We start from the raw sequence: 113,779 nt of genomic DNA, 5'->3' as shown, positions 1-113,779 counted from the left end.
ATCATGTAGCTGCTCATCAGGTAGTACCCGACGGCGTTGGTAATGCTGTAGCCGAACAGCGTGGCGATCTGCCGGCCGCAGCGGCGCACGGCCTCACGCAGCGGCGCCTGCTCCACCGCGTCGTGCCGCTCCAGCGACCGGAACACGGGCGTGTCCTCGACCTTGGAGCGCAGGTAGAGCCCGATCAGCCCGAGCGGCGCGGCCAGCAGGAACGGGATGCGCCAGCCCCAGCTCTGCAGCGCCTCGGCCGACACCGACGAGGTGATCAGGAAGCCGACCCCGGAGCCCGCCACGCTGGCCAGGCCCACGGTCACCGGTACGGCGGCGGCGAAGCGGGCCCTGCGGCCCTCGGGGGAGTATTCGACGATGAACGCCGACGCGCCCGTGTACTCGCCGCCCGTGGAGAAGCCCTGGGCACAGCGCAGCAGGAACAGCAGGATCGGGGCCGCCATGCCCCACGAGGCGTAGGTGGGCAGGACGCCGATGAGGAACGTGGCGCCGCTCATGGTGAGGATCGTCAGGGCCAGCATGCGGTTGCGGCCGAGGCGGTCGCCGTACCGGCCGAAGAAGGCCGCGCCGAGCGGGCGGGCGATGAAACCGCCGGCGAAGATCGCCCAGGTGGCGAGCAGCGCGGCCGTCTTGTCGTAGTCGGGGAAGAAGAGCGCGGCGATCGTCGCGGACATCACCGCGTACGCCGCCGAGTCGAACCACTCGACGAAGTTGCCGATCGCGGAGGCCAGGGTGACCTTGCGCCGGACGGCCGCCGACGCCTCGGGCGCCGAATCCTTTTGGGGGGTCATGCTCGCTCCTTACGTGATGTGCCGCTCGCGAGGTCTTACTTGGTGTGGCGCTCGCGGAGCCGCGCGCGCTGGATCTTCCCGGTCGCCGATCGGGGCAGGTCGTCGACGAACTCGATCTCCCGTGGGTAGGCGAAACGCGAATGCGCGCTCTTCGCGAACTCGCGGATCTCCCGTGCCAGCTCCTCGCCGGGCCGATGACCGGGAGCGAGCAGGACCCATGCCTTGACGGCCTGGCCGCGTACGGGGTCCGGCACCCCGGCCACGCCCACGTCGGCGACGGCGGGGTGGGCGCGCAGCGCGCCCTCGATCTCGTCGGGGCCGACCCGGTAGCCGGAGGTCTTGATCACGTCGTCGACGCGGCCGAGGAACCAGTAGTAGCCGTCCTCGTCCACACGGGCGTGGTCCTTGGTGTGGAACCACTCGCCGCCGAACACCTCGCGGGTGGCCTCGGGGCGGTTCCAGTAGCCGAGCGGGAACTGCGGGTTGCTCCGCGCCCGCAGGCAGATCTCGCCGACCTCGCCCCTCGGGACCGGCCGCTCCGCCTCGTCCAGCAAAGCCACGTCCCAGCCGGGCAGCGGGCGCCCCATGGAGCCCTCCTTGACCGGCGTGCCGGGGAAGTTCCCGACCAGCGGGTACGACTCCGTCGAGCCGTAGTAGTCGAGCAGCGTGACCCCGAACTGGTCGCGGAACCAGCCGATCAGGTCGGCGGTGAGCGGCTCGTTGGCGCAGCAGATCGTACGGAAGCGCTGCGGGTGGCGGCTGCCCGCGTCCGGCACCCGCTCGCGCATCTTGCGCAGGAACGTGGGGTTGACCAGCCCGGTCGTGACCCCGTTGCGCGCCATGCCGGCCAGCAGCCCCTCGGGGTCGAACCCGGCGGCGGGACGGTAGACGTAGTGCGTGGCCCCGGCCCGCAGCGGGCCCATGAGCTTGGCCATCGACCAGGCCCACTCCCCCGCGCCGTAGAAGACGTCGCCGGGGCGCAGGCCGTGGCAGACCTCGAACTCGTTGTGGCCGAGCAGCGTGCGGTGCGCGTGCACGATGCCCTTGGCGGGGCCGGTCGTGCCGGAGGTGTAGAAGATCAGTGCGGGGTCGTCGGCGGCGGTGTCGGCGTCGGCGAACTCCGGCGCGAGCCGACCGATCGCCGGGTCGTCCACGTCGACCACGATGCCCTCGTAGCCGCCCGCCCTGCGTACCGCGCCGGCCTCGGTGACCAGCACCGACGTGCCCGAGTCGGCCAGGCGGTAGGCGATCTGGTCGTCGGCCCACAGCGGGGACATGGTGACGAGCACGGCCCCGGTGCGCAGGACGCCGAGATAGGTGGCGGGCGTGTCGGTGCGCTGCGGCAGCATGACCGCGACGCGGTCGCCGGGCCGGACGCCCGCCCCGTACAGGCAGGCCGCGAGCTGGCGGGACCTGTCCTGGATCTGACCCCAGCGGATCTCCTCGTGGGCGCCGGTGTGGTCCTCGAAGATCAGGGCCAGGCCCTCGCGCGGGTGGCGGTCGGCCACGTCCACGGCCATGTTGTAGCGCTCGGGAACGCTCCATCCGATCATCGGGCGCGCTCCTTCAGGAACCGGGCCATCTCGCGCTGCGGCTCGCCGGAGGCGTACGCGGCGGCGTGCACCTTCTTGGCCGCGGCCACCGAGTCGGCCAGGGCCTGACCCTCCAGCTCCCGCAGCCGGCCCTTCGTCAGCGCCACCGCGCCGGGGGGCAGCGCGGCCAGCTCCTTGGCCTGCGCGACCGCGGCGGTCAGCACGTCCCGCTCGCCCACGAGCCTGGTCAGCAGGCCGAGCCGCTCCGCCTCGGCCCCGTACACGAGCCGGCCGGTCAGTGCGAACTCGGTCGTCCTGGCGCGGCCGAGCACGTTCCACATGGCCCAGATGCCGGTGATGCTCGGGATGCCCGACAGCACCTCGGGCTGGCCCATCCGGACGCCCGCGTGGCCGATGCGCAGGTCGGCCAGCAGCGCGAACTGGAACCCCGACCCGGCCGCCACCCCGTTCACCGCCGCCACGACCGGCTTGTCGAGGTCGAGCACCGCCCGGTAGAGCCGGTCGAAGCCGTCGATCCAGGCGTCGGAGGCGGCGTGGTCGCCGGGGTCGATCGTGGCCGTCTCACCGAGGTCCTGGCCCGCGCAGAAGGCCCGCCCGGCCCCCGTGAGGACGACCGCCCCCACCTCGGGGTCCTCTCCGGCCGTGCGCAGCAGCTCGATGAGCCGCTCGCGCATGCCGGCGGTCCAGGCGTTCAGCTTCTCCGGCCGGTTCAAGGTGATCACCGCGACGGGTCCGTCACGGTCCAGCAGCACAGTCACAAGCGTCCTTTCGCAGGTCAATGGGCTTTCCGGGATACAACCAGGTGGCACGGGGCGGTGGCCAACATCAATGTCGACCCTTGGCGATACCAGAGCGATATGGTGAGGCCGATGGAGCTACGCCACCTGCGTTATTTCGTGGCCGTGGCCGAGGAGCTGCACTTCGGCCGGGCCGCCGAACGGCTGCACATGGCGCAGCCGCCGCTCTCCCAGCGCATCCGCGACCTGGAGCGGGAGCTGGGCGTCCGGCTGTTCGACCGCAACCCGCACCGCGTCACGCTCACCGAGGCCGGCGCGCTGCTGCTGGAGCACGCCCGCGGGGTGCTCGAACGCGCCGACGCCGCCCGCGAGGCCATGCGCCGCATCCGCCCGGGAGCGTCGGGGGTGCTGCGGGCGGGCGTGCCACCGGACACGACGCCGATGGCGCTGCGGACGCTGGTGGCCACGTTCACCGAGCGGGTCCCCGACGTGCTGCTGGAGCTGCACGAGCTGACCACGGCCAGCCAGCTCGCCAAGCTGCGCGCGGAGGAGCTGGACGCGGGCCTGGTCCGGCACCCGTGCGACACGGTGGGGCTGGAGTCGAGCCCGGTCGTGCACCGCCGGCTGGGCGTGGTGCTGCCCGCCGGCCACCGGGCCGCCCGGCAGGACGAGGTACGCCTGCGCACGCTCGACGGCTCGGCACTGGTGATCTTCCCGCGCGAGATGGCGCCCCGGCTCTACGACCACATGCTGGAGGCGTGCCGCGACAACGGCTTCCTGCCCAGCGCGATCCGGCACGCCCGCAACCCGCACTTCGTGCACGGCCTGGTCATGTCGGGCCTGGGCACGCACCTGAACGAGGAACCCTACGACGAGCTGCCCGCCGGCCTGGTCTGGCGGCCGATCGACGAGCCCCGGCTGACCTGGTCGACCTCGGCGGTGTGGCTGCCGGTGCAGGGCGGCGAGGTGGTGACCGCCTTCTCCGAGGCGGCCCTGGCCGGCCTGCGCGAGGTCGGCCACGTGTGACGGGCCTGCCGTCTTCTGCCGATTCCTGATCCGGGTCATCCGGACGGCGCTCTCCCGCGAACCAGGTGCGAACGGCGGTTGTCAAAACCGTTGGAACGGTCCTTGCCATGGGCCGGCACCCAGGGGAACGCACCGGGGGCGGTGCGTAAAGGGGGATGAATGAACATCGGCGCGAGATCGCGGCGGCCTGCTCGGGCCGGCGCTCGACGGGGGACGGCGAGGGCGCTCGCCACGGCCGTCCTGGCACTGACGACCTGCGCGACGGGCCAGGCCGTCGCCCCGGCACCGGCCCAGGCGACGGTCACGGCCACCTCGGCCACCTCGGTCACTTCAATGGACTCGACCACCTCAATGAGCTCGGCCATCTCGATGAGCTCGGCCACCGCCGGTAAGCCGGTCGACTGCCGGCGGGCCAAGTGCGTGGCGCTCACCTTCGACGACGGCCCCGGCGTCTACACGGACGCGCTGCTGCGCCACCTGGCGGCGTACCGGGCCAGGGCGACGTTCTTCGTCGTGGGCCGTAACGTCGCCGCCAATCCCGGCATCCTGCGCAGGACGTACGCGGCCGGGCACGAGATCGGCAGCCACACCTGGTCGCACCCCGACCTGACGAGGTTGTCGGCCCTCGGGGTGCGGTCGGAGCTGGCCCGCGCCGACCGGGCGATCCGGGCGGCCATCGGCATCACGCCGAAGCTCGTCCGGCCGCCGTACGGGGCGCTCAACGCGGCCGTACGGTCCCAGACCGCGCGCCCGATGGTGCTCTGGAGCGTCGACACCCTGGACTGGCGCTTCCGCAACAGCGCCAGGGTGATCCGCAAGACCACCGCCTCGGTACGCCCGGGCAGCGTCATCCTGTTCCACGACATCCACCCGTCGACGGTGGCCGCGATGCCGGCCCTGCTGAAGGTCCTGTCGAAGCGCGGCTACACGTTCGTCACCGTCAGCCAGTTGTACGGCGGCCGGCCGCCACGGCTCGTCTACTGAGACCCCGGCCCGCCGGATCCGAATTTCTGTCACGTCCGCTGAACCCCGATCGGGCACCCCCCGTATCTGTCGGTGTGAGCGGTGATCGCGCATGAACCCCGACACGGAAGGAAGCGGCACCGGCAGCAGGGACACCGCGCAGGCCGGCCGGCCCGGCCTGCGCGGGCTGCGGGCATCGGTGTTCGCCATCGTGTGCGTGCTCGCCGCGCTCTCCATGCACGTGCTGGCCGGAGGCCCGATCGCGGGCCTCGGGACCGTCGCGGCGGCGACCGTGGCGACGGGGGCGGGCGCGTTCGTGCTGGCCCGCCGCCGCCGTTCCCTCGGTACGCTGCTCGCCGCCTCCTTCGCGGCCCAGTACGGGATGCACCAGCTCTTCACCGCCGGCACCGGCTCCTTCACCGGCCACCACGGCACCGAGCTCTCCACCGGCGCCGGGATGCTGCTGGCGCACGCCGTCGTGGCGATGCTGTCGGCGTGGTGGCTCGACCGCGGCGAGACGGCACTGGCCACGCTGCTGCTGTTGCTGGCCACCTCACTGCGCGTCCTCTGGCGGCTGCTGACCGCACCGCCTCCCCTGACTTCCCCGCGCCCGGCGCCCATCGCGGCCCAGGCGCCCGGCATCCTCTTCTCCCAGGTACTGGCCTGGACGCTGTGCCGCAGGGGACCACCTCTTCGGGGCCAGGGAACCGACTGACGCCCCATCGCTTCCGTGACCGCGGCGCCGGCACTCGCACCGGCACACCGGCCACGGCTCCGCCTCTTCTGCGCGCCGGCTGACGCGCACGCTCGTGGAGCCTCCTGGGCACGCCGCCCGAACTGGCGTACCCGTCGGCCTTCCCGGGCGTGTGATCGAACAGGCGTACCCGCAGATCTTCCGAGGTGCGCCGCCGCACGCGCGCACCCGCGGATCCCCTTCACCGCGCCCTCAACCGGCGCACCCCGCAGATCCCGTCGCCTTCGGCGCGCCAGCCAACCTGTGCGCGCCAGCGGATCGGAGTCCCCCATGACCTCTGTCGAAGCGCGCCCGCAAGTAGCCGCGCCCCTCACCCCCGCACCCGCCTCCTCCTCCCAGCGCTACCGGGCCATCTGGCGCTGGCACTTCTACGCCGGTGTCTTCGTCGCCCCCGTGCTGCTCGTCCTCGCCATCACCGGCTCCATCTACCTGTTCAAGGAACCGTTCGAGGAGTGGCGCTACCAGGACGTGCGCGTGCTCGCCGAGCCCGTGGCCGCGGCGCGCCCGCTCTCGGACCAGATCGCCGCCGCCCAGCGCACCCACCCCGGCGCGGGCGTCATGTCCGTCATTCCGCCCACGTCCGCCGAACGTACGACCCGGGTGATCCTCCAGGGCGCCGACGCCGGCCCCTGGGCGCAGGGCATCTCCGTCTACGTCAACCCCGGGACGGCCACCGTGGTCGGGGAGATCGACGACGGGGCCACGTTCATGCGCGTGGTGCGGACCATCCACGGCGAGCTCATGTCGGGCACGGTCGGCGACCGGGTCGTGGAGATCGCGGCGTGCTGGGCGCTGATCCTCATCGCCACCGGCTCGTACCTGTGGTGGAGCGGGCGGCGTACCCGCAAGAAGGTCGTCCGGTCGGGTCGCGGGCGGCTGCGGCGACTGCACATCCTGACCGGGCTCGGCGGGGGCACGGTGGTGGTGTTCCTGGTGATCTCGGGCCTGCCGTGGTCGGGCGTGTGGGGGGACGGGCTGCAGCGGATCCAGGCCGGCACCGGCTCCACCACGCCGAACGCGAGCGACTTCCCGAACACCTCGACGCCGCCGCTGTCGGGGGACCTGTCCACGCACCCGGACGCGAAGGTACCCTGGGCGGCCGAGCGGCTGCCGGTGCCCGACTCCCAGGACGAGCACGCCGGGCACGGTGGCGGCTCCGGCGTGCTGCAGCCCGGCGCCCTGTCCATCGAGAACGCCCTGGCCGTCGCCAAACCTGCGATCAGGGCCTGCCCGGCCGCCGAGTGCGACGTCAAGGTGCTGCTTCCCGACGGGCCCACCGGGGTCTACACGATCGTGACCGACCCCCGCCGTGACCCGGCGAACTCGCAGACGCTGCACGTCGACCAGTACAGCGGGCGGGTGCTCGTGTCGTATGGCTGGGCCGAGTACGGCGTGCTGGCCAAGGCGGTCGAACAGGGCATCGCCCTGCACGAGGGCCGCCGCTACGGGACCGCCAACCTGATCGTGATGCTGGGGGCCTGCCTGGCCTTGATCACGCTGGTGGTCACCGGGGTCTGGATGTGGTGGAAGCGCCGCCCCCGCGGCCGGGTCGGGGCTCCCGCCCGTACGACGAACCGGCGCACGACGTACGGGGTGATCGCCATCATGGCGGTGCTGGGGGTGCTGTTCCCCTTGGCGGGCATCACGATGGCGGTGGCGCTACTGCTGGACCGGTTCGTCCTACGCCGAATCCCGGCGGTCGCCCGAGTCTTCGGCTGACCCCTGCCCTTGAGCCGACACCCGACCCCGGGGCCGGCACCTGAACCCCGGGCTGACACCTGACCCCCTGAGCCGGCCCCTGACCTCTGTGGCCCGGCCACACCTCTGTGGCCGGGCCCCACCTCGGTGGCCCCGGGTCGCGGCTCCCCTGGCCGGGCCGCGGCTCCGTGACCGGACCCCACCTCTGTGGCCGGGTCGTGGCTCGTCTCGGGGTCAGCGGGGCGGGCCGAGGCTCCAGGTGCGGGCCGTCTGGTCGCGGCCGGCGCTGACGGCGATCGGCCGGCCGTCGAGCAGGCCGATCGCCACCGACCACACGCAGTCGGTGTGCCCCGTGTACGGCGTACCGAGCGGTTTCCTGGTCCGCAGGTCCCACACCCGCGCCGTGGTGTCCTCGCTGCCCGTGACCGCGATCGGGACGTCCCCCAGGTTGCTGATCGCCACCGCCCACACCCAGCCCGTGTGGCCGGTGAGCGGGGGGCCGGCCGACTTCCTGGTGGTCAGGTCCCACACGCGCACGGTCATGTCCTCGCCGCCGGTGATCGCCACGGGCACGCCGTCCAGGTTGCCCAGGGCGACCGAACGTACCCAGCCGGCGTGCCCGGTCATCGGCGCGCCGAGCTGCTTCCCGGTCGTCAGGTCCCACACCCGTACGGTCCCGTCGTCCCCGGCGGTGACCGCGATGGCCGTACCGCCGACCTGCCCGGCCGCCACCGCCCACACCGCGCCCTTGTGCCCGGTCAGTGGCGGGCCGGCCGAGCGGCCGGTCCGCAGGTCCCACACCCGGGCGGTGCCGTCGGCGGAGGCGGTCACGGCGACGTGCCGGCCACCGATGCGGCCGGTCGCCACTCCCTTGACGTCCCCTTTGTGACCGGTCAGCGTGCGGGCCTGCCCGGTGCGCAGGTCCCAGACGCGGGCGGTGTCGTCGTCGCTCGCGGTCACCGCGACGGGCCGGCCGTCGAGCTGGTCGAGGGCCACCGCTCTGATCCACTCTGTGTGCCCGGTGAGCGGCGCGCCGATCTGCCGGGACGTACGCAGGTCCCACAGGCGGGCGGTCTCGTCATCGGAACCGGTCAGGGCGACGGGCACCCCGTCGAACGTCCCGACGGCCACCGACCGTACGTCATTGCCATGCCCCGCCAACGGCGTCCCGACCACCGCCCCCAACGTCGGCCCGGCCACGGGCACCGGCTCCACCTTCTGCGCCCGCGACCCCATGACCACCACCAAAACCACCACCAGGACGCACACCGCCACCCCACCCGCCACCAACGCCCGCCCCGGCACCCCCCACCACCACCAACGCACCCACCCCCCAACCCGGTTGCCCACCGACGCCCCGGAACCCACCAAGGTCACAGACGGGCGCACGAACGGGGACACGGACGGGGGCACAGACGAGCGCACAGACGAGGGCACCGTACCCACCTCCCCCTCCAACCCCACCCCAGCCCCGGACACGAATCCGGACGCGGGCGCGGGCGCAGGCGCGGGCGTGGGCTCGGACGCAGGCGTGGGCGTGGATCCGGCCCAAGGCGCGATCGCCGACCCGACTCCGGGCGCTGACCCGGATGCGGACTCGGACCCGGACGCCGACCCGAACTCGGGGGCGGGCGCAGGGGCGAACGTGGACGCAGGCACGGGCGGGGACGCGAACCCCGACACGGGCGAGGACGAGGGTGTGGGTGTGGGTGCGGGTGTGAGTGTGGGTGCGAGCGTGGGCGGGGACGCGAGCCACGACGCGGGTGTGGGTGGGAGTTCGAGTGTGGGGGCCGGTAGTGGTGTGGGCGAGGTTGCCGGTGGAGGCGCGGCGGTGGTTGAGGGCGGGGTGGGGTGGCCGGTCAGGGTGCGGGCGAGGTCGTCGGCCGTGGGGCGGCGGGTGGGGTTCTTGGCCAGGCAGGCGACCACCAGGGACCGCAGGCCCTCCGGTACGCCGGACACGTCGGGTTCGTCGTACAGGAGCGCCCGCAGCACGGCCGCCACCGAGTCACCCGCGAACGCCCGCCGCCCGGTGGCCGCGAACACCATCGTGGCGCCCCAGCTGAACACGTCCGCCGCCGGCCCGACAGGATCCATGCTGACCTGCTCCGGCGCCATGTACCCCGGCGTGCCCAGCGCCCCCGTCTGGGTGACGGCGTGGTCGAGGGCGCGGGAGATGCCGAAGTCGATCACCACCGGCCCCTCGGGCCCCAGGATGACGTTGCCCGGTTTCAGGTCGCGGTGCACGACCCCGGCGCGGTGGATCGCGGCCAGCGCGGTCGCCGTCGCCACCGCGAGCCGCTCCAGCCCGCCCCCGGTACGCGGCCCGTCCCGCCGCACGACCCGCTCCAGGGAATCGCCGCGGACATATTCGCTCACAATGTACGGCCGATCGTCGTACATCCCCATGTCGAGCACCCGCGCCGTACAGAAAGGAGCGACCCGGCGCGCCAATTCGACCTGACGGAAGAACCTACGGCGCGCCTCGGGATCCTCCGACATCCTGGCGTGCAGAACCTTGATCGCGACCTCGTGCCCGGACGGGTCCAGGCCCAGGTAGACCGTCCCTTGCCCGCCCTCCCCCAGGAACCCCGTGAGCCGGTGACCGGCGATCCGCCCGAGGTCGCCTCCCGGACGTGACAATGCACACCTCTTCACTCAGCAGGAGCCTCAGCACTGGATACTACGATTCACCGCACCCCACCGGATTACCCGAAAAGGCGATATCGACGAGCACGAGTGACATTTCAGAGAAACGTCATCAGGAATTCACCGAAGGTAGTCCTGGCACTACCCCCAAGAGGGGTCGCACCACGATCGAGATCCGCCTGCCGGACCGCGACCGTGGAGGGCATGAAACTCATAGCGACCGGTGTGCTGCTCGGGGCGCTGGCGATCGTGCCCACGGCTCAGGCGGAGACCGCCCCCGGCTGGGGCGCGTGCCAGGGCGCCGAGCGGCCGAAGGACCTGCAGTGCGCCTCCATCGACGTCCCCCTCGACTGGGCGAGGCCGGACGGGCGCGCGATCACGCTGCGGATCGCCCGGCTGCCCGCCACCGGCGACAGCCAGGGCACGGTGTTCAGCATCCCCGGCGGCCCCGGCGGGTCGGGGATCGACGATCTCACGTTCTACCGCGCGAGCTTCGCCAAGCTCCGGGAGCGATTCGACGTGGTCAGCCTCGAACCGCGCAACGCCACCACGTACGGCAGGCTGCCGCGGAAGTGCTTCGCCACGGGGCCGTGGCTGACCCGGCCCGGCAGCCCGGCCGAGTACGCCAGGCTGGGCGCCACCGTACGGGCGAGCGCGCAGACGTGCCGGAAGATCGATCCCGGGTTCGCCGACCATCTCGACTCGGCCTCCGTGGCCCGCGACATCGAGGCGATCCGCGCCGCCATCGGCGAGGAGCGGCTCGGCTTCATCGCCACCTCCTACGGCGGCGTCCCGGCCGTCGCCTACGCGCGGCTGTTCCCCCAGCGGGTCAGGGCCATGTACCTCGACGGCGCGGTCAACCAGCTCCGCGACGCGACGGCCGACGCCCGGACGCGCTACGGCACCTATGTGGCGCAGTTCGAGCGGTTCGTGACGTGGTGCGCGTCGGTGGCGGACGTGTGCGGCAAGGACGTGGCCGCGCGCTGGCGCGGGCTGGTGGCCGCCGCCGACCGTAAGCCGCTCCCGGTCAAGGGCGAGTCCGTCACCTACAGCGGGTTCGATTTGCAGGTCGCCGCGATGCCCAACCTGATCGGGCCCGGCCCGGCACCCGCCCTGCCGCGCTGGAGGCAGCTCGCCGAGGCCATCAGGCAGGCCGAGGGCGGCGACGCCGGCGGGTTCGCCGCGTACGTCAAGGCCGGGATCGGCAGCCTCAAGCCGCCGTCGTTCGTCGGCATGAACCTCACGATGTGCGCCGACGGGCTGCGCTTCCGCGACTACCGCGAATACCGGGCGATCAGGGCGCTGGGCGAGCGCGTCTCGCCGGACCTCCCCGGCGCGGGGCTGTGGCACCGCCTCGGCTGCACCGGCTGGCCGGCGCCGGTGGCCAACCCGCCCGCCGCGCTGCCCGCGAAGGGCCTCCCGCCGTTCCTGGGCGCGGGCACGTACATCGACTACGACGACACGGCCGACCTCGTACGCCGGGTGCCGGGGTCGGCGATGGTCCGCTACGACGGGCACGGCCACGGCCTCTACCTCACGGGCAACGCCTGCGCCATCGAGCACGCGAACGCGTACCTGACCGACCTGACCCTGCCCCCGCCCGGCACCACCTGCCGCCCGGCCCGGTGACGTCGGGCCCGCCCCCGGCGGGGGGGGCGGGCCCGGCGTATCGGGTCAGGTCAGCAGGCCCGCCAGGGCCAGCGCGGGCTCCGGGTGGTCGGCCAGCAGCGCGCCCACCTCCCGGTACGAGGCCCCGCCCGCCGAAGGAGCACGCCACTCCCCTTCGCACCCGAGCAGCCCGGCCACCGCGTCGCACGCGGCCGGGTTCGCCATGAGCAGCTCGGCCACCGGCCCGGACGCCACCGGCGCGGCGGACGCGGCGGCGGGCTTGGGCCGGGCCGTCCATGGCGGCACCCACGAGTCCACGGCGGTCAGCGACCCGGGGAACGTGCGCCCGGCCTCGCGTACGAGCACCGGCATCAGCTCTCCGGCGCCGTCGCGCAGCATCGTGATCAGCTTGGGCAGCCACGGCAGCAGCACGCTGTCGGGCAGCCGCCCGAACGCCTTGGAGATCACCTCCACCCCGAACCCCGCCAGGGCGGGTACGGGCTCCATGGCCTGGACGAAGCCGATGATGTACTGCGGGAACGACGGGACGACCAGCGGGTTGGCCAGCAGTTCGTCGCACCGCGCCCGCAGCTCGGCCAGCGGCAGCAGCCCGAGCTGGTGGCGGGCCGCCCACAGCAGCGCCACCTTCGACGGCGCCTCCGGGTGCGACTGCTGCACGGACAGCTCGAGCTGGGCCCGGTCGCAGCCCAGCGCCAGCGCCAGGCTCTCCATGGAGAACAGGAACCCCAGCATGGCGGCCACCTGCCGCACGCCGGTCTCCTCGTCCACGAAGGAGGTCGGCAGCAGCGTGCAGTAGTGCGCGTAACCGCTGGTCGCGAAGTCCTCGACCCAGGACGGCAGCTCCGGCTCGGTGGCCCGGTAGTGGGCCAGCAGCCGCCGGATCCGGCGCAGCACCTCCGGCGCGCCGTCCACCGTGCGCTCGGCCGCGAGCAGCTCGACCGCCCGCGCCCCCAGCTCGTCGGCGAACCGGCGGCTGCCCAGGAAGAGGATGGAGTCCTCGACCGCCGCCAGCGCGAGGGCCGCGGTGGCGTTGGGGGCCCACACCGAGCGCCGCAGCCGCTGCTCCAGCACCTGCTCGATGGTGACGCCCTCGTAGCCGAGCTCGATGATGGAGCGCTGGTATTTGCCGAACGCCAGGTCCCAGCTCTCCTGGATCGAGCGCTCACCCAGCCGGCGCTCACCCATGATGGGCCGCACCGCGTCGGACGGCAGCAGGTAACGCAGCATCCACAGCAGGTCGGAGCAGGGCACCAGGTGCGGCTCGGCGTTGAGGTCGAGCAGCGCCCGCTGGATCGTGCGCTTCTCCAGGTCGAGGCCGAGCGGCGCGAGCCGGTCGTAGACGTTCCTGGCCAGCGGCGGCAGCGCGTCGTAGCCGACCTCGCCGACGCGGTCGCCGCCGAGCAGGATCTCGCACAGCCGCCGCACGTCGCGCCGCCCCGGCACGATGTCCTTCTCGATGCAGGTGACGGCCGCGTCCTGAAAGTCGTACGGGGTGGGCCTGGCCCGGTTGCGCATCCCCGCGAGCAGGATCGACGTCTCGTAGACCGCGATCGCGTCGGCGGTGCTGGCCAGGTAGCCGTTGCGGCGGGCCAGCCGGACGATGTCGACGCACCAGCCGAGCAGCTCGGCCTGGTCGAGCTCGTCGAGCGTGGGCGGGCTGGACAGGAACCCGGTCAGCTTGTCGGCCACCTCGCCCCGCGGCACCGGCGCGGGCAGCTTGGCGGCCCGCTTGCGGGCCCCCTTCTGGCCTTCGAGCTGGAACGGGGTCAGCCTGCCGCGCGTGAGCGCCTTGGCCCACGTCGCCGCCGCGATCGACACCGAGCCGGAGGCCAGCCCGAACTGGGCCTCGATGGCCGAGTGGCTGGACGGGATGAGGCCGTACAGCCATGTCGTGGCCGTGCGCGGGCTGATCTCGTAGGGGGCCGTGGAGCCCAGGCCGAACTGCTCGACGCGGCTGGCGGCGTGGAAAGCGCCGCACACGTAGAGGCAGTCGGCCGGGTCGGCCTCCGAGGTGGCCAGGTGCTCGCGCATCCTCGTCCACATGTAGCGCTCGCGGTCCTCGTCCACGGCCAGCCGGTCGCCGTCGGGGCCGAGCCGGCGGAACAGGCTGCCGATCAGCACCATGACCTGGCGGTAGGTGTCGTAGTCGGCCCCGGACAGCGGCTGCTCGACGTATTGGTCCCACCACTCCGACCAGTGGCGCACCTTGCCGTGGTGCAGCAGGTGCTCCTCCAGCTCGGCGAAGCGGGGGCGCAGGTCGCCGATCTCGAGGCCGACCGCGTCGCCGTGCAGGCCGGCCTCCTGCTCCTTGGGCTGCTCCTTGGGGTCTTTGGACTCGCTCTCCTCCTTGGGCATCCACTGGAAGACGTGGTCGGTCGAGCGGTCCACCAGCACCAGCTCGACGCCGGGGGTCTCGAGCGCGTAGGCGATGGCCTGGTATTCGGCCGACGCCTCCGTGATGGGCGCGACCACGCTCAGCGGCGCCCACGTCTTCGGGAAGCCGTCGAGGCCGGTCGCGAACGCCTGCACCGCGACCGGCAGCCGGCAGTTGCGCAGCTCGGTCAGCAGTGGCTGCAGGTCCTCGCACAGCTCCAGATAGATGACCTTCGGCTGCTTCTCCCGCAGCCTGCGGACCATCGCCAGCGCGGAGGCCGGCGAGTGGTGGCAGACGGGGAAGATCTCCAGCTCCTCGCGCAGCGCCCGGTCCACGTCGTCCACCAGGCCCGACAGGATGCCGGAGACGGCGACGGGGCTGCCGGCGAACTTCTCGGCGGCGTCGAGGAGCTGCCCGCGGAGCGAGCCGAAGGGGCTCGTCTGGTCGATCATGAGAGCGTGGCGATGGCCTCGCGGCCGCCCTCGAGGAACTCCGGCCACTCGCCGCCGTCCTTCTTGCTGCGGGGTTCGACCACGCCGTGCCAGTACTTGTTCAGGATGGCGAGATCCTCGGGGCTGCGCCGGGCCAGCGAGCCCACCAGCGACCCGGCGAGCGTCTGCGCGCGCAGCACGCGGTCGCCGAAGAACTGGCTGTGCAGGATGGCGTCCTCGAGCACGCCGATCTGCTCGGCCGTGGACAGCGCCGACTCCAGCTTCTCGTCGTCGCTGGTGGCCGAGGCAGCCGCCGTGCGCAGGTCGGCGAAGCTCTGCAGCAGGATGTCGAGCAGCGTGGGCGGCAGGTCGAGCTCGATCTGGTGCCGGCGCAGCAGCTCTTCGGTGCGGAAGCGGACGATCTCCGCCTCACTCTTCTTGTTCGTCACGACCGGGATGCGGACGAAGTTGAAGCGGCGCTTGAGGGCCGACGACAGGTCGTTGACGCCCCGGTCGCGGCTGTTGGCGGTGGCGATGATGGAGAAGCCGGGCTGGGCGAAGACGATGTTGTCGTCGTCGAGCTCGGGGATGGAGACGTATTTCTCCGACAGGATCGAGATGAGCGCGTCCTGGACGTCGCTGGTGGATCGGGTCAGCTCCTCGAACCGGCCGATCACGCCCTGCTCCATGGCCGTCATGATCGGCGAGGGGATCATCGACTGGCGGGACTGGCCCTTGGCGATGACCATGGAGACGTTCCACGAGTATTTGATGTGGTCTTCCGTGGTGCCGGCGGTGCCCTGGACCACGAGTGTGGAGTTGCGGGAGATGGCCGCGGACAGCAGCTCGGCCAGCCAGCTCTTGCCGGTGCCCGGGTCGCCGATCAGCAGCAGGCCCCGGTCGGAGGCCAGGGTCACGATGGCGCGCTCGACGAAGCTCCGGTCGCCGAACCACTTCTGCGGGATCTCCCGGTCGAGGCCGTCGGAGCGCTCGGAGCCGAGGATGAACAGCCGGATCATGCGAGGGCTGAGCCGCCACGAGAACGGCTTGGGACTGGTGTCGACCGACTCCAGCCAGTCGAGCTCCTCGGCGTACTTCACCTCGGCGGGGGCGCGCAGCATGTCGTCACTCATTCGCGGGTCTCCTAGGTCAGGAAGTTCTTGAGCTCGAAGACGAGCTTGTGGATGTGGCCTGAGATCACCGGGGTGCCCAGGTCCTTGAATTTCTTGCGGAACCAGGGTTCGACACTCTGGACTACCGAGCTGTTGACCGAGCCGACGGGGATGAACTTCACGCCGGAGCGGTGGACGGACTCGATGCCGTCGTAGAGCGGCTGGGAGCGGTCGAACTCGTAGAAGTCGGAGATCCACACCATCACGGTGTTGCGCGGATCGCTGATCTTCGGGCGGGCCATGGCCATCGCCACCGGCCCGTCGTTGCCGCCGCCGAGCTTGGTGCGCAGCAGCACCTCGAACGGGTCGTGCACCCACGGGGTCAGGTCGATGGCCCGGGTGTCGTAGGCGATCAGGTGCACGTCGACCTTGGGCAGCCCGGCGAAGATCGAGGCCAGGATGGTGCAGTTGACCATCGAGTCGGTCATCGAGCCCGACTGGTCGACGACCACGATCAGGCGGGCCGGGGTGGTGCGGTGGGCCGTCTGCTTGTAGAAGAGCCGGTCGACGTAGAGCCGCTCGTCTTCAGGGCTCCAGTTGGTGAGGTTCTTCCAGATCGTCCGCTCGACGTCGAGGTTGCGGAAGACCCGCTTCGGCGGCACCGACCGGTCGATGACGCCCGCGCTGGTCTTCTCCACCTGCGTGCGCAGCACCTCGGCGACCTCGTCGACGTATTTGCGGATCAGCGCCTTGGCGTTGGCCAGCGCGACGCCCGACAGGTTGGCCTTGTCGCGCAGGAGCTGCTCGATCAGCGACATGCTGGGCGTGAGCTGCTTGGCCAGCACCGGGTCGGCGAGCACCTCGCGCAGGCGCATGCGCTTGACCAGGTCGCCCTCCAGACCGGCGAGCACCTTGGCCAGCTCTCCGCCGCCCGGGCTGTGGCGCAGCTCGCCGGGCCCGCAGCCCATGCCCCGCTCGAACCAGGCCGCGTCCTGCTTCCAGCTCTCGAGCTGGGCGGCGGTGACGTTGCCCGTGCCCGTGGAGAACACATTGAGCAGCAGCTTGGAGACCAGGGCGGCGCGGCGGACCTCGTCGCCCTGCTCGTGCTCCTTCTCCGCCATCAGGTCCTGGAACTCGGTGGCCAGGTCGGGGAAGCGCTGCACCAGGTTGTCGACGGACACGCCGGGGTCGAGCAGCGCGGGCGGCAGGCCGAGGTCGCCGACGATGCCCATGCTGGAGTTTTCCAGCGCGGGCTGCTCGTCGGCGCCGAACAGGCGCGACAGCAGCCGCCAGTAGAGCACCTGCCGCCGGCTCTGGTCGGCGCTCTGGCTCACGTCGGCGCGATCGCTCGCGCCGGCGCTCTGCGAGGCTTCGGTTGTCTCGGTCATTTCCGCAGCAGCCGTCCCGCCCGCTCGCGCAGCACGGCGACCACGTCACCGGCCTTGGCCTCGGCCTTGACCGCCTTGGGGTCGGTGGGGCCCATCGCCCAGTCGCCGTTGTGCACGACGACGGGCTTCTTCTTGACCGTCGCCTGCACGGCGATCGGCTGCAGCAGCCACTGCCCGGCGTCCCAGCGCAGCAGCCCGATGCAGGCCGAGGAGTCGCCCACCAGCCCGGACGTGAGCGGGCCGCAGGACGGCAGCCGGTCGAGGTCGAGCCGGAGGGTGTTGCCGCCCAGCTCGACCGTCCGGCCGTTGACCTGGTATCCCTCCAGGAGGACGGGCTCGGCGACGCGGACGGGATGGCGGTCGAGCGGGTTGACCGGCGGCGCCGTCGCGGCGGCGAGCTGGACGCGCGCCACGGCGAACGGGTCGGCCTCCTCCCCCGCCCGCGCCCGGTCGTCGTGCCAGAGCAGGTCGCCGCCGGGCAGCAGCGGCATGTCCGTGATCTCCACGCTGCGATGGCCGGCCAGCGCGCTCAGCAGCACGGGATGGCCGCCCAGCAGCCGCCACAGGGTCGGGCCGACGATCGTGTCGACCTTGGCGGCGGCCACGCTCGCGCGGACGAGCCGCGACGGCCCCCCTCCGACGGGCTCGAACACGGCGTGGACCTGGACGCGGACCACGGTCGCGTGCTCGTGCACGTCGGTCCCGAGGATCAGCAGCCGGCCCGAGACCTGCTCGGCGCCGTCGTTCCACGGGCCCCGCTGGGACAGCAGGAGCGCCCGTGTCCACAGGTCGGCCCACCTCCGGGCGGGCAGGATCTCCATCGTGGCCACCGGGGACGAGGCCCGCAGCTCGGCCGCGAGGCCGTCGAGCAGCACCGCCAGCCCGCGCAGCTCCGGCACGGTCAGCAGCGCCTCGATCGTCTGGTCGGCGGAGGAGACAAGGTCGTGGTCGACCCCGCGCCAGCCGACGATGGCCAGCTCGCGCAGCCAGATGCGGCAGCCCGCGAGCATGTTGGCGGCCACCTCGGTGCGGCCCTGCGGTGGCTGCCAGGCGGCGCGTGTGCGGCCCAGCGCCGTGTCGAGGCGGGTGAGCAGGGCGTCGTGCACCGCGCCGAACAGCGCGGCCCGGCCGCCGGCCAGCGCCGCCAGGTGCTCGTCACCGACGGATCCGGCGCTCACCTTCTCCACGGCCTCGCTCACGCGATCGCCGATGGGGCTGGCCGCCAGCGCGCCCGCCACGGCGGCCAGCGCCGCGGCCGACTCCTCGCCGACCCGGGCGAACCCGTAGGCGAGCGCGTCGTCGAACGCCGTCACCAGGCCGAGCGCCTCGTCGCTCCCCGGGGGCACGCCCCCGAGCAACTCCCCGAGCTGTACGTCGAGCATCAGCGCGCCACCTCCATCGCCGGGAACCAGTGCAGCTCGGTCAGCGGCTCGGTGCTGTCGGGCACCTCCAGGTAGGCCAGGTGGCGCAGGAACCGGCTGAACACGACGGCCGCCGGCGTGCGCTCGACGTGCGCGTCCAGCGCGTTGATCAGGTCACCGTTCTCGGGGACCTCGACCCGCAGGTAGCGGGCCACCCGGTCGAGCCCGTACTGCAGGATCGCCTCGTCGGCCAGCAGGCGAATGTGCTTGCACGCGTAGCCGTGCAGCGCGCCGCACGGCCGGTTGTTGTTGGTGCTGCAGCTCAGCGCGTGACCACCGGCGGTGATCGACGAGACGTAGACCCGCTCGATGTCGGACCCGCTCGACACGACGCCCTGCAGCCGGCCGTCCGCCAGCTCGACGAAGGGCACTTTCGCTAGTTTGCGTGGTTCGATGGGCGGCACCACCTGGATCACGCTGCGCTGCTCCCACGCGGTTGTGTCCGCGTCCACGGCCTCAGAACCTCCCGCCCCGGCCGGCTCGCGGGCGTAGGCGGAATGCCCGCGCCTTCGCGAACGGCTGATCAATGATCCGGGAACTTACCGGAGCCCACCGACAGAACGGAGCTAAACGATCAAAGCCCGGCAGGACACCTGGCCAAGGATGATTGTCGATAATATTGTCAACGCCGTACGCCGTAAGGAGGGGTTTCGTGACCGCAGAGTCTCCGCTGGAAGAGTCGCTGACCGACCGCGTCAGGGCGGTCATACTCACCGGGGACTTCGTGCCCAACCAGCGACTGGTCGAGGCCGACGTGTGCGAGCAGTTCGGCGCCACCCGGGCCGCCGTGCGCGAGACGTTCAAGGAGCTCGCCGGGGAGGGACTGGTCGAGATCCTGCGCAACAAGGGGGCGCGCGTCCGGGCCATCTCCAAGGCGGAGGCCATCGAGATCACCGAGGTCCGGATGGTGCTGGAGGGCCTGTCGGCCGCCAAGGCCGCCGAGCGGGTCACCCCCGCCCAGGCCGACGAGCTCCGCGAGATCATCGCGGCCATGCGCGACGCCGTGAAGGCCAACGACCTCGACCGCTATTCGGAGCTCAACGCCGCCCTGCACGCCAAGATCCGCGAGATCGCCGGCCACCGGACGTCGGCGTCGATCATCGAGCGGCTGGGGGCGCAGGTGGTGCGGCACAAGTTCCGCCTGGCCCGGCAGGCGGGGCGGGCCGGGGTGTCGTTGCCGCAGCACGAGCTGATCGTGGCCGCCATCGTCGCCCGCGACCCGGAGGCGGCCCAGACGGCCATGCAGCAGCACCTGCGCAGCGTCGCCAAGGCTCTGGAGGCCACCCCCGACTGACCTCGACCGTCGACGGTCCCGCCCGGGCGAGGGCGGGACGTCCTCATCAGCCCGGCTTGACCTCGCCCACCGCCCACGCCGGGTGCTCGCCGGGCGCCAGCTCGACGAAGTCCGGCAGGTCGCGCAGGGCGTCCTCGGCGCCGCCCGGCGTGTACGTCGCGATGATCCGCATCGGCCGCCAGCCGGTGTTGAACGTCGAGTGCGGCGTCCCCATCGGGATCCACACCGCGTCCCCCGCCTTGACGGCGAACTCCGGCCCGTCGCCGACCGTCTGCCGCCCCTCGCCCTCGATGACGTAGAGGATCTCGTCGGAGTTCGGGTGCTGGTGACGGTCGTGGCCCCTGCTGGGGTTGATCACGACCTCGCCGAGGGTGGACGAGGCGCCGGGCACGCTGCCGGGCGTCACGTGCCATTTGATGGAGCCCCAGTCGAAGAGCATCGTGGGGACGGAGTCCGGTTCGCGGTGCATGGCGTGCCCCTTCCTACGGGTCCTTGCCTACAGGTTCTTGCCTACAGGTTCTTGCCTACAGGTTCTTGAAGGCGCGCAACTGGTCGGCGATGGCGCGCTCGGCGGGCAGGCGTTCCATCGAGGAGGCGCCGAAGAAGCCCGCGATCCCCGAGGTGCGTTCCTGGATGTAGCGGACGTCGTCCGGCTCGGCGATGGGGCCGCCGTGGCACAGGACGACGATGTCGGGGTTCACGGCCACGGCGGCGTCGTGCATCTCCTGGATGCGGGTGGCCGACTCGTCGAGCGTGAGCGCGGTCACGGCGCCGATGCTGCCCTTGGTCGTCAGGCCCATGTGCGGGACGAGGACGTCCGCGCCCGCCCGCGCCATGGCCGCGGCCTGGTCGGGGGTGAACACGTAGGGGGCCGTGAGCAGGTCGCGCTCGGCCGCCAGCCTGATCATCTCGATCTCCAGGTCGAATCCCATGCCGGTCTCCTCCAGGTTCGCCCGGAAGACGCCGTCGATGAGGCCGACCGTGGGGAAGTTCTGGACGCCGGTGAAGCCCATCCTGCGCAGCTCGTCGAGGAACTGCGGCATGAGCCGGAACGGATCCGTCCCGCACACCCCGGCCAGCACGGGCGTGTCCTTGACGACCGGCAGCACCTCGCCGGCCATCTCGACCACGATGGCGTTCGCGTCACCGTACGGGAGCAGCCCGGCCAGCGAGCCGCGCCCGGCCATCCGGAACCGGCCGGAGTTGTAGATGATGAGCAGGTCGACGCCGCCGGTCTCCGCCGCCTTGGCCGACAGTCCGGAGCCCGCGCCGGCCCCGATGATGAGCCGGCCGGCCTTCCGCTCGGCGTGCAGCCTGCCGAGCGCCTCGTCGCGATTCATGCGGCACCTTTCTGGATCAACTCGTGGAGCCGGTCGGCGGCCGCGACCGCGAACCGCGCGGTGTTGATGTCGTCGTCGCTCTCGACCACCTGCACGTCGGTGCCGGCCACGGCCCGCAGCACGGCGTCGAAGCACGCGGCGTCGGCGGCCGGGTCCCAGAACGGGCCGCCTTCGACGTCGACGGCGGAGACGCCGCCGCGCGGCACGAACAGCGCGACGGGCCCGGTGGCGGCGGCCAGTTTCGCGCCGATCAGCCGGCCGAGCTCGGCGGTCTCGGCCGGGGTCGTGCGCATCAGCGTCACGGTGGGGTTGTGCACGAGCAGCCTGCGCTCCATGAACCGCTCGGGGACGGTGTCGACCGGGCCGAAGTTGACCATGTCGACCGCGCCCAGGCTGACGACCTGCGGCACCCCGGCGGCGCCGGCGGCGGTCAGCCGGTCGGGCCCGGCGGACAGGACGCCGCCGACGAGCTCGTCGGCCAGCTCGGTGGTGGTGAGGTCGAGCACCCCGGCGAAGTAGCCGCTGGCGACCAGCCCCTCCATGGCCCGCCCGCCGGACCCGGTGGCGTGGAAGACGATCACCTCGTAACCGAGCTCCTCCAGCCGCGCACGGGCGGCGTCGACGGCGGGCGTGGTGACGCCGAACATCGTGGCGGCGACCAGCGGCCGCTCCCCTCCTCGCGGGGGCGCGGCCCGGCGGGCGTCGTAGGCGGCGGCCATTCCGGCGATCGCGGCGGCGGCGTTGCCGAGGATCTGGCGGGAGATCGAGTTGATGCCGGCGACGTCGACGACGCTGTACATGAGGGTGACGTCGCTCTGGCCCACGTACGCCGAGACGTCGCCGCCGGCCATGGTCGAGACGAGCAGCTTCGGCAGCCCCACGGGCAGGACCCGCATGACGGCCGCCGCGATCGAGGACCCGCCGCTGCCGCCGAGCGCCAGCACCCCGCTCAGCCGGCCGCGCTCGTGCAGGTCTCCGGCGAGGCGGGCGGCCCCCTCGCCCATGGTCCGCAGGGCGGCGCCGCGCTCTCCCGCGTTCCTGAGCGCCTCCAGGCTCGCCCCGGCGGCCGCCGCGACGGCCTCGGGGCCGAGATCGGCGTGCAGGGTGGCGGGGCCCATCACGCCCGCGTCGAGCAGGACGACCTCCTGCCCCGCCGCCGTCAGCAGGTCGTGGACGTGGGCGTATTCGCCGCCCTTGGTGTCGAAGGTTCCCAGCAACAACACGGCCATGCCCCGGCCCTCCTCAGCACCCGGTTCACCGATCCCGGTTCACCGCACTGTGTGCCTGCCCCGTGCCGGGGAGGATGACGCCTCAGAGTTCTCCGGGCACGTGGGCCTTGATCGCCACGCTGGTGAGGGCGAGCAGCAGCTCCAGGTCCGGCTCGGCGTCGACCTGCACGGCCACCCAGGCCCGGTCGGGGCAGGTGCGGACCTGGTCGCACGCCCCGAGGTAGGGCTCGAGCCGGTCGATGGCGGGCACGGTCAGGCGTACCTGCACCCGGTCGGCGCCGGCCAGCCGGAGGATCTCGGTCCCGCGGACGGCGAAGGCCGTGCCGCGCCGGGTGTCGCTCACCGCCAGCACCGGCCAGGACCGCAACTCGGCCACCGCGCGGGCCACGTAGGGCCCCCGTCGTTCAGCCCCCCGCCGCCAGGCGGTGATACCTGCCACGACTCCATGCTGCGCCACGGCCGGCCTCCGCGTCAGCGCCCGTTCCGCAACCGTTATCAGCCTGATCATCTTGGCGGGTCAGGCGTGGACGATCAGCCAGGTGGCCACCGCCGTGACCGTGCCGGAGCGGTTGCCGATGATGTGAGGCCGGCTGCAGGGGAACGTGATGGAGTCGCCTTCGGAGAGGGTGACGATCTCCGTCTCGAACTCGATGGTCAGCTCTCCGGCGGTGACGGTGCCGACCTCGTACCCCTCGTGTCTGAGAAACTGCCCGTGGGCGTTGGAGATCGCCTGCGGCGGGTACGTCGACTCGAAGAACTCCACGTCAGGTGTGGGCCCCGGGGACAGCCGGCGAAACGTCACTCCCCCGCTCAGCCGGATCGGCGCCACCTCCCCCGCCCGCCTGACCGCGAGCCCCGGCCGGGGCTCCTTGTGCTCCGGCACGTCGAACACGGCGGCCAGGGGTACGCCGATCGCCGACACGTACGCGATCAGCCGGCTCACCGACGGCCGCATCAGGCCCCGCTCGATCTGGGACACCGCGCTGGGCGAGATGCCGAGCTCCCGTGCCACGGCCCGCAGCGACTTGCCCGACTCCGCGCGGAGCTCCCGCAGCCGCCGGCCGAGGTGCTCGTTGCTGACCGCTTCCAGCTCCATGGCCCCCATCACAGACCTCGACACACGGGATTAACGCGCGCGCAATCAGCACCCTCGTTTCGGGTGTTAAGCCATTACTTAACACCCGGCGAACCCACCCCCCAAGGATGCCGCACATGACCCAGCCCGCCGTCACCCGGCCCTCACCCCCCTACGACCCCCGGCTCACCAACGAGGACCTGGCGCCGCTGCGCCGCCAGACCTGGTCGTCGTACAACATCGTCGCCTTCTGGATGTCCGACGTGCACAGCGTCGGCGGCTACGTGACAGCGGGCAGCCTGTTCGCGCTCGGGCTGGCGAGCTGGCAGGTGCTGTTCGCGCTGCTGGCCGGCATCGTCATCGTCAACGTCTTCTGCAATCTGGTGGCCAAGCCCAGCCAGGTCACCGGGGTGCCCTACCCCGTCATCAACCGCGCGGTCTTCGGCGTGCTCGGCGCGAACATCCCGGCCATCGTGCGCGGCGCGATCGCGATCGCCTGGTACGGCGTCCAGACCTACCTCGCCTCCCAGTCGCTGATCATCATCTTCCTCAAGTTCTGGCCCGCCACGGCCGCGCTCAACGAGCCGACGTTCCTCGGGCTGTCCGTGCTCGGCTACGTCTGCTACGCCATCCTCTGGGTCGCCCAGGCTGCGGTGTTCTGGCGCGGCATGAACGCGATCCGCAGGTTCGTGGACTGGGCCGGGCCCGCCGTGTACGTGGTCATGGTCGTCCTGGCCGTCTACCTGGTGAGCCAGGCCGGCTGGGAGAACATCAGCCTGGACCTGTCGCAGGGCGAGAGCCTCGGGTTCGGCGAGTCGATCCCGGTCATGCTGAGCGCGATCGCGCTGGTGGTGTCGTACTTCTCCGGCCCGATGCTGAACTTCGGTGACTTCTCCCGCTACGGGCGCTCGTTCGAGGCCGTCAAGCGCGGCAACTTCCTCGGCCTGCCGATCAACTTCCTGTTCTTCTCCCTGCTGACGGTGATCACGGCGTCGGCCACCGTGCCGGTGTTCGGCGAGCTGATCACCGACCCGATCCACACCGTGCAGCGCATCGACACGCCGTTCGCGATCCTGCTCGGCGGCCTGACCTTCGTGATCGCGACGGTGGGCATCAACATCGTGGCGAACTTCATCTCACCGGCGTTCGACTTCTCCAACGTCAGCCCGCAGCGCATCAGCTGGCGCACCGGCGGGATGATCGCGGCGGTCGGCTCGGTGCTGCTGACCCCGTGGAACTGGTACGGCAACCCCGACGCCATCCACTACACGCTGGGCCTGCTGGGCGCGCTGATCGGCCCGCTGTTCGGGATCCTGATCGCCGGCTACTACCTCTGCGCGCGGCAGCGGGTGTCGGTGGACGAGCTGTTCACGATGGACCCGGGCGGGCGCTACTGGTTCAGCAAGGGCTACAACCCGAACGCGATCTGGGCCACGGTGGCCAGCGGGGTGCCGGCCATCGCCTCGGTCCTGGTGCCCAAGCTGGTCACCTCGGTCGACCTGACCTGGATCGCCGACTACAGCTGGTTCATCGGCTGCGGGCTCGGCTTCGTGGCCCTGCTCGCGCTGGAGCGCCGTACTCCCCGGATCACCGTCGCATGACCCACCTCAAAGTGATCAACCCGAACACCGCCCTGGCCATGACCGAGTCCATCGGTCGTCGCGCCAGGGCGGTGGCGTCCCCGGCGACCACCGTGACGGCGGTGAGCCCGAGCATGGGGCCGGAGTCGATCGAGAGCCACTACGACGAGGCGCTGGCCGTGCCGGGGGTGCTGGCCGAGGTCGCGGCGGGCGAGCGGGAGGGGGTGGACGCGTACGTGATCGCCTGCTTCGGCGACCCCGGCCTGGACGCCGCCCGCGAGCTGGCCGCCGGCCCCGTGATCGGGATCGCGGAGGCCGCCATGCACGCCGCCACGCTGGTCGGGCGCGGGTTCAGCGTGGTCACGACGCTGTCGAGGACCGTCGGCCGGGCCTGGGACCTGGCCCACCGGTACGGCTTCGCCGCCGCCTGCCGGGGCGTGCACGCCTGCGACATCCCGGTCCTGAACCTGGACGACCCCGCTGCCCGCGACACGGTGACCCGCCTGTGCGCCGCGGCCGTCGAGCGGGACGGCAGCGACTCGGTGGTGCTGGGCTGCGCGGGCATGGCGGAGTTCTGCGCCGGGGTGTCGCGCGTGACGGGCGTGCCGGTGATCGACGGGGTCGGCGCGGCGACCAAGCTGGCCGAGTCGCTGGTGGCCCTCGGGCTGCGGACCGGCAAACGCGGCGAATACGCCCACCCGCGTCCCAAGCGGTATACGGGTTTGCTGAGGGACTTCACATATTGACGACACCCGAGGCAGGAACTACCGTCGACTCATAACTTAAAGGAAACTTTCCTAATAGTTTCCTGACATCCCACCCCCATGCCCCCAACCGGATGTCGGAGCGACATGAGACACAAGATCCTGAGCAAGCTCCTCGCGGTGCTGGCGGCGCTGGCACTGCCCCTCACGGCGGTGGCCGTCACGCCGCCCCAGGCCCTCGCCGCGGCCCGTGCCGCCTTCGCCGACTGGGCGCCGTGGACGGCGTACGCGACGGGCGCCCTCGTCACGTACAACGGCGTCCAGTACGAGTGCGTGCAAGGCCACACCTCCCAGCCCGGGTGGGAGCCGCCGAACGTACCGGCCCTGTGGAAGGTCTCGAGCGGCGGCGGCACGGACACCACCGCGCCCTCCGTGCCCGGCAACCTGCGCTCCACCGGCGTCACCAGCGGCAGCGTCTCCCTGGCCTGGGACACCAGCACCGACAACATCGGCGTCACCGGCTACGAGGTCTACCGCGGCGCCACCCTCGTCGCCACCGTCACCGGCACCACCCACACCGACACCGGCCTGAGCGCCAACACCGCCTACACCTACACCGTCCGCGCCCGCGACGCCGCCGGCAACCGCTCCGCCAACAGCAACACCGCCAGCGCCACCACTACGGGCGGCGGCGGCACGGACACCACCGCGCCCTCCGTGCCCGGCAACCTGCGCTCCACCGGCGTCACCGGCAGCAGCGTCTCCCTCGCCTGGAACGCCAGCACCGACAACGTCAGCGTCACCGGCTACGAGGTCTACCGCGGCGCCACCCTCGTCGCCACCGTCACCGGCACCACCCACACCGACACCGGCCTGAGCGCCAACACCGCCTACACCTACACCGTCCGCGCCCGCGACGCCGCCGGCAACCGCTCCGCCAACAGCAACACCGCCAGCGCCACCACCACGGGCGGCGGAGGCGGCGGGAACAAGGTTCTCGGCTACTTCGTCCAGTGGGGCGTCTACCAGCGCGGCTACCACGTCAAGAACATCGACACGAGCGGCTCGGCCGCCAAGCTGACCCACATCAACTACGCGTTCGGCAACGTGACGAACGGGCAGTGCGCGATCGGCGACAGCTACGCCGACTACGACCGCTTCTACCAGGCGGGCGAGAGCGTGGACGGCGTCGCCGACACCTGGGACGCGGGCGCGCTGCGCGGCAGCTTCAACCAGTTGCGCAAGCTCAAGAAGAAGTACCCGCACATCAAGGTGCTGTTCTCCTTCGGCGGCTGGACCTGGTCCGGCGGCTTCGGCCAGGCCGCGCAGAACCCGGCCGCCTTCGCCGACGCCTGCTACCGGCTGGTCGAGGACCCGCGCTGGGCGGACGTGTTCGACGGCATCGACATCGACTGGGAGTACCCGAACGCCTGCGGCCTGACCTGTGACAGCAGCGGCCCGGCCGCGTTCAGGAACCTGATGTCGGCCCTGCGCACCCGCTTCGGCTCCGGCAACCTGGTCACCGCGGCCATCACCGCCGACGGCACCAACGGCGGCAAGATCGACGCGGCGGACTACGGAGGCGCGGCGCAGTACCTCGACTGGTACAACGTCATGACCTACGACTACTTCGGCGCCTTCGCGCCGCAGGGCCCGACGGCCCCGCACTCGCCGCTCACCTCCTACACCGGCATCCCGACCCAGGGCTTCCACTCCGACGCCGCCATCCAGAAGCTGAAGAGCAAGGGCGTGCCGGCGAGCAAGCTGCTGCTCGGCATCGGCTTCTACGGCCGCGGCTGGGCCGGGGTCACGCAGGCCGCGCCCGGCGGCACGGCGACGGGGCCGGCGCCGGGGACGTACGAACAGGGCATCGAGGACTACAAGGTCCTCAAGACGCGCTGCCCGGCCAACGGCACGGTCGCGGGCACCGCGTACGCCTACTGCGGCAACCAGTGGTGGAGCTACGACACCCCCGCCACGATCGGCGGCAAGATGAGCTACTCGAAGAACCAGGGCCTCGGCGGCGCGTTCTTCTGGGAGCTCAGCGGCGACACCACGAACGCCGAACTGCTCACGGCCATGCGGAACGGCCTGGGCTGAGCCGACCGGCCGGCCCTCCGGGGGAGGAGGGCCGGCCTCTCTCTTTCAGCCCGGCCTCTCTTTCAGCCCGACCGCATTCGGTCCGGGCTCTCTCAGCCCAGTGCCTCGATCTGCTCGGCCGTCAGCGACACGGTCGAGGCGCCCAGGTTCTCCTCCAGGTGGGCGACCGAGGAGGTGCCGGGGATCGGCATCACGACCGGGGAACGGGCCAGCAGCCAGGCCAGGCTGACCTGCGCGGGTGTGGCGCCGACGGCCTCGGCGACGTGCTCCACCGGGCTGCCGGGCGCGGCCAGGGCGCCCTTGGCGATCGGGCTGTAGGGGATGAACCCGATCCCCTGCTCCTCGCAGTGCCGCAGCACGTCGTCGGAGAGGCGGAGGGTGAGGTTGTAGCGGTTCTGGACGGTGACGATCTCGACGACGCGCCGCGATCGTTCCAGCTCCTCGACGCTCACCTCCGACAGGCCGACACCGCCGATCTTGCCCTCGTCCTGGAGCGCCTTCAGCTCGCCGAGCTGGTCCTCCAGCGGCACCAGCGGGTCGATGCGGTGCAACTGGAGCAGGTCGAGCCGCTCCACGCCGAGCCGGCGCAGGCTCATCTCGACCTCCTGCCGCAGGTACGCGGGCCGCCCCACGACATGCCACTGACCCGGCCCCGTACGCACGAACCCCGCCTTGGTCGCGATCAGCAGCCCCTCCGGGTACGGGTGCAGGGCCTCCCGGATGATCTCCTCGCTGACGTACGGCCCATAGGAGTCGGCGGTGTCGATGAAGTCCACGCCCAGCTCGACGGCCCGGCGCAGCACCCGTACGGCCTCGTCGTGGTCGCGCGGCGGCCCCCAGACGCCCGGCCCCGTCAGGCTCATGGCCCCGAAGCCGAGGCGGTGCACGCTCTTGTCACCGATGGTGAACGTGCCGGTGGACGGGAGCGATATGGACATGCGGGTTCCCCAATTCGAGTGCGACGTTCCAAGTCCGTGATGCAACGGATACGCGGTCAATCTTCCCTATCACCGGACTGATGAATACGTTTCGGGACACGCGCGCATTTTGACCGGTTCACCCTCCATGTTCTGAGGAGTCCTATGCGTTCCCGCTTACGTACGAGCGTGCTCGGCGCCATCACCGCCGTGGCCGTGACCCTTTCCCTCAGCACCCCGGCCGAGGCCGGCCCCCGCGAAGACGCCGTCGCCAAGCTGGTCAAGGACGTCTCCGGGCCGAACGTCAAGAAGCACCTGTACGCGCTCCAGTCCATCGCGCGGCTCAACGACGGCACCCGCGTGTCGGGGACCTCCGGCTTCGACGCCTCCCGCGACTACGTGGCGCGCAAGCTGCGCGCCGCCGGGTACGACGTGACGATCCAGCCCTTCGAGTTCGTCTTCGACGGGTACATCACGCCGCCCGTGCTCAAGCGGAACAGCCCGTCGCCCAAGACGTACACGTACGGGTTCTTCAGCGACTACGTGGCGATGGGCGACTCGCCCGCGGGCTCCGCCACGGGCACGATCCAGGGCGTGGACCTGGTGCTGCCGCCGGGTCCGGTGGCCAACACCTCCAGCTCCGGGTGCGAGGCGAGCGACTTCGCCGGGTTCGTGGCCGGGAACGTCGCGCTCATGCAGCGCGGGACCTGCAACTTCCGCGTCAAGGTGGACAACGCCATGGCCGCGGGGGCCTCGGCGGCCATCGTGTTCAACGAGGGGCAGGCAGGGCGTACCGAGGTCGACCTCAACCCGGTGCTCGGCGGGCCCGGCGTGACGATCCCGTCGTTCTTCACCAGCTTCGCGGTCGGCGCCGAACTGGCCGCCACCGCGGGCACCACCGTGACGATGAACTGGAACCCGATCGTGGAGACCAGGACCACGTACAACGTGATCGCGCAGAGCAAGCAGGGCGATCCGAACAACGTCGTCATGATCGGCGCGCACCTGGACAGCGTCCAGGAGGGGCCCGGCATCAACGACAACGGCTCGGGCAGCGCCGGGATCCTGGAGGTGGCGCTCAAGTTCGCGGAGGCGAAGCCGAAGAACCAGGTGCGGTTCGCGTTCTGGGGGGCCGAGGAGTTCGGGCTGCTCGGGTCCGAGCACTACGTGGGCTCGCTGACGGCGGCGGAGCGGGCCAAGATCTCCCTCTACCTCAACTTCGACATGATCGCCTCGCCCAACTACACGTTCGGGATCTACGACGGTGACGGGGACGCGTTCGGCACCGCCGGGCCTCCCGGATCCGACGTCATCGAGGCGGACTTCGAGAAGTTCTTCGCCGGGCGCGGGCAGCCGTTCAAGGCGACGGCGTTCACCGGGCGCTCCGACTACGGGCCCTTCATCGCGGTCGGGATCCCGGCGGGCGGGCTGTTCACCGGGGCCGAGGTGCTCAAGACGGCGGAGGAGGCGGCGATCTTCGGCGGTACGGCCGGGATTCCGCTCGACCCCTGCTACCACAGCGCGTGCGACTCCACCTTCAACATCAACGACAAGGCGCTGGACGTGAACTCCGACGCCATCGCGACCCTGGTGGCCACGTACGCGTTCGACACCGGCACCATCGGCGCCACCACCCCGGCCCCGGCCGCGGCGGCGCGCAACGATTCCACCCACACCCACAAGCCCGCGAACGCAACCCGCTGACCCCACCCCATTTCCAGGGCCGGCCCTCTCTCTTCGAGGACCGGCCCTGACCCACACCAGTTCGGCACAGGTCCCTCTTGAGCGGGAGGGGGATCGTCGGCCGACCTCCGCCAAAGCAGGACGGGACCGTAACCACGACCGCCCTACGCCACCACCACCCCTCCACTTCGGCACAGGTCCCTGTGGAGGGCGCTTCGGCCAACCTCCCCCGAAGCGGGCAGGGACCGTGACCATGGCCGGCCTGTGCCGCCGTCACTCGCCGCCTTTGGCGCAGGTTCCTTGGAGGAGAGGTGTCCGTCGGAGCGGGCGGGAGGAGGGTGAGCGCGGGCGGGTTGTGCCAGCGACGGGTTCGGCAGCCGTCCCTGGAGGAGAGGGTCAGGGTTTGGGTTGGTGGCCGAAGCGGGTGGGTTTGGGGCCGTTGAGGCGGACTTCCGGGTCGCGCATCGCCTGTTCGCGCCCCGGCCGTCGCGTCGCCGGGTCGATGATCGGCTCCGCCTCCCCCGCCGCCACGATCCGGCGGACCAGGTGTTCGCGCAGTTCCGCCATCACCCCGGCGTGCGAGGCGTACCCCGCCAGGTTGACCAGTTCGTGTGGGTCGTTCTCCAGGTCGTACAGGGCCTGCTCGCGATAGCGGAGGGCGGCCGAGACGTCCCAGGGGTGGGCGTCCTCGGCGACGGCGTAGTACTTCCAGCGGGACGTGCGGATCCCGCGCCCCACCTCCGACTCGCTCACCTGGAAGAAGACCTCCTCGGGCCAGTCCGACCGGGGATCGCGCACCAGCGGCAGGAACGAGCGGCCCTGCATCGCGTCCGGGACGGGCAGCCCCGCGGCCTCCAGGAGGGTCGGCGGGAGGTCGAGGGTGCTGACGGGACGGGAGATGGCGCCGCCGCCGTCGAAGCCGGGGCCGCGCAGCGCCAGCGGCACGCGGAGCGAGGCGTCGTGGCAGGAGCGCTTGTACTCGCCGTTGCGGGTCTTGAAGTGGTTGCCGTGGTCGGAGGTGTAGGCCACGATCGTGTCGTCCAGCAGGTCCATGCTGCGCAGCGCGTCCAGCAGCCGGCCCAGGCCCTCGTCCAGGCGCTTGACCTGGCCCAGGTAGCCGCCCATGTGCTGGTGCGCGGTGCCGCCGAGTGCCGCCAGGTCCGGCGGCATCCAGCGGCCCTGGTAGCGCTCCTCGTAGCCGTCGGGCGCGGGGTAGTTGTCCACCTCGTTCTGGTGGTGCGGCTCCAGGAACGACAGGAACAGGTAGAACGGCTCGTCGGCGTGGTCGGCGACGAAGCGGACGGCGGCGTCCACGAGCGCGTCGGAGCGGTAGCCGGGCAGCAGGACGGGGTCGTTCGCCTCGTCGAAGACGATCGTGCGGTACGCGTCCGAGGTGTGCTCCAGCGCGTTCGCCGCCAGCCACGACTGGTAGCCGCCGCGCTCCTCCTCAGGGACCGGCTCGCTGCCGGCCAGGTGCCACTTGCCGATGTAGCCGGTGGCGTAGCCGGCCGCGCCGAAGTGGTGGGCCAGCGTGCGCTCCTCGACGGGCAGGACGCGGCCGTTGCGGTAGACGCCGGTCGTGGTCGGGTAGCGGCCCGTCTGCAGCGCCGCGCGGGCCGGCGCGCACACGGGCTGCGGGGTGAGCGCGACCGTGGCCTGCGTGCCGTTCCTGGCCATTCTGTCGAGATTCGGGGTGAAAGGGCCGACGGTGTCCCACCGCTGCTGGTCGGTGAAGACGACGATCACGTTCGGGCGCAAAAGGAAGGCTCCTGTCGAACTATTTGAGGCCGGTCAGCGCGATTCCGCGGACGAAGTATCGCTGGGTCAGGATGAACAGGACGGCGGTGGGGACGAAGAGGATCACCGAGCCGGCGGCGGTGAGGTGCCACAACGTGAAGTACTCCTGGTTGAACAGGGTGAGCCCGACCGGGATGGTCCGCATCTCGGGCGTCGTCGTGGCGACCAGCGGCCAGAGGAACTCGTTCCACTGGAAGACGAACGTGAACAGCCCGAGCACGGCCAGCGCCGGCCGCGTCTGCGGCAGGATGACGCTCCAGTAGATCCGCAGCTCGGAGGCGCCGTCGATGCGGGCCGCGCTGATCAGGTCGTCGGGGATGGGCTGGATGAACTGCCGCATGAGGAAGATCCCGAACGCGTCCATGAGGAACGGCGTGATCAGCCCCTGGTACGTGTTGAGCCAGCCCATGTTGGCCATGAGCACGTACAGCGGGATCATCCGCACGAAGAACGGCACCATGAGCGTGGCCAGCAGCGCCACGAACAACGTGTTGCGCAGGGGGAAGCGGAACTTGGCGAACGCGTATCCGACGAGCGGGTCGAACACCAGGTGCGCCAGCGTGATCGCGCTGGCCACGACCAGGCTGTTGACGATGAAGTTCCCGAACGGGGCACGGGTGAACAGCTCGGCGTAGTTGCCCCACTGCGGCGTCTCCGGCACCAGCACGGCGTTGGCCGACAGCGTCTCGGCCTCGGTCTGGAGCGACAGCGAGAGCATGTAGAGCAGGGGCACGACGGTGACCAGCGAGGCCAGGCCGAGCAGGAGGTAGAGCAGCGCCTTGCGCATCAGTACTGGACCTCCCCGCGCCGCCCGGCCCTGAGCTGGACCAGGGTGAAGGCGACGATGACGATCAGCAGCAGCACCGACTGCGCCGAGGAGTAGCCGAAGTCCCTGCTGCGGAAGGCGACGTTGAAGATGTGGAAGACCGACAGGTCGGTGGCGTCGCCGGGCCCGCCGTTGGTGATGATGTACGCCTGCCCGAACGCCTGCAGCCCCGAGATGACCGCCATGACGGAGACGAACAGCGTGGTCGGGGCCAGCAGCGGCAGCGTGATCCGCCAGAACCGGCGCCAGGCGTCCGCCCCGTCGATCTTGGCGGCCTCGTGGTACGTCTCCGGGATGCCCTGCAGCCCGGCCAGGAACAGCACCATCGTGTACCCGACGCTCTGCCACAGCGTGACGGCCGCGATCGTGAGCAGCGGCGCGGTGTTGAGCCACTGCTGCTCGGGCAGCCCGGCCGCGCCGAGCACCCGGTTCAGCACGCCCAGCTCCGGGTCGAGGATGTTGCGCCACAGCAGCCCGACGATCGCCACCGAGGTCAGGTACGGCACCAGCAGCAGCACCCGGAACGCCACCCGCCCCTTCAGCGGCTGGTCGATCGCCATCGCCAGGGCCAGCCCGAGCACGATCGATCCGATCACCACCAGCACCGCGAAGACCACGGTGACCAGGAACGAGTGCTGGACGGCGGGGTCGGCCAGGGCCTGGGTGTAGTTGCCCAGGCCCGTCCACTGGTCGGCCTGGGGGCCGGTGCGGAAGCCGGTGGCCACGACGTTGCCGATCGGCAGGTAGAAGAAGGCCGCGAAGAACAGGATGGCCGGAAGCAGGAACAGGTAGGCGGTCCTGGCGTACCGGCCGGACAGTGTGCGCGGCCTCACTTCAGGAAGCCCCCGGCCGTCTCCGCGAACTTCCTGAGCGCCTCGGCCGCCGGCTGGTTCTGGATGAGGACCTGCTGGTACATGACCTTGAGCTGCTCCTCCCACTTGCCGAGCTGACCGGTGAGCCGCACCTGCTGGGAGGAGTCCCTGGCCTCGGGGAGCGCGTCGGCGAAGACCTTGATGGCCTCCTTCGACCGCACGTCGGGCAGCTCGGCCCAGGAGACGCGCGGCATGAGCATGCCGGTCTCCTTGGTGGCCGCCAGCTCGACCTGCAGGGTGGTGATGCGCTTGATGAAGTCCCACGACAGGTCGGGCCTGGCCGCCTTGGCGGGCACGAACATGCTCACCCCGGCCGCCTGCGTGGCCTGGACCTTGTGCTTGAGCGGCGGCGCGACCCCCAGATCGAGGTCGGGGCTGGTCTTCCTGATCGGCTCCAGGTCCCACGGGCCGGTGAGGATCATCGCGGCGCGCCTGGCCGAGAACAGCTTCTGCGGGCCCGAGTAGTCGGTGCTCGACACCGGCACCGGAGCGACCTTGTGCTTGTGGATCAGGTCGGCCTGGAACTGCAGGGCCTCGACGGCGTCGGCCATCGGCGCCATGATCTCGCCGGTCTTCGGGTCGTAGGGGGTGACGCCGGCCTGCACCAGCCACGGCCACACGTAGGTGTGGTCCTGGTTGAGCGCGACGCCGTACACGCCGTCCTTGGTCAGCTTCCTGGCCGCGTCGAGGAACTCCTCCCAGGTGGTCGGCACCTCCACCCCCGCGTCGGCGAGCATGGTCTTGTTGTAGAGCAGGGTGTTGCAGGTCAGGTGGAGCTGCACGCCGTACACCTTGCCCTGGTACGAGTTGCGCTCCACGGTCACCGGCTGCCAGTCCGAGGGGAAGCCCATGGCCTGGCCGTCGCGGTCGACGTAGTCCTGCAGCGAGCGGGCGTTGCCGGAGATCGCGAACTCCTGCACCCACCCGCCGGGCTCCTCCACCAGGTCCGGCACGGTGCCCGAGGCGAAGTCCGCCAGTAGCCTGGTCCGCAGGTCGGGCCACTGGTACTTCTGCAGGTTGACCTTCACCTTGTTGGCCTGCTCGAACTCGGCGATGACCGCCCGGTAGGCCTGGTAGTCGTGGCCCGCGTTCCAGTAGACGGTGAAGGTGCCGGGAGCGGCGGACGGCGCGGACGGCGCCCCCGCGCAGGACGACAGGACCGGCACGGCGGCCGCCGCACCGGCTAGACGGAGCAGGTCACGGCGCGAGAGCTGGGGAGACATCTCGGATTTCCCTTCTAGGACGAGCCCCGCCGCACGAAGGTCCACGAACGGACGATCTCGCGGGCGGGTGGCTGCTCCTCGGCCTGGATACGGTCGAAGAGCAGGCGTACGACGTCGGTGTAGTCGTGGCGGAGCGGGCCGACGGTGCTGAGCTGCGGATTGCTGATGAGACCTTCGTCGATGTTGCCGGCGCCGACGATCGCGACGTCGCCGGGGACGCTCAGCCCCAGGTCCCTGGCGGCCCAGATCGCGCTGATCGCGGCCCTGTCGGAGGCGGCGAAGATCGCGTCGGGGCGGTCGGGGGAGCTGAGGAGCTCGGTCGCGGTCTGGTAGGCCGCCACGCGGTCGTCCGCCCCGGCGGTGACGATCCGCTCGCTCACGCCGTGCCGTTCGAGGGCCGTGGTGTAGCCGAGCAGGCGTCCCACGAGCTTGTCGCGGTAGAGCTCGTGCCGGTGCGCCATGAACGCGATGCGCCGCCTGCCCTCCGCCAGCAGGTGCTCGACGGCCTCCGCGCACGCCTCCGTCTCCGGAGTCCGTACGAGGTCGCAGCCCTCCAGCCCGCTCTCGTTGCTCAGCACCACCATCGGCAGCCCCGTGGCGGCGAGCCCGGCGAGCAGGTCGCGGGTGAGGTCGCCGACGACGTTGATCAGCGCGCCGTCGGCGAAGCCGCCGCGCAGCACGTCGATGGCGGCGTTGGCGCGGGCCTCGGAGTAGACGGCCAGCGTGACCACGGAGTAGCCCCGCGCGTCGGCCATCTCGTGCAGGTCCGTGGCCAGCCGCTCGTCCGTGGGCACGCCGCCGAACGAGCTCAGCACCAGCGCCACCCGCTGGGTGCGGCGCTTGCGCAGGCTTCTGGCGGCCTGGTTGGGGGTGTAGCCGAGCTGCCTGGCCGCGTCGAGCACCCGCTGCCTGGTCTCGGCGGCCACGGGACGGTCTCGGCCGCTGAGCACGTAGGAGACGGTCGCCACTGACACGTTCGCCAGCTCGGCCACTTGTCGCGCTGTTGGTCTCATGTTAGTCGAATAACCTAGCATTCCCTACTGGAATAGCGGGAATCGTCGTGGGTCGGATCTCGGCAGGCAGGCTAAAGCAGAGACGGAGACCGCGTCGCGCTCGCTCGGCGGTGTTAAACGATTAACACCATATTTCGCGCTCCCCGCCCGATCAAGAGGTGCGCGTTCCCGGGTTTTCCCCAGGCCGGACCCGGAGGCGCGGCAACCGGGCGATCGCTAGCTTGGGTGGCCGTGACGCCTCTTCTGCCGGGCGATCCGGCGCGGCTCGGCGAATACCGGCTGACGGGCCGACTGGGCGAGGGCGGGCAGGGGGTCGTGTACGACGCCTGCGACGTCTCCGGGCGGCGCGTGGCCGTCAAGGTTTCCCGGCGGGCCACGACCGGACCGCGCCGGCACGTCAGGGGCACGATCGCCGTGCTGGTCACCGTCCTGATGGCCGCCGTCGGGGTCCTGGTCGCCGAGAACGTCCTGATCCAGGACGACGCCGGAGCCGCACGGCGGGCCGCCGCACTCGCCGCCGACCTGCGGGACCGCGACCCGATGACGGCCCTGCTGCTGAGCGTGGCCGCCTGGCGGATCTGCCCCGGGCCCCCGGCCAGGACGGCCATGCACGCCTCGCTGGCCCGGCGGGAGCGCGACGCCTTCCGTCCCGCCCCGGCGTCGACCGCCGCCCGGCACGACCTGAGCGACGACGGCTCCCTGCTGGCGATGGTGGACGGCGGCCGGTTCACGTTGTGGGAGGTGGCCTCCCGGCGGCGGGTCCGCACGTTCGGCGGCCTGACGGCGCACGTCAACGCGATCGCGCTCAGCGCCGACGGCCGCCGGCTCGCGGTGGCGGGCGAGCGGTCGATCACCGTGTGGGACACCGAGCGCGGCATGCCCGTGGCCGAGCTCGGCGAGGTGGCGGAGCGGCTGGCGTTCAGTCCCCGGCGGCTGCTGCTGGCCGCCACCACGCCGCAGGGGGCCGCGCACGTGTGGGACCTCACCAGCCAACGCCCGCTGGACGTCGAGGGGGCCCGCGACGTGGCGTTCTCCGCCGACGACGGCCTGTTCGCCGCCGTCCGCCCCGGCGGCCGGTACGAACTGCGCGACTGGCAGGGCGTCCTGGCCCTGCTCCCCGGCGAGAGGGTCGCCTTCAACCCGGCGCGGCGGGAGCTGGCGGTGGCCGGGGGCGGCACGATCCGCTTCTGGGACCTGGACACGGCTCGCTGGCGCGGCCCGGTCCTGGAGGGTGTGGCGGCCCGCGAGCTGCGCTTCAGCCAGGACGGCCGCTTCCTGGCCGCCCACGACGGGAAGAGCGTCGAGCTGTGGTCCAGAAACGGCGCCCACCTGCTGTCCCACCCGGTCACGGGACCGGCGGGCGAACCGGGCGAACCGGGCGAGCCGGGCGAGCCGGTCAGGGGGCTGTGGCTGGGGGCGGGGACGCTGGGTTACGGGTTGCCGGACGGGACGGCGGTGACCCTTGACGTGGCCGAGCTGATCCGGCCGCGCACGCTGGCGGCCGGGGTCGAGGGCGGGCTGATCGACGCGGCGCACCGTACGGTGATCGTCCGGCGGCCCGAGGTCGAGCTCTGGCACCTGGGCGCGATGGAACGGCTGGCGACCCTGCCCATCACGCCCGCGACCATGGCGCTGAGCCCCGGTGGCGGGCTGCTGGCCGTCGGCTCGGCGTACCCGGCGCAGGTGACGGTGTGGGATCCGGCCACCGGCCGGCGGGTGCGGACGATCGCCGTCGAGGACGCGACCGAGGTGGGCGGGCTGGCGTTCGGCCCCGACGGTACGACGCTGGCGGTCGCGCCCGTGGAACCCGGCAGCGACTGGCGGGACGTCCAGCTCTGGGACGCCCGCCGCGGGATCCGTACCAGGACGTTGCGGGTGCCGGGCGGGTCCGGCATGGCGTTCCGGCCCGACGGGCGGGTGCTCGCGGTGAACGGCGCGCACGGCTCGCTCGTCGAGCTGGGCCCGCCCGAGGTCGCCGCCCGCCCGTTCGGGGAGACGGCGGACGGCGTACGGGCGATCGCGTTCAGTCCCGACGGCCGCACGATCGCCACCGGCACGCCGGCCGCCGGGGTCACGCTGTGGGCCGCCACCGGCCACCGGCCCCTGGCCAGGCTGCCGCTGGAGGGGTTCGGCGCGGTCGATCTGCTGGCGTTCGCGCCAACGTGGCCGCCGCCCTCTGCGCCAGGGCCGGCCGCTCCCTGACCAGGAGCGACTGGGACCGCCTCATCTCCGGCGCGCACTTCCGCAGGATCTGCTGACAGGAGGAGAACATCGTGCAGTCACCACCGGACATCCGTGCCATCGAGGTGACCCCGCAACCCGTCGTCCTGGACGCCGCCCCGGCCGAGATCCTCATCGAGGTGGCCGCCATCCGCGCCACCACGGTGACCGGGCGGCTGATCGCACCGGACGGGACCGAACTCACGCTCGCCTTCACTCACCGGCTCGCACCCTGTGAGTGGCAGGCGGCCCACCTCTTCCAGCCCGGCGATCTCGAAGGGGCGTGGCGGCTCCAGGTGAGCTCGGGGCAGGCGACGGCCGGCTGCGGCGTCGCCCTCGCCCGGCGCGGGAGCAGGGCCGAGGCACGGTTCGCGGACTTCGACGCCCAGCCGCCCCAGGTGCCCAGAGGCGACCTGGTCCGGCTCACGGGCCGCGTCGGGCCGGTCAAGGACGGCGCCTCGGGCCCGGCGGGCGGGCTGGACGTGGTGCTCGCGTTCAGGGAGGACAACACGTGCGGCTGGCGGGAGCTGGCCGAGACGGTCACCGACGACGCCGGCCGGTTCGCCGCCGAGGCGCCCGTCATGGCGAGCGGCGACTGGCGGGCCGAGGTGCGTACGACGCCCGGCGTCATCGGGGGGCGCAGCGAGGCGGTGTTCGTGGAGGCGACGTCACTGCAACCGTACGAGACGCAGATCGTCGGCTACCGGGTCCGGCTCCTGGGCGAGGAGACCGTACACACGGGCCGGCTGCGCGGCAAGTCGGTCGCGACCTGGGAATGACTGCTCAACCAGCGCATCTGGGTCTTCTACCGGGAGCCGGGCGCGCCGTCGGAGGCGTTCCACTCGGTCAGCAGGAGCACGGTCACCAGGGGCAACCCGAGGGGCCGCTTCGAGGCGCGGACGCCGGTGCAGGCGCGTGGCGGGTGGAGTACTTCGGCACCGCGCGGGCCGCCGGGGACCGGAGCGGCTGCCGACCCACGCCCTGATCAGGTCAGGACACGGACGGGGTCGGCGAGCAGTTCGAGGAACGCCGTCATCCAGGCGGCGGCCACGGTGCCGTCGACGGGGCGGTGGTCGACCGACAGCGTGACCCGCATGACGTGCCCGGCCTTCAGTCTGCCGCCCTTGGTGACGACCGGCTCCCGGCGGACGGTGCCGACGGCGAGGATCGCGGACTGGGGCGGGTTGATGATCGCGGCGAACTCCTCGACCCCGTGCATCCCGAGGTTCGTCACCGTGAGCACGCCGCCCTCCAGCTCGTCCTGGCGCAGCCTGCCCGCGTTCGCACGGTCGGCGAAGTCCTTGACGGTGGCGGCGACGGTGGCCACGGATCGTTGTTCGACGGACCTGAGGACGGGCGTCACGAGGCCGCGGCCGGTCGCGATGGCCACGGACAGGTCCACGGTGGTGAAGGCGTGGGTGGCCGTGTCGGTCCAGATGACGTTCATCTCGGGGACGAGCAGGTGGGCGTGGGCCGCGGCCTTGATGACGAGGTCGTTGATGGAGATCTTCTGGCGGGCGGTCCGGTTGAGGCGGTCGCGGAGCTTGAGCAGCCTGCCGACGCGGGCGGTGCCGCGTACGTAGAAGTGGGGGGTGGTCTGCTTGCTCTGGGTCAGGCGGGCGGCGACGGCCCGGCGGGCCCGGGAGTGAGGCACCTCGGCGAACGACGCGGCGGGGACCGGCTCGGGGGCGGGCGTGGGGGCGAGCGTGGGGGCGGGCATGGCGGGCGTGGCGGGGCCGGCGGGGCCGGCGGAGGGCGGCGCGGGCGTGGGCGGTGGGGGTGTGGTGCGGGCCGCGATGGCCGCTTCGACGTCGCGGCGGATGATCCGGCCGTTCGGGCCCGTGCCGGTGAGGTCGCCGAGCGGCAGGTGCGCCTCCTTGGCCAGACGGCGGGCCAGCGGGCTGGAGAAGAGCCGCCGCTGGGCGCCGTCGCCGGCCCGCTGAGGAGCGTCGTCCACGTGCCGGGGGACGGCGTCCGGCTGCTCGCCGGGGATGCCCAGGACGGCGATGGCGGTGCCGACCGCGACGGTGGCGCCCTCGGCGACCAGGGTGCGCAGCAGGACGCCATCGGCCTCCGCGGCCACGTCCACCACGGCCTTGTCGGTCTCCACGGTCGCGATGACGTCCCCGGCGGCGAACGGCGTGCCCACCTCGACCGCCCACCCCTGCAACACCGCCTCCGCGGCGTTCGCCGCGACCTCCGGCATACGCAGCAGCCCGGCCATCTCAGCACCCCGCCATCTCAGTGCTCCGCCATCTCAGTGCTCCGCCATCTCAGTGCTCCGCCATCTCAGTACTCCGTCATCTCAGTACTCCGTCATCTCGGCGAGCTTGGCGGCCACTTCCTCTTCCCCGGCGATGGCGGCCCGTTCCAGGATCTTGCTGATGCTCGGCGACGCCTCCCCGCCGGTCACCCGCTGCACCGGCTGGTCCAGCCAGTCGAAGAAGCGCCGCTGGATCTCGTCGGCCAGCCATCCGCCGTACGACGTCCCCACGGGCCCCTGCTCGGCGATGAGCACGTTGTTCGTCTTCCTGACGCTCGCCCCGACCGTCTCCCAGTCCAGGCTGGCCCGGTCCAGCCAGCGCAGGTCGATCACCTCCACGTCCAGCCCGGACGCCTCGACGGCCCGCAGCACGTACGAGGTCATCGCCAGGTACGTCAGCACCGTCACCCGCGACCCCGCCCGCCGCACCGCCGCCCGCCCGACCGGGAGGCAGTAGTCCAGGTCGTCCACCGGGAACTCCCCCGTGGACGCGTACAGCTCGACGTGCTCCAGCACCACGACCGGGTCCCGGCAGCGCAGCGCGCTGTTCATCAGGCCCACGTAGTCGTACGGGGTGGCCGGGGCGACGATGCGCCAGCCGGGGGCGGTGGCGAAGAGGCCGGCGGGGTCCATGGAGTGCTGGGAGCCGTACCCGGTGCCCATGGCGACCTTGCCGCGCAGGACGAGGGGCATGGCGTCGTCGCCCCCGTACATGTGCCTGGCCTTGGCGATCTGGTTGAAGAGCTGGTCGGCGGCGACCCACATGAAGTCGGCGTACATGAGCTCGACCACCGGCGTGTAGCGCCCGTCGGAGGCGATGCCGCCGGCCAGGCCGGTGAAGGCGTTCTCGCTGATGGGGGTGCCGAGCACGCGGTCGGGGAAGGCGCCCTTGAGCCCGCGCGTGGCGCCGTTGGTGCCGCCGTTGAGGCGGTGTACGTCCTCTCCCAGCACGACGATCGAGTCGTCGGCCCGCATCCGCCGCGCCATCACCCCGGCCACGGCGTCGATGAACCTGCCCTCGGTCAGCTCGCCCGTGAACGCCGTCCGCGCCTCCTCGAACTCGGAGAGGTCGCCACGCACGCCCACGTGCGCGAAGCCCGGGTCGGGCCACTCGGCCGGCTTGATCCGGCGCTGCCCCGGTTTGCCACCGGGAAGCGGCTCCAGCAGGTCGTCCCCCACGGCCGCCATGAGATCCCGCGCCCGCGTGATCGCGGCGTCGATGTCGGGTCGGCCGAGGACGGCTCGGCGGGTCAGGTGGCCGGCGAGCTGGTCGATCGGGTCGCGGGCCCGCCACTCCTGCTCCTCCTCCTTCGTCCGGTAGCCGAACGCGCTGCCGGGGAAGGGGCCATTTTGGTGGAAATATCGGTACACGTCCGCCTCGACGAGCGCCGGCCCGTCGCCCGCCCTCATGTACGCCGCCGCCTCCCGCATCGCCAGGTACACGGCCAGCGCGTCCATGCCGTCCACCCGCCAGCTCGCCACGCCGAACCCGGGACCACGCCCGGACAGCCGAGGCTCCCCGGTCGCCTCCTCCACGCCGGTCGAGACGGCGTACCGGTTGTTCTCGACGAAGAAGCAGAGCGGCAGGCGCCAGGCGGCGGCCAGGTTGAGCGTCTCCAGCGTGGAGCCGATGTTGACGGCCCCGTCCCCGAAGTACGTCACCGCGACCGCCCCGGTGCCCGCCTGCCGGTGCGCCCACGCCGACCCGGCCGCGAACGGCACACCGCCGCCGACGATGGCGTTCGTACCGATGGCCCCGGCGTCCTTCCAGCGCAGGTGCATGGAACCGCCACGCCCGTGGCTGAACCCCCGGTCCAGGCCGCAGATCTCGGCGAGCGTGCGCAGCAGCACGTCCCGCACGTCCGGCGAGAAGTCCTTCGTCGGATCGATGCCCTTCGGCTCCACGTGCTGCAGCGCCTTGGCCAGGAACTGGTGGTGCCCCCGGTGCGAGCCGTTGACCGTGTCACCGGCGGCCAGCGCCAGAACGGACCCGACCGCGCCGCCCTCCTGCCCGATGCTGGAGTGGGCCGGGCCGTGGACGAGGCCGGCCTTGGCGAGGTCGAGGACGTACTCCTCGAACGTCCTGATCAGCAGGAGGTGGCCGAGCATGGTCACCAGCAGGTGGGGGTCGGCCGCGTCCCAGTCCTCTTCGGTGGCGACGACCTCGACCCAGGGGGCGCGCGGTTCGAGGCGGCGATGCTGAGGCATTCCTCAGCCTTACACGGGATGGATCCAAAGAACAGCCCTTTCCGTCCTCGCCGGCACCGACGTACGCTGTTTTGGATCCAAAATCGGGAGGGGGCGAGATGAGCGGACTTCCGGGGCTCAGCGGCGTCGACCACATCGGCTTCACGGTGCCCGATCTGGAGGAGGCCAGGACGTTCCTGGTGGACGTGCTCGGCTGCGAGTACATGTACTCCCTCGGCCCCTTCGCCCACGCCGAGGGCACGTGGATGCGCGACCACCTCAACGTGCACCCGCGGGCGGTGATGGAGAAGCTGCACTTCTTCCGGTGCGGCGGCCAGGCCATCTTCGAGGTCTTCCAGTACGCGGCTCCCGGTCAGCATCCGGAGGTGCCCCGCAACAGCGACATCGGCGGCCACCACGTGGCCCTGTACGTCGACGACCTGGACGCGGCGGTCTCCCACCTTCGCGAGCACGACGTCCGAATACTCGGCGAACCGACGGCCAGCAAGGGACCGAGCGAGGGCCAGCGGTGGGTGTACTTCCTGGCGCCGTGGGGGATGCAGTTCGAGCTGGTGTCGTACCCGGAGGGGAAGGCGTTCGACCGTGCGCGCTCCTGAGAGCCAGCGGGTGGCCGACCACCTGCGCGAGGCCATCCTCAGCGGCGCCATCGCGCCCGGGGAGCGGATCAGGCAGGAGGACCTGGCCGAACGCCTCGGCGCCAGCCGCCTCCCGGTCCGCGAGGCCCTGCGCATGCTGGAAGCCGAAGGGCTCACCGAGCACCACCCGCGCCGGGGCGCCCGTGTCCCGCTCCTCGACCGCCACCAGGTGGACGTGATCTACCAGATGCGCGAACGCCTCGAACCCCTCGCCCTGACCGAGAGCATCCCCCACCTCACCACCGACGACCACCACCGCCTGGCCCTGATCCAGGACAAGATCGAGGCCAACACCGACGTCGGCGAGTTCCTGGCCCTCGACCGCGAGTTCCACCTGCTGACCTACTCCGGGTGCGCCATCGAGCAGCTCTCGGGGATGGTGGTGCGCCTGTGGAACGCGACCCAGCACCACCGGCGCGCGTTCATGCACCTGACCGGCCCGTCGCGACGCTGGGTGGTCAACGCCGAACACCGCCTCCTCCTGGACGCGATCGAACGCCGCGACGCCGTGGACGCGGAACGCTGCCTGACCGGGCACATCCGGCGTACACGGGTGGAGCTCTCCCACCACCCCGAGGTGTTCGCATGACCCGCCTGACCGTCAACGGCACGCTCGTGGAGTCCACCTCCGACCCCGCCACCCCACTCCTCGACGTGCTGCGCGGCGAACTGAACCTGGTCGGCACCCGCTTCGGCTGCGGCACCGGAATGTGCGGCGCCTGCTTCGTCCTCCTCGACGGCCGGGTCACCCCCGCCTGCGACACCCCGTTGTCGGCCGCCGCGGACCGATCGGTGGTGACGGTCGAAGGGCTCGCCCCTGGAGACGACCTCCATCCGATCCAACGGGCGATCCTGGAGGAACAGGCCGGCCAGTGCGGCTACTGCCTGTCGGGAATGATGATCAGCGCGGTGGCGTTGCTGGCCGCCGACCCTCATCCGAGCGAGCAGGCAGTGGCCGAGGCCCTGGACGGCAACCTGTGCCGGTGCGGCGTCCACCGCCGGATCGTCCGCGCGGTGCTGAAGGCGGCCGAATGAGCGTGTCCGTGGGGGCCGACGGGATCATCTCGGTGCGGGTGGGCAAGGTCGAGCTCGGCCAGGGGGTGCTCACCGCCCTCGCCCAGATCGCCGCCGACGCCCTGGGCGCCGACCTGGCGCAGGTGCGCATGCTGCCCGCCCGTACCGGTGCAGGGCCTGACGAGGGGTTCACGGCCGGGAGCATGTCGATCGCCCGCTCAGGCCCGCCCCTACGCGAGTCCTGCGCCCGCGTCCGTGCCGCCTGCACGGCCGAAGCCGCCCGCCGCTGGGACGTCTCCCCCGACCAGGTGACGGTACGCCGCGGCGAGTTCCGTCACGGCACCCGAACCGCCACCTACGCCGACCTGGCTCCCAGCCCGGCACCCGGCCCGGCACCCGGCCCGGCACCCGGCCCGGCATCCGGCCCGGCATCCGGCCTGGCATCCGGCCTGGCATCCGACGTGGCACCCGGCCTCGCGACGGAAACGCCCCCGCCCGGCGCGACCACCTCCGACCCTGGGCCGCCGGTGTTCGTGGGGACGAGCGTGCCCCGCCTGGACCTGCCCGACAAGGTGGCCGGCCGCCCCCGCTTCATCCACGACCTCCGCCTGCCGGACCTGCTCCACGGCCGCGTCCTCCGCCCGCCCTCCCCGGCCGCCCGCCTCACCGACCTGCCCCCGGACCCGCACGTGGTCCGCGACGGCTCGTTCCTGGGCGTGCTGGCCGAGTCCGAACCCGAGGCCGACCGCGCCCTCACCCACCTGCGCAAGTCCGCCCGATGGGCCGAGAGCGACACCCTGCCCGACGAACACGACCTGCACACCTACCTCCGCACAAGCCCGCACGAAACCCTCCACGTCCACACCCCGGCGACCCCGTCCCCCCAGGGCGACCTGCACACGGCCACCTACAGCAGACCCTTCGTCGCCCACGCCTCGATCGCCCCCAGCGCCGCCGCCGCCCGCTGGAACCCCGACGGCACCCTGGAGGTCTGGAGCCACACCCAAGGCGTCCACCCCCTGCGCACGGCGCTCTCCCAGATCCTCGGCCACGACCGAATCGAGGTCCGCCACGTCGAGGGCGCCGGCTGCTACGGCCACAACGCCGCCGACGACGTGGCCCTGGACGCCGCCCTCCTGGCCCGCGAAGCCCACGGCCGACCGGTCCTGGTCCGCTGGAGCCGACAGGACGAGCTGACCTGGGCCCCGTTCGGCTCGGCGATGTCGGCGGACGTGGCCGCGGTCGTCGACGAGGCCGGAATGATCCGATCCTGGCGGTACGACGTCTGGAGCCAGGGCCACACCAGCCGCCCCGGCTACGCGGGCGCCCCGGGCCTCCTCGCCGGCGCCCACCTGGAACGCCCCTGGACCTACCCTCCAGCCGCTGACCCGCCCCCGCAGGCCGGGTCCGGTATGGCCCGCAACGCGATCCCGATCTACGACTTCCCCCATCTCCAGGTCACCGGCCACCGCCTCCTGAACACCCCGATCCGCTCCTCGGCCCTGCGCTCCCTCGGCGCCTTCATGAACGTCTTCGCCATCGAGTCCTTCATGGACGAACTGGCCGAAAAGGCAGGCACGGACCCCCTCACGTACCGCCTGGCCCACCTGAGCGACCCCCGCGGGCAGGAGGTCCTGCGACGAGCGACCACAGCGGCCGGTTGGGGACGACCGGGCCTCGGCCTGGGCTTCGCCCGCTACAAGGGCACCGGCGCCTACTGCGCGGCCGTGGCGGAGGTGGAGGCCGAACACGACGTACGAGTCCGCCGCCTCACCATCGCCGTGGACGTCGGCCAGGTCGTCAACCCCGACGGCGTCCGCAACCAGATCGAGGGCGGCGCCACCCAGGCCACGAGCTGGACCCTCAAAGAACGAGTCCGCTTCGACCGCCGCAGGATCACCAGCGGCGACTGGGAAACCTACCCGATCCTCCGCTTCACCGAGACCCCCGAAATCACTGTCGACCTGGTCGAACACCCCGGCACCCCATCCGTAGGCGCCGGCGAGGCCGCCCAGGGCCCCGTGGCCGCCGCCATCGCGAACGCCCTGGCCGCCACCCTCGGCGCCCGCGTCCGCGACCTCCCCCTGACCCGCGACGCGATCATCCAGGCGATTCAGTAGGGATTGGCGATCATCAGCTCCTGCGCCGGGAACAGCGTCAGCACCCGGCACCCCTCCGGCGTCACCACGACCTCCTCCTCGATCCTGGCCGCCGAGAACCCGTCGCTCGCCGGACAGTACGTCTCCAGCGCGAACACCATGCCCACCCGCAGCTCGATCGGCTCCCGCATGCTGTTCAGCCGCGAGATGATCGGCCGCTCGTGTAACCCCAGCCCCAGCCCATGTCCGAACTGCAGCCCGAACGCCGCCATCTCGTCCTCGAACCCGAACGCGGTGGCCTCCGGCCACACCGCCGCGACCTGGTCCGTCCCCACACCGGGTTTGATCATCGCGATCGAGGCGTCCATCCACTCCCGCGCCCGGACGTACGCCTCCCGCTGCGCCGCCGTGGCGCTCCCCACGCTGAACGTGCGGTAGTAGCACGTCCGATAACCGTTGAAGGAGTGGATGATGTCGAAGAACGCCTGGTCGCCGGGCCGGATGAGCCGGTCGGAGAAATTGTGCGGATGCGGGTTGCAGCGTTCGCCGCTGACGGCGTTGACGGCCTCGACCTGATCGGAGCCCATTTCGTAGAGGCGCTTGTTCGCCAGGGCCACGATCTCGTTCTCGCGGATGCCGGGTTTCAACGCCTCGACGATGTCCTGGTAGACGCCGTCCACCATCGCGGCCGCCTGGGTGAGGAGCATGATCTCGTCGGGGGACTTGATGACGCGGGCGTCGAGCATCGGTTGCTGACAGTCCACCACGCGCAAACCTTGCCGCTGCATTTCGAAAAGGAAAGGCGGCTCGACGATGTCCACGCCGACGGGCTCCCCGGCCAGGCCCGCGTCCGTCAGGAGGCCCTTGATCTGGCGTACGGCGTCGGCCATCAGTCCGGCCGTGGGCGCGATGGCGCCGCGCAGGCCGAGCATGCCGGCGTGGCAGTCGGCCGGGTCCAGCCAGGGGCTGTGGAGCTTGTGGTGGCGGGCGGCGGAGCCGAAGTCCCACAGGCGCACCGGGCCGCCGTCTCGGGTGAGGAGGGCGTACCGGGTCATCTTGTCGCCGAGGGCGCCGCCGATCCAGGTCTGGGTGACGTACCGGATGTTGTAGAAGTCGAAGAGCAGGAACGCGCCGCACTCGCCGGCCTCCAGGGAGGCGCGGGCGCGGCTCAGGCGGTGGTCCCGGAGGCGGGCGAAGTCGACGCGCTGCTCGTAGTCGACGCCCATGTGGCCGGGGGCGGGCAGCGGGGCCGTCACGAGGCCGGCCCGTTCAGCTCGTTCAGGCGCTCGTTCAGGCCGTCGCCCAGGCGCGCGTTCAGGCCGTCGTCCACGGCCACGTCCTCGGGTTTGAGGTCCAGGCCGGAGGCGGCGGCCTGGAGGTCGAGGAGGATCGCGAAGTCCTCCTCCACCCGTCCCGAGCTGACGGCGGCCTGGACGAGCTGGGCGGCGGCCGCGGTGAGCGGCATGGGCACGTCGAGGGCGCGGGCGGCGGCCAGGCCGAGGTCGAAGTCCTTGCGCAGCAGGACCGGGGTGAAGGTGGGCGTGTAGTCGAGGTGGACGAACGCCGGGGACTTGTAGCGGGTGAAGGCCGAGCCCACGACGCTGTCGTTGAGGAACTCCAGGAACGCGTGCCGGGGCACGCCGCCCTTCTCGGCCAGCACGGTGATCTCGGCGAGCGTCTGGGTGACGACGCCGAGCATGAGGTTGTGGGCGATCTTCACCAGGCGGGCGGTCTCATCCTCCCCCACGTAGACGGCCGACCTGCCCAGATGCGCCAAGAGGCCAGCCACCCGGTCGTAGACGTCGCGGGGTCCGGAAACGACGATACTGAGCTTTCCGGCCCTCACCACGTTGCCGTTGCCGCTGACCGGGGCGGCCAGGAAGGCCGTACCGTGGCGGGCGCAGGTCTGCCGGGCGGCGGCCGACGCCTCGGGCGAGATCGTGGAGCAGTCCACGAGCACGCCGGGGCCGCCGGAGACGGGCAGGAGTTCGGTCAGGACCTCGTCGAGGTCCGCGGCGGTGGCGAGCATGGTGAAGACGACGTCGCGGTCGCGCAGGTCGGCGATCGTGTCCGACACCGTGGCCCCGGACGAGCGCAGCGGCTCGGCCTTGGCCCGCGTACGGTTCCACACGGCCAGATCCACCCCGGCCCTGGCCAGCCGCTCCGCCATGGGCGCGCCCATCCGGCCGGTGCCGATCCAGCCCACGCGCTGTTCAGAAGAGGTCATGAGGAAGAGCCTTTCGGGCAGAGCCGCTGGGCCAGCCAGTCGGCGGTGTAGGGACGGTGCCAGGGCGTGAGGTTGGCGCAGCCGTGGTTGCCCTCTTCGAGCATGAGCAGCTCGCTGTCGCCGCCCGCCGTGGCGGCCAGCCGCTCGGCCTGCCGCCACGGGATGAGCCGGTCCTTGCGCCCGAACACCACCAGCAGCGGCGCGGTGATGGCTGATGCCGTGCCCTCCATGGTCAAGGTGTACGCGATCCGCCTGGCCTCCTCCTCGCTCGGCGCGCCGGCCCGGACACGGAACGTCTCCCTGGTCAGCACGGGCAGCCCGGACCAGCAGTCGCCGAAGTCGTACGGCCCCGCGAGCGCCACGCACGCCTTGATCCGGTCACCGGCGGCGGCGGCCACCCGCGGCGCGTAGTAGCCGCCCAGGCTGACCCCCCACACCCCGATCCGGCCCGCGTCGATCCTGGGCTCGGCGGCCAGCGCGTCGAGCAGCGCCTTGCCGGGCTGCGACCAGTCGGCCCTGATCGGCAGGTCGTACTCGGCCTCGCCCTGTCCGGGCCCGTCCACGGCGAAGGTGGCCAGCCCGCGCTCGAGGAAGAGCTGCTCGACCACGCGGTGCTCCTCCTTGGCCGAGTCCAGCCCGGACAGCATGAGCACGGCCGGATGAGGTCCGGGGCCCGGGGGCAGGCGCAGGATCCCGGCCAGCGTGCCGCCCTCGAAGTCGGCCTCGACACGCCGCCCCGGCGGGGACAGGTACGGCAGGGCGTCGTCGAGGCAGGCCACGGCCCGCAGGTGCGCGCGGCGCATCTGGTCGAGGTCGGTCACGAAGACGAACTTGGCGAAGTGGAAGTAGAGGGCGGCCTGCGCCAGGTGCCGGCCCGCCGACAGCGGCCGGTCCGTGGCCAGCGCCTGCCGCCCCAGCTCCTCGTGCTCGGCGGCCACCGACGACCACGCGGCGCACCAGCCCTCCCAGGAGTCGAGGTCTCGGGTGACGCGCTCGAAGTCGGAGACGGTCACGCCGTTGGCGGTGAACCGGGGCCCCCAGTGTGCGATGGCGGAAGCGACTCGCTCGTCCAACGTGGATCACCAACCTTCCCGCCCAGGTAGAGCGACGCGATCTCGGGGTTGTCCCTGACGGCGGCGGCCGTGCCGGTGAGGCGGACCTTGCCGCCCTCCATGACCACGCCGTGCGTGGCCAGGCCCAGGCCGAGCCGGACGTTCTGCTCCACCAGCAGCACGGTGGTGCCGGCCTGGTTGAGCCCGTGGATGACCTTCGCGACGCCGGCCAGGCCGCGGGGGTCCAGGCCGAGCGACGGTTCGTCGAGCAGGATGAGCCGGGGGTCGAGCATGAGGCATCTGGCGATCTCGACCATGCGCCGCTGCCCGCCGCTGAGGTTGCCGGCGTGGTCGCGGGCGCGCTCGGCGACGATGGGCATGCGCTCTTTGACCTGGTCGAGCCGCTCACGCAGCAAACGGCGGTCTTTGCGGAGGAGGTAGCCGCCCATGAGCACGTTCTCCTGCACGGACATGGCCGGGAACAGGGCGTGCGACTGCGGCACCTGGGCGACGCCCCGGCGCAGGATCTCGTCGGGAGGCAGCCCGCCGATGCGCTCGCCGTCCAGGCGGACCTCGCCCTCGGCGGGGGCGAGCAGGCCGCTGATGACGCGCAGCACGGTGGACTTGCCCGCGCCGTTCGGGCCGACCACGCAGGTGACCGTGCGCTCGGCGCACTCGAGGTCGACGCCCTGGAGCACGCTGCCGCCGCCGTACCCGGCGACCACCGCCTTGAGCTGCAACATCTATCTCACCGCCGGCATCCAGTCGTCTCCCAGGTACGCCTCCAGCACCTCCGGCGACCCGCGCACCAGCTCCGGCGGCCCTTCGGCGATCAGCCGGCCGCCCGCGAGCACGGCGACGGGGTCGCACAGGTCGAGCACGAGGGGGATGTTGTGCTCGACGACGAGGAAGGTGACGCCGTCCGCGTTCAGCTCGCGGATCACGCCGGTGAGGTGGCCGAGCAGGCTCGGGTTCACGCCGCCGGCGGGCTCGTCGAGCAGGATCAGCCGGGGTTCGAGCATGAGGACCTGGGCCAGCTCGACGAGCTTCTGCTGCCCGTACGACAGCGCGCCCGCCTTCTGACCGGCGAACCTGGCGAGCCCGACGAGGTCGAGCAGTTCGCGGGCGCGCTCGGCCTCGTGGCCGCGTACGGCGTCGGCCCACATGGTGCGCCAGCGCGAGTCGGCCAGCGGGGCGACCACGTTCTCCCGCACGGTCATGTCCTTGAACAGCCTGGTCACCTGGTACGACCGCCCCAGCCCGAGATGGCAGCGCCGCCACGGCCGCAGCCCGTCGATGCGCCGGCCGTCGAACCAGATCTCGCCGGAGTCGGCGGGCAGCCCGCCGGTGATCAGGTTGAACAGCGTGGTCTTGCCCGAACCGTTCGGCCCGATCAGCGCCGTGATCGTGCCCCGGCGCACGTCGAGCGAGACGTCGTCGACCGCGACGAGGCCGCCGAACCGCTTGGACAGGCCGCGTACGGACAGCAGGGCCTCACCGGGCTCGGGCGGCGGCGGAACGGCCCGCTCGCGCACCTGGAAGCGCTGCTCGATGAACTCGACCCGCTTCGGATGCCGGCGCCGCCACCACGCCTCGGCGGTCGGCAGCAGGCCCTGGGGCAGGAACACCACCACGAGCACCAGCGCGCCCCCGAACAGCAGCACCCGCGACTGCACCCCGCCCGCGTAGACGGTGGCCGCCTCGCTGACCAGGTTGACGATGAACGCGCCGACCACGGGGCCGTAGAGGGTGCCCCGCCCGCCGGTCAGCGCGGCCAGCACGATCGTCACGCTGCCGAGGATCGCGAAGGAGCCGACGGGGTTGATGAAGGTCAGGTAGTAGGCGTAGACGCCTCCGGCCGCCCCGATGAAGAACGCGCTGGCGGCGTAGGCGACGATCTTGAAGCGGGCGGTGTTCACGCCGATGGAGGCCGCCTTGCCCTCGTCCTCCCTGATCGCGACCAGCCCGGTGCCGAACTTGGTGCGCCTGATCCACGCGCTGAACAGCACGGTCAGCACGAGCAGCAGGAGGAAGGCGTAGTAGAACGGGATGTTCTGGAAGTCGCGGTGCCAGAACGGCAGCTCCAGCGTGATGCCGTCCGAGCCGCGCGTCAGGCCCCTGGCGTTGACCGCGATGATCTGCGCCGCGAGCAGCATCGCGATCGTGATGATCACGAAGGCGTGGCCGCGGGTCCTGAGCACGACCCCGCCGATGACCAGCGCGATGACGGTGGCCGTCACCCCGCCGAGCGGCGCCACCAGCAGCGGGTTGACCTCCCAGCGCGCGGCCAGGATGCCCGCCGTGTACGACCCGAGGCCCAGGAACATGCTGTGCCCGAGCGAGATGTATCCGGCGTACCCGGAGATGATGTTCCAGCTCGTGGCCTGGATCGCCAGCAGGAACCCGAGCAGCAGCACCGCCTGCGGGTACGGCTGCCACGGGTTGACGACGGGATAGAGCAGCAGCGCGACCAGGCACGCCCCCGCGACCAGATGGGCCCGCCTCATGCCGCGTCCTCCCGCAGCCGGGCGCCGAACAGCCCTTGGGGCCGTACCAGCAGGACCGCCATGATGACCACGTAGAAGACGAGCGTGGACCAGCCCAGCGAGCCGTACGTCGCGGTCAGCGTCTCGGCCAGCCCCAGGATGGCCGCCCCGGCGAGCGCGCCGGGCAGGCTGCCGAGCCCGCCGAGCACCACGATCCCGAGCAGCCGGGAGATCCACTCGTAGTGCGAGGCCGGGAAGAACGGATAGAGCACCGACAGGATGGACCCGCCGACCCCGGCGGTGGCGCTGCCGATCGCGAACGCCAGCGCCGCCGTGCCCGCCGCGCCCACCCCCACCAGCGCGGCCCCGGACGGGTTCTGCGTGGCGGCCCTGATCGCCCGCCCGGTCCAGGTCCGGTTGAGCACCCAGTACAGGACGGCCAGCACCCCCATCGCCGCCAGGAACCCGAACACCTGCGCCTTCGGCAGCGCGATCGCCCCGACCCGGAACGACTCCTCGAAGTACGACGGCGCCGCCGACTTGAACTTGTTGCCCGCGGTGAGGTTCAGCACCCCTTCGATGACCAGCGCGAACCCGAATGTCAGCAGCACCGACATGGACGGCGACGACCCCCGGATCCGTGAGATCAGCAGCCGGTACGACACCCACCCGAACCCGAACATCATGGGCGTCGTCACCACGGAGGCCACGATCGGGTCGATCCCGGTCCTGTTCCACAGCCACCACGTCACCATCGCCACCAGCACCAGGAACGCGCCCTGCGCCACGTTGATGATCCGCATCACCCCGAAGATGAGCGTCAGCCCCGACGCCATCAGCGCGTAGACCCCGCCGATCAGCAGGCCCAGCGTCACCGCCTGGACGAAGTGCGCCATCGCTCACTTCCAGCCCGGCTTGGGGTGCACCACGGTCTTCGTGGTGGCCAGCTCGGGCGGGCCGACGACCTCGACCTTGCCGCCCTGCCACTGGGCCAGCAGGAAGCTGCCCTTCGGCTCGCCGTTCTCCTTCCAGCTCAGCGGGCCGAGCAGGGTCTCCACCGTGTTCGCGTGCAGCCAGTCCTTGATCTTGTCCTGGTCGATCGCGCCGACCTTCTCGACCGCGGCCTGCAGCACCTGCGCGGCGGCGAACGCGTCCGCGGCGTCCTCGGCGGGGGCGGCGCCGTGCGCCTTGCGGTACGCGGCCACGAACTCGGCGTTCAGCGGCGTGGTCGCCTTCTCGTTCCAGCTCACCGTGTAGAAGACGCCCTCGGTGCTGGCCATGCCCACGCCGTCGCTGTACTGGCTGGAGTTGCTCGGCGCGGAGGTCTGGAACAGCAGCTTCGGCGAGAAGCCGAGCTGCTTGAGCGAGCGGACCATGCCGACGCCGTCCTCGAACACCGCGCCCTGCGCGACCAGGTCGGGCTTCTTGCTGGCCAGCGTGCCGGCGACGCTCTGGAAGTTCGTGGTGTCGGCCGGGTACACCTCGCTGTAGACGGTCTTCACGCCGAGCGCCTCGAGCTGCTCCTGCATCGACTTGATGACCGGCAGCGCGAAGGGGTCGTCCTGGCTCGGGTAGGCGGCCGTCTTGGGCCGCTCGGCCTCGGGCAGCGACTTGACCCAGTTGACGAACACGTCGGCCTGGCGGGGCGCGGTGGCGGGCTGGGCGAAGAAGAGATACTGGAAGCCGCGCGTGAACATGTCGGGCGCGCCCCCGGCCGGCTCCACGAACACCATCCGGTTCTTCTCCGCCACCGCCGAGGCCGGATAGTTCAGCAGCGAGGAGAACGTGCCGAGCAGCAGGTCCACCTTGTCCTGGGTGATCAGCTTGGTGTAGTCGGCGACCACGGTGTCCTGGTTGCTGGCGTCATCGACGATCCTGAGCTCGACCTGCCGCCCCAGGACGCCGCCTTTGGCGTTCACCATGTCGCGCCAGATCTCGTAGCCGCGCTTGGCCTCGCTGCCCGGCTGCGCGAAGTCGCCGGTGAGCGGCAGGGAGACGCCGATGACGATGGGCTCGCCCACCTCGCTCGCCTGGGTCTCCGAGGGGCGCTGGCCGCAGGCCGCGAGCGCCAGGGCGGCCGCGACGGCCGTCATCACCGCCAGGGTCACCGCCGTTCGCGACCGGCGTGCGGGTGGTTGGGCGGTCATGAGCCCTCCTTCGTGCCTGCTCATCCTCCGCAAACGATTGCACTGGCTTGGAGCATCCGTTTGAATGCAGTTACTGTCAAGAGCGGATGCTCAGTGGCGCAAACGAGTGCACGCGGGAGAGGCTGTGAGCGAACCTCTGAGGGTGGGCGTCTTCAGCCCTTCCGTGCTCCTCCGCACCGCCCGCCGTCTGGGCCTGGCCGGCGACGTGGCGGAGATCTCCGTCGCCTCCTCCCCCGCCCAGTTCCGCGCCCTGCTGCGAGGGGAGCTCGACGCCGCGCTGACCAGCCCCGACAACGTCATCGCCTACCGCTACGTGGCGGCCAACCCGCTCGGCAGGACCGCCGACGTGCGCATCGTCTCGGCCGTGGACCGCGGGCTCGGGCTGGCCCTCTACGCCCGGCCCGGGCCCGCGTCGAGTCTCAAGGGGGAGGTGATGGGGGTGGACGTACCGGACTCGGGCTTCGCGTTCGCGCTCTACGCCGCTCTGGAGGCGCTCGGCCTGCGGCCCGGCGACTACCGCGTGACGGCGCTGGGCTCCACCCCGCGCCGCCTGGAGGCGCTCCTGGCCGGCGACTGCGCGGCGACGATGCTCAACGCGGGCGCCGACCTGCGGGCCGCCGACGCGGGCGCGACCCGCCTGGCGGGGGTCCCCCGGCCGTACCTGGGCACGGTCCTGTGCGCGCTGGGCGCCGCCCCGGCCGTACGCGCGCTCGCGGCCGCCCTGCGCGAGACGACCGCGGCGATCCTGGCCGGCGACGTGGACGACGTCGTCACCGACGAGGCCGTCACCGCGCTCCACCTGCGGCCCGGCACCGCCGCCCGCTACCTTCAACGTCTGAAGCACCCCGACGAGGGCCTGGTCGCCGGCGGCCGCGCGGACCTGGAGTCGCTCTCCACCGTCCTCGGCCTGCGCCGCCGCTACGGCACCGCCCCCGGCGGGGACCTGCTCACCCCGGACCTGCTCGACCTAGGAGAAGATGGCGGCCGATGACCAACCCCACCCCGTCGCCGGCCCCGACACTCCGCGACGTCGCCGAGGCCGCCGGCGTCCACACCGCCACGGCCTCCCGCGCCCTCAACCCGAAGACCCGCCAGCAGATCAGCGCCGAGACCGCCCGCCGCGTCATGCGCGCCGCCCAGGCCCTCGGCTACCAGCCCAACTCGGTGGCCCGCAGCCTCAAGACCTCCCGCTCGGGCACGGTCGGGCTCGTCATCCCCGACCTGACCAACCCGCTGTTCCCGCCGATCGTGCGCGGCGTGGAGAGCGTCCTGGAGTCCGACGGCTACAACGTCTGGATCGTCAACACCGACAACGACGAGGACCGCGAGCGCGCCAAGATCGAGTCGCTGCGCTCCCGCCAGGTCGAGGGCCTCATCGTCGCCACCGCCCGCCTCGACCATCCCCTGCTCCGGCAGTTGCACGAGCAGGGCGTCACCATGGTGCTGATCAACCGCCAGGTCGAGCACACCCGCATCCCCGCCGTCACGGGCGACGACGCCACGGGCGTGGCCGCCGCCGTCCGTCACCTGACCGATCTCGGCCACACCCGCATCGCCCACCTGTCGGGCCCCCTGACCACCTCCACCGGCCGCGTACGCTCCCAGGCCTTCCGCCACGCGGTCCGCGACCACGGCCTCGCCGACGACCTCGTCGTGGAGTGCGCCCACTGGAGCGAGAGCGACGGCGCCACCGCCATGCGCGCGCTCCTCACGGGCGGCGCGCGGTTCACGGCGGTCGTGGCCGGCAACGACCTGATCGCCCTCGGCTGCTACGACGTCTTCGCCGAACGCGGCCTGTCCTGTCCGGGCGACGTGAGCGTGATCGGCTTCAACGACATGCCGTTCCTGGACAAACTCCGGCCCCCGCTGACGACGGTGGCGGTCCCGCACCACGAGCTGGGGGCGGAGGCGGCCCGCATGCTCCTCGACTGCATCGACCAGCCGGACCGCCCGGCCCGATCGCTCCTGCTCCCGGTGTCCCTGGTGGTCCGCGGCTCCACGGCTCCACCCCGGCCCGAGGGTCTTCCCTGACGCCGGGGATATGATCCCGGCCCGGCCATGGGGCGCCTCCTCGGGCCTTTGAGGCACGCCCGGCGCAAGCCTGCACGCGCTGGCTGATCATGCCGCGTGTCGCGGGTGTCCAATGATCACTCTCCGTTACCTTACGAAGTGGACGGAGGGAGTCATCCATGGACGATACGGGGAATGTTTCCCGCAGGTTGTTCGTCACCGGCCTGCTCGCGTCGCTGGGCAGTGCCCCGGCGCCGGTGAGCGCGGCCCCAGCGCACGCGCACACGCACGTCCTCCGCGCCCGCCCCACCACCATCACCCTCGGTAAGCGCAAGGCCGCCACCTGGGCCTACGAGGACAAGGTGCCGGGCCCCCTCATCCAGGCCACGGCGGGCACGACGGTCCGCGCCAGGCTCGTCAACGGGCTGCCCGCCGACACCACCATCCACTGGCACGGCATCAGGATCGACCCCCGGATGGACGGCGCGCCCGGCTACACCCAGGCCCCCACCCGCCAGGGCGGCACCTTCGACTACGTGTTCACCGTCCCCGACCCGGGCACGTACTTCTACCACTCGCACGTCGGCATGCAGAACGACCGCGGCCTGTACGGCGCCCTCATCGTCGCCGACCCCCGCGAGCCCCTCGGCTACGACGAGGAGTTCACCGTCGTGCTCGACGACTGGCTCGACGGCCTGGCCGGCACCCCCGACGACGCGCTCAGGCGGCTGAACGCCTCCACCACGCACGACGACAGCATCCGCAGCACCGCGCTCGGCGGCGTCGCGGGTGAGCTGCGTCATCCGCTGTACCTGGTCAACGGCCGCCCGCCCGAGACGCCCATGACGTTCCGCAGCCGGCCGGGGAAGCGGGTCAGGTTCCGGGTGATCAACGCGGCGGCCGACACGGCCTTCCGGGTGGCGCTCGGCGGGCACCGGATGACCGTGACCCACACGGACGGTTTCCCGTGCCGGCCCGTCACCGTGGACACGTTCATCATCGGCATGGGCGAGCGCTACGACTTCGTCGTGACGCTCGACGCCGGCGCGTTCCCGCTGGTCGCGGCGGCCGAGGGCAAGGCGGCGCGGGCGTTCGCCCTGGTGCGGACGGCGCGGCGGGCCGTGGCGCCGCCGTCCGACGCGAAGGTGACCCAGCTCGACGGGCGGATGCTGACCTATCAGGACCTGGACGCGCGGCCCGCCGACCACCTGCCCCGCCCGGCCAAGACCACCACCGTGACGCTCGGCATGCGGCCCTCCGGCAACGAGTGGACGCTCAACGGCCGGATGACCGGCGACCCGATGCGGCTGCGGGTGGACCGGGGCGAGACGGTCAGGATCGTGCTCGACAACCAGTCGCCCATGTGGCACCCGATGCACCTGCACGGCCACACCTTCCAGCTCCGCTTCGCGAACCGGCGCGGGCCGCGCAAGGACACCGTGAACATCAAGCCGCGCGAGCGCCTGAACATCGACGTGCTCGCCGACAACCCGGGTGAGTGGATGTTCCACTGTCACAACCTGTACCACCAGGAGCAGGGCATGATGGGCACCCTGGGGTACGGCCCGGCCACCCGGCGGGCCGCGACCATGCGTCATTGACCGGACATCAGCTCCCTCAGGGCGGCGTCGATGAAACGGGTGTCCTCGGCGTTGCCGCCGTGCCCCGCGAAGTGCCCCCACACGCCCGGGATCACGCGCAGCTCGGCGTCGGGGATGTGCCGGACCGCCCACTCCTCGTCCTCCGGCGGGAAGTAGAGGTCCTTCTCGGCCGGCATGACCAGGGCCCGCGCCTTGATCGAGCTCAGCGCGGCCACCGTGTCGCCGCCGAACCCCGGGGTGCGCCCGACGTCGGCGTTCTGCCAGGTCCACAGCATGGTGAGCAGGTTGTTGGCGTCCCGGTCGTCGAGGAAGAAGCCTTCCCAGAAGCCGACCAGGAAGTCATCGAGCGAGCCGTAGCCGAGGCGGGTCTCGTACAGGCGCTGCCAGTAGAACGCCTGAGAGAAGCCCCAGCCGGCGTAGACGCGGGCCGCCGCGCGCAGGCCGGCCGTGGGCTGGCGGTCGTACCAGCCGCCGGCGAAGGCGGCGTCGGCGGTGAGTGCGGCCTTGACGCCCTCCAGGAAGACCTGGTTGTGCACGCTGGTGCGGGAGGAGCCGCAGAACGGGGCGATCCTGGGCACCATGTCGGGATGGCTGACCGCCCACTGGTAGGTCTGCCCGGCCCCCATCGACCACCCCGTGACCAGCGCCAGCCGCTCGATGCCGAACCTCTCGGTGACCAGGCGGTGCTGGGCGGCGACGTTGTCGTACATCGTGACCCGGGGGAACCTGGCCCGGTCGTACGGCGGCGGGGTGTTGCTCGGTGAGCTGGACAGCCCGTTGCCCAGCATGTTGGGGACGATGACGAAGTAGCGCTCCGGGTCGAGCGTCATGCCGGGGCCGATCAGCCACTCGTTGTCCTGGTGCCGGCCCGAGTACCAGGTCGGGTAGAGGATCGCGTTGCCCCGGTCGGGCGCGAGCTCGCCGTAGGTCTGGTAGGCCAGGCGGGCGCCGCGCAGCGTGGCGCCGTGCTGCAGCGAGAAGTCGCCCAGCTCGAACGTCTTGTGCTCGAGCATCAGTCGCTCACCGCGCAGGCGCCCCTGTCCGCGCGGCGCGGGCCGTCGGCCGTGGGGCGGATGTCGAAGTCGAAGATGGCGGTGGGCAGGTAGAGCGTGCAGCAGGCGTTCGGGATGTCGACGACGCCGCTGACCCGGCCCTCCACCGGGGCGGCGCTGATCAGCAGGTACGCCTGCTCGCCGCTGTAGCCGAACTTCTTCAGGTACGCGATCGCGTTCAGGCAGGCGTTGCGGTAGGCGGTAGTGGCGTCGTTGTAGAGGTTCGTGTCGGTGCCGTGGTCCACGGAGATGCCGATGAACGACAGGAACTCGGTGTAGCGCGGCTCGACGTTGCCCGGCATGAAGATCGGGTTGGTGGTGACGCCGTACTTCTCCATGCCGCCCTTGATGAGGTCGACGTGGAAGTCCACGAAGCCGCCCATCTCGATGGCGCCGCAGAAGCTGATCTCGCCGTCGCCCTGGCTGAAGTGCAGGTCGCCGCCCGACAGCATGGCCCCGGGCACGTGGACGGGGTAGAAGACGCGGGCGCCGCGGGTGAAGTTCTTGATGTCGTGGTTGCCGCCGTTCTCCCTGGCGGGCACCGTACGCGCGCCCTCCCTGCCGATCCGCTCCAGTTCCGGGCCCTTCAGCGTGCCGGCCAGCACGCCCTGCTGCAGCGGCGGCAGCGCGAGCGGCGGCACGCGGTCCGGGTCGGTGTCGATGAGGGCCTGCTCCCTGGCGTTCCAGCGGGCGAGCAGGTCGGCGGACGGCGCGGTGCCGAACAGGCCGGGGTGGGTGATCCCAGTGAAGCGCACGCCCGGGATGTGGCGGGAGGTGGCCTGCTGGCCGTGGAAGTCCCAGACCGCCTTGTACGCCTGCGGGAAGTGGTCGGTCAGGAAGCCGCCGCCGTTCTCCCTGGCGAAGATCCCGGTGTACCCCCACCCCTCGCCGGGCGCGGCGCCCACGGACTGGGGGACGGGGCCGAGGTCGAGGATGTCGAGCACGAGCAGGTCCCCCGGCTCCGCGCCCTGCACCGCGATGGGACCGCTGAGCATGTGGCAGACCGACAGGTCCACATCACGTACGTCGTTGGCCGAGTCGTTGTCGCCGATCTGCCCGTCGGTCCACTCCCGGCACTCGACGCGGAACTCCGAGCCGGGCCGCACGCTCGCCGCGGCCGGGATGTCGGGATGCCAGCGATTGTGCCCGGGGACGAGCTGGGCGGCCATGGAGAGGGTCTGGTCGACACTGAAGACGACGTCCGGCATGGGGTCCTCCCTGGGTCAGGGGCGGGGTAGGCCGGCCCAGCGGGGGTCGGGCGGGGGCGCGGGTCCGCGCCTGGCCGGCGGCACGCCGTCCACCACCCGGGGTTCGTGGGCACTGGCCTCCTGTGCGCGGAGCGCGCGGGCCTCGGCCGGCGACGTACGTGCCAGGAGCGGCGGGGTGAACACCCGGGACGCCGGCGCTCCGCAGTCCGCGCAGGGTTCGGCGGGCTCGGCGGTGCCGATCGGCCTGCGTACCTCGAAGGGACCGCAGTCCGCGCACTGGTAGGCATAGGTAGCCATGGGGCCCGCCACCTCGATCGCGCACGAGGGTTATGTACAAGGAATCTAGTGCGCACGAAATGTGCGTCAATAGCGACATTTATGGCGGTCCGCTGTACGCATCTGCGTACGCCGTGCGCTAAGCTGGGAACCACTGAGAGGAGTCATCATGCCAGCAGACCAACCGCCCATCCCCTCGGTGTGGGCCCGCCCGCAGCGCAAGCGGGAGCAGCCGGCCCTGACCAGGGAGCACATCGTGACCGAGGCTGTGCGGCTGCTCGACGAGGAGGGCGCCGACAACCTGAGCATGCGCCGCCTCGGCAGCCGGCTCGGCGCCGGGGCCACCTCGCTCTACCGGCACGTGGCCAGCAAGGACGAGCTGCTCGAGCTGGCCCTGGACGAGGTCTACGGCGAGCTGCCCCTGCCCGACGCCGGCGAGTGGCGCGCGACCGTGCGGGAGGTCGCGCACGCCCTGCGCGCGGCGATTCTGCGGCACCCCTGGATGGCCGCCAAGCTCGGCGAGGCCGGGCTGGCCTATCTGGGGCCCAACGTGCTGCGGCAGAGCGAGCACATGCTGGGCATCTTCGAGCGCGCCGGCTTCTCGCTCGACGAGGCCGACCAGGCGGTGTCCACGGTCACCGCGTTCGTGCTCGGGATCTCGACGAGCGAGGCCGCGTGGCTGTCCATGGTCGCCCGCAGCGGGCAGAGCGCCCAGGAATGGATCGAACGCCTGTGGCCGGCGGCCGAGCGGGCGGTCCAGGACTATCCGCGGCTGCGGGCGCGATACGCGGCGCAGAAGGTGGAGGACACCTCGAAGTCGGGCGACAGCGCCTTCGAGTACGGCCTCGAACGCCTCCTCGACGGCCTCCAGGCCCGGCTCCCCTGAAACGGCGCCCCACCCAGGGCTCACACCGCTTTGCCCTGGTACGTAGACGATGCCCCATCTGAGAGTTACGCTCCGCTGACCAATGGTCGGGGGACGGATGGGGGGACATCCATGAGCTACACGCTGTTACGCGGCAGCTTCGTGATCCGGTATCCGGATCTGCCCAGGCAGGGACCCGAGCCCGACGGCGACACGGTCAAGTTCCTGCCCGACACGCCGGCCCTGGTCGAGGCGCTGCCGCGGCGCTCGGGCCGGCCGCCCGGCATCAACGGCCGCGGCATCTCCGCACGGCTGGAGGCCATCGACGCCCTGGAGACCCACTTCGCGGAGACCCACCAGGAGCCGGAGGGGGGCAACGCGGCCCGGGACAGGCTGCTGGAGCTGCTCGGCTTCGGCAACGTGGTCTTCTGGGACGACCTGCCGAACAAGGTGCGCTCCGCGGACCAGGACTCCATCCGCGGCCACGTGCTCTCCAACGGCATCGACGGGAACGGCCGCCTGATCGCGTTCGTCTACGCGGGCGAGCACCCCGGGCCCGACGGGGCCTCCGTGTTCGTGGACGGGACACTGGCCGACCAGTCCGTCAACGGCCGGCTGCTGGCCGAGGGGCTGGTCTATCCGGCCTTCTACGCCACGCTGCCGGCCGAGTTGCGCACGCACCTGGCGGAGGTGTCGCAGGCGGCCCGGCGCAAGGCCATCGGCCTGTGGCCGCGCTCGACCGCCGACCCCAACGGGGAAGCGGTGATCGCGACCCTCGAGGACGCGGAGCGGCTGGTCATGTGGCCGAAGCTGTTCCGGCGGATCGTGCCGTTCCTCGCGCAGGCCACCGGCTTCGACGGCTTCGACGCCTGGCTGCGCGCCGACCCGGTCAACCGGGACGACGAGCTGTTCCTGATCCCCCGGCTCGAGCGGGGCAACCTGCACGACGTCGTCAAGGGAGAGGGGCAGCGGATCAGGCTCACGATGTGGCCCGAGGACTTCATCATCGCCCCGGACCCGCCGCCACCGGGCGGCGGAGGCAAGCCGCCGCTCACCGCGGCCGGGGACCTGCTCGTCGTGGCCGCGCTGCCGGACCCGCTGGGCGCGGACCGCGGCAACGAGAGCGTCACGCTGCTCAACCTCACGCCCGCCCCGATCGACCTATCGGGCTGGGCGCTGGTGGACGCCGCCGGCGGCCGGGCGGCCCTGAGCGGCTCCATCGACGGCGGCGCCGCGCTCCGGGTGCCCCTGAGCGGAGCCCTGCAGCTCGGCAACCAGGGCGACACCGTCATCCTCACGGACCCTCGGGGCACCTCGATCGACCGGGTGACGTACAAGGCGGACCAGGTCAAGGCCGGGCGTACGATCTGCTTCGGCCGCTGACGGCGGCGCGCGGCGCCGGGGCCGCACCCGCCCCGGCGCCGCGTGTCTCACGCCAGGAGTTCGCGGATCTGTGTCACGACCTCCACGATCACCGACACCTCGGCCGCGCGGACCGAGAGCCGTTTGAGCGCGTCGAGCATGCGTGACCGGTCCGGCTGCGCCTGCTCCAGTTCCTGACGCAGATCCGTCACGTCCCGCCCGGCCTGCACCGCCTCCGGCAGGTTCGCCGCGTGCTCGGCGAGCAGCCGCTCCAGCCGGTCGAGCAGCCGCGCGGCCTCACCGCCCGCGGGCGTGCCGGTGTTGTGCACGGTGGCGCTGGAGTTCGGGCCCATCGCGATGGCCCCGCTGATCTCCCCGCCGCTGACATTCAGCCGATAGCCCATGGCGTCCTTCCGTTCCTCGTTCACCCGGCGGCCTTCGCGCTGTTGTGCACCGTCGCCGAGGCGTTCGGGCCGAGGGCGATCGAGCCGCTGATCGTGGCCCCCGGACCCACGGACATGGTCACGCCGGCCGCCTGCAACCGGTAGGCCCCGGTGTCCACCTGGCGCTCCTCCAGGAAGTCCAGGACCGCCTCGGTGAGCCGCTGCTCGATCATCCGCGTGTACTTGGCGACGTCGAGCGACTGGATGTAGGTCTGCAGCTCCTCGTTGGCCCCCAGCTCCCGCACGCTGAAACCCGCCCCGTACGGGTAGACGATGTGCTTGCGCGGGTCCGGTGTCAGGGCCGTCTGCTGGATCGCCTGCACGCCCGCGCGCACCACCCGCACCGGCGCGGCCAGCACGTCGCGCATCAGGCGCAGCCGCAGCACCTTGAGTGCCTCCCACGCGATCCGGCCGCCGGTCATCGTGGGCAGCCGGTCGACCACGTGGTACGGCCCGTACGCCGGCGGCAGCACGGTCACCACGAACTGCGTGTACAGCATCCGCCCCTCGACCGCCAGATAGATGAACGCCGAGGTCAGCGCCTCCTGGTCCTCGGCGGGCGCGACGAGGTTGCCCTGCAGGTCGCGGATCTCCTGGCCGGCGTTGTTGATCGTGACGCGCTGGTAGTAGCGCACGCCGCCCTGCGGATGCCGGGCGATGGCCGCGATCTCCTCGGGCGTGGCCAGGTAGCGGGGCAGCCCGTCCTGGCCGATGAACGGGTGCGCCACCGGCTTGCGGTCGCGCTGCCAGTCGGCGACCGTGAACAGCCCGCGCGTCACCACGTGGTCGCCGAGGTCGAGCCGCTGGATGCCCTCGTTGGGCCGCAGCACGCGGTCGCGCATCTCGACGAGCCGCTGCCGGACGAAGCCGTGCAGCTCGACCGGGTCGATGTCGACCGGGTCGTCCTGCCGCCTGCCGTTCGCGCCGTCGCGCACCCGGTCGAGCTCGACGGCGATGGACCAGCTCCGCGTGACGGTCCCGGCGCCCATGAACGCGTCCTCGTTGTCGTACATGGTGACGTTGCCCCACTGCGCCCGGCGGATGTAGTCGAGGCGGCGACCGGTCCTGGGGTTGGTGACCCGGCTGATCGGCTCGGGCGTGCCGGGGCGCAGGGTGCCGGCCAGGGTGATGTAGATCGCGATCCGGTAGATCAGCGCGACGGCGAGCGTGGCGACGGGGATGAGCAGCACCTGCACCAGCGGGCCGGCACCGCCGCCCGGGTAGTCGTCGGCACCGCTCAGGCCGCCGAATGACGGCACCCCGGTGAACGCGCGGATCAGCAGGGGGAACAGCTCGCTGAGGATCACCAGGAAGAACAGCGTGAAGAGCGAGTAGAGGGCCCAGATCCAGAGCAGCGCTCGTAAGATCATCGGCCCGCGCCGGACCGCCCGCGCGGTGAGCAGGACGAAGGGGACGAGGGCGAACATCCACGTGAACGTGCTCAACGGGGCCAGGAAGACGCCGATGACGAAGAACGCCGTGATCAGGCTGTCGCGGACGAGGAGCATCGAGCGGGAGCGCCGGCAGTGGTGGATCACCGGCATGAGGTCGAACCCGCCATAGGACGGGGGCACCGCGCGATAGGGGTCGAACAGCAGCTCGGCCAGCACCCTGTCACGGAATCCGCTGTCGAGATAGGAGGCGGCGCAGAGGTAGCGGGTGACGTTGCTCATCTGGGGGCCGTTCGCATGCGAGTCCGCACCGGAGCCATTGACGACCATGGGCACTCTCCCGTCGTTTATCCGTGCGGGATCGAGCATATGAGTGGTGATTGCTTCAAGGGTACGTTGTTATCAAATAGTCTCGTCCAGACCGGGATGACGAGGGACTATCCGCAAGTCGGGCAAAACGTATTTGCCCTATTTATTTGTGATATTCCGGGAGGGTGCTTTGGCGTACGAATCTGGCTCGAGCCGCTTCTGCCAGCGCTGCGGATCCCACGTCGGCACTCTCCCCCAGTGCCCCCGCTGCCGCGCCCACCAGAACGCGCCCGGCGGCCCGGCGCAACCGGGCGGCGACGACTGGGAGCCGGCCCGGCTGCGCCACCGCCCGCCGGCCTGGCGCCGCCCCTCGGTCCTGATCAGCCTGGCCGTGGCCGGTCTCGCCCTGGCCTTGACCTGGTGGATCGTCGCCGGCCAGGGCTCCGCCCCCGCCGAGAGCGGTGGCGCGGGCCCGGGCAAGGCCCCGCTGCTCGCCTCCGCGAGCCCCGAAACGGGCCCCGAAACGGGCCCTGAAACGGGCCCTGAAACGAGCCCTGAGACAGACCCCCAGACCGGCCCCACCGACGGGCCCGCTGATGGCGAGCCCACCGAGACAGGCTCGGCCGGGCAGTCCCCCGGCCCGTCCGATCAGGAGCCCGCCGCCCAGCCGGTCGCCAGACGGCAGGCCGAGCAACTGGAGGAGCTGCTGTCGAGCAGCAGTTCGTCGCGCGCCAGCCTCTCCGACGCCATCGCGAGCGCGACCCGGTGCGAGCAGGACGGCGTGCGCGGCATCAAGGAGATCACCGCCAGCCGCCGCGACCAGCTCGCCGCTGCCAAGGCGCTCTCCGTGAGCGCGCTCCCGGCGGGCACGGAGCTCAAGGACTCCCTCGTCGACGCGCTCGACGCCTCGCACGCGGCCGACGCCGCGTTCCTCTCGTGGGCCCGCCGTCACGTGGGCGGGAATTGCGCGGGCCCGGTGGCGTCCGACGGCGACTACCAGCTCGGCCTGGTCAAGTCGGAGACGGCGCAGAAGGCGAAAACCCGATTCTCCAGGGCTTGGCGCCCGATCGCGGAAACGTACGATCTCACCGCCTGGAAGCCCGATCAAATTTGATCTCTATATCGCTTTAAATCATGAAATAGCTACCCAGATCGTGCCGCGCGTCAGAGACTGGGCGTTCCAACCGGTGAAACGAAGGAGTACGCATGTTCATGCCGCGCTCTCTGTTCAGGCTGGCGGCCGGCACGGCGGCAGGCTACCTGTTCGCCGTCCGCCCATGGCACCTCCGCTGGGGCGCCGAAGACCGCGAGGTCCACGCGGCCATGCCCGGCGACGACCTCATCCCCCACCCGCAGCACCAGGCCACCCGCGCCATCACGATCGACGCGCCCCCGGCCTCCGTCTGGGCCTGGGTGGTCCGGCTCGGCGGCCACCGCCCCGGCGGGCCTCCGGCGCCGGGCGCCTCGGAGGAGCCCGGCACCACCGCGCAGCAGGGGCTGAAGGTCGGCGACGTGCTGCACGGCGCGGCCGACGGCACCGGCCACATCGTGGAGCAGGCGGACCCGCCGCACACCCTCGTGCTCGCCTCGCGCGGCGCCGACGCCACCACGACCTGCTGCATCTCGCTGCGCGACGTCGACGGCAAGACCCGGATGATCTTCCGGGTGCGCATCCGGGCCGAGTCCACCCTGCGCGGCACCGGCTACCTCGCGATGATGGACGTCGGCGACTTCCTGGCGACGCGCCGCCAGATGCTGACCATCAAAGAGCGCGCCGAGTCCGCGCACTGAATCCCCCTGGCCGTCCCCGGCGCGGCCGGGGGCGGTCGTGGTTGACGGGGGCGCCACCTGACGCTTACGGTTCCGGCGATCGGCGAAACATATCGATAACTTGCCGAAAAGTTTCGGAGGCGCCATGTTACGAGCATTTGTCGCGATCACCCTGCTCGGCCTTCCGGCGGCCGGCCCCGCGCACGCCGCCGCCCCACCGGCCGTCACCGTGAACGAACGCGTCAGGCACCAGGAGATCGACGGCTTCGGCGTCTCCCAGGCCTTCCGGCGCAACGAGCTGCTCGAGGCCCTGCCGGAGGCGCAGCAGCGCGAGGTCCTCGACCTGTGGTTCGACCGGACCAAGGGCGCCGGCCTGAGCATCCTGCGGCTCGGCATCGGCTCCTCCCCCACCGGCAGCCCGTACGACCACATGGTGACGATCCAGCCCGAGGACCCCGGCGGCCCCGACGCCCCGCCCAGGTACGTCTGGGACGGCGACGACAACAGCCAGGTCTGGGTGGCCAAGGAGGCCCAGCGGTACGGGGTCGAGCGCTTCTTCGCCGACGCCTGGAGCGCGCCCGGCTACATGAAGGACAACGGCGACGACAAGAACGGCGGCACGCTCAAGCCCGAGTGGCACCGCGCGTACGCGAACTACCTGGTGGCGTACACGAAGTTCTACGCCAGGGAGGGCATCAAGATCACCGATTTGGGGTTCACGAACGAGCCCGACTGGACGGCCACGTACGCCTCCATGCGCTTCACCCCCCAGCAGGCCGCCGAGTTCGTCAAGGTGCTCGGCCCGATCGTCCCCAAGGGCACGAAGGTGGTCTGCTGCGACTCGTTCGGCTGGAACGAGGCCAAGGCGTACACGGCGGCGATCGAGGCCGACCCCGAGGCCCGCCGCCACGTCAAGGTCCACACCGGCCACACGTACGCCAGCCCCGTGGACGCCCCGCTGCCGACCTCCAGGAAGACGTGGATGTCGGAGTGGAACCCCAACGGCACCACGTGGAACGAGAACTGGGACGACGGCAGCGGCTACGACGGCTTCACGATCGCGCAGGCCGTGCACGACGCGCTCACGCTGGCCGACGTCAGCGCCTACGTCTACTGGCTGGGCGGCTCGCGGGGCGCGACCAGGGCGCTGCTGCAACTCGACGAGGTGGCCAGGACGTACCACGTGTCGAAGCGGCTGTGGGCGCTGGCCGCGTACAGCCGGTTCATCCGGCCGGGCGCGGTGCGGCTGGAGGCGTCGGCGGCCGATCCGGCGCTGAAAGTTTCAGCGTTCCGCAACCCCGACGGGTCGCGCGTCGTCGAGGTGCTCAACACCGGCACCGCCCCCGTCACGTGGCAGGGAGTGCGCGGCCGGGCGACCGCGTACGTGACCGACACCGCCAACTCGCTCACCCCGTCGGCGGTGACGGGCCGGACGGTGACGTTGCAGCCGCGGGCCCTCACCACGATCGTCATCAGGTGAGGCGGGCCCGGCGGGAGCCCGTGGCTCCCGCCGGGTCATCCTTTGGTGCCGGTGTGCGCGATGCCCTGGATGAACTGGCGCTGCAGGAACACGAACACCGCGATCACCGGCAGCGAGGCGATCAGCGAACCGGCCATGAGGATCGGGTAGTCCGTCTGGTACTGGCCCTGCAACGCGGCCAGCCCCGCCGACAGCGTCATCTTCTCCGGGTCGGTGTTGACCACCAGCGGCCAGAACAGGTCGTTCCACGCCCACAGCAGGGTGAGGATGCCCAGCGCCACCAGCCCCGGCCGGGCCAGCGGCATCATGATCGACCAGTAGATCCGGACCGGGCCCGCGCCGTCGAGCCGGGCCGCCTCCTCGATCTCGCGCGGCAGGCCCAGGAAGAACTGCCGCAGCAGGAACACCCCGAACGCGCTGAACAGCCCCGGCACGATGATCGCCTGCAGGCTGTTGAGCCAGCCGAGCGAGGACATGATCTGGTACTGCGGGATCACGAAGAGCTGCGGCGGCACCATGAGCACCGACAGGAAGACGCCGAACAGCAGGTTCCTGCCGGGGAAGCGCAGCCGGGCGAAGGCGTAGGCGGCCATCGAGCAGAACAGCACCTGCCCGGCCACCCGGCCCGCGGCCATCACCACGGTGTTGAGGAACTGGTCGGCGAACGGCAGCAGGTCGAAGACCTTGGCGTAGTTGTCCCAGCGGCCCTCGGGCAGGAGCGAGGGCGGCACCCGGGTGGCGGAGCTGAGCGTCTTGAGCGAGGTGACGATCTGCCAGGCGAACGGGGCCACCATCGCCAGCGAGGACGCGATCAGCACCGCGTGCACCCCGATCGGGCGGCGCTCAGACATAGTGCACCCACCTCCGCTGAAGCCGGAACTGCAGGACCGTCAGCGCCGCGATGAGCACGAGCAGCGCGATCACGATGGCGGCGGCGTAACCGCGGTCGTTGGTGACGAAGGCCCGCTCGTAGAAGAGCTGCACGACGGTCTGCAACCGTGCGTACGCCGGGTTGGCCCGCGCCGACTGCCCGGACCCGGTCATCACGAAGACCAGGTCGAACAGTTGCAGCGAGCCGATCACCGACACGATCGAGATGAAGAACGCGGTCGGCGACAGCATCGGCAGCGTGATCCGGAAGAACTGCCTGACCGAGCCGGCGCCGTCCATGGAGGCGGCCTCGTACAGCTCCTTGGGGATGGCCTGCATCCCGGCCAGGAAGATGATCAGGTTGTAGCCGATGCTGCTCCAGATGCCCACGACGACCAGCGCGTACATGGCGGTGGCCGGGTCGGCGATCCAGTTGGGCCCGTCGATCCCCACCACGGAGAGCACCTGGTTGACCAGGCCGTAGTCGCCGTTGTAGAGCCAGCGCCAGAGCATCGCGACGGCGACCGGCATGGTCACCACGGGCAGGAAGAACGCCGTCCGGTACGCGCTCACGCCGCGCAGCCCCGGCCGGTTGAGCAGCGCGGCGAACACGATGGCGAGCGGGATCCCGACCAGCCCGAGCACCGTGTACGTCAGCGTGTTGACCAGCGCCCGCCCCACCTCGGGATCGCCGATCAGCCGGGTGTAGTTGTCCAGCCCGGTCCAGGTGTGCCCGCCGAACGCGCCCCACTCGGTGAAGGAGAAGTAGGTGGTCTGGACGACGGGCCACAGGTAGAAGATCGCCAGGCCGAGCCCGGTGGGGGCGATGAACGCGTACCCCCACAGGGCCTCGGCGCGGAACCGGCGCTTGCTCGCCGCGTGAGCCGCCCGGGTGGGGCGGGTTCCGGCGGTGGTCGTCACGTCACTCCTTGGCCAGCAGGTCGTTCATGCCGGCCGCCAGGTCCGCGGCCGCCTTGTCGACCGGCACCTCGCCGGTCCACGCCTTGGTGAGGTGGGTCAGCTCCGCCTCCTGCCAGGCGGCCGTGTTCTTGGAGACCGGGTACGGCACCGCGTACGCCACCGCGTCCAGGAAGACCTGGAGCTTCAGCTCGGGATGGGCGGCCACCCAGTCGCTCTGGGTGCCGTTGTAGGCCGGGATCGGACCCTTCTTGCCCAGGATGCCGGCGGCCGGCTTGGAGCCGAGGAACTTGACGAACTCCCACGCCTCGGCCGGGTGCTCGGTCTTGGCCGACACCACGTTGGCCACGCCGTGGATGATCGTGGCCTGCTTCTCGCCCTTGGGCAGCGGGGCCACGTCCACCTTGTCCTTGGTGTAGTCGTTCTTGGTGAACTCGGCCACGTTCCACGACCCGCCCCAGTACATCGCCAGCTTGCCGGCCTCGAAGAGCTGCAGCGGGGCGGTGTCGGTCATGGTCTTGAGGTCGGGCGACTGCTTGGCGGCGATGAGGTCGGTCCAGAACTTCAGGCCCTCGATCGTCTTGGGATCGTCGTAACCGGACTTCTTGCCGTCCGGGGAGATCACGTGGCCGCCGGCCTGGTAGATGGTGTTGTACTGGTATTCCTGGAAACTCGTGAGCTCCGCGCCGATCGCGTAGACGCCCTTCTTCGCGTCGGTCAGCTTGGCGGCGGCCTCCTTGAAGTCGGCCCAGGTCCAGTCGTCGGCCGGAGGCGTCACCTTGGCGGCCTCGAAGAGCGTCTTGTTGTACCAGACGCCGACCGTGTCCATGTCCTTCGGCAGGCCGTACAGCTTGCCCTCGTAGGTGTAGAGGTCCACCAGGCCCTTGGGGTAGACCGAGGTGTCGACCTGCTCCTCGATGGGCTTGATGACACCGTTGGAGGCGTAGAGCTGGAAGTTGGGGCCGTTCATCCAGAAGACGTCGGGCGCCGCGCCGCCGGTGACCGCGGCCTTCATCTTCGTCCAGTAGTCGGCCCATGGGGTGAGCTGGACGTCGATGGCGACGTTCGGGTGGGTCTTGGTGAACTCCGCGCCCAGCTCCTGCATGACGGCCTGCTGGGTGGCGTCCCAGACGCCGTACGACAGCGTCACCTTGTCCTGCGTGCCCGCACCTGTACCGGCCTGCTCACCGCCGCCGCACGCGGAGGCGAGCAGTACCGCGCAGAGGAGGGCCGCACCGCTCCGTGCCGACTTCCACATCTCCCAGTCCTCTCCTAGAACGTGGGAGTAATGATGGAGTCCAGTGAAATAGATGGCAAGAGTGGCCGTGTTACAGATGGCTCACGAGCGGTGTGCGGCCGTCGAGCACCCGGTCCTCGATGTCGTCGAGCGCGAGCCGCACGGCGCCGAGCACTACGGCCTCGTCGCCCAGCGCCGACATGCGCACCTCGGGGGTGCGGATGCACCACCGGTCGAGCTCGCGCCTGAGCGGCTCGATGAGCACGTCGGCCGAGCGCGAGAAGCCGCCGCCGACCACGACCATCTGCGGGTCCAGCGCCAGGACCAGGGCGGACGCGCCGAGCGCCAGGTCCTTGACGTAGCGGCGCACGGCCGCGACCGCCGCCTTGTCACCGGCCCGCGCGGCGGCGAAGACGTCACCCGCCTCGCCGCTGGCCGCGCTCAGGTGCTCCTGCGCCCGCAGCCAGCCGAGCACCGGCAGCGCGCCGATCTCGCCGGAGGCGTTGGCGAAGCCCCTGTGCAGCTTGCCGTCGATCACCAGGCCCGCACCGGTACGGAGCCCGGCCAGCAGGAACACCATGTCCTTGGCGTAACGGGCCACGCCGCGCCAGCACTCGGCCAGGGCGGCGAGCTTGCTGTCGTTCTCGACCAGCACCGGCGCCGGGGCCAGGCGGCGCACGTGGGCGGCCAGGTCGACGCCCGTCCACTCGGGCAGCGCCTCCGACAGCATCACCTTGCCCGCGCCGTCCACCAGGCCCGTCGTGCCGACCCCCGAGGCCCAGACGTCGCCGCCGGTCAGCCCGGCCCTTTCCAGGCACTCGCCGGCCGCGCGGTCGACCGCCGCCAGGCGTTCGACCCGGCCCATCTCGGGCGTGACGGGGACGCGGGTGCTGTGCTCGACGTTGCCGTCGAGGTCGGCGAGCACCGCGCGGATCTTGTGCCCGCCGATGTCGATGCCGAGCACCCGCCCGGCGTCGGCCCTGAACCGGTAGCGCCGGGCCGGGCGGCCCACTCCGCCCGCGGTGGCGCCCGCCTCGGCGACCCAGCCCTTCTGCAGCAGCTCACGGACCACGTCCTCGGTGGACGCACGTGACAGCCCGGTGCGCTTGGCGACCTCGGTGAGCGTGAGCGAGGGCCCGCCCTGCAACGCCTTGATCACCGCGAGCGCGTTGAGCTGCCGCAGCCGCGACAGGTCACCCCCGCTCAGTTCTCCGGCCATCGACGCCCCTTGCCGTCCACTCTGCCAGCCCGAATAATGATGGTCTCCATGATATTTAGTCGGGGGAAGGTTCCATGACTGAGGTGACTCTAGCCGTCGTCGGCGGCGGCCTGCGAGGGCTGACCTATGCCCGGCGCGCGCACGCCACGGGTGCCGGGCGGGTGGTGGCGGTGGCCGAGCCCGATCCGGGGCGCCGCGCGGCCTTCGCGGCGGAGTTCGGGATCCCGCCGGAGGGCGAGCACCTCGGCTGGAAGGAGCTGGCGGCGGCCGGGCGGGTGGCCGACGCGGCCGTCATCGCCACGCACGACCAGTTGCACACCGGCCCGGCGGTGACGATGGCGGACCTCGGTTACCACATTCTCCTGGAGAAGCCGATGGCCACCAGCGAGCGGGAGTCGGCCAGGATCGCCGACGCGGCCCGGCGCAACGGCATCATGCTGGCGGTGTGCCACGTGCTGCGGTACACGCCGTACACGCGGGTGGTGCGCGGGCTGCTGGACGGGGGGCGGATCGGGCGGCTCGTCAGCGTGCAGCACCTGGAGCCGGTCGGCTGGTGGCACCAGGCGCACTCGTTCGTGCGCGGGCACTGGCGCCGCCAGGACACCTCGGCACCGATGCTGCTGGCCAAGGCGTGCCACGACATCGACTGGCTGGTGCACCTGTTCGGCCGGCCGCCCACGAAGATCTCCTCGTTCGGCTCGCTGTCGCACTTCCGCGCCGAGGAGCGGCCCGCGCCGGCCGCCGACCGGTGCCTGGACTGCCCGCTGGAGCCGTCGTGCCCGTACTCGGCCAAGCGGCTCTACCTGGGGTGCCTCGGGGATCCGGACAGCGAGTTCTGGCCGCTGTCGGCCGTCACGCCGGGGCGTACGGAGGCGGAGGTGCTGGAGGCGCTGCGCACGGGCCCGTACGGCCGCTGCGTGTACGCCTGCGACAACGACGTCGTCGACCACCAGGAGGTGGTGATGGAGTTCGACGACGGCGCGACGTGCTCGTTCACGATGAGCGCGTTCACCCCGATGGAGCACCGCCGCACCCGCCTGTTCGGCACCCACGGCTACATCGACGGCGACGGGAGCACGCTGCGGCTGGTGGACTTCAGGACGGGCGAGGAGGAGGTCGTCGAGACGGCCGGCGAGGGGGGTCCGTCGGCGGCCGACGGGCACGGGGGCGGCGACGAGGGGCTGACCGACGCCTTCCTCGCCGCCGTCGCCTCGGGTGACGCCTCGCTGCTGCGCTCGGACGCGGCGGAGAGCCTGATGACCCACCGCGTGGTGTGGGCCGCCGAGCGCGCCCGCCTCACCGGCTCGGTCGTGACCCTCTAGCCCCAGACCTCCTGGGCGGTCTCGACGATCAGGTGGAGCTTGGCGAACTGCTGGTCGGCGGTGAGCTGGTTGCCCTCGACGGTGGAGGAGAAGCCGCACTGGGGCGACAGGCAGAGCTGGTCGAGGTCGATGAACTTGGCCGCCTCGTCGATGCGCCGCTTGAGGGTGTCCTTCGACTCCAGCTCGCCGTGCTTGGTCGTGACCAGTCCGAGCACGACCATCTTGCCCGGCGGCACGAACCGCAGCGGCTCGAACCCGCCGGACCGCTCGTCGTCGTACTCCAGGAAGAAGCCGTCCACCTTCAGCTCGTTGAACAGCGCCTCCGCGACGAAGTCGTAGCCGCCGGAGGCGGCCCAGGAGGAGCGGAAGTTGCCGCGGCACATGTGCGTGGTGATCGTCATGCCCGCCGGCTTGGCCGCCAGCGCGGCGTTGATCTGCTTGATGTAGCGCAGGTGCATGTGCTCGGCGTCGTCACCGCGCTCGGCCAGCTCGGCCCGCTGCGCGGGGTCGTTCAGGTAGGCCAGGCTCGTGTCGTCGAACTGCAGGGACGTGCACCCCATCGCGCCGATCCTGCGCACCTGCTCGGCGTAGGCCGCGCTCAGGTCCCGCCAGAACTCCTCGACGTCGGGGTAGACCTTCGGGTCGATGGCGGCCGGCCCACCCCGGTAGTGGACCATGCTGGGCGACGGGATCGTCAGCTTCGGCACCACGCCGGTCACCGTGTCGCGCAGGAACGTGAAGTCGTCGGCGAAGATCGGCTCGGTCAGCCTGATCCGGTCGTGCACGCGCAGCGCGGCCGGGGTGAACTCGATGTCGCCCTGCTCGTTGTGGAAGCGGACCGTGATGTGCTCGTCGGCGGCCTGGCCGATGCCGCCGAGCCGGTAGATGAAGTCCATGTGCCACGAGGCCCGGCGGAACTCGCCGTCGGTCGCGCTCTGCAGGCCGGCCTCCTGCTGCCGGCGGACGACCTCCTTGATCGCCTCGTCCTCGGCCTCGCGCAGCGCGTCACCGGTGAGGCTCTCGCGGGCACGGAGCAGGGCGGGCGGGCGGAGGAGGCTGCCGACGTGGTCGGCGCGGAACGGTGGTGAGGTACGCATGAGGGATCATCCTCCGTAGAGCTTCCTGAGCGGGGCTTTGAGCAGCTTGCCCGCCGCGTTCTTCGGTAATTCAGGGACGAATTCGAGATATTTCGGGATTTTGAAGCGGGCCAGGCGACCGTCCAGGTGCTTCAGCAGCTCGTCGGGCGACACCCCGCCCTCCGGGCGCGGCACCACCAGGGCCTTGCCCACCTCGCCCCACGTGTCGTCGGGCACGCCGATCACCGCGCACTCGGCGACCCCGGCGTGCTCGTACAGGGCGCTCTCCACCTCGGCCGGATAGATGTTCTCGCCGCCGGAGATGATCACGTCGTTGATCCGGTCGGAGATGCGCACGTAGCCGTCGTCGTCGGCGACGCCGATGTCCCCGGAGCGGAACCAGCCGTCGGCGGAGAGCACCTTCGCGCTCTCCTCGGGGCGGCGCCAGTAACCGGGCATCACGTTGGGGCCCTCGACGTAGACCTCGCCGGGCTCGCCCGGGGCCGCCGGCTCGCCGCCGGGCGTGATCAGGCGGACGTCGGAGAAGAAGCACGGCACCCCGGCCGTGCCGGCCTTGGCGATCGAGTGCTCGGCGCCGAGGAAGAGCGCGCCGGGGGCCGTCTCCGTCATGCCGTAGCCCTGCAGGAACGTCAGCCCCCGCCGCTGGTAGGTGCGGATCAGCGGCTCGGGCACGGGCGCGCCGCCGCAGAGCAGGTGCCGCAGGCTCGACAGGTCGGCCCCGGCCCAGCGGGGCGAGCGCGTCAGGAAGCCGAACATCGACGGCACCCCGAACATCACCGTGACCCGCTCCGCCTCGATCAGATCGAACGTCCGGTCCACGTCGAACGACGGCTCCAGGATGGTCCGCCCGCCCTTGAGCACGCTCGGGATCAGCGTCTGGGCCAGGGCCGCGATGTGGAACAGGGGCGCGGAGACCAGCGTCACCTCGTCGTGCGCGAGCGGCACGTCCACGAGCAGGTTGACGACGTTCCAGGTCAGGTTGGCGTGGGTGAGCATGGCGCCCTTGGGGCGGCCCGTGGTGCCGGAGGTGTACATGATGAGGCACACGTCGTCGGGGCTCACGGGCTCGTCGATCGGCTCGGGCGAGCCCGACGCGAGCAGGTCCTCGAAGCCGGCGGCGCGCAGATGGCGGCCCGGCAGCCCGGCGCCGTCACGCTCCTCCCCCAGCACGAGCACGGACGGCTCGGCGTCCGCCAGGATGAAGCGCAGCTCGGGCGTGGCCAGCCGGGTGTTGAGCGGGACGAACACCGCCCCCAGCAGCCCCGCCGCGAAGAACGTCTCGACCAGCGCGGGCTGGTTGACCCCGAGGAAGGCGACGCGGTCGCCGCGCCGCACGTCCAGCGCGGAAGCCAGCCTGTTCACTCGTTCCCGCAGCTCACGATAGGTGAAATCACGCCCGCGGTAAGAAAGCGCCACCCGGTCCGGCGTCATGCGGGCCCTGCGCGCCGGCCACGAGCCAATCCCCTGGTTCCGCATCGGGCCTCCTCAAGCCCTCAAGTTAGGCCACTACGTGATCGCTGTCACCGTTCTGCCCAAGATTCATCTCCGCCCGGGACTCGTCGGGGACGGCGTCGAGCAGCCGCTCCGCGACCTGCGCCGCCTCCGGCTTGAAACGCTCGTGCAGCGTGTGGCAGACCCGCTGGGCCTTCTCGGCGGGCCAGTCGTGCGGCAGGTAGCGCAGTGGCAGGCGCGGGTCGGTCCTGATGATCTGCAGCCAGCCGGTCAGCAGCATGAGCGAGCGGGCCAGGTCGTCGGGCGCGTCCGGCGCCGGGTCGGCCCGGTCCCAGGCCCGCAGGAACGCCCGGTAGCGGTCGCCCAGCCCGGCCAGGTCGTACGCGTCCCCGACCAGAGCCTGCATGTCGGTCGGCCGGCGCGGCTCGGCGGCGAAGACCTTCACGTTGGCGCCCAGGTCCTCGATCACCCCTGTGGCGTCCACCTCGCCCGGGGCGATCCACAGGCCGTTCTGCAGCGGCCCGAACCCGGCCCAGACCAGCCGCGAGCGCAACTCGTGCCGCTGCCGCTGCCAGGACTCCGGCAGCGAGAAGCCGATCAGCGTCCACCGGTCCTCGTCGGCGTCGTTGACCACGCCGCTGTGCCAGATGCGCCGCTCACCGTCCTTGAGCACCTCGGTGCTGGTCGGGGTGAGGCCGAAGTACATGCGCCGGCCCGAGCGCTGCCGGCGCAGCAGCCCACGCCTGACCATCCGGGTCAGCGCCGAGCGGGTGGCCTCCTCCGAGATCCCGACCCTCGCGAACGCCTCGATGAAGCTCTGCGACGCGACGCAGATCCCGCGGCCGTACACGTGGTCTCCGAGGAACGTCAGAGTCACCGATTGAGGCCTCATAACAGCTATCTCCAGATATTCGGCACTCTATTGACAGCCGTAATGTACCTGCCTACATTCGGGGCCACATCGCCCGGTCCAGGAGGTCCTGATGCGCAGGCTGCTACCGTCCCTGGCCTGTCTCCTCTTAGCAGTGACCGCCTGCGGTGGCGGCGGCGGAGAGGAATCCGGCGGGCAGGATCCGATCAAGGTCGGCCTCATCGTCTCCCTCACCGGCAACTACACGCCGCTGGGCAGCGAGGACAAGAAGGCCGTCGAACTCGCGGTCGAGCAGGTCAACGCGCAGGGCGGGCTGCTGGGCCGCAAGGTGGAGCTCGTCACGCGCGACGACAAGACCGCCCCCGACCAGGGCATCGTGGCCTACAACCAGATCAAGGGCGAGATCGACGCGCTGATCGGGCCCGTGTTCTCCAACTCGGCGCTGGCGGTCGAGCCGCTCGCGCAGCGCGACAAGATGCCGTACCTGTCGCTGGCCCCGGCGCAGGAGCAGGTCGAGCCGATCAAGTCGTACATCTTCGTCACCCCCGCCCTGTCCAGCATGTACGCCGAGCGCTACCTGCAGTACATCCAGGCCGAGGGCATCAAGACGGTCGCGGTGGCCTGGGACTCCAAGAGCGCCTACTCGGTCTCCGGCCACAAGTCCATGGTGGCCCTGGCCCCCAAGTACGGCGTGACCATCGCCGTGGACGAGCCGTACGAGACCACGACCTCCGACTTCAGCCCCGTGTTCCAGCACGTGCGCGACTCCAAGGCCGAGGCGCTGGTGTTCTGGGGGTCGGGCGCGCCCGGCGTGACGGCGGCCAAGCAGTACGTGGCCTCGGGGCTGAAGACGCCGCTGTTCCTGACCGCCTCGCAGGCCAGCAAGCTGTGGCTGGAGCCGATGGGCGCCGCGGCCGAGGGCATGACCGTGCAGAGCGCCATCGGCGTGGTCGGCGACCACCTGCCCGACGGCAAGCAGAAGCAGATCATCGACCAGATGGCCAAGCCGTACCAGCAGAAGCACGGCTATCCGCCGCCGCAGTTCGCGCAGGACGGCTACAGCGCCTCGCTGCTGCTGTTCGAGGCGATCAGGAAGGCGAACAGCACCGACAAGACCAAGGTCCAGCAGGCCCTGGAGGCCATGGACCTGATCACGCCGAACGGCCGCTTCCGCTACTCGGCCACCGACCACTCGGGGCTGTCGCCCGAGTACATCTCGGTCAACACGGTGAAGAACGGCCAGTTCGTGCCAACTGAGTGGGCCAAGACGCAGCTCACCAAGACCGTCACCGCGGCGGGGTGAGGCGTGCTGGAGGTCACCGGGGTCGCCCGCTCCTTCGGGGGCGTCTACGCCGTCCGCGACGTCTCGCTGAGCGTCGCGGACGGCGAGGTCTGCGGCGTCATCGGCCCGAACGGGGCCGGCAAGTCCACGCTGTTCAACCTGATCACCGGGCACCTGGCGGCCGACCACGGCCGGATCTCCTTCCTCGGGCACCGCGTGGATCGGCTCGCGCCACACCGGCGGGCCCGGCTCGGCATGTCGATCGTCTTCCAGGCGGCCCGGGTGTTCCGCGGCATGACGGTCAGGGAGAACGTCATGGTCGGGCTGCACGGGCGTACCCGGGCGGGGTTCGTCTCGGCGGCGCTGCGGCTGCCCCGGCACCGGCGCGACGAGCGCGAGATCGCGGCGGAGGCCGACGTCGCCCTCACCCGCGTGGGGCTCTCCGAATGGGCGGACCGGCCCGCCGACCGGCTGCCGATCGGCCAGCAGCGGGCCCTGCAACTGGCCCGCGCCCTGTGCGCGCGGCCCCGCCTGCTGCTGCTCGACGAGCCCGCCTCCGGGCTGCGCGGCCAGGAGCGCGAGCGGCTGGCCGCGCTGGTGGAGGAACTGCGGGCGGACGGGCTGACCATCCTGCTCATCGAGCACGACGTGGCGTTCGTGACGCGGCTGGCCGACCGCGTCGTGGTGCTCGACCTGGGCCAGGTCATCGCCGACGGCTCCCCGGCCGAGGTGCGGGCCGACCCGCTGGTGCTCGCCGCCTACCTCGGACAGGCCTCATGATCGACGTCCAGGACCTGGTGGTCTCGTACGGCACCGCGACCGCGCTGGAGCACGTCACGCTGCACGCCGGGAAGGGCGAGATGGTCGCGCTGCTGGGGCCGAACGGCGCCGGCAAGTCCACGCTGGCCAACACGCTCGCGGGGCTCCTGCGGCCCGCCTCCGGGACGGTGCGGATCGGCGGGCGGCTGGCGCTGATCCCCGAGGGCCGGCAGCTCTTTCCGGACTTGTCCGTCGTCGACAACCTGGTGCTGGGCGGCTGGCGCTCCGGCGAGCGCGACCCCTCCTTCGTCTACGAGCTGCTGCCCCGGCTGGCCGACCTCGCCGGCCGGCGGGCGGGCGTGCTGTCCGGGGGCGAGCAGCAGATGGTGGCGTTCGGGCGGGCCATGATGTCGCGCCCGTCGGTGCTCGTGGTCGACGAGCTGTCCCTCGGCCTGGCCCCGAACGTGACCGCCGACCTGGCCGGGCACCTCACCGAGCTGAACCGGTCGCAGGGGCTGACGGTGCTGCTCATCGAGCAGAACGCGCGGCTGGCGTTCGAGCTCTGCTCGCGAGCGTACGTGCTGGAGTCCGGGCGGCTGGTGACCGAGGGCGAGTGCGCGGAGCTGGCCGGCGACCCCCGCGTGGCCAGCGCGTACCTGGGCGGGACGATCACATGAGCGCCTTCCTCACGTACCTGCTGAACGGGCTGGCGGTCGGGTGCGCGATCGCGCTGATCGCCAGCGGCCTTGTCGTCATCCACCGGGTGACCGGCGTGGTGAACTTCGCCCAGGGGACGTTCGCCGTGGTCGCGGGGCTGTGCACCTCCTCGCTCCTCGGGCTCGGGTTCCCGCACGGGCTGAGCGAGGTGGCCGCCGTGCTGGTGGCGGCGTTCGCGGGCCTGCTGACCGGGCTGGCCGCGATCGGCAGACCGGGCACGACGGCGCTGTCGTCGCTGATCGTCACGCTGGGCGTGGGCGTGCTGGCGTACGCGGTGGAGATCGTGCTGTGGGGCGACCAGCCGCGCTCGGCGCCCGGCCTGGCGGGCTCGGTCACCGTGGCCGGGGCGCGCATCCAGACCCAGTACCTGCTGGTCATCGGGGTGACGGCGGCCGCGTTCGTGCTGCTGGCGATCTTCTTCGGCCGGACGTACCTGGGCAAGGCGCTGACGGCGTGCGCGTCCAACCCCTACGCCGCCCGGGTCGTGGGCATCGACATCCGGCGGATGGGGCTGCTGGCGTTCGCGCTGGGCGGGCTGCTCGGGGGCATCGCGGGGGTGCTGGTGACGCCGCTGCGGCCGATCTCGTTCGACACCGACGTCACGCTCATCGTCAACGGCTTCGCCGCGGCCGTCTTCGGGGCGCTCACCCGGCCCGTGATCACGCTGGCCGGCGCGCTGCTGCTGGGCGTGGCCGAGACGATGGCGGCCGGGTACGGCTACGGGTCGCACCAACTGGAGGTGGCGCTGGGCCTCATGCTCGTCGTCATGATCGTGCAGGCCGGCCGCCGCCCGGCCATCTCCCAGGAGCCGACATGATCAGACTCGTGGCCGGGCTCCTGGTCGCCGCCGTGACGCTCGCGCTGCCGGCGGTGCTCGACGACAGCGTGCTGGCCGTCTACATCCTGCTGGGCCTGGCCGCGATGGTGACGGTCGGGGTGTCGCTGCTCATGGGGTACGCCGGGCAGGTGTCGCTGGGCCAGGGCGCCTTCTACGCCATCGGCGCCTACACGGCCGCGCTGCTCGCGCTGGGCGGGGTGCCGCCCCTGGCCGGGCTGGTGGCCGCCCCGCTGGTCGCCGCCGTGTCCGCCCTCGTCATCGGCACGCCGCTGCTGCGGCTGCGCGGGCACCACCTGGCGTTCGCCACGCTGGCCATGCAGCTCATCCTGCTCTCGCTGGCCGGGCAACTGGAGTTCACCGGCGGCGACATCGGGCTGCAGGCGATCCCGCAGTTCAGCGTGGGGTCGTTCGAGGTGGGGAGCGCGGCGGCGTACGCGTACATGACGTGGGGCGGGCTGGCCCTGGTCATGCTGGTCACCCACAACGTCATCACCTCCCGCCCCGGCCGCGCCCTGCGCGCCCTGGCCACCAGCGAGACCGCGGCCGCCTCCTCGGGCATCCCGGTCGGGCGGTACAAGCTGGTGGTCTTCGCCCTGTCGGCCGCCTTCGCCGGGCTGGCCGGAGGCATCTACTGCTTCTACACCGGCTATGTGGCGCCGGGCTCGTTCCCGGTGCTCATCTCGATCCAGTACATCGTGATGGCCGTGGTCGGGGGGCTCGGCACGATCTGGGGCGCGGTGGTGGGGGCGACCGCGATCACGCTGCTGGTGCAGGGTCTGGACATCCTGGCCTCGCTGCCGGGGATGCCGACGTACGCGCCGAGCGTGCTGTCGTACGCCGTCTATGCGCTCGTCCTCATCCTGATGGTGCTGTTCATGCCGAACGGTCTGGTGCCGGCCGTCACCGGCCGCCTGTCGGGGAAACGCGACACCGCGCATCGGTGAAATCACCGGCCCCTTCCACAGTCCCTTTTCAGTCCTGACATCAGCGCGTAACACTGAACGCGTGTCCCCAGTCACGAGCGCACCCGTGCTGCGCGGCCGCGGCGAGGAGGAGCGCGCCCTGCGGCGGCTGCTCGACGACGCCCGCGCCGGCTCCGGCGGGGCCCTGCTGGTGGTGGGCGCGCCGGGCATAGGGAAGACGGCGCTGCTCGACCTGGCCGCGGCGCACGCCTGTCCCGCCTTCCGCGTGCTGCGGGTCTCGGGGGTGGCGTCGGAGTCGCGGCTGCCGTACGCGGGGCTGCACGGCCTGCTGCGCCCTCTCGCCTCGGCCCGCTCCCTCGTGGACACCCTGGAATCCGGTACGCCCCCCGGTGGACCGCCCGGTGGACCGCCCGGTGGACCGCCCGGTGGACCGGCCAGTGGACCGGCCAGTGGACCGGCCGGGGGACTGGCGCTGCCCGCCGCCGTGCTGGGCGCGCTGTCGGCGGCGGCGGCCCGGCAGCCGGTGCTGGCCTGCGTGGACGACGCGGACCTGCTGGACCAGGCCACCCGCGAGGCACTGTCGTTCGCGGCCAGACGGCTGTCCGGCGAACCCGTCGCCCTGCTGTTCACGGCCCCGGACACAGCCCGACCGACCGCCCCGGACGGAGCCTGGCCACCAGCCACAGACGGAGCCTGGCCGACGGCCGTGGGGCCGGGCGGGCGCTTCGGCCGGGGGTGGCCGGGCGGGCTGGAGGGTGTGCCCGTGCTGGCGTTGCGGGGCCTGGACGCGGTGGCCGTGCGGGAGCTGGCCGGGGACCTGGCGCCGGGCGGGATCCCCGAGGACCTGCTGGCGGCGCTCGACCAGATCGCCCGCGGCAACCCGCTCGCCCTGACCGAGCTGATCGGCTCGCTCACCCCCGACCAGCTCGCGGGCCTGGCCGCCCCACCGGAGGCGCTGCCCAGGGGCGGCCGGCTGTGGGGCGAGCACGCGGCCCGCCTCGCGTCCCTGCCCGACCAGGTGCGCCCGCTCCTCCTGCTCATCGCCGCCGACCCCGGCCTCGACCCGGGCACGCTGATCCAGGCGGCCCGCCCCACGTGCGCCCTCACCGCGCTGGAACCGGCCGAACGCGCGGGCATCCTGCAGACCGCCGGTGACCGCTACGACTTCCGCGACCCGGCCCTGCGCGCGGTGGCCTACCACGGCGCCTCCCTCGCCCAGCGCCGCGCCGCCCACCGCCTGCTCGCCACCCTCCTCGAACCCACACCCCCGAAGAACCCCGCCTCCGAAACCACCACCCCCGAGAACCCCGCCGACCCCACCCACTCCAGCCCCGCGCACACCAACCCCCCACACTCCGGCCTGGCGAGCACCGGCCACGCGAGCACCGGTCTGTGCGAGGGTCGGGAGGGGGACGGTCTTCGGCGGTTACGGCGGGCGTGGCATCGGGCCTGTGCTCTCGACGGCCCGGCGGGAGAGCTGGCCGACGAGCTGGCCGCGGCGGCTCTCGACGTCCGCCGCCCGCGCGGCCATCCGGAGCCGTACCTGGCGCTCGAGCGGGCCGCCGAGCTGACCGGCCACGACGACCCCGCCAAGGTGGAGCGCCTGGCCGCCGCCGCCCGGCACGCGTGGGTGGCGGGCCGTCCCCAGGTGGCCCGCTCGCTGCTGGCCAGGCTGCGCACCCTCACGGCGCCCGACGAGCTGCGCGCCCACGTACAGCTCCTGCACGGCAGCCTCGAACTCCTGCGCGGCGAGACCGGCAGCGCCCGCGAGGAGCTGCTGTCGGCGGCGGCGTGGCTGCTCGAAAGCCACCGCATGCTCGGCGTGCGCGCGCTGGTCAGGGCCGCGGACGCCAGCTACCGGGCGGGCGACAACCGGGCGTTCATCGCGATCGCCCGCCAGGCCGCCGCCCTGCGCCGCCCCGACGAGGCAGTGCCCACGCAACTCATGTTCGAGTATCTCGCCGGGATGGCCTCCACCTTCAGCGGCTCGCACCAGGAGGCGGCGGGCCCGCTGCGGCGCGTGGTCGAGCTGGCGGAGACCGTCCGCGATCCCATCGTGCTCGTGTGGGCGTGCGTGGCCAGCATGATGCTCGGCGAGGACGCCACGGCCCACCGCCTGTCGGCCCGCGCCGTCGAGGCGGCCCGCGTGCGCGGCGCGGCCTCGGCGATGCCGCAGCTCCTGGACTACATGATCTACCCGGAGATCTGGATGGGCCGCTACGCCTCCGTCGCCACGACCGCCGCCCAGGGCCTGCGCCTGGCCCAGGAGACCGGCCAGCTCAACACGGCGGCCCAGCATCTGGCCTGGCTGGCGATCACGGCGGCCGTCGAGGGCGACCAGGAGACCTGCCGGACGCGCGCCGACGCCGCCATCGACCTGGCCGACGCCCACGACCTGGGCATCGCGGGCGCGATCGGCAACTGGGCGCTGGCCTACCTCGACCTGTCGGCCGGGCGACCGGCCGACTGCGCCCACCGGCTGCGCGCCGAGCGCCGCAACAGCAGCCACGTCGTCATCAGGGTCATGGCCACGCCGCACTTCATCGAGGCGTGCGCGCGGACCGGCGACCACGAGGGGGCGGGCACCGCGCTGCGGGTGCTCGAACGCTGGGTCGGCAGCACGCGCAGCCCCGATCTGCGCGCGCTGGTGTCGCGCTGCCGCGCCCTGCTCGCCCCGCCGGGCGCGGCCGAAGAGCTGTTCCGCGAGGCCCTCGACCTGCACGGCCAGGGCATGTACGAGTTCGAGGCCGCCCGTACCAGCCTCCTGTACGGCAGCGCCCTGCGCCGCGACCGCCGCCCCGGCGCAGCCAGGACCCACCTGCACGCGGCCCTGGAGACCTTCGAACGCTACGGCGCCCGCCTGTGGAGCGAGCAGGCCAGGACGGAGCTGCGCGCCTCCGGCGACCCGGTCCGCCCGGCCCTGTCCGCCACCACGGGCCAGCTCACGGCCCAGCAGTTACAGATCGCGCGCATGGTGGCCGAGGGCGCCACCAACAAGGAGGTGGCCGAGCAGCTCTTCCTGAGCCGCCGTACCATCGAGCACCACCTCAGGAACATCTTCAGCCGCCTCGGCATCCGCTCCCGGGTCGAACTGGTACGCCTCATGTCCTGATCGCAGGACCGGTGATTTCACCGATGCACGGCTGACTGCGCATCCGAACAATGGCGACAGACAGCAGTCACCCTCACCGAGCTCCCCGACGAGCCCTCCGATGAGGACCCCCCAACGAGCAGGGAGTATGACGACGTGCAGCTCTCCACCCCCCGATCCGGCGCGCGAACGTTGACCAAGCTCGCCCTCACCGTCTCACTGATCGGCGGTGCCCTGATGGCCGCCTCCCCCGCCCAGGCGGCGGGCCCGTACGACCGCGGCCCCGACCCCACCGACGCCATCCTCGAGGCGAGCCGCGGCCCGTTCTCGACCGCGCAGACGAGCGTCTCGTCGATCAGCGTGAGCGGCTTCGGCGGCGGCACGATCTACTACCCGACCGACACCAGCCAGGGCACGTTCGGCGCGATCGCCATCTCACCCGGGTACACCGCCAGGTGGTCCAGCCTCTCGTGGCTCGGCCCGAGGATCGCCTCGCACGGCTTCGTCGTGATCGGCATCGAGACCAACACGCTCTACGACCAGCCCGCCAGCCGGGGCCGCCAGCTCCTGGCGGCGCTCGACTACCTGGTCGAGGACAGTACGGCCACGGTGCGCAGCCGCATCGACGCCTCCAGGCTCGCGGTGGCCGGCCACTCGATGGGCGGCGGCGGCACCCTGGAGGCCGCCGACGACCGCCCGTCCCTGCAGGCGGCCGTGCCGCTGGCCCCCTGGAACCTGACGAAGTCGTGGTCGGGGATCCGCGTCCCGACGATGATCATCGGTGGTGAGAGCGACAGCGTCGCCTCGGTCTCCACCCATTCCGAGCCGTTCTACCAGAGCATCCCGTCGTCGTCGGAGAAGGCGTACCTGGAGCTGAACAACGCCAGCCACTTCTTCCCGCAGACCACCAACACCACGATGGCCAAGTCGATGGTGGCCTGGCTCAAGCGCTTCGTCGACGACGACACCCGCTACGAGCGCTTCCTCTGCCCGCCGCCCAGCGGACTGGCGATCGAGGAGTACCGCCACACCTGCCCGAGCTCCTAGACCGCGACCAGAGCACGACCGGACCACGACCCGATGACGGCCGCAGGCGGGCGGCCGTCATCGGCCGTGCCGCTCGCCGTGCCCGTCCTTTGCCGCACCCGTTCCCGCCGTTGCGCGGACGCCCGGTTCAGCTCAGCTCGTTGATGCGGATCAGGTTGCCCGCGGGATCGCGGACGGCGCAGTCGCGGACGCCCCACGGCTGCTCGGTCGGCTCCTGGACGATCTCGGCGCCGCCGTCGCGCAGCCGCGCGAAGGTGCCGTCGAGGTCGGAGGTGGCCAGCAGGATGCCGGCGTAGGTGCCCTTGGCCATCATCTCGGTGATGGTGCGGCGCTGGTCGTCGGTGACACCGGGGTCGGCGGCCGGCGGCTGCAGGACGACCGACGTGCCGGGCTGTCCGGCGGGGCCGACCGTGATCCAGCGCATCCCCTCGTATCCGACGTCGTCGCGGACCTCGAAGCCGAGGACGTCGCGGTAGAAGACGAGGGAGGTGTCCGGGTCGTCGTGCGGGAGGAAGCTCGCGTGAATGGTGATGTCCATGGCGGTCACGCTAGGTGCGTCCCGGCGGCCGGCGCTTCTCGATTCCTGACCGGTCCCGCCGCCTCGCCCCGCCACGCGCGACGGCCCGCGGGAGGGGTCCGCGCGCACTCCGGGCAGAGGCCTGTCCCCGCAGGTCAGCGACTTGTCGTAGGGCGGGTGTAGCCTTCCCTCATGACTCCGCAAGACCTCGCCAACCTCGCGCACCTGCGGCGGGCGCGAGATCTGATCGACCGGGAATACGCGCGTCCGCTCGACGTTCCGACGATGGCCCGCCACGCGCTCATGTCGCCGTCGCACTTCTCCCGCCAGTTCCGGGCGGCCTACGGCGAGACGCCCTACAGCTACCTCATGACCCGCCGCATCGAGCGGGCGATGGCGCTGCTGCGCGCCGGGGTCAGCGTGACCGACGCGTGCATGGCGGTCGGCTGCACCTCGCTCGGCTCGTTCAGCTCGCGCTTCACCGAGCTGCTGGGCGAGACGCCGAGCGCCTACCGTTCCCGGGAGCACGCCGCCGTGACGGCGATGCCCTCGTGCATGGCGAAGACGCACACCCGCCCGATCAGGAACGCGCCGAGCAGGATCGGAGAAGCGGAACGCGAAGCAGCCGCCTAGCGTTGACGGCATGACCATCGCACTCCAGTACTGCCACATCACCGTCAACGACGTGGACGAGGCGCTCGGCTTCTACCGTGACGCGCTCGGCCTCGAGGTCCGCAACGACGTCGCCTCCGGCGACCACCGCTGGGTCACCCTCGGCAGCCCCGACCAGCCGGGCCTCGAGATCGTGATCTCCAATCCGCACGCCGGCCGGTCGCAGGCCGATGGCGACGCCCTCCAGGAGCTGCTCACCAAGGGCGTCCTGCCGATGACCGTCTTCCGCACCGACGACCTCGACGCGACCTTCGAGAGGGTGCGCGTCTCCGGCGCCGAGGTGCTGCAGGAGCCCATCGACCAGCCCTGGGGCCCGCGCGACTGCGCCTTCCGCGACCCCTCGGGCAACATGGTGCGCATCTCGCAGGAGCCGAAGGGATAGCCCACGACCGGGCAGTCCCCGCCGCCGCGGGGCTCAGGGGGCGTCGTGCCAGGTCTGGGCCGACAGCGCGGCGTCGAGGGCCGTGCCGGTCACGTTCGCGACCCAGTTCGCCAGGGTGGTGTACGCGGCCTGCGTGATGACCTCGAGCACCTGCGCCCGGCCGTACCCGGCGGCGAGCAGCGCCTCGAGTTCGGCCCTGCCTGCCAGCCCGCCCGAGCGCAGCACCGCCCGGGTGAAGGCGGCCAGCGCGGCCGCCCGGCCCTCCGGCAGGTCCTGCTTGCCCGCCCGCAGGGCCTCGATCACCTCCGCCGGCACGCCCTCGCGCGCGGCGAAGGCCGAATGGGCGGCCACCGAGTATGCGCACCGGTTGGCCACACTGACCGCGAGGCCGACGATCTCCCGCTCGACCCCGGTGAGCGCCGTGCCACGCAGCGCGCGCTGGAGCTGGTTGAACCCGTCGATCACGGCCGGGGCGCCGGCCATCGCCCCGGCCAGGGCGGGCACGAACCCCACCCGCAGCCGCAGCTCGTCCAGCGGCTGCCGGGACGCCTGCGGCGCCGAGTCGACGGTGTGCACGGTGAAGCGGGTCATCCTGGACCTCCGGTGGCTGAGCCGCGGGCCGTCCCGCGGCGGCAGGCACCACTGTCCGGCCCTCCGCGTACGGTTCCAATTCCCTCCGAGGGAAGTGCGCGCGGGCGCCGCAGGCCGTTGACTGGCGAGGGTGAGGACATCGGATTCGCCCCTGGGCCTGCTGCTGCGTCACTGGCGGCAGGTCCGGCGGATGAGCCAGCTCGCCCTGGCCCACCACGCCCAGGTCTCGCCGCGCCACCTCAGCTTCATCGAGAGCGGCCGCTCCTCGCCCAGCCGCGAGATGGTCATCACGCTGGCGGGCGCGCTGCGGGTCCCCCTGCGCGAGCGCAACGACCTGCTGCTCGCCGCCGGGTACGCCCCCGTCTACCGCGAGAGCGACCTCGCCGGCCCCGCCATGACCCAGGTACGCGCGGCGCTGGAGCGGGCGCTGGCCCACCACGAGCCGTACCCGGCCGTGGTCATGGACCGCCACTGGAACCTCACCCAGGCCAACCCGTCCGCCGAGGCGATGTTCGGCCACCTGCGCGGGAGTCCGCCCGCGACGGCGGGCGCCAACGTGATCCGCCTCATGTTCGACCCCCGCGAGCTGCGTCCTCACGTCGCCAACTGGGAGCAGGTGGCGCCGGCGCTCATCCAGCGCGTCCACCGCGAGGCCGTGGGCGGTGTCCCGGACGCGGTGACCAGGGCGCTGCTGGCGGAGGTGCTGTCCGGGCCCGGCCTGCCCGCCGGCTGGCGCGAGCCCGACCTGACCACCGCCCTCCTGCCGATCATCCCGGTCACCTTCGCCAAGGACGGCCTGACCGTGAGCTACTTCTCCATGATCACCACCGTCGGCACACCCCAGGACGTCACCGCGCAGGAGCTACGGGTGGAGAGCTTCTACCCCGCGGACCCCGGCACCGAGCGGCACCGCTGGACGTGACCACATACGGTGATCTGGTGACATTTACCGTAATTCCGGCCTCGCCACACGACGGAGACGTGGTGGGAGAGATCCACGCCGAGTCCTGGCAGGCCGCCTACGCCGGCTTCTTCGCCTCCGAGTTCTTCGACGAGGCGGTACGGGACCGGCGCGGCCGATGGCACGGCAGGCTGGCCGAACCCGGCGAGAACACGGCCCTGCTCGCCGCCCTCGGCGGCCGTCGGCTGGCCTTCTCCTACTTCGGCCCCTCACCGGACCGGCCGGGCTGGGCGGAGATCTTCGGCTTCTACGGCCACCCGGACGCCTGGGGCACCGGCATCGCGAAGACCCTGATGGCCGCCACCCTGGAGGCGATCCGGGCGCGCGGCTTCGAGCGCGTCCACCTGTGGACCCTGCGGGACACGCCGCAGTCGCGCCGCTTCTACGCCAAGAGCGGCTTCCGGGAGTCGGGCACCGCACGCGAGCACGACTACGGCGACGGCCACCCCCTCGGCCAGGTCGAGTACGAGCTCATCACCACCGGACGAACCGCATGACCAGGAACACGGGGAACCGGGCGGCGTCCGGCCGCCGCTCCGCCCATTCGGGAGCCGGTTCGGGCTCGGCCACCTCCTCCAGCCAGAGGCCGTGGCGGCGGAAGGTGTTGAGGTAGGTCGAGAGCGTGCGGTGGTCGGCCCCGACCTGGCGGCGCAGTGACGACAGCTCGCCGTCGGCCCGCCACCAGCTGCGCGTATCGGATGGTCCGGGGCTCGGCGGCGCGCGCCTTGGCGATCAGGGCGGCCGAGAGGTCGGCGCCCACCACGTCGGCGCCCCGGCCGGCCAGCGCGCGGCTGATCCGGCCGTGCCCGCAGGCGATCTCCAGCACCCGCCGGCACGAGGCCGTTCGTCCAGCGCGGAATCAATGGAAAGCCGCTGCCACGGGGCCGATGGCGGGTGCGGCGGAAAAGCGGCGGCGGGGGCGGTGGGAGTGGCGGTGGGGCGGGCAAAGGCTCCGCCACGGCGGCGCATGGAAGCGGTGGGATCGCCCCCGCGCACCGGCCGCCCGGCGGGAGGATCACTCCGGGTCGAGCAGGCACGGCAGCGGGGGTACGACATGGGCAGGCCCGAGATCGCGGCGATCATCGCGCTCGGGGCACTGGGCGGCTGCACCTCGGCCGCCGCCGCCCCCGTACCCTCGCGACCGGCCCTGCGGATGGACTCGTCCATGACCCCGATCCCGATGATCATCGGTACGGAGTCCGTCTACGCGATGACCGTCACCAACCCCGACGCCCAGGACGCCTCCGACGTCACCATCACCGCCACCCTGGACCAGCACGTCACCCCCGGCCGGCTCCCGCTGAGCTGCTCGCTCACCACCCGCACCGTCACCTGCGGCGGCACCGGCCTGACGATCCCGGCGGGCCGGAGCGTACGGTACGAGATCCCGCTCACCACCGGCCCGGCGCTCCCCGACGGCACGCCCATCGTGAACCGCGCCCACGTCACGGGCGGCGACGCCACCCAGTTGGTCAGCCGCGCCCAGGCCGTGAGCGACGTCGAGATCGTCGCCGACGGCCCGGCCCACGCGAAGACCGGCACCGGGCTCCCCTACACGCTGACCGTCACCAACCGGGGCCCGTCGCGGGCGGAGGACGTCACCGTCCAGAGCCCCGCCCCCGGCGACCGGGCCACGATCGCCGCCGGCCCCGCCGAGTGCCCGGGCAACGGCCTGGCCTGCCACCTCGGCGGGCTCGCCCCGGCCGAGACCCGGACGCTCACGTACACCATCGTCCCGGACGTCCCCGGCGTGCTGGAGAACTGCGCCACCGTCGAGACCTCGGGCCGCGACGACGACCTCGGCGACAACCGCACCTGCGCGGACACCACCGTCAGGCCCGCCCCCACCCCGAGGCCGCGCCCGAGCGCCCCCACGCCCCGCGCCCGGGGCGAGCGGAAGACGGCGGAGCGGCCACCCGAGGCCGAGGCCGAGGTCAGGCCCAGGAGGCACCGCGAGCCGCGCCCGGCGCCGGTCGCGGGCGACGTACCCGCCGTCCCTCCGCCCGCCCACCACCGCGACCCCGGCTCACTGGCCCTGACCGGCGCGTCGCTGTGGATGCTGGGGCTCGGCGTCGCGGTGCTCCTCGCCATCGGCCTGCTCGTGCACTGTTTCTCCCGCCGCGAGAAGACCCCGGACGAGCCCGCCCGGCGCACGAAAACCCCGGACAAGGCCGGACGGGCCCCCTGACCTCACCTCGGGCGCGGTGCCAGCGCGTCCCGCGTCCACGATCCGAGCACCAGCAGCGTCTTGGTGCCCGTCACGTCCCCGGCCCTGCGCAGCCGGTCGATGACCTGCTGCAGGTGCCCCAGGTCCCGCACCCGTACGTGGATCAGCGCGTCGGGGTCGCCGGCGATCGTGAACACCGCCTGCACCTCGGGCACGTCCGTGGCGGTCCTGACGATCTCGCTGACCGGCGTCGTGCCGGGGTAGCGCAGCTCGGTGAACGCCTCGATGCCCCACCCGAGCTTGCCGTAGTCGATCTGCACCGTGAACCCGGTGATCACGCCGAGCTCCCTGAGCCGGTCCACCCGCCGCTTGACCGCCGCCACCGACAGCCCGACCAGCTCGGCCATCTCGGAGAACGTCCGGCGCCCGTCCTCCCTCAGCAGGCGCAGCACATGGTGATCGATCTCGTCCACGTCGGACACGGAGCACACCTCCTGGAGGCGCAAAGAACATCAGCGACGAATCCTATGTACTCATATTGTTTGCGTCTTCGGCCCAGTTTCTCATCTAATACTTGCGCACACCATGTCAGCGTTGCTGTGCTGGGAATCACACGTACGACGCCAGGAGGTTCGCATGAGCGCGAGCGAGGCTCCCGCCCCGGTATCGCTCGACGACAAGTACGCGGCGCGAGACGGCCGGGTGCTCATCTCCGGGATCCAGGCGCTGGTCCGCCTGACACTGGAGCAGCGCCGCCTGGACGAGGAGCGCGGGCTGGACACCCGGGCGTTCGTCACCGGCTACCAGGGCTCGCCGCTGGCCGGCGTGGACCTGGAGATGGGCCGCGCGGCGCCCTTCCTCGATCAGGCGGGCGTGGTGTTCCAGCCCGGCCTGAACGAGGAGCTCGCGGCCACGGCGGTGGCCGGCACCCAGCTCCTCGAACAGGTGCCGGGCCGGCGCCACGACGCCGTGACCGGCTTCTGGTACGGCAAGAACCCCGGCCTCGACCGGGCCGCCGACGCCGTCCGGCACGCCAACGTGGCCGGCACGGCCCCGCTCGGCGGCGCGGTGGCCTGGATCGGCGACGACCCCGGCTGCAAGTCCTCCACGCTGCCCAGCTCGTGCGAGCCGATGTGCCAGAGCCTGTCCCTGCCGCTGCTCGCGCCCGGCTCGGTCGCGGAGATCATCGAGTTCGGGCTGCACGCGGTCGCCATGTCCAGGGCCATCGGGCTCTGGGTGGGCCTGAAGATCGTCGCGGACATCGCCGACGCCTCCGCGACCGTCGACCTCGGCCCTCTGCGCGCCGGCATCCCGGCACCCGACCGCGTCTCCCGAGGCTCCGCCCCCATCCTGCTCGGCCCGGCCGCCCTGGACGCCGAGCACGACATGCTCACCCGCCGCCTCGACCTGGCCCGCGCGTACGCCCGCGCGCACGGCCTGAACCGGATCATGTCCGGCGCCGGCAACACCACCCTGGGCGTCCTCGCCTCGGGCGCCACCTACGCGGTGGTCCAGCGGGCCCTGACCGACCTGGGCCTGGACGAGGCGGCCAGGGACGAGCTCGGGCTGCGGCTGATCAGGATCGGGATGCCGTTCCCCCTCGCGTACGACGAGCTGGCGGCCATGACCGCCGACCTCGACCGGGTGCTCGTGGTCGAGGACAAAGTGCCGTTCCTGGAGGGACACCTCAAGCAGGCCCTGTACGGCGGCGAGCGCGCCCCGGCGGTCGTGGGCAGGGAACTGCTCACCGCCCGCGGCACGCTGGGCGCCGAGGACGTGGCCAAGGCCATCGCCACCTGCCTGGGCATCGAGCGGCCCACCCCGGCGGCACGGGGTCCCCGGCGGGGGCTGCTGCCGGTGGTGGCCGCGCGCACGCCGTACTTCTGCTCGGGCTGCCCGCACAACACCTCCACCCGCACCGCCGACGGCACGCTGGTCGGCGTCGGCATCGGCTGTCACGCGATGATCGCGCTGGACGGGCACGGGCGCGGCACCCAGGTCGGCATCACGCAGATGGGCGGCGAGGGGGCCCAGTGGTTCGGGCTGTCGCCGTTCACCGAGGACCGGCATTTCGTGCAGAACCTGGGCGACGGGACCTTCCACCACTCCGGCTCGCTGGCGATCAGGGCGGCCGTGGCGGCCGGGGTGTCGATGACGTACAAGCTGCTCTACAACGACGCCGTCGCCATGACCGGCGGGCAGCGCGCGGAGGGCCGGCTGGACGTGCCCGCGCTGACGCACGAGCTGGCCGTCGAGGGCGTGCGCGGGATCGTGGTGACCACGCCGGAGCCGGAGACGTACCGGGGGGTGCGGCTGGCGCCGATCGCCTCCGTACGGCACCGCGACGACCTGCCCGACGTCGAGAAGGAGCTGGCCGCGCTGGACGGCGTGACCGTGCTGATCCACGACGACCGGTGCGCGGCCGAGGAGCGGCGGCTGCGCAAGCGCGGCAAGGTGCCCGCCGCCACCCACAAGGTCGTGATCAACGAACGCGTCTGCGAGGGCTGCGGCGACTGCGGCGAGGTCTCGACGTGCCTGTCGGTGCAGCCGGTCGAGACCGAGTACGGCCGCAAGACCCGCATCCACCAGGCCTCCTGCAACACCGACCTGAGCTGCCTCAAGGGCGACTGCCCGTCGTTCCTGCTGGTCGAGCCGGGCACCCCGGTCAAGAGGCGCCAGACGCCGCCGCCCCTGCCCGTGCGGCCGCCGGACCCGGTCCCGAGGGGCGGTGACGAGGTGCTGATCAGGATGCCCGGCATCGGCGGCACCGGCGTGGTCACCGTCTCGCAGATCCTGCAGATGGCGGCCCACCTCGACGGGCTGCACGCGGCCGGGCTCGAGCAGACGGGGCTGGCGCAGAAGGGCGGGCCCGTGGTCAGCGACGTGCGCATCTCGAAGCGGGCGCCGGAGGGCTCCGTACGCGCCTCCCGGGGCGGCGCCGACGTGCTCATCGGGTTCGACGTGCTGGGCGCGGCGGCCGACGCCACCCTCGCCGTGGCCGCCCCGGAGCGTACGGTCGCCGTGCTGAACACCTCGATCGTGCCCACCGCCGCCATGGTGACCGGCCGCGTGCCGGTGCCGGGCCACGCCGACGCGGTGGCGCGCGTCGAGTCCGCCACCAAGGAGCACCTCTGCGTGGACGCGCACGCGCTGTCGGAGGCCCTGTTCGGCGACCACATGCCGGCCAACCTGCTGCTGCTCGGCGCCGCCTACCAGCACGGCTGCCTGCCGGTCGGCGCGGCGGCCATCGAGCGGGCCATCACGCTCAACCGGGCCGCCGTCGAGCAGAACCTGGCCGCCTTCCGCTGGGGCCGCGCCGCCGTGGCCGACCCCGAGGCCGTCCGCGCGGCCGTCCTGCCCGACCCGGAGCCGGAGCCGCAGGGCCTGGAGGAGGCGGTCGCCACCCGGGTCGCCGACCTGACCGGCTACCAGAACGCGACCTACGCCCGCACGTACGCCGAGGACGTCCGCGAGGTGACCGCCCTGGCCACCGAGCGGGCGGGCGCCGGGTCCGGCTCGGCGATCGGCCTCGCCTACGCCCGCGGCCTGCACAAGCTCATGGCCTACAAGGACGAGTACGAGGTCGCCCGCCTGCACCTCGACCCCGTCGAGAAGGAGCGGCGCGAGCGCGAGTTCGGCCCGGACGCGGTCGTGTCGGTGCTGCTGCACCCGCCGGCGCTGCGCGCGATGGGCATGAAGCGCAAGATCAGGCTGCGCCGCTCGGCCGGCGTCCTGTTCCGCGGGCTGCGGGCCGCCCGGGTGCTGCGCGGGACGGCGTTCGACGTGTTCGGCCGCGCCGAGGTGCGCCGGGTCGAGCGGGAGCTCGTCACCGAGTACCGTGACCTGGTCCGTACCGCCCTGAACCACCTCACCCCCGCCACCGCCGCCGCCGTCGAGGAGATCGCCGGCCTGCCGGAACTCATCCGGGGGTACGAGGACATCAAGCTCGCCCGGGTCGCCCGGTTCCGCGAAAGCGCCAGGACCGCGCTGGAGCGCCTGGACGAGTCCGCCCCCGCCGTCTGAACCGCCAGGAGTGACCGATGACCGTCGACCGCCTGCTGCCCGACCAGGACGCCCAGGATCTCATCGAGCTGACCCGGGAGATCGCCGACAAGGAGCTGGCGCGCCGGGTGGACGAGCATGAGCGGGCGGAGACCTACCCGGAGGGGCTGTTCGCCACGCTGGGGGCCGCGGGGCTGCTCGGGTTGCCGTACCCGGAGGAGTTCGGGGGCGGGGCGCAGCCGTACGAGGTGTACCTGCAGGTCATCGAGGAGCTGGCGATGCGCTGGGCGGCCGTCGCCGTCGCCACCAGCGTGCACACGCTGGCCTGCTTCCCCGTCCACGCCTTCGGCACCCCCGAGCAGCGCGACCGGTGGCTGCCCGACATGCTGGCCGGGCACCTGATCGGCGGCTACAGCCTGTCGGAGCCGCAGGCCGGGTCCGACGCCTCCGCCCTGACCTGCAAGGCGGAGCGGGTCGAGAGCGGCTACCGGATCACCGGCAACAAGGCCTGGATCACCCACGGCGGCATCGCCGACTTCTACGCCCTGTTCGCGCGCACGGGAGAGGGCTCGCGCGGCGTGTCCTGCTTCCTGGCGCCGGGGGCGGCCGACGGGCTGACGTTCGGGCGGCCCGAGGAGAAGATGGGCCTGCACGCGGTGCCGACGACCAGCGCGCACTGGGACGGGGCGGTCCTGGAGCCCGAGCGGCTGATCGGCGAGGAGGGGCAGGGGCTGCAGATCGCGTTCAGCGCCCTCGACTCGGGCCGCCTCGGCATCGCCGCCTGCGCGACCGGCCTCGCCCAGGCGGCGCTCGACGAGGCCGTGGCGTACGCGAAGGAGCGGCAGACGTTCGGCAAGAAGATCATCGACCATCAGGGGCTCGGGTTCCTGCTGGCGGACATGGCGGCGGGGGTGGACAGCGCGCGGGCGACGTACCTGGACGCGGCCCGCCGCCGCGACGCGGGACTGCCGTACGGGCGGCAGGCGAGCGTGGCCAAACTGGTGGCCACGGATGCGGCGATGAAGGTGACGACGGACGCGGTGCAGGTGCTGGGTGGATATGGGTATACGCGGGAGTTCCGGGTGGAGCGGTACATGCGCGAGGCCAAGATCATGCAGATCTTCGAGGGCACCAACCAGATCCAGCGCATGGTCATCAGCAGGCATCTGGCCCGTTGAGGTTCGTCCTGGAGGGGGCTGGTGAGGGCGGCTGTACGGTGCCGCCCCCGAGTCGTTCGGGGTCAGCCGGGTAGGCGGGCCGGCTCCTTTTGGGATGGTGTGTACGGTGGGAGGCCGAAGCGGGTGCGGATGGTCTGCTGGACGGTGGTCTTGTCGGCCCTGGCGTCGATCGTCAGCACATACTCCTTGCGCCGGAACAGCTCGACCACCGGGTCGATCTTGCCGTGGTAGTCGGACAGCCGCCGGGCCAGGGCGTCGGGGGCGTCGTCCTCGCGGGTGATCAGGTCGCCGCCGCACACGTCGCACCGGCCCTCCACCTCCGGCCGGTGGGCGATGAGGTTGTAGTCCATGCCGCATCGCGAGCACAGCCGGCGGGCCAGGACGCGGCGGCGTACCTCGTCGTCGGGCAGGTCGAGGTGGACCACCCCGTCGATGTCGTAGCTCTCCAGGAAGAACTCCGCCTGGCGCCGGTTGCGGGGGAAGCCGTCGATGATGAAGCCGTAGTTCCAGTCGTGGAGCTGGAGGCGGTCCCTGACGACGTCCTCCACCAGGTCGTCCCCCACCAGCTCCCCCGCCGTGACCAGGCGGCGGACCTGGGCGCCGAGTTTGGTGTGGTTCTTGACGTGCCAGCGGAAGATGTCGCCGACGCTGATGTGCACGAGGTCGAGGTCGCCCGCGAGGAGCGCGCTCTGCGTGCCCTTGCCGCTCCCTTGTACGCCCATGATCACGTATTTCCGCATGTCCCACTTCCTGGGGGTTCATTTCATGTCTTGTGTCACCCTTCCCCAAAAAGTCGGGTGGTGTGGACGTCCGCGCCCAGGTGCCACGCAGTGCGGGCCGGGGCAAGCTCACCGGGGCCCCGGACTGATACGTAGATCTGCCGATGCTTTACCCACCCACTGTGCCTAGTCTCGGCCGCATCAAGAGGCTTTCGAGAAGGTGGGTACATGCGTGCGCTGACCGCGGTCCTGTCCTCCCTGCTCCTGGTCACGACCTTCACCGCTCCCGCCGGTGCCAGGGCACGACCGGCGGACGCGCCCCCTGACGTGGTCTTCAAACGGGCCGACTTCGGCTCGGGCACGTCCGAGGGCACGACGGCGGGCGACGGGCTGGCTTTCGGCTCCGCCGCCGGGACGATCTCCTACACCGACGCGCTCGGCACCAAGACGTGGGAGTACGCCCGCTGGACCGGCCCCGAGCAGGAGATCGGCTTCCCGGCCACCGAGCTGATCGCCTCGTGGACCGCCGACGTCCCGCCGGGGAGCTGGCTGCAGGTCGAGGCTCGCGCGCGCAACGCCGAGGGCCTGACGAAGTGGTATTCGCTGGGCCGCTGGTCCCACGCCGAAGGCGACATCCGCCGCACGTCGGTGGCCGGGCAGGGCGACGCGGACGCCACGGTGGCCGTCGACACGCTGGTGGCGGCGGCGGGCAAGCCCGTGAGCGCCTACCAGCTCCGCCTGACCCTCTACCGCGCGCCGGGCTCCTCGGTGACGCCACGGGTGCGTACGTCCGGGGTGATGAGTTCCAACGTGCCCGAGCGCAAGACCGTACCGGTCAGCCCCGGTGGCGGCGCCTGGGGGACGGAGCTGGCCGTGCCGCGCCGCTCCCAGAACATCCACCAGGGCCACTACCCCGAGTGGGACGGCGGCGGCGAGGCGTGGTGCAGCCCGACCTCGACCACGATGGTGCTGGGCTACTGGGACGAATGGCCGAGCGACCAGGACACTGCCTGGGTCGACCCCTCCGACCCGAACCCGGAGGTCGACTACGCCGCCCGCTACACCTACGACCACGCCTACGAAGGGGCGGGCAACTGGCCCTTCAACACGGCGTACGCGGGCCGCTACGGGATGGACGGCTTCGTCACCCGGCTGCGCTCGCTGACCGAGCTCGAGCTGCTGATCACGGCGGGCGTCCCGGTCATCACCTCGCAGTCCTTCAAGAAGGGTGAGCTGCCCGGCGCCGGATACGGCACCAACGGCCACCTCATGGCGATCGTCGGCTTCACCGCCGACGGCGACGTGATCGCCAACGACCCGGCCTCGCCGAGCAATTCGGCCGTACGGCATGTCTATCCGCGGGCGGCCTTCGAGAACGTGTGGCTGCGCAGCTCCAGCAGCGGCGGGGTGGCCTACGTCATCCACCCGCCGGACCACGCCCTCCCTCCCACCACCCCGGGCCTACCGGCCAACTGGTAGCCCCCCAACCCTGGTTCCAGGCTGGCGCACCACTTCGGCTGCGGCACAGGTCCTTCGAGAGGCGGGGAGGCAGGTGACCGGGCAGGAAGCGGGTGACCGATCGAGATGGGTGATCGGGCGGGGCGGGTGAGCTCCGCGAGGGGTGGGTTGGGCGGGGCGGGATGCGCGGCTTCGTTTCCGGCTTGCTTGCGTTTCGCCCCGTCTGCCGTGGCGCCTGCGGGTCACAGGTGCGGGTCCTGGAGGAGGAGAGCCTCAAGGGGTGCGGCTGGGAGGTGTGCGGGTCGGCCGGGTTCAGGCTCGTCGCGCCGGAGGCCGGGGCGTGATCCTGGTCCGCGCCCAGCCGGTCGCTGGAGCTCGTCCGGAAACGCGTCTTCGCGGTGCTCCCCCAGCACTCCCCCGGTGACCGGCCCCTCGACGGCCGCCGCAGACGTGCGTAACCTTACAACCGGGAACGGCGGTCTCTCCCGCCGTTCTCCTCTGCGATACGCGCCGATCGGGGGGTCGTCCGGCCCAGTCCGGCTTGTCCGTTGAGCTGAAGCTGTCGCCGCGTACGGCGCCCTCGACAAGCTGTGGCCGATTGACCTTCCACGCCGTGGAGCGCCGGATGACCGAGGACGAATCTGCGACGCTCGAGAAGACCCGGTTCGTGCGACCCCTCCGATGGAACGGTCCACCTCTGCTGCTGGCGTCCGAGGGCGTCAGAGTGCTGGTGGCGGGCACCGGGACGCACCGGGCCTCGTCGCGTCTGCCGCTGGTGCCCGCCGTGCCGGCGACCGTCAACGATCTCGGCACGTGCCTGGTCGAGCGGGCGGGCGTGGCGCCGGGAAACCTGACCGTGCTGCTGGACCCGGCGACCCCGGCCAACCTGGGTGAGGCGCTGGAGCGGGCGGCGCGCGAGGCGACGAGTGTGCTGATGTTCCACTATGTCGGGCACGGGCTGTTCGGGCCGGACGACGAGCTGCACCTGGCCACCCGGGCCACCGTGGACCTCGGGCAGGGGGTGCCGGGGTATCAGGCGCTGCCGTACGGGGTGGTGCGGCAGATCCTGGCGGCGTCGCGGGCCGAGCTGGTCGTCGTGGTCCTGGACTGCTGTTTCACCGGCGGCGGCGCGCGGCCGGTGGCGTCCAGGGCCATGGACAGGACCCTGGACAAGGTGCTGGACACGGCCTGGCCCGGCGCGTACGTGCTCGCGTCGTCGAGCAAGGACGAGAACGCCTGGGCGCTGCCGGGCGTCAGGCACACCGCGCTCAGCGGGGCGCTGCTCAGGCTGCTGAACGAGGGCGACCCGGCGGGACCGCCGGCGTTCACGCTGGACCACGTCCACCACCACCTGGCCCGTACGCTGCCCGGCGCCGGATTCCCCCGTCCCCGCCGCCAGGCCGGGGAACTGGGCGACCTGCCGCCGCTCGCGGTCAACCCCGCCCACGCGGGGCCGCGCGCCCGTCCGGGGCCGCCGATCGCGGCCCCCGGCGACCTGGACTGCCCCTACCGCGGGCTGGCCGCGTACGGACCCGAGCACGCCGAGCTGTTCTTCGGCCGTGACGACGAGGTCAGGTCGCTGGCCACGCGCGTGCGGCAGGCGTTCAGGGAGGCCGGGCCGCCGGTGGTCATCGGGTCGCACGCGTTCCAGACCGGCGGCCCGCTCGTCCTGACCGGCCCGGCGGGCTGCGGGAAGACGTCGCTGCTGGGGGCCGGGCTGATCCCGGCGCTGCGGGAGGAGCGCGGGCGGTGCGTCGTGCTGACCCCGGGCGCGCGGCCGGTGGCCGGGCTGGCGGCCGTGCTGGCGGGCCTGACCGGGAGGGACCCCGAGCGGCTGCGGGCGATCATCGAGTCCGACCCGGAGGCCGTGCGGCGCGGCGTCCCCCAGCGGTCGCTGGTGGTGGTCGACCCGTTCGAGGAGGTGTTCACCGCCTGCCCGGAGGAGGCGGAGCGGCGGCGCTTCGTCGAGGCGCTCGTGGAGTTGTCCCGGTCGGCGGCCGTGGTGATCTCCGTACGGGGTGACTTCTTCGGACGCTGCGCGGCCTACCCCGGGCTGCTGGAGACGATGCGGCGGCCCGAGATCGTCGCGCCCATGGACGAGGCCCGGCTGCGCAGGGTGATCGAGGAGCCGGCCGCGCGGTCGGGGCTCACGCTCGAACCCGGGCTCACCGAGCTGATCCTCGAGGAACTGCGCGCGCCGGACGGGACCGCGTACCCGCTGCCGCTGCTCTCGCACGCGCTGCTGGCCACCTGGCAGCGGCGTACGGGCGGGACGCTCACCATGGCCGGCCACCGGGCGGCGGGCGGGGTGGCGCGGGCCCTGGCGATGACGGGCGAGGAGACGCTGCGGCGGCTCGGGGCGGAGTCCGAGCCGGTCGCGCGGGAGCTGCTGACCCGGCTGGTACGCGTGGACGAGCAGGCGGACGGGCTGCGCAGACGGGTCCCGATCGCCGCTCTGAGCCCCGGCGCGGCCTCGGTGGAGGGCCAGGTGCTGGCGGAGTTCGTCCGGGCGCGGCTCGTCACCACGACCGGGGCCGGAAACCGGGGCAAGGACGAGGCTGAGCTCGCCCACGAGGCGCTCATCCGGGCCTGGCCCCGGCTCGGGAACTGGGCCGAGACCGCCCGTGCCGCCCTGGTCGTACGGCATCGCCTGGCCGAGGACGCGCGGATGTGGCAGCACGACGGCCAGAACCCGTCCTACCTGTACACCGACGACCGCCTCACCATCGCCCTGGCGGCGGTCGCGGAGCCGCCGGAGGCCGCGGATCGTGACCCAGGCGACGGCGGGGCCGGGCCGGTCGAGCGGGAGTTCCTCAGGGCGTCACGGCGTCGCCGGCGTCAGCGGTCGGTGACCGCCCGCGGCGCGATCGCCATCCTCGCGGTGCTCCTCCTCGTGGCGACCGCGGGCGGCATCACGGCCCTGCTGCGGACCAGGGAGTCCGGTCGCCTGGCCGCGGACGCCACGAGGCTGCGCGACCAGGCGCTCTCCCGCCAGGTCGCCGCCGGCGCCAACGCCGCCCAGGACACCTCGCTCGGCGCCCAGCTCGCCCTGAGCGCGTTCCGGCTGTCGGCCACCCCGGAGGCCCGGGGCGCGCTGCTCGGCTCGCTCTCTCGCCCGGTGGGGGCGCGGATGATCGGGCACGCGGCCCCGGTCGAGCGGGTGGCGTACCGGCCTGACGGGCGCGTCGCCGTCACCGCCTCCGGCGACTTCACCGCGCGGCTGTGGAACGTCGCCGACCCCCTCCGTCCCAAGAGCGCCGGCGTGGTCAAGGGCCACACGGGCAGCGTGGTGACGGCGGCCTTCAGCGCGAACGGCCGGGTCCTCGCGACCGGCTCCGCCGACGGCACGGCGCGGCTGTGGGACGTCACCGACCCCGCCCGTCCGCGCGCCCTGGCCACGCTCAAGGGCCACAAGGGCCAGGTGAGCTCGGTGGCGTTCGGTCCGAAGGGGGACGTCCTCGCCACCGTGTCCCGCGACATGTCGCTGCGGCTGTGGAACGTGGCCGACACCGGCGAGCCCCGGCAGCTCTCCGTCCTGCGGCAGACCACGGAGCCCACCAGGGCGGCCTTCAGCCCGGACGGCCGCCTGGTCGCGCTCACCTCCGCGGGCGGGAGCATCACGCTCCTGGACGTGCTCACCCCGGCCCGGCCCACCAGCCTGGCGGTGCTGACCTCGCAGGACGGCGCCGTCAGGAGCGTGGCGTTCGCCCCGAGCGGTGTCCACCTCGCCACGGCCTCCGCCTCCGGGACCGTGCAGGTGTGGGACATCACGGGCGCCAGGCTCGTCGGCACGGGCCGCGGGCACGCCGCCGCCGTCGAGGACGTCGCGTTCAGCCCGGACGGCGACGTGCTGGCCACCGCCTCCGCCGATGCCACCGTCGGCCTGTGGAGCATGGAGAACCCGCGCGAGCCCGAGCTCACCGCCACGGTGGCCGGCTTCCCCGACGCGGTGACGGGGGTGGCGTTCAGCCCGAACGGCCAGAACCTGGCCACCTCGTCGGCGGACGGCATCGCCCGGCTCTTCAACGTGGCCAACGCCGCCCGCGCCGCCCCCCGCGCCCGGCTCGCCGCCCACACCGGGCTCGTCAACGGGCTGGCGATCGCCGGGAACGGGCGCACGCTCGCCACCGCGTCCGACGACGAGACGGTCCGGCTCTGGGACATCTCCGATCCCGCGGTGGCCGCGCCGCAGTCCACCCTGACCGGGCACACCGGTCTCGTCCTGGCGGCCGCCTTCAGCCCCGACGGCCGCCGCCTGGTCACGGCCTCCCTCGACGCCACGGCCAAGATCTGGGACGTCTCCAAGCCCGCCACGCCGAAACTCCTCGCCACGCTCACCGGGCATACGGGCGGGGTACGCTCGGTCGCGTACGGGCCCGGCGGCAAGACGGTGGTGACCACGGGACGGGACGGCGAGGCGCGGCTGTGGAACGTCGCCAAGCCCGCCGCCCCGAAGCAGGTGTCCTCGCCCGGCGGCACCGACGGGCGGCTGAACGTGGCCGTGTTCCGGCCGGACGGCCGCGTCCTGGCGACCGGCTCGGGCACCTCGTCGGTACGCCTCTACGACGTGTCCAAGCCCGCCCGGCCACGCGCCCTGTCCGGCTTCGCCGCCCACCCCGGCGGCGTGCTCGACCTGCGCTTCAGCCCCGACGGCAGGACGCTGGCCACGGCGGCGTCGGACGGCGCCGCCCGCCTGTGGGACGTCACCCGTCCCGAGCGGCCGAGGCGCGTGGCCGAGCTGCCCGGCCACACCGCGGACGTGACGGGCCTGGCCTTCAGCTCCGACGGCCGCACGCTCGCCACGTCGTCGCAGGACATGACCGTCCGGGTGTGGAACGTCGCCAACCCCGCCGCCCCGTCGCTCTGGGCGGTGCTGGCCGGGCGCGGCGCGGTGACGGACGTGGAGTTCGGCGCGGACGGCACGGTCCTGGCCGGCGCCACCGACCGGGCCGCCCAGTTGTGGGGGCTGAACGTGGAGCAGGCGAGCGCGAACGTCTGCGAGGCGTCGGGCACGTCGATCACCCGGGCGGAGTGGGCGAGGTACGTCCCGGGCCGTCCCTACACGCCGCCCTGCCCCGCCTGACCCGATAAATAAAGACGTCGGAGCCGGATTCGTGGGCGGCGAGCCAGCCCCGGTGCCGCCCGCGGATCATTTGAGGCTGCCCAGGGTGACACCCGACTGCCAGTAGCGGCGCATCGCGATCATGAAGACGGCGAGCGGGACGATGGCGAGCAGGGAGCCGGTGAGCACGAGGGCGGTCAGGTCGGTCTCGGCCTCGGTGCGCTGCAGGTTCCAGGCGTACAGGCCGAGGCTGAGAGTCCACTTGTCCTCTCCGCGCAGCATGGTCAGCGGCAGGTAGAAGCCGTTCCAGTTGCTCACGAACGCGAGCAGGAACACGGTGGCGGCGCCCGTGGTCATGAGGCGGGTGACGATCTGGAAGAAGATCCGCAGCTCGCCGGCGCCGTCCACGCGGGCGGCCTCGAGCAGTTCGGGCGGTACGGCGCCGTCCACGTACACCTTCGACAGGTAGACCGAGAACGGGCTGATGAAGGCCGGCAGCAGCACCGCCCACACGGTGTCGACCAGGCCGAGCTTGGCGAACAGCAGGTAGAGCGGCATGGTCAGCATGGCGCCGGGGATCAGGAACGAGCCGATCACCAGGGCCAGGCCGGCGCCCCGGCCGCGGAAGGAGAAGCGCGACAGCGAGTAGCCGGCGGCCAGGGAGATCAGGGTGCAGACGGCGGCGCCGACGCCGGCGTACAGGAAGCTGTTGAGCACCCAGCGCAGGAAGATGCCGTCGCCGTAGGTGAAGACCTGTTCCAGGTTGCGGCCCAGGTTGAAGTCGGCGAACCAGAGCCCGTTGCCGTAGAGCATGTCGGTCTGGGACTTGGTGGCCGAGACCACCAGCCACCAGACGGGCGCGACCGAGTAGAGGGCGAACAGGCCCAGGCCGAACAGGATGAGCACCTGCGAGGTGCGTGACTGGGTGGCTCTCATGGTCGCTGGGCCCTGTTCGTGACGCGGTAGAAGATCATGGAGATGACGCCGACGACCACCGCCAGAATGATCGACAGCGCGGCGGCGTAGTTGTAGTCGTTGCCGTCGAAGGCCTCGTAGTAGATCAGCATGATCGGGGTGAAGTCCTTGGTGACGACCTCGGGCACCACGTTGCGGAACAACAGCGGCTCGTTGAAGATCTGCAGCATGTGGATGATCGACAGCATGCCGGTCAGCACGAGCGCGCCCCGCACGTACGGGATCTTGATGGACAGCGCGACGCGCAGCTCCGAGGCGCCGTCCATGCGGGCGGCCTCGAAGATCTCGCGCGGCACCGACTGCAGCGCCCCGTAGACGATGAGCATGTTGAACCCGGCGCCCACCCAGGTGAGCAGGTTGCCCATGGAGACCCAGATCAGCTCGGAGGCGAAGAAGTCGATCCCGGTCACGTCGATGAGCGGGCCCAGGCGGGGGCTGTAGATGTACATCCACATGAGCGCCGCCACGATCCCGGGGATCATGTACGGCACCAGGAACGCCAGCCGGTACCGATGCGCGACCGGCCTGGTGACCGCGTCGAGCAGCAGCGCCATCGTGAGCGACAGCGCCAGCATGATCGGGATCTGGACGGCCGCGAAGAGGCTCACCCTGCCCACGGCCGCCCAGAAGGTGGTGTCGGACAGGCCGCGGGCGAAGTTGCCGAACCCGGTGAACACCTCCTGCCGGGGCCCGATGCCGAGCCCCGAGGTGCGCATGGTGAACAGGCTCTGGTAGGCGGCGTACAGCAGCGGGAGCACGAACAGGCAGGCGAAGCCGATGAAGAACGGCGCGGAGAAGGCCGCGCCCTTGCGCCGAGTGGACATGAGGGGTTCCTTGGCCAGGCGTGAGGGAGCCGCGACGGCCCCCTCACGGCGCTCATCCGACGACCTTGACGCCCTTGCGCCTCAGGTCCTCGACCGTCCACCGCTGCATGTGGGTGAGCACGTCCTCGACCTTCATCTCGCCGTTCATGGCCTTGCCCCACTTGTCGGCCAGTTCCTCGTACATGGCGGTGGAGTTGGGCCCGTACACCCAGCCGTCGGCGAAGCGGGCCGAGTCGGCGATCACCTTCTTGCCGGCCTCGGCGTGCTCGCCCCAGAGCTGCTTGGGCACCACCGCGTCCAGGAACGGCGCCGGGTCGGCGACGGCCGGGTACCAGCCGGAGCCGGCCACCGGGTCGGCCATCGCGGCCACGGACGCGCGGTCGGTCGCCAGCCAGAGCGCCGCCTCGGCCGCCTTCGCGGTGTCCTTGCACAGCGACGGCACCGCCAGCGCGCCGGTGTCGGCGGCGGAGACGGGGGCGCTCTGGCCCCTGACGACGAGGTTGGGGCCGGCCTCCCACTTGCCGAGGGAGTCCTTCATGTTGCGCTGGTGGCCGGCGAGCTGCCAGGTGGAGACCTGGCGCATGGCGATCTTGCCCTGGTCGTACTCCTGCATCATGGCGGCGTACTCGGCGTAGGAGATCTTCTCGACGAGGTCGTCGTCGAGGAGCCGCTGCATGATGCCGGCCGACCACTTCGACGCGTCGTCGGTGAAGTCGATCTTCCAGGCGTCGCCCTGCACGGAGTACCAGCGGGCGCCCGCCTGCCAGGCCAGCCCCATCATGGTCGAGGGGTCCTCGCCGGCCAGGTTGAAGACCGCGATGCCGTCCTTCTTCAGGTGCTTCTTGCCGATCTCGATGAGCTCCTCCCACGTCGTGGGGTACTTCAGCCCGCGCTCGGCGAAGATCGGCTTGTAGTACATGCTGAACAGCGGGTCGCGCTTGTCCGGCACGCCGTACGTGATCCCGGCCAGCGTCAGCGCCTCGACCCCGCCCGGGGAGAACGTGGCCGCGCTCCCGCCCACCTCCTTGGTGAGGTCCTTGATCACGCCCTCGGCGAGGAGCTGGCCGCCGTTGCGGTTGTCGGTCTGGGCGATGCACGGCATGGCCGCCCCGTCGCCGGCCTTGTGCGCGTTGCGCAGGTTCTTGACCAGGTCGGCGGCGGGCACCTTGACGTACCTGAGCCGTACGTCCTCGTGCGCGGCGTTGAACGCGGCGACCGCGGCCTCCGAGCCCTGCTTGTCGGTCCAGTAATCCAGCGTGACCGGCCCCGGTCGCCCCTGGCCGACGGGCGGGGCCGCCGTTCCCTGGCCGCACGCCGCCAGGCTCAGCGCCGTCATGGTCAGTACGGCGGCCGTGGCAGGCCATCGCGGGATCGTCATGTGTACTCCTCGGGGGGGTTATGTGAGCGTGAACATCACAGCGCGTGGTAAGTCGTGTCGTGGTAGACGGCCCGGCAGCCCTCGCCCGCGAGGTCCTGCACCCACAGGCCGGCGAAGGCGCCGGTGAAGCCGAAGGAACGGATCTGGCCGTCGATGATCTCGTCGGCGTACTCGTCGGACAGGGTGGTGGCGTCCAGTTCCACGGGGATGGTCGTGCCGTCGCAGGAGAAGCGCAGCACGGGGCCGTCGAACTCGAGCCCGAGCCGGGTCGCGGGCCCGCCGGTGGGGTGGCCGGTGGGGTGGCCGGTGGGGTGGCCGGTGAAGTGGATCGTGCGGGCGCCGCGGTCGCTGCCGGTCAGGACCAGGCCGCCGGTGGTGAGCGCGAGGTGGTACCAGGTGCGGGAGTTGTAGTAGGCGGCGATCCCGGCGGACTGGTGCACGCTGCCGGGTTCGAAGGTGACGGTCGTCTCGAGCGTGCACCTGCCGCCGGTCACGGGGCGGGCGACGAGGCTGGGGGCGCGCAGCCCGTACGGGGACTGGCCGCCCTCGATCGTGATCCGGTCGCCGTCGAAGCGCACCCAGTCGGGCGAGGCGGGCCGGCGCAGCGTGCTCCACCCGTACCCGGCCGCCGGCTCCCACGGATGCGGCGGGAGGGCGGGCGCGGGCACCTCGACGGCGGGCACTCCCCCGGTCACCCGGGGCCAGCCGTCCTCCCACTCGACCCGCTGGATCGCGCTCTCCCGGCCCAGCACGCACCTGCCCCGGGGTGTGACGGGCCGCGCGGCCAGGTGGGCGAGGTACCACTCGCCGCCCTGGGTCTCGACCAGGCACCCGTGCCCGGCCTTCTGCAGCTCCAGGGTGGGGTCGTGGCGGGAGGTGAGCATCGGCCCGGCGGGGTCGTCCTCGTACGGGCCGTCGAGCGAGCGCGAGCGCAGCACGCTCACGCGGTGCTCGTAGCCGGTGCCGCCCTCGGCGACCATCAGGTAGTACCAGCCGCCGACCCGGTAGATGTGCGGCCCCTCGGTCACGCTCCGGTTCTCGAGGATCAGCCGCGGCTTGCCGCCCGCGGCCAGCGGCTGCAGCTCGATCCCGGCGAAGCCGTGCCCGGGGCGGGAGTCGAAGACCATGTTCAGCAGGTACGAGCCGCCGTCGTCGTCGTGGAAGAGCGCGGCGTCGAACCCCCGCCCCGGCAGCCTGACCGGGTCCGACCACGGCCCCTCGATGGCGGGCGCGGTGACGAGGTGGTTGGCGATGTCCTTGAAACCGTGGCCGTAGTTGTCCATCACGCCGTACACCAGGTGGAACAGCCCGTTGGCGTACGTCAGGTCGGGCGCCCACACGCCGCCGGAGTCGGGCACGCCGGACAGGTCGAGCAGCCTGCGCTCGCCGAGCAGCCCGCCCAGGGGCCGCCAGTGGACCAGGTCGCGCGAGTGGTGGACGCGGACGCCCGGATACCACTCGAACGTCGAGGTGGCCAGGTAGTAGTCGTCGCCGACGCGCAGGATGGACGGGTCGGGGTGGAAGCCGGGCAGGACGGGGTTGCGGATCATCGGGTCTCCACGGAACGGGGTTCGGACGCGGCCGGGTCGAGCCGCGTACGCAGCCTGGAAGCGCGGTGGATCATCGTGGCGGCCGGTGGTCCCTGATGTTCATGCGTTGCCTCCAGTGACAGAAACCGATCGCTGCGAACGCTACGACTCCTCACCATCCACCACAAGAACGCGTTACCGACACGTTACATTTATCAACATGAACCCAGTTCGACGGGCATCTCTCCACCACCGTTGACCAGAACACCGAGCACTCCTACGGTAGAGACCGGTTTCTATGACGTTTCCGAATGGAAGGCCCAGCCCCGTGCTTCACCGCCCCAAGGCGCTGTTCGCCATGCGCGCGGAACACCTCGCGACGCTCTTCCCCGCGCCCGCCATGGCGCGGTTGCTGAGCATCGCCGACATCGACGTGTCGCTGGTCGCGGAGCGCTTCGACGATCCGCGCCTGGCCCAGGTGCTCCCCGGCGTGGAGGTCCTGATCACCGGCTGGGGCTGCCCGCCGCTCGACGAGACGGTGCTGGCCGCCGCGCCCCGGCTGCGGGCCACCCTGCACGCCGGGGGCTCGGTGAAGGGCCTGATCAGCCCCGCCTGCTGGGACCGCGGGCTGCTCGTCTCCTCGGCCGCCGACGCCAACGCCGTGCCCGTGGCCGAGTACACCGTCGGCGCCGTCCTGCTGGCCGGCAAGGGCGTGTTCACGCTGCGCGAGGACTACCGCCGCCGGCGCTGGTTCCCGCTGGGCGAGGTGCACCCCTCCGTCGGCAACCACGGCCGCAGGGTCGGCGTGGTCGGCGCCTCCCGCATCGGCCGCCGGGTGATCGACCTGCTGGCGCCGCACGACCTCGAACTGTGCCTGTACGACCCGTACACGCGGGTCGAGGGGGTCGAGCAGGTCGGCCTGGAGGACCTGTTGCGCTCGTGCGACATCGTCAGCCTGCACGCCCCCGCCACCGACGAGACCCGGCACATGCTCGACCGGCGGCGCCTCGCGCTCATGCCGGACGGCGCGGTGCTCATCAACACCGCGCGCGGCTCCCTGGTGGACACCGACGCGCTGGTCGCCGAGCTGCGCACCGGCCGGCTGTCGGCCGTCCTCGACGTGACGGACCCCGAGCCCCTGCCCTCCGGCTCCGCCCTGTACGACCTGCCGAACGCCTTCCTGACCCCCCACATCGCCGGTTCCCAGGGCAACGAACTGGCCAGGATGGGCGCCGCCGTCCTCGACGAATTGGAGCGGCTGGCCGCCGGTTCTCCCCTCGCCCACCAGGTGTCCCACGACGACCTCGACCGGGTCGCCTGACCCCGTGAAAGTGGAGCTACGGCGGGATGCCGACCCGATCGCGACACCCCTAGACTTCGGTCAGGTGTCGAAGACCGTGAAGGGCCGCCCTTGTCGCGAAAAGTAAGCACAAAAAGTGTGAGCGCCGACGACGAGCGGGTCACCGTCCGTGACGTGGCCGCGCGGGCGGGGGTGTCGGCCACCACCGTGTCCCGGGTGATCAAGGGCGACTACCCGGTGGCCCAGTCCACCAGGACGCGGGTGCTGCGGGCGATGCGCGAGCTCGACTACGTGCTCAACGTGCACGCCCGCGCGCTGTCGGGGGCCAGCACCAAGATGGTGGCGTTCGTCCTCGACGACGTCACGGGCCCGTCCTTCGCGTACGTGGCCAAGGGCGTGGAGCAGCAGGCCACCGCCGAGGGCCGGCTGTGCATGGTGTGCACCACCCACGGCGACCCGGCCCGCGAGCTGGCCGTCGTCGAGGCCATGCGCGAGCAGCGCGCCGACGCGGTCATCCTGGTCGGGGGCGGCTCTCTCGACGACGCCTACGTCGAGCGCATGACGCACTTCGCCCACGCCCTCGACAGGGCCGGCTCCCGGCTCGTCCTGTGCGGGCGCCCGCCGCTGGGCCGCGACGTGCCCACCACGGTGGTGGAATACGACAACGAGGGCGGCGCGTACGCCATGACCAGCCACCTGCTGTCGCAGGGCCACCGCCACATCGCCCTGCTGGGCGCCGACTCCCCCGACGACGCCAGCACCACCAAGCTCGACCGCGTCCGCGGCTTCGTCCGGGCCCATGAGTCGTTCGGCGTTCCACACGACCCGGCGCTCGTGGTGCCCACCGGCTTCGGCCGCGCGGACGGTTACGAAGGGGCACGGCACCTGATCGCGCGCGGGGCGGAGTTCACGGCGGTGTTCGCGGCCACGGACATGGTGGCCATCGGCGTGCTCGCGGCGTTGCGGGAGGCCGGGCTGAGGGTCCCGGACGACGTGTCCCTGGCCGGCTACGACGACATCCCGTTCGCCGCCGACCTCGAGCCCGGCCTGACGACCGTGCACATCCCGACGGAGGAGCTGGGCCGCACGGCGGTCCGGCTGGCCCTCAACCGCAGGGAACGCCAGCACGTGGTCCTCGGCACCCACATCGTCGTGCGCAACTCGGTCCGCCCGCCCACCCGCGAACGCGTGAGGTGAGGTCAGGCGGCTCTCGTCACCTCGTCGAGCAGCCCGTTGACCAGCTCCACCCGGCGCTCGGTGTCGTCGCCGACGGCGAGGAGCACGAGGCTCAGCCCCAGGAGCGGAATCCGGGCCTGCATGGCCCGCAACCCCCGCCAGCCTCCCCCGTGCCGATAGACCCTGTGCCCGCCGTGCGACCGGACGCCCATTCCCCAGGCGTAGTCGATGACCGTGCCGTCATCGAGGCGGCCCGGGGTCTGCATGAGAGCCGAGACGCCGAGTTCGTCGTCGTTGAGCGCCCGGCTCCACCGCAACAGGTCGGCGGCCGTGCTCCACACCCCGCCGTCGCCCAGTGACAGGGGCGCCGGGTGCCGTGGGGTCAGGGGCACGGCGCCGGGAGGCGCGGGAGCGGGACCGGGCCAGAAGGACGTGTAACGCATCGCCGTCGGCGCGAAGATCCGCTCCCCCGCGAACGAGGGAAGCGCCTGACCGGCCGCCCGCGCCACCACTTCGGCGAGGCAGACATAGCCGGCGTTGGAGTAGGCGAACGCGTGCCCCGGCTCGCCCTTCAAGGTGGGAAACCGGCGCAGAGCTCCGATGACGCCTCGACTCGTCCGGTCGGCGCCGCCGCCGGGCATCGCGCCGTCGAGCTCGTCGTCAGCGGGCAGGGCGGCGGTGTGGTGCAGCAACTGCCGGATCCGGACCCCCTCGGCCCAGGCCGGCAACCGGGGCAGCCACCGCGACAGGACGGAGTCCGGCTCCAGCGCCCCCTGCCGCACCAGCAGCGCCACGCAGGCGGCGGTCACCTGCTTCGACAGCGAAGCCGCGTAGACCAGGCTGGTGGGGGTGAGGCCTTGCGCGTGAAAGGTGGGCGGCTCGTCGCGTAACTGAACCCCGACCACCAGCGGTTCGTCCTCACGGTAACCGGCCTCCAGGGCGAGGGCGGCCAGTCTCTGCTGCTGCGACGAGGGCTGTGACATGCGGGAAGTCTTCCACTTCTGACGATCATCGCCCACCGGGCACCTGCTCCAGGTGACAGGGCCGGGGATCCCGCCGCGTCGTCAACGGCCTGACCACCACGATCTGCGCCACGGCGAGCAGCAGGCACACGCAGGCCAGGGCGCCCCACAGCCCTGCCGGGCCCGCGCGTTCGAGGAGCTGGGTGCCGCACAGGGGCGCGAGGACGGTGGCGAAGCCCCAGGAGGTGCCGAAGACCGACAGGTAGCGGCCCCGGGCGTTCTCGGGGGCGATGCCCGTGACCATGGCGTAAGCGCGCCCGAACATCAGCGCGTCGCCCGCGCTCCACACCACCGTGGCGGCCAGGTGCCCCGGCAGGTCGCCCGCCATCGCGTAGCCGGTCAGGCCGGTGGCGAGCAGGAGGTAGCCGCAGGTCATCGCCGTGTGGTGGGACAGCGCCGCCGTCCACCTGAGCAGTGGCTGGCAGAGCACCAGGACGACGGCCGAGACGGTGGACAGCAGCCCGGCGTCGGCGGCCGGCAGACCGCGCAGCTCCAGGGCCAGCGGCAGGGCCATCACGACCTGCATGTAGACGAGCGCGAAGAAGGTGCCGGACGCGAGGAGCACGAGGAGCGAACGGTCCCGCCAGGCCGATCGCGCTCCCTCGGCCCGGGGTGCGGGGGCGGGCTCGGCGCCGGACGCCGGTGGGGACGCGGGAAGGACGAGGCGGACCACGATCGCGCAGGCCAGGCAGGTGGCGGCGTCCACGACGAACAGCCAGCGCAGGTCCCAGCGGCCCAGCCCCGCGGCGATCAGCCCGGCGCCCATGCCGCCGACCGCCAGGGCCGTGTTGAACAGGCTGAACGCCTGCGCCTGCTGCGCCGGCCGTACGGCGTCCGCGATCATCGCCTGGGACGGCGGCTCGTAGATCTCGAAGACCAGCCCCAGCAGGACGGCGAACACGGCGATCATCGCCAGGGAACCGGAGACCGCGATCCCCGCCTGCGCCACCGCGCACGCGACCAGCCCCGCGACGATGGCCCGGCGGCGGCCGAACCGGTCGGCCAGCACCCCGCCCAGCAGCCGGGACGGGATGGTCGCCAGCCCGAACGCGGCGGAGATCAGACCGGCCGTGACGGCACTCGCCCCGAACTCGGTGGTGATCAGGACGGTGAGGAACCCGAGGGAGAAGGCCCCCAGCCGGTTGACCGCCCGCGCCAGGACGAGCCACCACACGGTACGCGGCAGGCGCCCCGTACGGCCGCCGATCGGCACGTCAAACCCCCCGCGTGACCAACGAAACTGCTAACGTCAGTCACGGACACTAGGCCGTAAGGAGTGACCAGTCAAGTGATGTTCGATAGTCACGTGGCGATCCTGCTCGACACCGCGGTATCGCTCGTGAACGTCCTGACCGACGGCGACGACGGCGGCAGACCGTACGTGGCGCCGAAAGGCGAAGCGCTGCCGTCCGCCATCGGCGCCGTGCTGCCCGGCGAGGTGACGGTCTCCATGGAGGAGGCCCTCTACCTGGCCGGGACCACCCTGAAGGTCCGGCGGGTCTTCGAGGCCATGCACGATCACCAGGACGACGAGGCCGCCGCCATCGTCAACGCGCTGGTCATCAGCACGGGCGCGCGCCCCCAACTGAACCGCGCGCCCGGCGAGCCGTGGCAGGTGCACTTCCACGGCGCCGACGACACCCTGGCCGTGGGGTGGAGCGCGGGCTTCGCGTCCGCCCTGACGCTGGCCATCGGCAGCGACCTCGGCGGGCGGCTCGGCGTCTGCCAGGCCAGGCAGTGCGACCGCGTCTACGTCGACGCCTCCCGCAACGGGGTCCGCCAGTTCTGCTCCCGCCCCTGCCAGAGCCGTACCAAGGCGGCGGCCTTCCGCGCCCGCTCGGCCACGCGCCGCCCGGCCTGACGCGCCGGCGGCCCGGGCGGGCCCGCCTACCCCCGTGGCGGGGCGGTGGACTCCCGGAC

The 113,779-nt window shown here is 72.0% G+C and carries 99 protein-coding genes (2 of these 99 running past the window's edge); 45 read left to right on the top strand and 54 right to left on the bottom strand.

The window, feature by feature from the left end:
• The 3 genes in view from AB0I15_RS10330 to AB0I15_RS10320 are tightly spaced (at most 35 nt apart) and all read right to left on the bottom strand, a layout consistent with a single transcriptional unit that may run on beyond the window.
• A protein-coding gene (locus AB0I15_RS10330; protein WP_358092598.1) for an MFS transporter crosses the window boundary here: on the bottom strand, positions 1–800 show its 5' portion. The gene continues 526 nt to the left of window position 1, outside the view; 800 of the gene's 1,326 nt are visible here — the first part of the coding sequence; it begins with the start codon at positions 798–800; its stop codon lies beyond the left edge, outside the window.
• 35 nt (positions 801–835) lie between these two features.
• Positions 836–2,353 carry an AMP-binding protein gene (locus tag AB0I15_RS10325; RefSeq protein ID WP_358092595.1) on the bottom strand — a complete coding sequence of 506 codons (1,518 nt, stop codon included), beginning with the start codon at positions 2,351–2,353 and terminating at the stop codon, positions 836–838.
• The gene (locus AB0I15_RS10320; protein WP_358092592.1) at positions 2,350–3,111 is read right to left on the bottom strand and encodes an enoyl-CoA hydratase/isomerase family protein; all 762 of its coding nucleotides are present in this window, start codon (positions 3,109–3,111) and stop codon (positions 2,350–2,352) included. Before AB0I15_RS10320 ends, AB0I15_RS10325 begins: the two co-directional genes overlap by 4 nt.
• Before the next feature lie 111 nt (positions 3,112–3,222).
• Here AB0I15_RS10320 and AB0I15_RS10315 point away from each other — a divergent pair, with 111 nt between their 5' ends.
• The gene (locus AB0I15_RS10315) at positions 3,223–4,116 is read left to right on the top strand and encodes a LysR substrate-binding domain-containing protein (RefSeq protein ID WP_358092589.1); all 894 of its coding nucleotides are present in this window, start codon (positions 3,223–3,225) and stop codon (positions 4,114–4,116) included.
• Between the two features lie 35 nt (positions 4,117–4,151).
• Here AB0I15_RS10315 and AB0I15_RS10310 read toward each other — a convergent pair whose 3' ends face one another.
• Positions 4,152–4,499: a hypothetical protein gene (locus AB0I15_RS10310; protein ID WP_358092587.1), complete on the bottom strand. Its 348-nt coding sequence runs from the start codon at positions 4,497–4,499 to the stop codon at positions 4,152–4,154.
• Between AB0I15_RS10310 and AB0I15_RS10305 the strand changes: the two genes are divergently transcribed.
• The 3 genes from AB0I15_RS10305 to AB0I15_RS10295 all read left to right on the top strand — a co-directional run bounded on the left by AB0I15_RS10305 (position 4,486) and on the right by AB0I15_RS10295 (position 7,552).
• Positions 4,486–5,100: a polysaccharide deacetylase family protein gene (locus AB0I15_RS10305; RefSeq protein ID WP_358092584.1), complete on the top strand. Its 615-nt coding sequence runs from the start codon at positions 4,486–4,488 to the stop codon at positions 5,098–5,100. The two genes, AB0I15_RS10310 and AB0I15_RS10305, sit on opposite strands and share 14 nt — an antisense overlap.
• 91 nt (positions 5,101–5,191) lie before the next feature.
• Entirely contained in the window at positions 5,192–5,794 is a 603-nt protein-coding gene (locus AB0I15_RS10300) for a hypothetical protein (RefSeq protein ID WP_358092581.1), read from the top strand.
• Between the two features lie 309 nt (positions 5,795–6,103).
• The gene (locus tag AB0I15_RS10295; RefSeq protein WP_358092578.1) at positions 6,104–7,552 is read left to right on the top strand and encodes a PepSY domain-containing protein; all 1,449 of its coding nucleotides are present in this window, start codon (positions 6,104–6,106) and stop codon (positions 7,550–7,552) included.
• Between the two features lie 213 nt (positions 7,553–7,765).
• Here the strand turns inward: AB0I15_RS10295 and AB0I15_RS10290 are convergent, their stop codons facing one another.
• Positions 7,766–10,171 (bottom strand): serine/threonine-protein kinase, encoded by a 2,406-nt coding sequence (locus tag AB0I15_RS10290; RefSeq protein WP_358092575.1) that lies wholly within the window; start codon positions 10,169–10,171, stop codon positions 7,766–7,768.
• 210 nt (positions 10,172–10,381) lie between these two features.
• Here AB0I15_RS10290 and AB0I15_RS10285 point away from each other — a divergent pair, with 210 nt between their 5' ends.
• A complete protein-coding gene (locus AB0I15_RS10285; protein WP_358092572.1) occupies positions 10,382–11,806 on the top strand; it encodes an alpha/beta hydrolase in 1,425 nt (474 codons plus the stop codon).
• A 45-nt stretch (positions 11,807–11,851) separates the two neighbouring features.
• Here the strand turns inward: AB0I15_RS10285 and AB0I15_RS10280 are convergent, their stop codons facing one another.
• Genes AB0I15_RS10280 through AB0I15_RS10260 form a run of 5 tightly spaced genes read right to left on the bottom strand, consistent with a single transcriptional unit; the run spans position 11,852 to position 18,984 of the window.
• Positions 11,852–14,632 carry a DUF5682 family protein gene (locus AB0I15_RS10280; RefSeq protein WP_358092569.1) on the bottom strand — a complete coding sequence of 927 codons (2,781 nt, stop codon included), beginning with the start codon at positions 14,630–14,632 and terminating at the stop codon, positions 11,852–11,854.
• Positions 14,629–15,744: an AAA family ATPase gene (locus AB0I15_RS10275; RefSeq protein ID WP_358092566.1), complete on the bottom strand. Its 1,116-nt coding sequence runs from the start codon at positions 15,742–15,744 to the stop codon at positions 14,629–14,631. The genes AB0I15_RS10280 and AB0I15_RS10275 overlap by 4 nt, the downstream gene beginning before the upstream one ends.
• An 11-nt stretch (positions 15,745–15,755) precedes the next feature.
• Complete coding sequence (locus AB0I15_RS10270) at positions 15,756–17,111, bottom strand: VWA domain-containing protein (RefSeq protein ID WP_358092563.1); 1,356 nt, start codon at positions 17,109–17,111, stop codon at positions 15,756–15,758.
• The gene (locus AB0I15_RS10265; protein ID WP_358092560.1) at positions 17,108–18,493 is read right to left on the bottom strand and encodes a hypothetical protein; all 1,386 of its coding nucleotides are present in this window, start codon (positions 18,491–18,493) and stop codon (positions 17,108–17,110) included. Before AB0I15_RS10265 ends, AB0I15_RS10270 begins: the two co-directional genes overlap by 4 nt.
• Entirely contained in the window at positions 18,493–18,984 is a 492-nt protein-coding gene (locus AB0I15_RS10260; protein WP_358092558.1) for a hypothetical protein, read from the bottom strand. The genes AB0I15_RS10265 and AB0I15_RS10260 overlap by 1 nt, the downstream gene beginning before the upstream one ends.
• A 200-nt stretch (positions 18,985–19,184) precedes the next feature.
• On the opposite strand from AB0I15_RS10260, the gene AB0I15_RS10255 reads away from it, so the two are divergent.
• A complete protein-coding gene (locus AB0I15_RS10255) occupies positions 19,185–19,826 on the top strand; it encodes a GntR family transcriptional regulator (RefSeq protein ID WP_358092555.1) in 642 nt (213 codons plus the stop codon).
• A gap of 46 nt (positions 19,827–19,872) precedes the next feature.
• Here the strand turns inward: AB0I15_RS10255 and AB0I15_RS10250 are convergent, their stop codons facing one another.
• The 5 genes from AB0I15_RS10250 to AB0I15_RS10230 form a co-directional block, all read right to left on the bottom strand.
• Complete coding sequence (locus AB0I15_RS10250) at positions 19,873–20,295, bottom strand: cupin domain-containing protein (RefSeq protein WP_358092552.1); 423 nt, start codon at positions 20,293–20,295, stop codon at positions 19,873–19,875.
• Between the two features lie 55 nt (positions 20,296–20,350).
• Complete coding sequence (locus AB0I15_RS10245; RefSeq protein ID WP_358092549.1) at positions 20,351–21,166, bottom strand: phosphoenolpyruvate hydrolase family protein; 816 nt, start codon at positions 21,164–21,166, stop codon at positions 20,351–20,353.
• Positions 21,163–22,395: a Tm-1-like ATP-binding domain-containing protein gene (locus AB0I15_RS10240; RefSeq protein ID WP_358092546.1), complete on the bottom strand. Its 1,233-nt coding sequence runs from the start codon at positions 22,393–22,395 to the stop codon at positions 21,163–21,165. The genes AB0I15_RS10245 and AB0I15_RS10240 overlap by 4 nt, the downstream gene beginning before the upstream one ends.
• Before the next feature lie 82 nt (positions 22,396–22,477).
• Positions 22,478–22,834 (bottom strand): luciferase family protein, encoded by a 357-nt coding sequence (locus AB0I15_RS10235; RefSeq protein ID WP_358092543.1) that lies wholly within the window; start codon positions 22,832–22,834, stop codon positions 22,478–22,480.
• Positions 22,835–22,912: 78 nt separating this feature from the next.
• Positions 22,913–23,491 (bottom strand): helix-turn-helix domain-containing protein, encoded by a 579-nt coding sequence (locus AB0I15_RS10230; RefSeq protein ID WP_358092540.1) that lies wholly within the window; start codon positions 23,489–23,491, stop codon positions 22,913–22,915.
• A gap of 116 nt (positions 23,492–23,607) precedes the next feature.
• Here AB0I15_RS10230 and AB0I15_RS10225 point away from each other — a divergent pair, with 116 nt between their 5' ends.
• The 3 genes from AB0I15_RS10225 to AB0I15_RS10215 all read left to right on the top strand — a co-directional run bounded on the left by AB0I15_RS10225 (position 23,608) and on the right by AB0I15_RS10215 (position 27,854).
• Entirely contained in the window at positions 23,608–25,071 is a 1,464-nt protein-coding gene (locus tag AB0I15_RS10225; RefSeq protein ID WP_358092537.1) for an NCS1 family nucleobase:cation symporter-1, read from the top strand.
• Positions 25,068–25,796: an aspartate/glutamate racemase family protein gene (locus AB0I15_RS10220; RefSeq protein WP_358092534.1), complete on the top strand. Its 729-nt coding sequence runs from the start codon at positions 25,068–25,070 to the stop codon at positions 25,794–25,796. Before AB0I15_RS10225 ends, AB0I15_RS10220 begins: the two co-directional genes overlap by 4 nt.
• A 105-nt stretch (positions 25,797–25,901) precedes the next feature.
• Complete coding sequence (locus AB0I15_RS10215; RefSeq protein WP_358092531.1) at positions 25,902–27,854, top strand: glycosyl hydrolase family 18 protein; 1,953 nt, start codon at positions 25,902–25,904, stop codon at positions 27,852–27,854.
• 92 nt (positions 27,855–27,946) lie between these two features.
• Here AB0I15_RS10215 and AB0I15_RS10210 read toward each other — a convergent pair whose 3' ends face one another.
• On the bottom strand, positions 27,947–28,792 hold the full coding sequence (locus tag AB0I15_RS10210; protein ID WP_358092528.1) for an aldo/keto reductase: 846 nt from the start codon (positions 28,790–28,792) through the stop codon (positions 27,947–27,949).
• 144 nt (positions 28,793–28,936) lie between these two features.
• On the opposite strand from AB0I15_RS10210, the gene AB0I15_RS10205 reads away from it, so the two are divergent.
• A complete protein-coding gene (locus AB0I15_RS10205; RefSeq protein WP_358092526.1) occupies positions 28,937–30,475 on the top strand; it encodes a M28 family metallopeptidase in 1,539 nt (512 codons plus the stop codon).
• Positions 30,476–30,850: 375 nt separating this feature from the next.
• On the opposite strand, the gene AB0I15_RS10200 is transcribed toward AB0I15_RS10205, so the two are convergent.
• The 5 genes from AB0I15_RS10200 to AB0I15_RS10180 are packed head-to-tail and all read right to left on the bottom strand — an operon-like array spanning position 30,851 to position 36,185.
• The gene (locus AB0I15_RS10200; RefSeq protein WP_358092524.1) at positions 30,851–32,212 is read right to left on the bottom strand and encodes a sulfatase-like hydrolase/transferase; all 1,362 of its coding nucleotides are present in this window, start codon (positions 32,210–32,212) and stop codon (positions 30,851–30,853) included.
• A 19-nt stretch (positions 32,213–32,231) separates the two neighbouring features.
• The gene (locus tag AB0I15_RS10195; protein WP_358092522.1) at positions 32,232–33,038 is read right to left on the bottom strand and encodes a carbohydrate ABC transporter permease; all 807 of its coding nucleotides are present in this window, start codon (positions 33,036–33,038) and stop codon (positions 32,232–32,234) included.
• Positions 33,038–33,910, bottom strand: coding sequence for a sugar ABC transporter permease (locus tag AB0I15_RS10190; protein WP_358092520.1), 873 nt, complete (start codon positions 33,908–33,910; stop codon positions 33,038–33,040). The genes AB0I15_RS10195 and AB0I15_RS10190 overlap by 1 nt, the downstream gene beginning before the upstream one ends.
• A complete protein-coding gene (locus AB0I15_RS10185; RefSeq protein ID WP_358092519.1) occupies positions 33,907–35,172 on the bottom strand; it encodes a sugar ABC transporter substrate-binding protein in 1,266 nt (421 codons plus the stop codon). The genes AB0I15_RS10190 and AB0I15_RS10185 overlap by 4 nt, the downstream gene beginning before the upstream one ends.
• Positions 35,173–35,186: 14 nt before the next feature.
• Positions 35,187–36,185 (bottom strand): LacI family DNA-binding transcriptional regulator, encoded by a 999-nt coding sequence (locus AB0I15_RS10180; protein WP_358092517.1) that lies wholly within the window; start codon positions 36,183–36,185, stop codon positions 35,187–35,189.
• Between the two features lie 231 nt (positions 36,186–36,416).
• On the opposite strand from AB0I15_RS10180, the gene AB0I15_RS10175 reads away from it, so the two are divergent.
• Both AB0I15_RS10175 and AB0I15_RS10170 read left to right on the top strand, forming a co-directional pair.
• Positions 36,417–38,387, top strand: coding sequence for a hypothetical protein (locus AB0I15_RS10175; RefSeq protein WP_358092515.1), 1,971 nt, complete (start codon positions 36,417–36,419; stop codon positions 38,385–38,387).
• Between the two features lie 71 nt (positions 38,388–38,458).
• A complete protein-coding gene (locus AB0I15_RS10170) occupies positions 38,459–39,184 on the top strand; it encodes a hypothetical protein (protein WP_358092513.1) in 726 nt (241 codons plus the stop codon).
• 206 nt (positions 39,185–39,390) lie between these two features.
• Here AB0I15_RS10170 and AB0I15_RS10165 read toward each other — a convergent pair whose 3' ends face one another.
• Together AB0I15_RS10165 and AB0I15_RS10160 are read right to left on the bottom strand one after the other, a co-directional pair.
• Positions 39,391–40,629 (bottom strand): 2-oxo acid dehydrogenase subunit E2, encoded by a 1,239-nt coding sequence (locus tag AB0I15_RS10165; RefSeq protein WP_358092511.1) that lies wholly within the window; start codon positions 40,627–40,629, stop codon positions 39,391–39,393.
• A gap of 81 nt (positions 40,630–40,710) precedes the next feature.
• Positions 40,711–42,876, bottom strand: coding sequence for a thiamine pyrophosphate-dependent enzyme (locus AB0I15_RS10160; RefSeq protein WP_358092509.1), 2,166 nt, complete (start codon positions 42,874–42,876; stop codon positions 40,711–40,713).
• A 98-nt stretch (positions 42,877–42,974) separates the two neighbouring features.
• Here AB0I15_RS10160 and AB0I15_RS10155 point away from each other — a divergent pair, with 98 nt between their 5' ends.
• From AB0I15_RS10155 to AB0I15_RS10140, 4 genes are read left to right on the top strand one after another with little or no spacing between them, the layout of a single operon-like run.
• On the top strand, positions 42,975–43,472 hold the full coding sequence (locus AB0I15_RS10155) for a VOC family protein (RefSeq protein WP_358092507.1): 498 nt from the start codon (positions 42,975–42,977) through the stop codon (positions 43,470–43,472).
• Complete coding sequence (locus AB0I15_RS10150; RefSeq protein ID WP_358092505.1) at positions 43,459–44,100, top strand: GntR family transcriptional regulator; 642 nt, start codon at positions 43,459–43,461, stop codon at positions 44,098–44,100. Before AB0I15_RS10155 ends, AB0I15_RS10150 begins: the two co-directional genes overlap by 14 nt.
• Positions 44,097–44,546 (top strand): (2Fe-2S)-binding protein, encoded by a 450-nt coding sequence (locus AB0I15_RS10145; RefSeq protein ID WP_358092503.1) that lies wholly within the window; start codon positions 44,097–44,099, stop codon positions 44,544–44,546. The genes AB0I15_RS10150 and AB0I15_RS10145 overlap by 4 nt, the downstream gene beginning before the upstream one ends.
• Positions 44,489–46,645, top strand: coding sequence for a molybdopterin cofactor-binding domain-containing protein (locus AB0I15_RS10140; protein ID WP_358092501.1), 2,157 nt, complete (start codon positions 44,489–44,491; stop codon positions 46,643–46,645). The genes AB0I15_RS10145 and AB0I15_RS10140 overlap by 58 nt, the downstream gene beginning before the upstream one ends.
• On the opposite strand, the gene AB0I15_RS10135 is transcribed toward AB0I15_RS10140, so the two are convergent.
• The 7 genes from AB0I15_RS10135 to AB0I15_RS10105 are packed head-to-tail and all read right to left on the bottom strand — an operon-like array spanning position 46,639 to position 54,536.
• Positions 46,639–47,880 carry a Xaa-Pro peptidase family protein gene (locus AB0I15_RS10135; protein WP_358092499.1) on the bottom strand — a complete coding sequence of 414 codons (1,242 nt, stop codon included), beginning with the start codon at positions 47,878–47,880 and terminating at the stop codon, positions 46,639–46,641. The genes AB0I15_RS10140 and AB0I15_RS10135 overlap by 7 nt on opposite strands.
• Complete coding sequence (locus AB0I15_RS10130; protein WP_358092497.1) at positions 47,877–48,851, bottom strand: NAD(P)-dependent oxidoreductase; 975 nt, start codon at positions 48,849–48,851, stop codon at positions 47,877–47,879. Before AB0I15_RS10130 ends, AB0I15_RS10135 begins: the two co-directional genes overlap by 4 nt.
• Positions 48,848–49,864, bottom strand: coding sequence for an alpha/beta fold hydrolase (locus AB0I15_RS10125; RefSeq protein WP_358092495.1), 1,017 nt, complete (start codon positions 49,862–49,864; stop codon positions 48,848–48,850). The genes AB0I15_RS10130 and AB0I15_RS10125 overlap by 4 nt, the downstream gene beginning before the upstream one ends.
• Positions 49,861–50,646 carry an ABC transporter ATP-binding protein gene (locus tag AB0I15_RS10120; protein WP_358092493.1) on the bottom strand — a complete coding sequence of 262 codons (786 nt, stop codon included), beginning with the start codon at positions 50,644–50,646 and terminating at the stop codon, positions 49,861–49,863. The genes AB0I15_RS10125 and AB0I15_RS10120 overlap by 4 nt, the downstream gene beginning before the upstream one ends.
• The gene (locus tag AB0I15_RS10115) at positions 50,647–52,410 is read right to left on the bottom strand and encodes a branched-chain amino acid ABC transporter ATP-binding protein/permease (protein WP_358092491.1); all 1,764 of its coding nucleotides are present in this window, start codon (positions 52,408–52,410) and stop codon (positions 50,647–50,649) included.
• A complete protein-coding gene (locus AB0I15_RS10110; protein ID WP_358092489.1) occupies positions 52,407–53,285 on the bottom strand; it encodes a branched-chain amino acid ABC transporter permease in 879 nt (292 codons plus the stop codon). Before AB0I15_RS10110 ends, AB0I15_RS10115 begins: the two co-directional genes overlap by 4 nt.
• 3 nt (positions 53,286–53,288) lie before the next feature.
• Entirely contained in the window at positions 53,289–54,536 is a 1,248-nt protein-coding gene (locus AB0I15_RS10105) for an amino acid ABC transporter substrate-binding protein (protein ID WP_358092487.1), read from the bottom strand.
• Positions 54,537–54,660: 124 nt separating this feature from the next.
• Between AB0I15_RS10105 and AB0I15_RS10100 the strand changes: the two genes are divergently transcribed.
• From AB0I15_RS10100 to AB0I15_RS10090, 3 genes are all read left to right on the top strand, one after another.
• Positions 54,661–55,527 (top strand): hypothetical protein, encoded by an 867-nt coding sequence (locus tag AB0I15_RS10100; RefSeq protein ID WP_358092486.1) that lies wholly within the window; start codon positions 54,661–54,663, stop codon positions 55,525–55,527.
• Positions 55,524–56,567, top strand: a complete 1,044-nt coding sequence (locus AB0I15_RS10095; protein WP_358092484.1) for a LacI family DNA-binding transcriptional regulator — start codon at positions 55,524–55,526, stop codon at positions 56,565–56,567. Before AB0I15_RS10100 ends, AB0I15_RS10095 begins: the two co-directional genes overlap by 4 nt.
• A gap of 158 nt (positions 56,568–56,725) precedes the next feature.
• On the top strand, positions 56,726–58,147 hold the full coding sequence (locus AB0I15_RS10090; RefSeq protein WP_358092482.1) for a multicopper oxidase family protein: 1,422 nt from the start codon (positions 56,726–56,728) through the stop codon (positions 58,145–58,147).
• Here AB0I15_RS10090 and AB0I15_RS10085 read toward each other — a convergent pair.
• The 3 genes from AB0I15_RS10085 to AB0I15_RS10075 are packed head-to-tail and all read right to left on the bottom strand — an operon-like array spanning position 58,141 to position 60,704.
• Positions 58,141–59,160 (bottom strand): alpha/beta fold hydrolase, encoded by a 1,020-nt coding sequence (locus AB0I15_RS10085; protein WP_358092481.1) that lies wholly within the window; start codon positions 59,158–59,160, stop codon positions 58,141–58,143. The genes AB0I15_RS10090 and AB0I15_RS10085 overlap by 7 nt on opposite strands.
• Positions 59,160–60,407, bottom strand: a complete 1,248-nt coding sequence (gene fmdA / locus AB0I15_RS10080) for a formamidase (protein WP_358092479.1) — start codon at positions 60,405–60,407, stop codon at positions 59,160–59,162. The genes AB0I15_RS10085 and fmdA overlap by 1 nt, the downstream gene beginning before the upstream one ends.
• Positions 60,408–60,422: 15 nt before the next feature.
• On the bottom strand, positions 60,423–60,704 hold the full coding sequence (locus AB0I15_RS10075; RefSeq protein ID WP_358092477.1) for a zinc ribbon domain-containing protein: 282 nt from the start codon (positions 60,702–60,704) through the stop codon (positions 60,423–60,425).
• Between the two features lie 148 nt (positions 60,705–60,852).
• Here AB0I15_RS10075 and AB0I15_RS10070 point away from each other — a divergent pair, with 148 nt between their 5' ends.
• Both AB0I15_RS10070 and AB0I15_RS10065 read left to right on the top strand, forming a co-directional pair.
• Complete coding sequence (locus AB0I15_RS10070; RefSeq protein WP_358092475.1) at positions 60,853–61,569, top strand: TetR/AcrR family transcriptional regulator; 717 nt, start codon at positions 60,853–60,855, stop codon at positions 61,567–61,569.
• A gap of 111 nt (positions 61,570–61,680) precedes the next feature.
• Positions 61,681–62,931 carry a lamin tail domain-containing protein gene (locus tag AB0I15_RS10065; RefSeq protein ID WP_358092473.1) on the top strand — a complete coding sequence of 417 codons (1,251 nt, stop codon included), beginning with the start codon at positions 61,681–61,683 and terminating at the stop codon, positions 62,929–62,931.
• Positions 62,932–62,978: 47 nt separating this feature from the next.
• On the opposite strand, the gene AB0I15_RS10060 is transcribed toward AB0I15_RS10065, so the two are convergent.
• Positions 62,979–63,338, bottom strand: coding sequence for a DUF5955 family protein (locus AB0I15_RS10060; protein ID WP_358092471.1), 360 nt, complete (start codon positions 63,336–63,338; stop codon positions 62,979–62,981).
• The gene (locus AB0I15_RS10055) at positions 63,335–65,026 is read right to left on the bottom strand and encodes a hypothetical protein (protein WP_358092469.1); all 1,692 of its coding nucleotides are present in this window, start codon (positions 65,024–65,026) and stop codon (positions 63,335–63,337) included. Before AB0I15_RS10055 ends, AB0I15_RS10060 begins: the two co-directional genes overlap by 4 nt.
• 217 nt (positions 65,027–65,243) lie before the next feature.
• Here AB0I15_RS10055 and AB0I15_RS10050 point away from each other — a divergent pair, with 217 nt between their 5' ends.
• The 3 genes from AB0I15_RS10050 (at position 65,244) to AB0I15_RS10040 (ending at position 68,303) form a co-directional block, all read left to right on the top strand.
• Positions 65,244–66,167, top strand: a complete 924-nt coding sequence (locus AB0I15_RS10050; RefSeq protein ID WP_358092467.1) for a hypothetical protein — start codon at positions 65,244–65,246, stop codon at positions 66,165–66,167.
• 98 nt (positions 66,168–66,265) lie between these two features.
• On the top strand, positions 66,266–66,844 hold the full coding sequence (locus AB0I15_RS10045; protein WP_358092465.1) for a hypothetical protein: 579 nt from the start codon (positions 66,266–66,268) through the stop codon (positions 66,842–66,844).
• 124 nt (positions 66,845–66,968) lie between these two features.
• Positions 66,969–68,303, top strand: coding sequence for a glycoside hydrolase (locus AB0I15_RS10040; RefSeq protein WP_358092463.1), 1,335 nt, complete (start codon positions 66,969–66,971; stop codon positions 68,301–68,303).
• Positions 68,304–68,338: 35 nt separating this feature from the next.
• On the opposite strand, the gene AB0I15_RS10035 is transcribed toward AB0I15_RS10040, so the two are convergent.
• The 4 genes from AB0I15_RS10035 to AB0I15_RS10020 all read right to left on the bottom strand — a co-directional run bounded on the left by AB0I15_RS10035 (position 68,339) and on the right by AB0I15_RS10020 (position 72,547).
• Positions 68,339–69,154, bottom strand: a complete 816-nt coding sequence (locus AB0I15_RS10035; RefSeq protein WP_358092461.1) for a carbohydrate ABC transporter permease — start codon at positions 69,152–69,154, stop codon at positions 68,339–68,341.
• Complete coding sequence (locus AB0I15_RS10030) at positions 69,147–70,094, bottom strand: sugar ABC transporter permease (RefSeq protein WP_358092459.1); 948 nt, start codon at positions 70,092–70,094, stop codon at positions 69,147–69,149. Before AB0I15_RS10030 ends, AB0I15_RS10035 begins: the two co-directional genes overlap by 8 nt.
• Before the next feature lies 1 nt (position 70,095).
• Complete coding sequence (locus AB0I15_RS10025; RefSeq protein WP_358092457.1) at positions 70,096–71,349, bottom strand: sugar ABC transporter substrate-binding protein; 1,254 nt, start codon at positions 71,347–71,349, stop codon at positions 70,096–70,098.
• Between the two features lie 70 nt (positions 71,350–71,419).
• Complete coding sequence (locus tag AB0I15_RS10020) at positions 71,420–72,547, bottom strand: ROK family transcriptional regulator (RefSeq protein WP_358092455.1); 1,128 nt, start codon at positions 72,545–72,547, stop codon at positions 71,420–71,422.
• Positions 72,548–72,621: 74 nt separating this feature from the next.
• Between AB0I15_RS10020 and AB0I15_RS10015 the strand changes: the two genes are divergently transcribed.
• Positions 72,622–73,869 carry a Gfo/Idh/MocA family oxidoreductase gene (locus AB0I15_RS10015; RefSeq protein ID WP_358092453.1) on the top strand — a complete coding sequence of 416 codons (1,248 nt, stop codon included), beginning with the start codon at positions 72,622–72,624 and terminating at the stop codon, positions 73,867–73,869.
• Here AB0I15_RS10015 and AB0I15_RS10010 read toward each other — a convergent pair.
• The 3 genes from AB0I15_RS10010 to AB0I15_RS10000 form a co-directional block, all read right to left on the bottom strand.
• On the bottom strand, positions 73,866–74,966 hold the full coding sequence (locus AB0I15_RS10010) for a 5-methyltetrahydropteroyltriglutamate--homocysteine S-methyltransferase (RefSeq protein ID WP_358092451.1): 1,101 nt from the start codon (positions 74,964–74,966) through the stop codon (positions 73,866–73,868). The two genes, AB0I15_RS10015 and AB0I15_RS10010, sit on opposite strands and share 4 nt — an antisense overlap.
• Positions 74,967–74,972: 6 nt before the next feature.
• Complete coding sequence (locus tag AB0I15_RS10005) at positions 74,973–76,397, bottom strand: long-chain fatty acid--CoA ligase (protein ID WP_358092846.1); 1,425 nt, start codon at positions 76,395–76,397, stop codon at positions 74,973–74,975.
• A gap of 67 nt (positions 76,398–76,464) precedes the next feature.
• Entirely contained in the window at positions 76,465–77,295 is an 831-nt protein-coding gene (locus AB0I15_RS10000) for a PaaX family transcriptional regulator C-terminal domain-containing protein (RefSeq protein ID WP_358092450.1), read from the bottom strand.
• 106 nt (positions 77,296–77,401) lie between these two features.
• On the opposite strand from AB0I15_RS10000, the gene AB0I15_RS09995 reads away from it, so the two are divergent.
• The 7 genes from AB0I15_RS09995 (at position 77,402) to AB0I15_RS09965 (ending at position 85,946) form a co-directional block, all read left to right on the top strand.
• Positions 77,402–78,592, top strand: coding sequence for an ABC transporter substrate-binding protein (locus AB0I15_RS09995; protein WP_358092448.1), 1,191 nt, complete (start codon positions 77,402–77,404; stop codon positions 78,590–78,592).
• A gap of 3 nt (positions 78,593–78,595) precedes the next feature.
• Entirely contained in the window at positions 78,596–79,351 is a 756-nt protein-coding gene (locus AB0I15_RS09990) for an ABC transporter ATP-binding protein (RefSeq protein ID WP_358092446.1), read from the top strand.
• The gene (locus tag AB0I15_RS09985; protein WP_358092444.1) at positions 79,348–80,007 is read left to right on the top strand and encodes an ABC transporter ATP-binding protein; all 660 of its coding nucleotides are present in this window, start codon (positions 79,348–79,350) and stop codon (positions 80,005–80,007) included. The genes AB0I15_RS09990 and AB0I15_RS09985 overlap by 4 nt, the downstream gene beginning before the upstream one ends.
• Complete coding sequence (locus AB0I15_RS09980) at positions 80,004–80,864, top strand: branched-chain amino acid ABC transporter permease (protein WP_358092442.1); 861 nt, start codon at positions 80,004–80,006, stop codon at positions 80,862–80,864. Before AB0I15_RS09985 ends, AB0I15_RS09980 begins: the two co-directional genes overlap by 4 nt.
• Complete coding sequence (locus AB0I15_RS09975; RefSeq protein ID WP_358092440.1) at positions 80,861–81,829, top strand: branched-chain amino acid ABC transporter permease; 969 nt, start codon at positions 80,861–80,863, stop codon at positions 81,827–81,829. Before AB0I15_RS09980 ends, AB0I15_RS09975 begins: the two co-directional genes overlap by 4 nt.
• A 61-nt stretch (positions 81,830–81,890) precedes the next feature.
• Positions 81,891–84,920 (top strand): AAA family ATPase, encoded by a 3,030-nt coding sequence (locus AB0I15_RS09970; protein ID WP_358092438.1) that lies wholly within the window; start codon positions 81,891–81,893, stop codon positions 84,918–84,920.
• Between the two features lie 216 nt (positions 84,921–85,136).
• A complete protein-coding gene (locus AB0I15_RS09965) occupies positions 85,137–85,946 on the top strand; it encodes an alpha/beta hydrolase (protein ID WP_358092843.1) in 810 nt (269 codons plus the stop codon).
• Positions 85,947–86,073: 127 nt separating this feature from the next.
• On the opposite strand, the gene AB0I15_RS09960 is transcribed toward AB0I15_RS09965, so the two are convergent.
• Positions 86,074–86,484, bottom strand: a complete 411-nt coding sequence (locus tag AB0I15_RS09960) for a VOC family protein (protein WP_358092436.1) — start codon at positions 86,482–86,484, stop codon at positions 86,074–86,076.
• 171 nt (positions 86,485–86,655) lie between these two features.
• Between AB0I15_RS09960 and AB0I15_RS09955 the strand changes: the two genes are divergently transcribed.
• Complete coding sequence (locus AB0I15_RS09955) at positions 86,656–87,096, top strand: helix-turn-helix transcriptional regulator (RefSeq protein WP_358092434.1); 441 nt, start codon at positions 86,656–86,658, stop codon at positions 87,094–87,096.
• Between the two features lie 10 nt (positions 87,097–87,106).
• Positions 87,107–87,517 carry a VOC family protein gene (locus tag AB0I15_RS09950; RefSeq protein WP_358092432.1) on the top strand — a complete coding sequence of 137 codons (411 nt, stop codon included), beginning with the start codon at positions 87,107–87,109 and terminating at the stop codon, positions 87,515–87,517.
• A 33-nt stretch (positions 87,518–87,550) separates the two neighbouring features.
• Here the strand turns inward: AB0I15_RS09950 and AB0I15_RS09945 are convergent, their stop codons facing one another.
• Entirely contained in the window at positions 87,551–88,108 is a 558-nt protein-coding gene (locus tag AB0I15_RS09945; RefSeq protein ID WP_358092430.1) for a carboxymuconolactone decarboxylase family protein, read from the bottom strand.
• Positions 88,109–88,238: 130 nt separating this feature from the next.
• Between AB0I15_RS09945 and AB0I15_RS09940 the strand changes: the two genes are divergently transcribed.
• A complete protein-coding gene (locus AB0I15_RS09940) occupies positions 88,239–89,030 on the top strand; it encodes a helix-turn-helix transcriptional regulator (RefSeq protein WP_358092428.1) in 792 nt (263 codons plus the stop codon).
• A 62-nt stretch (positions 89,031–89,092) separates the two neighbouring features.
• Entirely contained in the window at positions 89,093–89,566 is a 474-nt protein-coding gene (locus AB0I15_RS09935) for a GNAT family N-acetyltransferase (RefSeq protein WP_358092840.1), read from the top strand.
• Here the strand turns inward: AB0I15_RS09935 and AB0I15_RS09930 are convergent.
• A complete protein-coding gene (locus AB0I15_RS09930) occupies positions 89,500–89,895 on the bottom strand; it encodes a class I SAM-dependent methyltransferase (protein WP_358092426.1) in 396 nt (131 codons plus the stop codon). The genes AB0I15_RS09935 and AB0I15_RS09930 overlap by 67 nt on opposite strands.
• A gap of 228 nt (positions 89,896–90,123) precedes the next feature.
• Between AB0I15_RS09930 and AB0I15_RS09925 the strand changes: the two genes are divergently transcribed.
• Entirely contained in the window at positions 90,124–91,257 is a 1,134-nt protein-coding gene (locus tag AB0I15_RS09925; RefSeq protein ID WP_358092424.1) for a hypothetical protein, read from the top strand.
• A gap of 2 nt (positions 91,258–91,259) precedes the next feature.
• On the opposite strand, the gene AB0I15_RS09920 is transcribed toward AB0I15_RS09925, so the two are convergent.
• Entirely contained in the window at positions 91,260–91,718 is a 459-nt protein-coding gene (locus tag AB0I15_RS09920; protein WP_358092422.1) for an Lrp/AsnC family transcriptional regulator, read from the bottom strand.
• A 154-nt stretch (positions 91,719–91,872) separates the two neighbouring features.
• On the opposite strand from AB0I15_RS09920, the gene AB0I15_RS09915 reads away from it, so the two are divergent.
• Positions 91,873–95,259 carry an indolepyruvate ferredoxin oxidoreductase family protein gene (locus AB0I15_RS09915; protein ID WP_358092420.1) on the top strand — a complete coding sequence of 1,129 codons (3,387 nt, stop codon included), beginning with the start codon at positions 91,873–91,875 and terminating at the stop codon, positions 95,257–95,259.
• 17 nt (positions 95,260–95,276) lie between these two features.
• Complete coding sequence (locus AB0I15_RS09910; protein WP_358092418.1) at positions 95,277–96,416, top strand: acyl-CoA dehydrogenase family protein; 1,140 nt, start codon at positions 95,277–95,279, stop codon at positions 96,414–96,416.
• A gap of 62 nt (positions 96,417–96,478) precedes the next feature.
• Here the strand turns inward: AB0I15_RS09910 and AB0I15_RS09905 are convergent, their stop codons facing one another.
• Positions 96,479–97,156, bottom strand: a complete 678-nt coding sequence (locus tag AB0I15_RS09905) for a nucleoside monophosphate kinase (protein WP_358092416.1) — start codon at positions 97,154–97,156, stop codon at positions 96,479–96,481.
• A 207-nt stretch (positions 97,157–97,363) separates the two neighbouring features.
• Here AB0I15_RS09905 and AB0I15_RS09900 point away from each other — a divergent pair, with 207 nt between their 5' ends.
• The 3 genes from AB0I15_RS09900 (at position 97,364) to AB0I15_RS09890 (ending at position 103,676) form a co-directional block, all read left to right on the top strand.
• A complete protein-coding gene (locus AB0I15_RS09900; RefSeq protein WP_358092414.1) occupies positions 97,364–98,614 on the top strand; it encodes a C39 family peptidase in 1,251 nt (416 codons plus the stop codon).
• A 182-nt stretch (positions 98,615–98,796) separates the two neighbouring features.
• Positions 98,797–98,937, top strand: coding sequence for a hypothetical protein (locus AB0I15_RS09895; RefSeq protein WP_358092412.1), 141 nt, complete (start codon positions 98,797–98,799; stop codon positions 98,935–98,937).
• A 281-nt stretch (positions 98,938–99,218) separates the two neighbouring features.
• A complete protein-coding gene (locus AB0I15_RS09890; RefSeq protein WP_358092410.1) occupies positions 99,219–103,676 on the top strand; it encodes a hypothetical protein in 4,458 nt (1,485 codons plus the stop codon).
• A gap of 66 nt (positions 103,677–103,742) precedes the next feature.
• Here AB0I15_RS09890 and AB0I15_RS09885 read toward each other — a convergent pair whose 3' ends face one another.
• From AB0I15_RS09885 to AB0I15_RS09870, 4 genes are read right to left on the bottom strand one after another with little or no spacing between them, the layout of a single operon-like run.
• Positions 103,743–104,591, bottom strand: a complete 849-nt coding sequence (locus tag AB0I15_RS09885; protein WP_358092408.1) for a carbohydrate ABC transporter permease — start codon at positions 104,589–104,591, stop codon at positions 103,743–103,745.
• Complete coding sequence (locus tag AB0I15_RS09880; RefSeq protein WP_358092406.1) at positions 104,588–105,454, bottom strand: sugar ABC transporter permease; 867 nt, start codon at positions 105,452–105,454, stop codon at positions 104,588–104,590. The genes AB0I15_RS09885 and AB0I15_RS09880 overlap by 4 nt, the downstream gene beginning before the upstream one ends.
• Before the next feature lie 52 nt (positions 105,455–105,506).
• Positions 105,507–106,832, bottom strand: coding sequence for an extracellular solute-binding protein (locus AB0I15_RS09875; protein ID WP_358092404.1), 1,326 nt, complete (start codon positions 106,830–106,832; stop codon positions 105,507–105,509).
• A gap of 35 nt (positions 106,833–106,867) precedes the next feature.
• On the bottom strand, positions 106,868–108,382 hold the full coding sequence (locus AB0I15_RS09870) for a glycoside hydrolase family 43 protein (RefSeq protein WP_358092402.1): 1,515 nt from the start codon (positions 108,380–108,382) through the stop codon (positions 106,868–106,870).
• 307 nt (positions 108,383–108,689) lie between these two features.
• On the opposite strand from AB0I15_RS09870, the gene AB0I15_RS09865 reads away from it, so the two are divergent.
• Positions 108,690–109,682, top strand: a complete 993-nt coding sequence (locus AB0I15_RS09865) for a hydroxyacid dehydrogenase (protein WP_358092400.1) — start codon at positions 108,690–108,692, stop codon at positions 109,680–109,682.
• A gap of 117 nt (positions 109,683–109,799) precedes the next feature.
• Positions 109,800–110,858, top strand: coding sequence for a LacI family DNA-binding transcriptional regulator (locus AB0I15_RS09860; protein WP_358092398.1), 1,059 nt, complete (start codon positions 109,800–109,802; stop codon positions 110,856–110,858).
• Positions 110,859–110,860: 2 nt separating this feature from the next.
• Here AB0I15_RS09860 and AB0I15_RS09855 read toward each other — a convergent pair whose 3' ends face one another.
• Both AB0I15_RS09855 and AB0I15_RS09850 read right to left on the bottom strand, forming a co-directional pair.
• Positions 110,861–111,820, bottom strand: a complete 960-nt coding sequence (locus tag AB0I15_RS09855; protein WP_358092396.1) for a serine hydrolase domain-containing protein — start codon at positions 111,818–111,820, stop codon at positions 110,861–110,863.
• Between the two features lie 25 nt (positions 111,821–111,845).
• A complete protein-coding gene (locus AB0I15_RS09850) occupies positions 111,846–113,072 on the bottom strand; it encodes an MFS transporter (protein ID WP_358092394.1) in 1,227 nt (408 codons plus the stop codon).
• A gap of 78 nt (positions 113,073–113,150) precedes the next feature.
• On the opposite strand from AB0I15_RS09850, the gene AB0I15_RS09845 reads away from it, so the two are divergent.
• A complete protein-coding gene (locus AB0I15_RS09845) occupies positions 113,151–113,720 on the top strand; it encodes a CGNR zinc finger domain-containing protein (protein WP_358092837.1) in 570 nt (189 codons plus the stop codon).
• Positions 113,721–113,746: 26 nt separating this feature from the next.
• Here AB0I15_RS09845 and AB0I15_RS09840 read toward each other — a convergent pair whose 3' ends face one another.
• On the bottom strand, positions 113,747–113,779 hold the end of the coding sequence (locus AB0I15_RS09840; protein WP_358092392.1) for a substrate-binding domain-containing protein. 990 nt of this gene lie beyond the right edge of the window; only the last 33 of its 1,023 coding nucleotides appear in the window; the start codon falls outside the window, past its right edge; it ends in the stop codon at positions 113,747–113,749.

The sequence above is a fragment of the Nonomuraea sp. NPDC050643 genome, assembly GCF_040654715.1.
Lineage (GTDB): Bacteria > Actinomycetota > Actinomycetes > Streptosporangiales > Streptosporangiaceae > Nonomuraea.
This window is presented reverse-complemented; position numbering and strand designations above follow the sequence as displayed.

What these genes read in the sequence shown, in the direction of transcription:
- AB0I15_RS10325 (WP_358092595.1), bottom strand. Translation starts at nt 2,353, where the DNA reads ATGATCGGATGGAGCGTTCCCGAGCGCTACAACATGGCCGTGGACGTG.
- AB0I15_RS10315 (WP_358092589.1), top strand. Translation starts at nt 3,223, where the DNA reads ATGGAGCTACGCCACCTGCGTTATTTCGTGGCCGTGGCCGAGGAGCTG.
- AB0I15_RS10305 (WP_358092584.1), top strand. Translation starts at nt 4,486, where the DNA reads ATGAGCTCGGCCACCGCCGGTAAGCCGGTCGACTGCCGGCGGGCCAAG.
- AB0I15_RS10300 (WP_358092581.1), top strand. Translation starts at nt 5,192, where the DNA reads ATGAACCCCGACACGGAAGGAAGCGGCACCGGCAGCAGGGACACCGCG.
- AB0I15_RS10295 (WP_358092578.1), top strand. Translation starts at nt 6,104, where the DNA reads ATGACCTCTGTCGAAGCGCGCCCGCAAGTAGCCGCGCCCCTCACCCCC.
- AB0I15_RS10285 (WP_358092572.1), top strand. Translation starts at nt 10,382, where the DNA reads ATGAAACTCATAGCGACCGGTGTGCTGCTCGGGGCGCTGGCGATCGTG.
- AB0I15_RS10280 (WP_358092569.1), bottom strand. Translation starts at nt 14,632, where the DNA reads ATGATCGACCAGACGAGCCCCTTCGGCTCGCTCCGCGGGCAGCTCCTC.
- AB0I15_RS10275 (WP_358092566.1), bottom strand. Translation starts at nt 15,744, where the DNA reads ATGAGTGACGACATGCTGCGCGCCCCCGCCGAGGTGAAGTACGCCGAG.
- AB0I15_RS10270 (WP_358092563.1), bottom strand. Translation starts at nt 17,111, where the DNA reads ATGACCGAGACAACCGAAGCCTCGCAGAGCGCCGGCGCGAGCGATCGC.
- AB0I15_RS10265 (WP_358092560.1), bottom strand. Translation starts at nt 18,493, where the DNA reads ATGCTCGACGTACAGCTCGGGGAGTTGCTCGGGGGCGTGCCCCCGGGG.
- AB0I15_RS10250 (WP_358092552.1), bottom strand. Translation starts at nt 20,295, where the DNA reads ATGCACCGCGAACCGGACTCCGTCCCCACGATGCTCTTCGACTGGGGC.
- AB0I15_RS10245 (WP_358092549.1), bottom strand. Translation starts at nt 21,166, where the DNA reads ATGAATCGCGACGAGGCGCTCGGCAGGCTGCACGCCGAGCGGAAGGCC.
- AB0I15_RS10240 (WP_358092546.1), bottom strand. Translation starts at nt 22,395, where the DNA reads ATGGCCGTGTTGTTGCTGGGAACCTTCGACACCAAGGGCGGCGAATAC.
- AB0I15_RS10230 (WP_358092540.1), bottom strand. Translation starts at nt 23,491, where the DNA reads ATGGAGCTGGAAGCGGTCAGCAACGAGCACCTCGGCCGGCGGCTGCGG.
- AB0I15_RS10225 (WP_358092537.1), top strand. Translation starts at nt 23,608, where the DNA reads ATGACCCAGCCCGCCGTCACCCGGCCCTCACCCCCCTACGACCCCCGG.
- AB0I15_RS10220 (WP_358092534.1), top strand. Translation starts at nt 25,068, where the DNA reads ATGACCCACCTCAAAGTGATCAACCCGAACACCGCCCTGGCCATGACC.
- AB0I15_RS10215 (WP_358092531.1), top strand. Translation starts at nt 25,902, where the DNA reads ATGAGACACAAGATCCTGAGCAAGCTCCTCGCGGTGCTGGCGGCGCTG.
- AB0I15_RS10210 (WP_358092528.1), bottom strand. Translation starts at nt 28,792, where the DNA reads ATGTCCATATCGCTCCCGTCCACCGGCACGTTCACCATCGGTGACAAG.
- AB0I15_RS10205 (WP_358092526.1), top strand. Translation starts at nt 28,937, where the DNA reads ATGCGTTCCCGCTTACGTACGAGCGTGCTCGGCGCCATCACCGCCGTG.
- AB0I15_RS10195 (WP_358092522.1), bottom strand. Translation starts at nt 33,038, where the DNA reads ATGCGCAAGGCGCTGCTCTACCTCCTGCTCGGCCTGGCCTCGCTGGTC.
- AB0I15_RS10185 (WP_358092519.1), bottom strand. Translation starts at nt 35,172, where the DNA reads ATGTCTCCCCAGCTCTCGCGCCGTGACCTGCTCCGTCTAGCCGGTGCG.
- AB0I15_RS10180 (WP_358092517.1), bottom strand. Translation starts at nt 36,185, where the DNA reads ATGAGACCAACAGCGCGACAAGTGGCCGAGCTGGCGAACGTGTCAGTG.
- AB0I15_RS10165 (WP_358092511.1), bottom strand. Translation starts at nt 40,629, where the DNA reads ATGGCCGGGCTGCTGCGTATGCCGGAGGTCGCGGCGAACGCCGCGGAG.
- AB0I15_RS10160 (WP_358092509.1), bottom strand. Translation starts at nt 42,876, where the DNA reads ATGCCTCAGCATCGCCGCCTCGAACCGCGCGCCCCCTGGGTCGAGGTC.
- AB0I15_RS10155 (WP_358092507.1), top strand. Translation starts at nt 42,975, where the DNA reads ATGAGCGGACTTCCGGGGCTCAGCGGCGTCGACCACATCGGCTTCACG.
- AB0I15_RS10145 (WP_358092503.1), top strand. Translation starts at nt 44,097, where the DNA reads ATGACCCGCCTGACCGTCAACGGCACGCTCGTGGAGTCCACCTCCGAC.
- AB0I15_RS10130 (WP_358092497.1), bottom strand. Translation starts at nt 48,851, where the DNA reads ATGACCTCTTCTGAACAGCGCGTGGGCTGGATCGGCACCGGCCGGATG.
- AB0I15_RS10120 (WP_358092493.1), bottom strand. Translation starts at nt 50,646, where the DNA reads ATGTTGCAGCTCAAGGCGGTGGTCGCCGGGTACGGCGGCGGCAGCGTG.
- AB0I15_RS10115 (WP_358092491.1), bottom strand. Translation starts at nt 52,410, where the DNA reads ATGAGGCGGGCCCATCTGGTCGCGGGGGCGTGCCTGGTCGCGCTGCTG.
- AB0I15_RS10110 (WP_358092489.1), bottom strand. Translation starts at nt 53,285, where the DNA reads ATGGCGCACTTCGTCCAGGCGGTGACGCTGGGCCTGCTGATCGGCGGG.
- AB0I15_RS10105 (WP_358092487.1), bottom strand. Translation starts at nt 54,536, where the DNA reads ATGACCGCCCAACCACCCGCACGCCGGTCGCGAACGGCGGTGACCCTG.
- AB0I15_RS10095 (WP_358092484.1), top strand. Translation starts at nt 55,524, where the DNA reads ATGACCAACCCCACCCCGTCGCCGGCCCCGACACTCCGCGACGTCGCC.
- AB0I15_RS10090 (WP_358092482.1), top strand. Translation starts at nt 56,726, where the DNA reads ATGGACGATACGGGGAATGTTTCCCGCAGGTTGTTCGTCACCGGCCTG.
- AB0I15_RS10085 (WP_358092481.1), bottom strand. Translation starts at nt 59,160, where the DNA reads ATGCTCGAGCACAAGACGTTCGAGCTGGGCGACTTCTCGCTGCAGCAC.
- fmdA (WP_358092479.1), bottom strand. Translation starts at nt 60,407, where the DNA reads ATGCCGGACGTCGTCTTCAGTGTCGACCAGACCCTCTCCATGGCCGCC.
- AB0I15_RS10075 (WP_358092477.1), bottom strand. Translation starts at nt 60,704, where the DNA reads ATGGCTACCTATGCCTACCAGTGCGCGGACTGCGGTCCCTTCGAGGTA.
- AB0I15_RS10070 (WP_358092475.1), top strand. Translation starts at nt 60,853, where the DNA reads ATGCCAGCAGACCAACCGCCCATCCCCTCGGTGTGGGCCCGCCCGCAG.
- AB0I15_RS10065 (WP_358092473.1), top strand. Translation starts at nt 61,681, where the DNA reads ATGAGCTACACGCTGTTACGCGGCAGCTTCGTGATCCGGTATCCGGAT.
- AB0I15_RS10055 (WP_358092469.1), bottom strand. Translation starts at nt 65,026, where the DNA reads ATGAGCAACGTCACCCGCTACCTCTGCGCCGCCTCCTATCTCGACAGC.
- AB0I15_RS10045 (WP_358092465.1), top strand. Translation starts at nt 66,266, where the DNA reads ATGCCGCGCTCTCTGTTCAGGCTGGCGGCCGGCACGGCGGCAGGCTAC.
- AB0I15_RS10040 (WP_358092463.1), top strand. Translation starts at nt 66,969, where the DNA reads ATGTTACGAGCATTTGTCGCGATCACCCTGCTCGGCCTTCCGGCGGCC.
- AB0I15_RS10035 (WP_358092461.1), bottom strand. Translation starts at nt 69,154, where the DNA reads ATGTCTGAGCGCCGCCCGATCGGGGTGCACGCGGTGCTGATCGCGTCC.
- AB0I15_RS10025 (WP_358092457.1), bottom strand. Translation starts at nt 71,349, where the DNA reads ATGTGGAAGTCGGCACGGAGCGGTGCGGCCCTCCTCTGCGCGGTACTG.
- AB0I15_RS10020 (WP_358092455.1), bottom strand. Translation starts at nt 72,547, where the DNA reads ATGGCCGGAGAACTGAGCGGGGGTGACCTGTCGCGGCTGCGGCAGCTC.
- AB0I15_RS10015 (WP_358092453.1), top strand. Translation starts at nt 72,622, where the DNA reads ATGACTGAGGTGACTCTAGCCGTCGTCGGCGGCGGCCTGCGAGGGCTG.
- AB0I15_RS10010 (WP_358092451.1), bottom strand. Translation starts at nt 74,966, where the DNA reads ATGCGTACCTCACCACCGTTCCGCGCCGACCACGTCGGCAGCCTCCTC.
- AB0I15_RS10005 (WP_358092846.1), bottom strand. Translation starts at nt 76,397, where the DNA reads ATGACGCCGGACCGGGTGGCGCTTTCTTACCGCGGGCGTGATTTCACC.
- AB0I15_RS09995 (WP_358092448.1), top strand. Translation starts at nt 77,402, where the DNA reads ATGCGCAGGCTGCTACCGTCCCTGGCCTGTCTCCTCTTAGCAGTGACC.
- AB0I15_RS09985 (WP_358092444.1), top strand. Translation starts at nt 79,348, where the DNA reads ATGATCGACGTCCAGGACCTGGTGGTCTCGTACGGCACCGCGACCGCG.
- AB0I15_RS09980 (WP_358092442.1), top strand. Translation starts at nt 80,004, where the DNA reads ATGAGCGCCTTCCTCACGTACCTGCTGAACGGGCTGGCGGTCGGGTGC.
- AB0I15_RS09975 (WP_358092440.1), top strand. Translation starts at nt 80,861, where the DNA reads ATGATCAGACTCGTGGCCGGGCTCCTGGTCGCCGCCGTGACGCTCGCG.
- AB0I15_RS09965 (WP_358092843.1), top strand. Translation starts at nt 85,137, where the DNA reads ATGGCCGCCTCCCCCGCCCAGGCGGCGGGCCCGTACGACCGCGGCCCC.
- AB0I15_RS09960 (WP_358092436.1), bottom strand. Translation starts at nt 86,484, where the DNA reads ATGGACATCACCATTCACGCGAGCTTCCTCCCGCACGACGACCCGGAC.
- AB0I15_RS09955 (WP_358092434.1), top strand. Translation starts at nt 86,656, where the DNA reads ATGACTCCGCAAGACCTCGCCAACCTCGCGCACCTGCGGCGGGCGCGA.
- AB0I15_RS09950 (WP_358092432.1), top strand. Translation starts at nt 87,107, where the DNA reads ATGACCATCGCACTCCAGTACTGCCACATCACCGTCAACGACGTGGAC.
- AB0I15_RS09945 (WP_358092430.1), bottom strand. Translation starts at nt 88,108, where the DNA reads ATGACCCGCTTCACCGTGCACACCGTCGACTCGGCGCCGCAGGCGTCC.
- AB0I15_RS09925 (WP_358092424.1), top strand. Translation starts at nt 90,124, where the DNA reads ATGGGCAGGCCCGAGATCGCGGCGATCATCGCGCTCGGGGCACTGGGC.
- AB0I15_RS09915 (WP_358092420.1), top strand. Translation starts at nt 91,873, where the DNA reads ATGAGCGCGAGCGAGGCTCCCGCCCCGGTATCGCTCGACGACAAGTAC.
- AB0I15_RS09910 (WP_358092418.1), top strand. Translation starts at nt 95,277, where the DNA reads ATGACCGTCGACCGCCTGCTGCCCGACCAGGACGCCCAGGATCTCATC.
- AB0I15_RS09905 (WP_358092416.1), bottom strand. Translation starts at nt 97,156, where the DNA reads ATGCGGAAATACGTGATCATGGGCGTACAAGGGAGCGGCAAGGGCACG.
- AB0I15_RS09900 (WP_358092414.1), top strand. Translation starts at nt 97,364, where the DNA reads ATGCGTGCGCTGACCGCGGTCCTGTCCTCCCTGCTCCTGGTCACGACC.
- AB0I15_RS09890 (WP_358092410.1), top strand. Translation starts at nt 99,219, where the DNA reads ATGACCGAGGACGAATCTGCGACGCTCGAGAAGACCCGGTTCGTGCGA.
- AB0I15_RS09885 (WP_358092408.1), bottom strand. Translation starts at nt 104,591, where the DNA reads ATGAGAGCCACCCAGTCACGCACCTCGCAGGTGCTCATCCTGTTCGGC.
- AB0I15_RS09880 (WP_358092406.1), bottom strand. Translation starts at nt 105,454, where the DNA reads ATGTCCACTCGGCGCAAGGGCGCGGCCTTCTCCGCGCCGTTCTTCATC.
- AB0I15_RS09875 (WP_358092404.1), bottom strand. Translation starts at nt 106,832, where the DNA reads ATGACGATCCCGCGATGGCCTGCCACGGCCGCCGTACTGACCATGACG.
- AB0I15_RS09870 (WP_358092402.1), bottom strand. Translation starts at nt 108,382, where the DNA reads ATGATCCGCAACCCCGTCCTGCCCGGCTTCCACCCCGACCCGTCCATC.
- AB0I15_RS09855 (WP_358092396.1), bottom strand. Translation starts at nt 111,820, where the DNA reads ATGTCACAGCCCTCGTCGCAGCAGCAGAGACTGGCCGCCCTCGCCCTG.
- AB0I15_RS09845 (WP_358092837.1), top strand. Translation starts at nt 113,151, where the DNA reads ATGTTCGATAGTCACGTGGCGATCCTGCTCGACACCGCGGTATCGCTC.